Annotated in this window: 93 protein-coding genes, 5 tRNA genes, 9 rRNA genes and 1 riboswitch (2 of these 108 cut by a window edge); of the genes, 16 read left to right on the top strand and 91 right to left on the bottom strand. The window is 44.4% G+C overall.

The window, feature by feature from the left end; translation table 11 throughout:
- The 25 genes from tldD to csrD all read right to left on the bottom strand — a co-directional run.
- On the bottom strand, positions 1 to 374 hold the beginning of the coding sequence (gene tldD, locus AC3CH3_RS01905) for a metalloprotease TldD (protein ID WP_017061366.1). It extends 1,072 nt beyond the left edge of the window; 374 of the gene's 1,446 nt are visible here — the first part of the coding sequence; its start codon is at positions 372 to 374; the stop codon falls past the left edge of the window.
- A gap of 19 nt (positions 375 to 393) precedes the next feature.
- Positions 394 to 1,206 carry a carbon-nitrogen hydrolase family protein gene (locus AC3CH3_RS01900; RefSeq protein WP_123295137.1) on the bottom strand — a complete coding sequence of 271 codons (813 nt, stop codon included), beginning with the start codon at positions 1,204 to 1,206 and terminating at the stop codon, positions 394 to 396.
- A gap of 74 nt (positions 1,207 to 1,280) precedes the next feature.
- Positions 1,281 to 5,153, bottom strand: coding sequence for a YhdP family protein (locus AC3CH3_RS01895; RefSeq protein WP_488537622.1), 3,873 nt, complete (start codon positions 5,151 to 5,153; stop codon positions 1,281 to 1,283).
- Positions 5,154 to 5,163: 10 nt separating this feature from the next.
- Entirely contained in the window at positions 5,164 to 6,633 is a 1,470-nt protein-coding gene (gene rng, locus AC3CH3_RS01890; RefSeq protein ID WP_488537621.1) for a ribonuclease G, read from the bottom strand.
- A 20-nt stretch (positions 6,634 to 6,653) separates the two neighbouring features.
- Positions 6,654 to 7,277 carry a Maf family protein gene (locus AC3CH3_RS01885; protein ID WP_488537620.1) on the bottom strand — a complete coding sequence of 208 codons (624 nt, stop codon included), beginning with the start codon at positions 7,275 to 7,277 and terminating at the stop codon, positions 6,654 to 6,656.
- Positions 7,278 to 7,284: 7 nt separating this feature from the next.
- Positions 7,285 to 7,773 carry a rod shape-determining protein MreD gene (gene mreD, locus AC3CH3_RS01880; RefSeq protein WP_488537619.1) on the bottom strand — a complete coding sequence of 163 codons (489 nt, stop codon included), beginning with the start codon at positions 7,771 to 7,773 and terminating at the stop codon, positions 7,285 to 7,287.
- A complete protein-coding gene (gene mreC / locus AC3CH3_RS01875) occupies positions 7,763 to 8,650 on the bottom strand; it encodes a rod shape-determining protein MreC (RefSeq protein ID WP_048657962.1) in 888 nt (295 codons plus the stop codon). Before mreC ends, mreD begins: the two co-directional genes overlap by 11 nt.
- 94 nt (positions 8,651 to 8,744) lie before the next feature.
- Positions 8,745 to 9,788 (bottom strand): rod shape-determining protein, encoded by a 1,044-nt coding sequence (locus tag AC3CH3_RS01870; RefSeq protein WP_017062957.1) that lies wholly within the window; start codon positions 9,786 to 9,788, stop codon positions 8,745 to 8,747.
- A 150-nt stretch (positions 9,789 to 9,938) separates the two neighbouring features.
- Positions 9,939 to 14,093 carry a DUF6701 domain-containing protein gene (locus tag AC3CH3_RS01865; protein ID WP_488537618.1) on the bottom strand — a complete coding sequence of 1,385 codons (4,155 nt, stop codon included), beginning with the start codon at positions 14,091 to 14,093 and terminating at the stop codon, positions 9,939 to 9,941.
- Positions 14,090 to 14,548 carry a hypothetical protein gene (locus AC3CH3_RS01860; RefSeq protein WP_017062959.1) on the bottom strand — a complete coding sequence of 153 codons (459 nt, stop codon included), beginning with the start codon at positions 14,546 to 14,548 and terminating at the stop codon, positions 14,090 to 14,092. The genes AC3CH3_RS01865 and AC3CH3_RS01860 overlap by 4 nt, the downstream gene beginning before the upstream one ends.
- Positions 14,538 to 15,260, bottom strand: coding sequence for a PilW family protein (locus AC3CH3_RS01855; RefSeq protein WP_488537617.1), 723 nt, complete (start codon positions 15,258 to 15,260; stop codon positions 14,538 to 14,540). The genes AC3CH3_RS01860 and AC3CH3_RS01855 overlap by 11 nt, the downstream gene beginning before the upstream one ends.
- Positions 15,260 to 15,622 (bottom strand): type IV pilus modification PilV family protein, encoded by a 363-nt coding sequence (locus tag AC3CH3_RS01850; protein ID WP_488537616.1) that lies wholly within the window; start codon positions 15,620 to 15,622, stop codon positions 15,260 to 15,262. Before AC3CH3_RS01850 ends, AC3CH3_RS01855 begins: the two co-directional genes overlap by 1 nt.
- Positions 15,619 to 16,116: a type II secretion system protein gene (locus AC3CH3_RS01845; protein ID WP_057621997.1), complete on the bottom strand. Its 498-nt coding sequence runs from the start codon at positions 16,114 to 16,116 to the stop codon at positions 15,619 to 15,621. Before AC3CH3_RS01845 ends, AC3CH3_RS01850 begins: the two co-directional genes overlap by 4 nt.
- Positions 16,117 to 16,246: 130 nt before the next feature.
- Positions 16,247 to 16,744 carry a prepilin-type N-terminal cleavage/methylation domain-containing protein gene (locus tag AC3CH3_RS01840; protein WP_488537615.1) on the bottom strand — a complete coding sequence of 166 codons (498 nt, stop codon included), beginning with the start codon at positions 16,742 to 16,744 and terminating at the stop codon, positions 16,247 to 16,249.
- A 35-nt stretch (positions 16,745 to 16,779) separates the two neighbouring features.
- Entirely contained in the window at positions 16,780 to 17,355 is a 576-nt protein-coding gene (locus tag AC3CH3_RS01835; protein ID WP_488537614.1) for a prepilin-type N-terminal cleavage/methylation domain-containing protein, read from the bottom strand.
- Between the two features lie 79 nt (positions 17,356 to 17,434).
- Positions 17,435 to 17,890, bottom strand: coding sequence for an MSHA biogenesis protein MshF (locus AC3CH3_RS01830; RefSeq protein WP_488537613.1), 456 nt, complete (start codon positions 17,888 to 17,890; stop codon positions 17,435 to 17,437).
- 3 nt (positions 17,891 to 17,893) lie between these two features.
- A complete protein-coding gene (locus AC3CH3_RS01825; protein WP_132762177.1) occupies positions 17,894 to 19,117 on the bottom strand; it encodes a type II secretion system F family protein in 1,224 nt (407 codons plus the stop codon).
- Positions 19,118 to 19,129: 12 nt separating this feature from the next.
- The gene (mshE, locus tag AC3CH3_RS01820; protein ID WP_065676167.1) at positions 19,130 to 20,854 is read right to left on the bottom strand and encodes an MSHA fimbrial ATPase MshE; all 1,725 of its coding nucleotides are present in this window, start codon (positions 20,852 to 20,854) and stop codon (positions 19,130 to 19,132) included.
- Entirely contained in the window at positions 20,844 to 21,995 is a 1,152-nt protein-coding gene (locus AC3CH3_RS01815; RefSeq protein ID WP_488537612.1) for a tetratricopeptide repeat protein, read from the bottom strand. Before AC3CH3_RS01815 ends, mshE begins: the two co-directional genes overlap by 11 nt.
- 2 nt (positions 21,996 to 21,997) lie before the next feature.
- The gene (locus AC3CH3_RS01810) at positions 21,998 to 22,837 is read right to left on the bottom strand and encodes an ExeA family protein (protein WP_488537611.1); all 840 of its coding nucleotides are present in this window, start codon (positions 22,835 to 22,837) and stop codon (positions 21,998 to 22,000) included.
- Between the two features lie 53 nt (positions 22,838 to 22,890).
- The gene (gene mshL, locus AC3CH3_RS01805) at positions 22,891 to 24,528 is read right to left on the bottom strand and encodes a pilus (MSHA type) biogenesis protein MshL (protein WP_488537610.1); all 1,638 of its coding nucleotides are present in this window, start codon (positions 24,526 to 24,528) and stop codon (positions 22,891 to 22,893) included.
- 15 nt (positions 24,529 to 24,543) lie between these two features.
- The gene (locus AC3CH3_RS01800; protein ID WP_488537609.1) at positions 24,544 to 24,876 is read right to left on the bottom strand and encodes an MSHA biogenesis protein MshK; all 333 of its coding nucleotides are present in this window, start codon (positions 24,874 to 24,876) and stop codon (positions 24,544 to 24,546) included.
- On the bottom strand, positions 24,869 to 25,516 hold the full coding sequence (locus AC3CH3_RS01795; RefSeq protein ID WP_488537608.1) for an MSHA biogenesis protein MshJ: 648 nt from the start codon (positions 25,514 to 25,516) through the stop codon (positions 24,869 to 24,871). Before AC3CH3_RS01795 ends, AC3CH3_RS01800 begins: the two co-directional genes overlap by 8 nt.
- On the bottom strand, positions 25,516 to 26,958 hold the full coding sequence (locus tag AC3CH3_RS01790; RefSeq protein ID WP_488537607.1) for an MSHA biogenesis protein MshI: 1,443 nt from the start codon (positions 26,956 to 26,958) through the stop codon (positions 25,516 to 25,518). The genes AC3CH3_RS01795 and AC3CH3_RS01790 overlap by 1 nt, the downstream gene beginning before the upstream one ends.
- Positions 26,959 to 26,960: 2 nt before the next feature.
- On the bottom strand, positions 26,961 to 28,976 hold the full coding sequence (gene csrD, locus AC3CH3_RS01785; protein ID WP_488537606.1) for an RNase E specificity factor CsrD: 2,016 nt from the start codon (positions 28,974 to 28,976) through the stop codon (positions 26,961 to 26,963).
- Positions 28,977 to 29,844: 868 nt separating this feature from the next.
- On the opposite strand from csrD, the gene AC3CH3_RS01780 reads away from it, so the two are divergent.
- Positions 29,845 to 30,183: a hypothetical protein gene (locus AC3CH3_RS01780; RefSeq protein WP_372196508.1), complete on the top strand. Its 339-nt coding sequence runs from the start codon at positions 29,845 to 29,847 to the stop codon at positions 30,181 to 30,183.
- Between the two features lie 177 nt (positions 30,184 to 30,360).
- On the opposite strand, the gene AC3CH3_RS01775 is transcribed toward AC3CH3_RS01780, so the two are convergent.
- From AC3CH3_RS01775 to AC3CH3_RS01755, 5 genes are all read right to left on the bottom strand, one after another.
- Entirely contained in the window at positions 30,361 to 33,591 is a 3,231-nt protein-coding gene (locus tag AC3CH3_RS01775) for a type I restriction endonuclease subunit R (protein WP_488537605.1), read from the bottom strand.
- Positions 33,592 to 33,610: 19 nt separating this feature from the next.
- On the bottom strand, positions 33,611 to 34,312 hold the full coding sequence (locus AC3CH3_RS01770) for a hypothetical protein (RefSeq protein ID WP_488537604.1): 702 nt from the start codon (positions 34,310 to 34,312) through the stop codon (positions 33,611 to 33,613).
- Positions 34,313 to 34,407: 95 nt separating this feature from the next.
- Positions 34,408 to 35,334, bottom strand: a complete 927-nt coding sequence (locus AC3CH3_RS01765; protein ID WP_488537603.1) for an FRG domain-containing protein — start codon at positions 35,332 to 35,334, stop codon at positions 34,408 to 34,410.
- A 2-nt stretch (positions 35,335 to 35,336) separates the two neighbouring features.
- Complete coding sequence (locus tag AC3CH3_RS01760) at positions 35,337 to 36,731, bottom strand: restriction endonuclease subunit S (RefSeq protein ID WP_488537602.1); 1,395 nt, start codon at positions 36,729 to 36,731, stop codon at positions 35,337 to 35,339.
- The gene (locus AC3CH3_RS01755) at positions 36,731 to 38,782 is read right to left on the bottom strand and encodes a type I restriction-modification system subunit M (RefSeq protein WP_488537601.1); all 2,052 of its coding nucleotides are present in this window, start codon (positions 38,780 to 38,782) and stop codon (positions 36,731 to 36,733) included. The genes AC3CH3_RS01760 and AC3CH3_RS01755 overlap by 1 nt, the downstream gene beginning before the upstream one ends.
- Before the next feature lie 581 nt (positions 38,783 to 39,363).
- Here AC3CH3_RS01755 and AC3CH3_RS01750 point away from each other — a divergent pair.
- The 3 genes from AC3CH3_RS01750 to AC3CH3_RS01740 are packed head-to-tail and all read left to right on the top strand — an operon-like array spanning position 39,364 to position 40,337.
- On the top strand, positions 39,364 to 39,870 hold the full coding sequence (locus tag AC3CH3_RS01750) for a hypothetical protein (protein ID WP_488537600.1): 507 nt from the start codon (positions 39,364 to 39,366) through the stop codon (positions 39,868 to 39,870).
- A 54-nt stretch (positions 39,871 to 39,924) separates the two neighbouring features.
- The gene (locus AC3CH3_RS01745; protein ID WP_488537599.1) at positions 39,925 to 40,077 is read left to right on the top strand and encodes a hypothetical protein; all 153 of its coding nucleotides are present in this window, start codon (positions 39,925 to 39,927) and stop codon (positions 40,075 to 40,077) included.
- Positions 40,078 to 40,133: 56 nt separating this feature from the next.
- Positions 40,134 to 40,337, top strand: a complete 204-nt coding sequence (locus tag AC3CH3_RS01740) for a hypothetical protein (RefSeq protein WP_488537598.1) — start codon at positions 40,134 to 40,136, stop codon at positions 40,335 to 40,337.
- A 93-nt stretch (positions 40,338 to 40,430) separates the two neighbouring features.
- Here the strand turns inward: AC3CH3_RS01740 and AC3CH3_RS01735 are convergent, their stop codons facing one another.
- From AC3CH3_RS01735 to AC3CH3_RS01710, 6 genes are all read right to left on the bottom strand, one after another.
- Entirely contained in the window at positions 40,431 to 40,850 is a 420-nt protein-coding gene (locus tag AC3CH3_RS01735; RefSeq protein ID WP_371971811.1) for a hypothetical protein, read from the bottom strand.
- A 5-nt stretch (positions 40,851 to 40,855) separates the two neighbouring features.
- Positions 40,856 to 43,225 (bottom strand): integrase, encoded by a 2,370-nt coding sequence (locus AC3CH3_RS01730; RefSeq protein WP_488537597.1) that lies wholly within the window; start codon positions 43,223 to 43,225, stop codon positions 40,856 to 40,858.
- The gene (locus tag AC3CH3_RS01725) at positions 43,218 to 44,795 is read right to left on the bottom strand and encodes a site-specific integrase (protein WP_488537596.1); all 1,578 of its coding nucleotides are present in this window, start codon (positions 44,793 to 44,795) and stop codon (positions 43,218 to 43,220) included. The genes AC3CH3_RS01730 and AC3CH3_RS01725 overlap by 8 nt, the downstream gene beginning before the upstream one ends.
- Positions 44,773 to 46,098: a tyrosine-type recombinase/integrase gene (locus AC3CH3_RS01720; RefSeq protein ID WP_488537595.1), complete on the bottom strand. Its 1,326-nt coding sequence runs from the start codon at positions 46,096 to 46,098 to the stop codon at positions 44,773 to 44,775. Before AC3CH3_RS01720 ends, AC3CH3_RS01725 begins: the two co-directional genes overlap by 23 nt.
- Before the next feature lie 34 nt (positions 46,099 to 46,132).
- Positions 46,133 to 46,297, bottom strand: coding sequence for a hypothetical protein (locus tag AC3CH3_RS01715; protein ID WP_371971815.1), 165 nt, complete (start codon positions 46,295 to 46,297; stop codon positions 46,133 to 46,135).
- 436 nt (positions 46,298 to 46,733) lie between these two features.
- Positions 46,734 to 47,291 (bottom strand): single-stranded DNA-binding protein, encoded by a 558-nt coding sequence (locus AC3CH3_RS01710; RefSeq protein WP_017061342.1) that lies wholly within the window; start codon positions 47,289 to 47,291, stop codon positions 46,734 to 46,736.
- Positions 47,292 to 47,569: 278 nt separating this feature from the next.
- Between AC3CH3_RS01710 and AC3CH3_RS01705 the strand changes: the two genes are divergently transcribed.
- From AC3CH3_RS01705 to AC3CH3_RS01690, 4 genes are all read left to right on the top strand, one after another.
- Positions 47,570 to 48,217: a LuxR C-terminal-related transcriptional regulator gene (locus AC3CH3_RS01705; RefSeq protein ID WP_029405754.1), complete on the top strand. Its 648-nt coding sequence runs from the start codon at positions 47,570 to 47,572 to the stop codon at positions 48,215 to 48,217.
- Between the two features lie 156 nt (positions 48,218 to 48,373).
- Complete coding sequence (gene galU, locus AC3CH3_RS01700) at positions 48,374 to 49,246, top strand: UTP--glucose-1-phosphate uridylyltransferase GalU (protein ID WP_048657943.1); 873 nt, start codon at positions 48,374 to 48,376, stop codon at positions 49,244 to 49,246.
- Positions 49,247 to 49,396: 150 nt separating this feature from the next.
- Positions 49,397 to 52,228 carry an excinuclease ABC subunit UvrA gene (uvrA, locus tag AC3CH3_RS01695; protein ID WP_488537594.1) on the top strand — a complete coding sequence of 944 codons (2,832 nt, stop codon included), beginning with the start codon at positions 49,397 to 49,399 and terminating at the stop codon, positions 52,226 to 52,228.
- A 96-nt stretch (positions 52,229 to 52,324) separates the two neighbouring features.
- Positions 52,325 to 54,088 carry a PglL family O-oligosaccharyltransferase gene (locus AC3CH3_RS01690; RefSeq protein ID WP_488537593.1) on the top strand — a complete coding sequence of 588 codons (1,764 nt, stop codon included), beginning with the start codon at positions 52,325 to 52,327 and terminating at the stop codon, positions 54,086 to 54,088.
- A 108-nt stretch (positions 54,089 to 54,196) separates the two neighbouring features.
- On the opposite strand, the gene AC3CH3_RS01685 is transcribed toward AC3CH3_RS01690, so the two are convergent.
- Positions 54,197 to 55,336 carry a pyridoxal-phosphate-dependent aminotransferase family protein gene (locus tag AC3CH3_RS01685; protein ID WP_488537592.1) on the bottom strand — a complete coding sequence of 380 codons (1,140 nt, stop codon included), beginning with the start codon at positions 55,334 to 55,336 and terminating at the stop codon, positions 54,197 to 54,199.
- A 176-nt stretch (positions 55,337 to 55,512) separates the two neighbouring features.
- Positions 55,513 to 55,690: riboswitch (Lysine riboswitch) on the top strand.
- A gap of 108 nt (positions 55,691 to 55,798) precedes the next feature.
- On the opposite strand from AC3CH3_RS01685, the gene lysC reads away from it, so the two are divergent.
- Positions 55,799 to 57,166, top strand: a complete 1,368-nt coding sequence (gene lysC / locus AC3CH3_RS01680) for a lysine-sensitive aspartokinase 3 (RefSeq protein WP_488537591.1) — start codon at positions 55,799 to 55,801, stop codon at positions 57,164 to 57,166.
- 114 nt (positions 57,167 to 57,280) lie between these two features.
- Here the strand turns inward: lysC and metH are convergent, their stop codons facing one another.
- Complete coding sequence (gene metH, locus AC3CH3_RS01675) at positions 57,281 to 60,958, bottom strand: methionine synthase (protein ID WP_488537590.1); 3,678 nt, start codon at positions 60,956 to 60,958, stop codon at positions 57,281 to 57,283.
- 168 nt (positions 60,959 to 61,126) lie between these two features.
- Here metH and AC3CH3_RS01670 point away from each other — a divergent pair, with 168 nt between their 5' ends.
- Entirely contained in the window at positions 61,127 to 62,407 is a 1,281-nt protein-coding gene (locus AC3CH3_RS01670; protein WP_488537589.1) for a cation:proton antiporter, read from the top strand.
- 710 nt (positions 62,408 to 63,117) lie between these two features.
- On the opposite strand, the gene AC3CH3_RS01665 is transcribed toward AC3CH3_RS01670, so the two are convergent.
- From AC3CH3_RS01665 to dusA, 21 genes are all read right to left on the bottom strand, one after another.
- Positions 63,118 to 63,194, bottom strand: a tRNA-Trp gene (locus AC3CH3_RS01665).
- Positions 63,195 to 63,253: 59 nt separating this feature from the next.
- Positions 63,254 to 63,330, bottom strand: a tRNA-Asp gene (locus AC3CH3_RS01660).
- A 43-nt stretch (positions 63,331 to 63,373) separates the two neighbouring features.
- Positions 63,374 to 63,489 (bottom strand): 5S ribosomal RNA (gene rrf, locus AC3CH3_RS01655).
- A gap of 110 nt (positions 63,490 to 63,599) precedes the next feature.
- Positions 63,600 to 66,493: ribosomal RNA gene (locus AC3CH3_RS01650) — 23S ribosomal RNA — on the bottom strand.
- Positions 66,494 to 66,827: 334 nt separating this feature from the next.
- Positions 66,828 to 66,903, bottom strand: a tRNA-Ala gene (locus AC3CH3_RS01645).
- A 21-nt stretch (positions 66,904 to 66,924) separates the two neighbouring features.
- A tRNA-Ile gene (locus AC3CH3_RS01640) sits at positions 66,925 to 67,001 on the bottom strand.
- Between the two features lie 66 nt (positions 67,002 to 67,067).
- Positions 67,068 to 68,622: ribosomal RNA gene (locus AC3CH3_RS01635) — 16S ribosomal RNA — on the bottom strand.
- A gap of 377 nt (positions 68,623 to 68,999) precedes the next feature.
- Positions 69,000 to 69,115 (bottom strand): 5S ribosomal RNA (gene rrf, locus AC3CH3_RS01630).
- 98 nt (positions 69,116 to 69,213) lie between these two features.
- Positions 69,214 to 72,107, bottom strand: a 23S ribosomal RNA gene (locus AC3CH3_RS01625).
- A gap of 339 nt (positions 72,108 to 72,446) precedes the next feature.
- Positions 72,447 to 72,522: transfer RNA gene (locus AC3CH3_RS01620), tRNA-Glu, on the bottom strand.
- 91 nt (positions 72,523 to 72,613) lie between these two features.
- Positions 72,614 to 74,168: ribosomal RNA gene (locus AC3CH3_RS01615) — 16S ribosomal RNA — on the bottom strand.
- A gap of 420 nt (positions 74,169 to 74,588) precedes the next feature.
- Positions 74,589 to 74,704: ribosomal RNA gene (rrf, locus tag AC3CH3_RS01610) — 5S ribosomal RNA — on the bottom strand.
- Positions 74,705 to 74,814: 110 nt separating this feature from the next.
- Positions 74,815 to 77,708, bottom strand: a 23S ribosomal RNA gene (locus tag AC3CH3_RS01605).
- 356 nt (positions 77,709 to 78,064) lie between these two features.
- A 16S ribosomal RNA gene (locus AC3CH3_RS01600) occupies positions 78,065 to 79,619 on the bottom strand.
- The 16S, 23S and 5S rRNA genes sit together here with 5 tRNA genes alongside, the layout of an rRNA operon.
- A 676-nt stretch (positions 79,620 to 80,295) precedes the next feature.
- Positions 80,296 to 81,072: a phosphoadenylyl-sulfate reductase gene (locus AC3CH3_RS01595; RefSeq protein WP_017073463.1), complete on the bottom strand. Its 777-nt coding sequence runs from the start codon at positions 81,070 to 81,072 to the stop codon at positions 80,296 to 80,298.
- Complete coding sequence (cysI, locus tag AC3CH3_RS01590) at positions 81,065 to 82,792, bottom strand: assimilatory sulfite reductase (NADPH) hemoprotein subunit (RefSeq protein ID WP_171331084.1); 1,728 nt, start codon at positions 82,790 to 82,792, stop codon at positions 81,065 to 81,067. Before cysI ends, AC3CH3_RS01595 begins: the two co-directional genes overlap by 8 nt.
- Complete coding sequence (locus AC3CH3_RS01585) at positions 82,792 to 84,657, bottom strand: assimilatory sulfite reductase (NADPH) flavoprotein subunit (protein ID WP_016794666.1); 1,866 nt, start codon at positions 84,655 to 84,657, stop codon at positions 82,792 to 82,794. The genes cysI and AC3CH3_RS01585 overlap by 1 nt, the downstream gene beginning before the upstream one ends.
- A 123-nt stretch (positions 84,658 to 84,780) precedes the next feature.
- Positions 84,781 to 85,011 (bottom strand): hypothetical protein, encoded by a 231-nt coding sequence (locus tag AC3CH3_RS01580; RefSeq protein ID WP_004735813.1) that lies wholly within the window; start codon positions 85,009 to 85,011, stop codon positions 84,781 to 84,783.
- Positions 85,012 to 85,215: 204 nt separating this feature from the next.
- On the bottom strand, positions 85,216 to 85,887 hold the full coding sequence (locus AC3CH3_RS01575) for a TIGR04219 family outer membrane beta-barrel protein (RefSeq protein ID WP_010434222.1): 672 nt from the start codon (positions 85,885 to 85,887) through the stop codon (positions 85,216 to 85,218).
- Positions 85,888 to 86,022: 135 nt separating this feature from the next.
- Complete coding sequence (gene pspG / locus AC3CH3_RS01570) at positions 86,023 to 86,244, bottom strand: envelope stress response protein PspG (protein ID WP_010434219.1); 222 nt, start codon at positions 86,242 to 86,244, stop codon at positions 86,023 to 86,025.
- A gap of 275 nt (positions 86,245 to 86,519) precedes the next feature.
- Positions 86,520 to 87,524, bottom strand: coding sequence for a tRNA dihydrouridine(20/20a) synthase DusA (gene dusA, locus AC3CH3_RS01565; RefSeq protein WP_016796670.1), 1,005 nt, complete (start codon positions 87,522 to 87,524; stop codon positions 86,520 to 86,522).
- 104 nt (positions 87,525 to 87,628) lie between these two features.
- Here dusA and AC3CH3_RS01560 point away from each other — a divergent pair, with 104 nt between their 5' ends.
- Entirely contained in the window at positions 87,629 to 88,702 is a 1,074-nt protein-coding gene (locus AC3CH3_RS01560) for a site-specific integrase (protein ID WP_488537588.1), read from the top strand.
- On the opposite strand, the gene AC3CH3_RS01555 is transcribed toward AC3CH3_RS01560, so the two are convergent.
- From AC3CH3_RS01555 to AC3CH3_RS01445, 23 genes are all read right to left on the bottom strand, one after another.
- Positions 88,699 to 88,908, bottom strand: a complete 210-nt coding sequence (locus tag AC3CH3_RS01555) for a retron Se72 family effector protein (protein ID WP_488537587.1) — start codon at positions 88,906 to 88,908, stop codon at positions 88,699 to 88,701. The two genes, AC3CH3_RS01560 and AC3CH3_RS01555, sit on opposite strands and share 4 nt — an antisense overlap.
- Positions 88,909 to 90,096 (bottom strand): reverse transcriptase family protein, encoded by a 1,188-nt coding sequence (locus AC3CH3_RS01550; RefSeq protein ID WP_488537586.1) that lies wholly within the window; start codon positions 90,094 to 90,096, stop codon positions 88,909 to 88,911.
- Positions 90,097 to 90,142: 46 nt separating this feature from the next.
- Entirely contained in the window at positions 90,143 to 90,352 is a 210-nt protein-coding gene (locus AC3CH3_RS01545) for a hypothetical protein (protein WP_488537585.1), read from the bottom strand.
- Between the two features lie 533 nt (positions 90,353 to 90,885).
- Entirely contained in the window at positions 90,886 to 91,104 is a 219-nt protein-coding gene (locus AC3CH3_RS01540) for a hypothetical protein (RefSeq protein WP_016783629.1), read from the bottom strand.
- A gap of 91 nt (positions 91,105 to 91,195) precedes the next feature.
- A complete protein-coding gene (locus AC3CH3_RS01535) occupies positions 91,196 to 91,615 on the bottom strand; it encodes a virion protein (RefSeq protein ID WP_016787872.1) in 420 nt (139 codons plus the stop codon).
- A gap of 17 nt (positions 91,616 to 91,632) precedes the next feature.
- On the bottom strand, positions 91,633 to 91,875 hold the full coding sequence (locus AC3CH3_RS01530) for a phage tail assembly chaperone (RefSeq protein ID WP_488537584.1): 243 nt from the start codon (positions 91,873 to 91,875) through the stop codon (positions 91,633 to 91,635).
- A 12-nt stretch (positions 91,876 to 91,887) separates the two neighbouring features.
- Entirely contained in the window at positions 91,888 to 92,730 is an 843-nt protein-coding gene (locus AC3CH3_RS01525; protein WP_488537583.1) for a phage tail protein, read from the bottom strand.
- The gene (locus AC3CH3_RS01520) at positions 92,723 to 92,995 is read right to left on the bottom strand and encodes a hypothetical protein (RefSeq protein WP_488537582.1); all 273 of its coding nucleotides are present in this window, start codon (positions 92,993 to 92,995) and stop codon (positions 92,723 to 92,725) included. The genes AC3CH3_RS01525 and AC3CH3_RS01520 overlap by 8 nt, the downstream gene beginning before the upstream one ends.
- The gene (locus tag AC3CH3_RS01515) at positions 92,992 to 93,597 is read right to left on the bottom strand and encodes a hypothetical protein (RefSeq protein WP_017071465.1); all 606 of its coding nucleotides are present in this window, start codon (positions 93,595 to 93,597) and stop codon (positions 92,992 to 92,994) included. The genes AC3CH3_RS01520 and AC3CH3_RS01515 overlap by 4 nt, the downstream gene beginning before the upstream one ends.
- Positions 93,594 to 94,289, bottom strand: coding sequence for a hypothetical protein (locus AC3CH3_RS01510; RefSeq protein ID WP_132982674.1), 696 nt, complete (start codon positions 94,287 to 94,289; stop codon positions 93,594 to 93,596). Before AC3CH3_RS01510 ends, AC3CH3_RS01515 begins: the two co-directional genes overlap by 4 nt.
- The gene (locus AC3CH3_RS01505; protein WP_017071467.1) at positions 94,289 to 94,690 is read right to left on the bottom strand and encodes a hypothetical protein; all 402 of its coding nucleotides are present in this window, start codon (positions 94,688 to 94,690) and stop codon (positions 94,289 to 94,291) included. Before AC3CH3_RS01505 ends, AC3CH3_RS01510 begins: the two co-directional genes overlap by 1 nt.
- A 5-nt stretch (positions 94,691 to 94,695) precedes the next feature.
- Complete coding sequence (locus AC3CH3_RS01500; RefSeq protein WP_016783620.1) at positions 94,696 to 94,917, bottom strand: hypothetical protein; 222 nt, start codon at positions 94,915 to 94,917, stop codon at positions 94,696 to 94,698.
- Positions 94,914 to 95,066: a hypothetical protein gene (locus AC3CH3_RS01495; protein WP_016783619.1), complete on the bottom strand. Its 153-nt coding sequence runs from the start codon at positions 95,064 to 95,066 to the stop codon at positions 94,914 to 94,916. The genes AC3CH3_RS01500 and AC3CH3_RS01495 overlap by 4 nt, the downstream gene beginning before the upstream one ends.
- A gap of 13 nt (positions 95,067 to 95,079) precedes the next feature.
- Positions 95,080 to 95,352 carry a hypothetical protein gene (locus AC3CH3_RS01490; RefSeq protein ID WP_102265316.1) on the bottom strand — a complete coding sequence of 91 codons (273 nt, stop codon included), beginning with the start codon at positions 95,350 to 95,352 and terminating at the stop codon, positions 95,080 to 95,082.
- Between the two features lie 10 nt (positions 95,353 to 95,362).
- Positions 95,363 to 96,166, bottom strand: coding sequence for a major capsid protein P2 (locus AC3CH3_RS01485; protein ID WP_102265317.1), 804 nt, complete (start codon positions 96,164 to 96,166; stop codon positions 95,363 to 95,365).
- A 252-nt stretch (positions 96,167 to 96,418) separates the two neighbouring features.
- Entirely contained in the window at positions 96,419 to 97,078 is a 660-nt protein-coding gene (locus tag AC3CH3_RS01480) for an ATPase (protein WP_102315762.1), read from the bottom strand.
- Positions 97,079 to 97,549, bottom strand: coding sequence for a hypothetical protein (locus AC3CH3_RS01475; protein ID WP_102313225.1), 471 nt, complete (start codon positions 97,547 to 97,549; stop codon positions 97,079 to 97,081).
- Positions 97,550 to 97,933: a hypothetical protein gene (locus tag AC3CH3_RS01470; RefSeq protein WP_488537581.1), complete on the bottom strand. Its 384-nt coding sequence runs from the start codon at positions 97,931 to 97,933 to the stop codon at positions 97,550 to 97,552. It lies immediately after the preceding gene.
- The gene (locus AC3CH3_RS01465) at positions 97,933 to 98,112 is read right to left on the bottom strand and encodes a hypothetical protein (protein ID WP_016783612.1); all 180 of its coding nucleotides are present in this window, start codon (positions 98,110 to 98,112) and stop codon (positions 97,933 to 97,935) included. The genes AC3CH3_RS01470 and AC3CH3_RS01465 overlap by 1 nt, the downstream gene beginning before the upstream one ends.
- Complete coding sequence (locus AC3CH3_RS01460) at positions 98,109 to 100,037, bottom strand: rolling circle replication-associated protein (RefSeq protein ID WP_488537580.1); 1,929 nt, start codon at positions 100,035 to 100,037, stop codon at positions 98,109 to 98,111. The genes AC3CH3_RS01465 and AC3CH3_RS01460 overlap by 4 nt, the downstream gene beginning before the upstream one ends.
- An 18-nt stretch (positions 100,038 to 100,055) precedes the next feature.
- Positions 100,056 to 100,247: a hypothetical protein gene (locus AC3CH3_RS01455; RefSeq protein WP_019825622.1), complete on the bottom strand. Its 192-nt coding sequence runs from the start codon at positions 100,245 to 100,247 to the stop codon at positions 100,056 to 100,058.
- A gap of 1 nt (position 100,248) precedes the next feature.
- A complete protein-coding gene (locus tag AC3CH3_RS01450) occupies positions 100,249 to 100,443 on the bottom strand; it encodes a hypothetical protein (RefSeq protein ID WP_171733444.1) in 195 nt (64 codons plus the stop codon).
- 9 nt (positions 100,444 to 100,452) lie between these two features.
- Entirely contained in the window at positions 100,453 to 100,707 is a 255-nt protein-coding gene (locus tag AC3CH3_RS01445) for a pyocin activator PrtN family protein (protein ID WP_048662769.1), read from the bottom strand.
- 140 nt (positions 100,708 to 100,847) lie between these two features.
- Between AC3CH3_RS01445 and AC3CH3_RS01440 the strand changes: the two genes are divergently transcribed.
- From AC3CH3_RS01440 to AC3CH3_RS01430, 3 genes are all read left to right on the top strand, one after another.
- Positions 100,848 to 101,459: a S24 family peptidase gene (locus tag AC3CH3_RS01440; RefSeq protein ID WP_488537579.1), complete on the top strand. Its 612-nt coding sequence runs from the start codon at positions 100,848 to 100,850 to the stop codon at positions 101,457 to 101,459.
- A gap of 1,173 nt (positions 101,460 to 102,632) precedes the next feature.
- Positions 102,633 to 103,091, top strand: coding sequence for a zinc uptake transcriptional repressor Zur (zur, locus tag AC3CH3_RS01435; RefSeq protein ID WP_026084434.1), 459 nt, complete (start codon positions 102,633 to 102,635; stop codon positions 103,089 to 103,091).
- Between the two features lie 17 nt (positions 103,092 to 103,108).
- Positions 103,109 to 103,570, top strand: a complete 462-nt coding sequence (locus AC3CH3_RS01430) for a chemotaxis protein CheX (protein WP_017059940.1) — start codon at positions 103,109 to 103,111, stop codon at positions 103,568 to 103,570.
- A gap of 160 nt (positions 103,571 to 103,730) precedes the next feature.
- Here AC3CH3_RS01430 and pgi read toward each other — a convergent pair whose 3' ends face one another.
- Positions 103,731 to 105,383, bottom strand: a complete 1,653-nt coding sequence (gene pgi, locus AC3CH3_RS01425) for a glucose-6-phosphate isomerase (protein ID WP_004735848.1) — start codon at positions 105,381 to 105,383, stop codon at positions 103,731 to 103,733.
- 326 nt (positions 105,384 to 105,709) lie between these two features.
- Between pgi and AC3CH3_RS01420 the strand changes: the two genes are divergently transcribed.
- The gene (locus tag AC3CH3_RS01420) at positions 105,710 to 106,129 is read left to right on the top strand and encodes a secondary thiamine-phosphate synthase enzyme YjbQ (RefSeq protein ID WP_488537578.1); all 420 of its coding nucleotides are present in this window, start codon (positions 105,710 to 105,712) and stop codon (positions 106,127 to 106,129) included.
- 116 nt (positions 106,130 to 106,245) lie between these two features.
- On the opposite strand, the gene AC3CH3_RS01415 is transcribed toward AC3CH3_RS01420, so the two are convergent.
- Genes AC3CH3_RS01415 through AC3CH3_RS01405 form a run of 3 tightly spaced genes read right to left on the bottom strand, consistent with a single transcriptional unit; the run spans position 106,246 to position 109,937 of the window.
- Positions 106,246 to 107,451, bottom strand: coding sequence for a BamA/TamA family outer membrane protein (locus AC3CH3_RS01415; protein ID WP_488537577.1), 1,206 nt, complete (start codon positions 107,449 to 107,451; stop codon positions 106,246 to 106,248).
- A gap of 2 nt (positions 107,452 to 107,453) precedes the next feature.
- Positions 107,454 to 108,539: an alanine racemase gene (gene alr / locus AC3CH3_RS01410; RefSeq protein WP_488537576.1), complete on the bottom strand. Its 1,086-nt coding sequence runs from the start codon at positions 108,537 to 108,539 to the stop codon at positions 107,454 to 107,456.
- Between the two features lie 6 nt (positions 108,540 to 108,545).
- Positions 108,546 to 109,937, bottom strand: coding sequence for a replicative DNA helicase (locus AC3CH3_RS01405; RefSeq protein ID WP_016767560.1), 1,392 nt, complete (start codon positions 109,935 to 109,937; stop codon positions 108,546 to 108,548).
- A 175-nt stretch (positions 109,938 to 110,112) separates the two neighbouring features.
- Between AC3CH3_RS01405 and AC3CH3_RS01400 the strand changes: the two genes are divergently transcribed.
- Positions 110,113 to 111,012, top strand: a complete 900-nt coding sequence (locus tag AC3CH3_RS01400) for a DUF481 domain-containing protein (RefSeq protein WP_488537575.1) — start codon at positions 110,113 to 110,115, stop codon at positions 111,010 to 111,012.
- 180 nt (positions 111,013 to 111,192) lie between these two features.
- On the opposite strand, the gene rplI is transcribed toward AC3CH3_RS01400, so the two are convergent.
- From rplI to rnr, 5 genes are all read right to left on the bottom strand, one after another.
- Entirely contained in the window at positions 111,193 to 111,645 is a 453-nt protein-coding gene (rplI, locus tag AC3CH3_RS01395) for a 50S ribosomal protein L9 (RefSeq protein ID WP_010434182.1), read from the bottom strand.
- Positions 111,646 to 111,683: 38 nt separating this feature from the next.
- Positions 111,684 to 111,911, bottom strand: a complete 228-nt coding sequence (rpsR, locus tag AC3CH3_RS01390) for a 30S ribosomal protein S18 (protein WP_000090472.1) — start codon at positions 111,909 to 111,911, stop codon at positions 111,684 to 111,686.
- Between the two features lie 112 nt (positions 111,912 to 112,023).
- The gene (gene rpsF, locus AC3CH3_RS01385; protein WP_004741278.1) at positions 112,024 to 112,413 is read right to left on the bottom strand and encodes a 30S ribosomal protein S6; all 390 of its coding nucleotides are present in this window, start codon (positions 112,411 to 112,413) and stop codon (positions 112,024 to 112,026) included.
- A gap of 269 nt (positions 112,414 to 112,682) precedes the next feature.
- Complete coding sequence (gene rlmB, locus AC3CH3_RS01380; protein WP_019825660.1) at positions 112,683 to 113,423, bottom strand: 23S rRNA (guanosine(2251)-2'-O)-methyltransferase RlmB; 741 nt, start codon at positions 113,421 to 113,423, stop codon at positions 112,683 to 112,685.
- 177 nt (positions 113,424 to 113,600) lie between these two features.
- Positions 113,601 to 115,343 carry the 3' portion of a ribonuclease R gene (gene rnr, locus AC3CH3_RS01375; RefSeq protein ID WP_050634935.1) on the bottom strand. It continues 759 nt past the right edge of the window, so the window shows 1,743 of its 2,502 coding nt (coding positions 760-2,502); the start codon falls outside the window, past its right edge; its stop codon occupies positions 113,601 to 113,603.

Here is a 115,343-nt window from a genome sequence, read left to right as displayed (position 1 = left end):
GGGTTAACTGCATCATAGTAAGCTTGGTTAGAGTTGCGTTTGAACGCTTGAACCTTGCCGTTTTGACCTTGTTTAGCGATACCACGAGCCGCAATTGCGCTCTGCTTAAGGCCATCCAATTGGATTTGGTCAGAGTAAGCAAAACCGGTCTTTTCACCAGATACTGCACGAACACCAACACCGCAATCGATATTGAAAGAGCCGTCTTTAATAATGCTGTCTTCTAGCACCAAAGATTCGTGCCAGCTTGACTGAAAGTAGATATCAGCATAATCAATTTGGCGGGTAGCAATGCTCGCCAATGTATCTGCGATATTTTGCTCCGTAAGCCCTGTTGGGTTCAGTAGCGCTTCTTCAATTTGATTAATGCTCATAGATGGCTCTTGTTTGTAATTAAAATTGATTGGTAAATCGAGAGTGTTGCGCGATGGGCATATTTTGCCTGATTGATTCGCAACTGGACGTGTCTATCTCAACCACCATACTTTTAGGATCTTGGTCTAACTGTGCGACCACTCTTCCCCAGGGATCAACCACCATAGAGTGTCCCCATGTTTCTCTTTGACAAGGATGTTTTCCGCCTTGTCCTACCGCAACGATCCAAGATTGTGTTTCGATCGCACGGCATCTTAATAGTGCTTCCCAATGCGCCTGTCCGGTTACTGCAGTAAATGCTGCCGGTACAACCATAATTTGCGCACCTTGTTTCCGTAACTCGGAATATAAATGTGGAAAGCGCACATCATAACAAATACTCAAACCTAAGCGACCAAAAGGCGTTTCCGCTGTCACAACTTGGTCACCCGGTGTGAAAATATCCGACTCTCGATAGCACTTATGGGCATCGGCGACATCTACGTCAAACATGTGTAGCTTGTCGTAATGAGCCACTAAACTGCCAAAATCGTCAATCACCAAGGTTGTGGTAGTCACGCCTTTAGCTGTGCTTATCGGCATACTACCAATAACGATCCAAATTCGGTGAAGCTTTGCTAGCTCAGAGATTTTCTTTTGCAGTGGGCCATCATTTAGAGGCTCTGCATACTGGTGATAGTCGGCTTTACTGCCAAAGACTAACGCATTTTCAGGACACACAACCCACTTAGCCCCCGACTCTTTGCACTTTGCTACCTCTTGAACAAGGTACTCAAAGTTCAGTTCAGGGCTAGGGCCAGATGTCATTTGAATCAACCCAACACAATCCATGTGTATCGCTCCTCCATTCATTATGATTCAGAAATCAGCATTTCACCGTATATTCGCTGACTAGGATATAAGGCCTATTCGGCTAACTTCCTGAGTTTCTCTGGTAGCTGGAACTCACCGGAGCTACGAGAAAGCTCGCTCACCGTTGGTGAATCCAATGGTCCTTTCACCGAATAATTAACTTGGGTAAAGACTTCAACAACCGGCGAAATAACCGTGGTCACCGCCAATACGTACAGCGCCGTTTGAGGGGTTACCGCAAACGCCGTTAATACCGGAATTCCAGAAGTGATATCTGGAGTAAAGTTCACTTCTGCATCAACCTGACGCGTATTTAGGTTGGCGATGCCTTTGATCTTCATCTCACCCGCCACCGCATCCATATTCAAGTCATTAGTCAGGAAGATACCGTTTTGGATCTCGCCCGTACCTGTGATGCTGTTGAATGCCATGCCTTTATCAAACACATCTGAGAAATCGAGCTGCATCTTACGGATGATCGAATCTAGGCTAAACAAACCAAGTAGACGAGCCGCGCCGCTCACATCTGAGATAATGCCTTTACCAAACTGGGTTTTCACGTTGCCATCAAGCGTATCCATCTTAATGCCCCAAGGCGAACCATCCCAACCAAGTTGAGCTTCTAGCGCAAATGGTGCTTTTTGAATCCCTGAAGTGATACCAAAGCGTTCCATCAACTCACTGTTGTTTTCACCCTCAACGTCAACGGTCAAAGATGAATGACTCTTGTCACCATTCAATTCCCACCAGCCGCTTACATCCGCTTTATTGCCGCCGCTGCGCACCTGAATTTTCTTCCACGCAATGCGGTTTTCTTCTCTAGCAAGCTCAACATCGACCTTGCCAACCTTATAGCCTTGTAGCCAAAAGTCGTTAAGGGTTAGCGTTAGATTCGGCATGACATCATGTATCTTTCGATCCAACTCAGAGACCAAAGGTGCTTCTTGCTCTTTGCGTTGCAGCAATGGCTCTTGCTTTGATTTGTCGCTCCATTCAGGAACAAACAGATGCAGACGATCCAGTGAAACGGTCAAGTCGTAAGGAGGTAGATAATTAACATCGCCTTCTAGCTCTTGACTAGACACTTCCATTTGCCACGCTTGCTTGTTCTTACGAGCGCTAAAATCAACATCATTCCAAGAGATACCACCTAGAATCAGCTCTTTACTTTCGAAGGTCACACGACTTGGCGCAGGGATGGTTGGCGTATTCATTTGGCTAAGCACAGCGGTTGACGGCTGTACAGGTTCCATCACAACCGATAACCAATCATCCGCATTAAACTTGTCGGTACGAATCAGTGCATGATGACCCACCACCGGGCTAATTTTGTACCCACCTCGACCAAGCACTAGGTTGGTCGCCGTTAACTCAGGCACATCCCCCGTGATATCAATTTCAGCTTGGTACTTAGTGTTCGGCAGCTGCAGACGCGCAGTAATCGACTCTTGGTTACCCGATGCTTGTAGCCTTGCTGAACCACTCTCTAATGACTTTTTGGCCAATGGATATGGGTAATCGCTCGCGAGATATTTTAGATCAGACTGCAAATCCAATTGGTATGTAAAACCGATGTCATTCAGTTGGATATCAATCTGACTTTGCCACTGCGCATGACCAGATAAGCGACTTAGCCATTGTTCACCAATGTAAGGTTCTAAAGGTTTAACATCCCAATCGCCTAACACATCGATATCAACTGCGTAGCCAGGGCCATCATTCTGACCTTTAAAATCAAGCGATATCCCTTGCTTAAGCAAATCAGCGGCGAGGCCATTTGCTGTCACTACGTCATTATCAAACTCGATACGGCCCGTGGTGTTCTCAAGCACCATTGGCGGCGCTTCAATCTCAACATGGTTACCACTAAGGTCAGCATAACCCCATGCTCTTGCTTCTCTTTCAGAATCAAACGGAATATTGAGCTGGAACTCGGAAGAGACATCACCACTCACTTGAAGTGCGGTTAACGCGGCCCCTACTGAGTCAACCAGTGGCGAAGCCGTCATGTAATCACGCACCGCATTGCCAGACGCCGTTGCCTTGGCTTCAATCTCAATATGACCGCCTTCCCCTAGATAAGGAATACGTCCAGTGATGCGATCAGCTGTCACATCCATCAGCTGTGCTGAGCGAGAATCTAGATGCATTGCATCATTTTCAAATAGCAGATCGAGCTGAAGGTCAGTAATCAATGGCCATGCTGTATCAAAGCTGAATTTAGCATCTTCTAATCCGACCCACACTTGGAAAATACCATCATGATTAGTGTAGGGATAATGAGATAAATCACCATGCCACAATAGCTTTACGGTATCAGCCTTACCGGCTTGAATCGCAGTTGAAAGGTAATCGGTCAGGTCTTGTCCAAGTGCCAGTGTCGGCAGGTAACGCCATGTTTCACCTACATTGTAAGCGTCCGCTTCGCCATAGAAGGATAAGAATGGGCTCGCATCCTTTGGAAAGTCTAAGCGAAATGCGCCTAGTACTTGTAAGTCTGGTGTGGCTGCCGTGATTTTATCCGACCACAGTTTCCAGCCGTTTTCATCCTGCTGCCAAACAATATCAACCTGACCTTGTTTGATATTCAAAGGGGCTTGGAAGACATCACCATAAGGGAACACATCGTCAATAACGTGCAGACTAGCTTTCGCTTCTGATGCCGAACCAAACACACTACCTGACACTTGGCTAAAACCGGGCACTAACTCCCACTGTTCAATCGCCAGATCAGAAAAGCTAGCAGAGTAACGCAGGCTATCGATGTTTGAACCCATCGACACTCGAATATCAGAAACTGAACCACCCGGAGATAATACGTTAATCATTTTGGTGGATTGTTCAGAGTCCGGCAGCAGCTTAATCAACGGGGTAATTGTCTCAATGTTTAATTCAGAGACATTGAGCTCCCAGGGGCCTTGGTTCCACTTGAACGCTACGTCGAGTTCCGGCCAAGGTGTGTCATCCGTTCTAAGGTTTAGTGAGTGACCATTTACCTGCCAACCATCATCAATCGGAGACAACTTAAAGACGCCAGATTCAAGCATCAAGTCATGCTTGCCATCTTCGTTCCACGTCAATTCTGAAGGCAGAACTTCAACATAAGCGCTCACAGGTTTGCTATTTCGTAGCGTTAGCCAGCTATTCAAGCTCACAGTGCCCGTCTCAATGCCGGATTCCGCCTGCATATAACGAGTTAACCAAGGTTTGACTGAAATACTGTCGGCACTGACATAAAACTCACCTGTCATATCAGTTAAAGAACCGCCATCAACAAAGTTAGCGCTCACTGACAGAGAGTTTAGATTGGCATCTTTGATACTCACCACGCCTTCCGCAAGATGATGCTTACCAGAGTTTTGCCATTTCAGAGTTTCGATATCAAGCTGACGTTCTTCATCAGAAATAGTTCGATATAAAAGAGAGGAATCTTTAGCGGTCACATCCACCAAAGTTTTCAGAAGCAAATTATCTAGCTCTTGTATCACTCGCTTGGAAGACTCGGGATCTGTAGGTTCGTCTTTGCCATTTTGTCCGGCAAACAGATCAATTGAGCGGATATCAAGATACATTTGATTCATGACTAGATCGGCCACAACCGGGCGCATCTGCACGAGCGATTGAATCAAGTCAAACTCGACTTCAACACGCTCAACAGAGAAAGTCACATCTTCTGCATTGGGGAGGCTAGCTTTAACGCCTTGCAGAGCAATAGAAGGGTGAGTGTTACGCCAAAAACCGCCCACGTCTTGAATAGAAAACTCAAAACCGGAATGTTGGTTTACCCAAAGCTCAATTTCAGATTGATACTTATTTAAATTGGGTAAGGCTACACGCAGTGTAGTTACGGCAATGGCTAGCGTTACTAAGAGAGTAACCACTAACCATAAACATGCACGTAGAATCAGAGTAACGCTTGAACTCACAAAATATCCATTACATCATAACAACATCAAACTGCTCTTGTATGTACAGAGGCTCAGCCTGAATTTTAACTTGCTTACCAATAAACACTTCAAGTTCCGCAAGCGCATGAGATTCATCGCCCTCTAGCGCCTCGGCCACGGCAGCTGCCGCATAGACAACGAACTTATCGGCATCGTACGCACGGTTCACACGCGTGATTTCTCGAAGTATTTCATAACAAACGGTTTCGACTGTCTTCACACTGCCACGACCTTCACAAGCAGGGCAACTAGAACACAGAATATGCTCAATGCTTTCACGAGTACGCTTACGCGTCATCTCAACCAAACCAAGCTGGGTGAAGCCATTAATATTGGTTTTCACACGATCTTTGTCGAGCGCAGCCTCTAAAGAAGTTAGTACTCGCTTACGATGCTCCTCAGACAACATATCGATAAAGTCGATAATGATAATGCCACCTAGGTTACGCAGACGTAGCTGGCGAGCAATCGCTTGAGTCGCTTCAACGTTGGTATTGAAAATCGTCTCTTCTAGATTACGACGACCGACAAACGCACCGGTGTTGATATCAACCGTGGTCATCGCTTCTGTTTGGTCGATAATCAGATACCCACCAGACTTTAATTCGACTTTACGATCCAATGAACGCTGAATTTCGTTCTCGGTATCGTACATATCAAAGATAGGCTTATCACCTTCATACAACTCAAGCTTGTCTGTCAGCTCAGGCACGTATTCAGAGGTAAACTCTTTTAGGTTTTCATATTCTAGACGAGAATCGACCTGAATCTTGCTCAGCTCAGTACCGACGAAGTCACGTAAGATACGTTGGCTTAAGCAAAGCTCACCATAAAGACGAGTGCGCGCTTTGTGTTTACCACGACGCTCAAGAACCTTTAGCCAAAGTCGCTTCAAGAATGCCGCATCTTGTGCAAGTTCATTCGAGTCAGCGCCTTCAGCCGCAGTACGGATGATAAAGCCACCGTATTCATCACAGTAACGCGACACGACTTTCTTAAGGCGGTTACGTTCAGACTCGCTATCGATACGCTGAGAAACACCAACATGGCTAGCGCCCGGCATGAATACCAGATAACGAGATGGTAGAGTGATATCTGTGGTTAAGCGGGCACCTTTGGTACCAAGCGGGTCTTTGACCACTTGAACCACAATGTCTTGTCCTTGGCGAACAAGCTCTGAAATGTCACGAACCTGAAACTGCTTCTTTTCGTTTTCAGCCACACATTCAGTGTGCGGAACAATATCAGAGGCGTGTAAAAAAGCTGCTTTCTCAAGGCCTATATCCACAAAAGCCGCCTGCATTCCTGGAAGAACACGGCTTACACGTCCTTTATAGATATTTCCTACGATACCGCGTCGAGCATCTCGTTCGACATGGATCTCTTGAAGAGCTCCCCCTTCAATCATGGCCACACGAGTTTCACTCGGGGTCACGTTCAGCAACAATTCAGCACTCATGGTGCACCTCAGATTAGTAATTATAAGAATTCTTGCAGTAGCTGGTCCGTTTCAAATAAAGGTAAGCCGACGACGGCGTAATAACTACCTTCGATTCGGGTAACAAAGCGTCCGCCCAAACCTTGGATCCCATAGCTACCGGCTTTATCGCATGGCTCCCCTGTTTGCCAGTATTGTTCTATTTCTTTTTCACTGAGGGGTTTAAACCATACGTCGGTAATAATGATTTCTGTTCTTTGTTTTTCTTCTGAAACCACAGAAACCGCCGTCATCACTTGGTGACGGTCATTCGCTAACTGAGTAAGCATACGCTTAGAGTCAGCAAAATCGCAGGGCTTCTCAAGTACTTGCCCTTGACTAACAACGACGGTATCAGAACCAAGAACGACTATATCAGAGCCATTATCTACAGTATCAGAACTAGGAACGACATGCTGCCTTTCAGAAGGGTTATCTTTTAATAAAGACAATGCCGCTAAGGCTTTATCTAAAGATAGTCGCTTAACATACTCTTCGGCGGTTTCTTGAGCGTGTTTACACTCTTCAACATCGGTTACAAGGACAGAGAACTCATAACCGAGTTGCGATAGTAATTCTTTGCGGCGTGGTGAACCGGATGCCAAAACTAAATGTTTCTTTTGCATTGTCACGCTACCTCACATGCCAATGGCGACGCACGCGTCTCATTAATAAAAACATCCAAGGCCAAAGTATACAGTTTATCAATGCGCTCCATAGCGATAATGGGTTGAAAACGACATCTTGGATCAAATATTCACCAAAGAAGATCAATACCTCAAACAACACCGTTAACGCAGCAATGATCATCGCTTGCTGCCATAGCGCCATGTTACGAATAACGAGGAAGTTCATGGCAATAATGTACATCACTATTGCCATCATCATACCTCGAATACCCAGAGTAGAACCGATCAAAAGGTCCCACAATAAGCCTAGAATCAAAGCACTACCTACGTTAACACGATGTGGCAGCGCCAAAACCCAGTAACACGTAACCAGCAGCAACCAAGATGGTCTAAATAGATCTAAACTACCAGGCCAAGGGATCGTTTGCAGAATAAGGGCTACTAAAAATGAGCAGCCAATGACTAGCTTGCTTCTTAAAACGCTATTGGCCATCTTCATCCTCTAACAATGCTTGTTCTATGCTCGATTGATCCGCTTGCATCTGTTTGTTTTCATCAGGCCATACAAGCAGCAGGTATCTGAGCTTATCGAACTCAACTACTGGCTCTGCTTTAATCACAGCGAATTCACGTTTCGGGTCGTAATCAACGGCAGTAACATAGGCGACTGGATAACCTTCTGGATATACACCACCAAGACCCGATGTCACCAACAGATCTTCTTCTTGTATATCGGTACTGGTTGGAATGTGCTCTAGCTGGATCTCATCAATCATGCCATTGCCCGAAGCAATCACACGGATGTCATTACGAATAACTTGAACAGGAATCGCATTGTTTGCATCGGTGAGTAGTAGAACACGACTGTTGTGAGCTGCAACGAAAGTGACTTGGCCGACAATGCCTTTTTCGTTGATCACCGGCTGACCTTCATACACTCCATCAATCTGACCTTTGTCGATCACGACTTGATGACGATAGGGTGAAGTGTCTACCGCCATAACCTCAGTGACGACTTTCTTCTCATCACGGATAAACGGAGATCCTAACAGCTTACGAAGGCGCTTGTTTTCCTCTTGATATTGCTCAAGCAGAATCAGCTCGCTCTTAAGACGCAAGACTTCTCGTTTAATATTATGGTTGGATTCAATTAAACCTTTGCGAGTGCTAAAACGGTCGTATACACCATCGAACATAGTGCGAGGCAAGTTGGCTGCATATTGAATAGGCGCAACCATGCTGTTTAATAGATAGCGAACATTTGAGAAAGCATCTAAACGACTATCAGCCAGCATAAGGCTGGCTGATAAAATTACAGCAAAAAACAGGCGCAATTGTAGAGAGGGACCTCTACCAAAAATTGGCTTCATTCTATATTTGGTCCTAGAGCTACATTTGATCCTATAGACAAGGTCCTAGGCTCTTTACATAAAACTAGATAAGAAAAGAGCCTAACACTAGATATTATTCTTCGCTGAACAGATCGCCGCCGTGCATGTCGATCATCTCTAGGGCTTTACCGCCACCTAGAGCAACACACGTTAATGGCTCTTCTGCAACAACAACAGGGATACCTGTTTCTTCTGTTAGCAGACGATCAAGGTCTTTAAGCAGTGCACCACCACCTGTTAGGACCATACCGTTTTCTGAAATATCAGAAGCTAGCTCTGGTGGACACTGTTCAAGTGCAACCATCACTGCAGATACGATGCCAGATAGAGGCTCTTGAAGTGCTTCAAGGATTTCATTTGAGTTTAGGCTAAAGCTACGAGGCACACCTTCTGCAAGGTTACGACCACGTACTTCGATCTCTTCCACTTCATCGCCAGGGTAAGCTGAACCGATTTCGTGTTTGATCTTCTCTGCTGTCGCTTCACCGATCAAGCTACCGTAGTTACGACGAACGTAGTTGATGATCGCTTCATCAAAACGGTCACCGCCGATACGTACTGAAGATGAGTAAACCACACCGTTTAGTGAGATAACTGCAACTTCTGTTGTACCACCACCGATATCAACAACCATTGAACCTGTTGGCTCAGAGACACGTAGGCCAGCACCAATCGCAGCAGCCATTGGCTCATCGATTAGGTAAACCTCACGAGCACCAGCACCTAGCGCTGATTCACGAATAGCACGACGCTCAACCTGTGTTGAACCACAAGGTACACAAACCAAAACGCGAGGGCTTGGTTTAAGCACACTGTTGTCATGCACTTGTTTAATGAAGTGCTGAAGCATTTTTTCCGTTACGTAAAAATCGGCGATTACACCGTCTTTCATTGGACGGATCGCTGAGATGTTACCAGGTGTACGACCAAGCATTTGCTTAGCAGCGTGACCAACAGCAGCGACACTCTTTGCAGAACCCGCACGATCTTGGCGAATAGCTACAACTGAAGGCTCATCAAGAACAATGCCTTGGCCTTTTACATAAATAAGGGTATTGGCTGTACCTAAATCAATCGATAGGTCGTTTGAAAACATGCCACGAAGTTTTTTAAACATATTCTTCGCTCATCCTGCAAGAATTAGAAGACAAAAATTGCACTAAATGTACCAATGCCTTGCTGTTACGGCAAGGCATTGAAGTACAAACATGGACTGAAACCCGCAATTTCTTACAGATTCCTAACTTAAGGGGCAAAAATTATATTATTACTGACCTGTTAAGCCACTTTCACCTCGGTAGATCACACGATCGTTACCACGGTAGATGCCAAATGTAACGGCCGTGGAGGGATCTTCGTCCCCCAACTGTCGCCAGTTGTAACGCAGCCATGGCTGGTCTTGATCGCTACCAGAACATGATATGTCATTTTCGCCCGTCTTCTTACTTGGCTCCGAGTCATCCATTCTTAACCACAAACGGACTTGTTCACGTGGCGAATCTGTACCTGCTGGCGTATTTTGATTTGCAGTTACTTCTTCTTCACCATCATTCACATCTCCACTGCCACTCAATGAAACGAATGTGGCTTTCACATCATTACTGGTCCAAATGACTTGCTTACAAATATTTGAACCATTGAAAGTACTGCGATCATCATCTTCATTCACAACAAACTCACTGCCATCCCAAAACTCAGTACGAAGTGGAATCGTTAAAGTAGAACCTGAGTTGCCACCAATATCATCGAGTACCATTCGCCCATAACGGGCCGGAGGTTGGACTGGGAATGCTGCCGAATCGGTCACAGGGTCAGAGTCCGTAAATGACACAGGATCAACTCCTGTCACTGTTAAACCAAAATTAGTGGCTATTGAGCTAGCATCACTGGTATTGAAAGGACCATCTCTACGACTAACATCATCTGAATCAATGACTCGCTGAAGAACAGCGGCACTGTCATTCAGCAACCAATGTTTACGATCAGCAGACCAAGATCCAGCATCTGTATCTAGCAAGAAATCATTATCTATACTGGTGTCATCCAAAATACCAAAACTAGCTTGCAGGTCTGAACTGAAGAATCGGTAATTATTGAGTGCATTATCCGTATCACTTTCACCAGATGCCATTGGATATACTTGGTGAACTGTAGAGTCATAAGGTTGACTTAGGTATGCAATATTATTTTGGTCCGCAACAATCCATTCAGGGTTCTCTTGCAGGAAGTACTTCGGATAGAAGCGGCCAATTGATTTACTGCCAGAGAAGCCACCAAGGATCTTGCCGTAAAAACTGTCCGAATCTTCTGTCACTGTAAAATTGAAGCTACCCACTTCTGAATATTCTAAGTTTTTAAATTTATAGCCATTATCTGCGAGTACTATATCAGAGCTAGATTGAGTAAGTTGACTAGTCGGCTCTAAACTACCTAATACTGCACCACTGTTACTAGGTGTATCTAATGTATGAGTTGCACCTACTGCACCTGAAGAAAGCAAATAGTTTTGTGTTACCAAGCTATTATTACATTGCTGACTTGCATCACTCGTGAACCGAATAGGTTTAGCAAACACGTCAAACTCTTCCCCAGCAGCAGCAAACGCACTCCCACCACTACTGTTTCCATCAGAATTATTGCTCGTGCAGATGGCAAATTTCCAAGGTCTGACATAGACCTCAACGATACCTTCTAACGAATCCCAACTGTCACCATCATTATCTTCACAATCATATCCCGTAGGGCATTCAAAAGCAGGATCGGAAAGTTTGAAGCTAACTTTACCGGCTTCGCTGTAAATAATTGAACCAGTAGTTTGAGCGGAACTGTCAAATTCAAAGACTACCGAGGTATCGCTCCAGTCGCTCTTACTTTTTACCAATAAGTTTCCATCAACGGCTCCCTGGGTAGAAGTGGGGTTCACCAATGAAAAGTCCGAGACATTGAGAGTTTTATCCCCTTGATAGCCTAAAACAGGTGTTGCCGTATCATCTTTACAAGCCAAAGCTTTCAGGTCAAAACTCGCAGCCAGACCGGCTACAGCATATATATCGCTCGCTTCAAATTTATAGAGCGATACTAGAAAATCACCAGAGTCATTTTGGCTTGAGTCAGAAGCTAATTCAGCCTCAATTTTATAAGTCCCAATTGAGTCAGCATCCAAACCGAGCGTTAATATCCCTGATGAATTTGTCGAATAAGAGTTGCCACCGTTATGGCGTCCCTCAATAACACTATCAACGGTTATGCCGGTAGGTGTCGTAATATAAACTTCAACTTGCTCAGTGGCTGGATTCCCTTGAGAATCAGTTACGGTGACCGTCACTTGTGGAGTTTCACACAATAGAGAGAAGTCTTTGTTAGGCGTCAAATCCAATTGATAATCTGATGGTTGCACAGGACAAAACTGGCCATTATCAATAATTTTCCCATCAGGTCGTAATTCTATATTTTTCGCAGTTACTCGACCATTTATAAGGCCGTTACCACCAGTAACAAGGACTTTATCACGACTAAAAATAAGCGCATTCAAGTTCCTTTCTACTTGGACTAACGCATTATGACCTTTATAATTTTCAGCCCATATAGATAGTTTAAAATCGTTATTGATGACCTGCCCAGCCCCCGACAATTCAAAACTATTCACATAGACCTTAGTATCTTGAGATAATATTATTTTACCGCTAGCACCTACAATCAAATGCTCAATATAATAGGTATCACCAGTCAAGTTAATCGTACCTGAACCTCCAGCGGATACTGTATTATACTTACCGCTAACCAAGTTGATTTCTTGCCAACCTGCATCCACATTTTGACCTGTTGGTAAATCTAGATCGACAATATTAGGCTCAGTTATATATAGCGATGAGTTCTCTACACACTCTTTGCCATCACATTGTGTCTTTGGGTTAACGGTTGGGTTTGTCGGGTCAACCCATATACCTACTTGCCCACTAGACTGGTAGGTACCTTCAATCTGAATCGAGGCCGTATTTGAAGTCCATAATAAGCTACTATTATCCCCCCAAGACTGAACCACATATGGAGCAACATCACATATATCTAATGGAACATCTTCCATTTCAAAAGCAAAGTAACCAACCTCTTCAGGTATATGCGTGCGGTCTCTAAAGTCTTCATCGACAACAAAACTAACCTGATCGTTATTGATATTACATCGACGCAACCAGCCTCCGTGTCCACCAGCCCGCTCTTGTTTATTGGCGATGATTCCATCAACATTCGTTAGAGAGGTAGTAGCATACTTATCCTCACAGCCATCCAACATTGGGTCATTACCGTTTTGACTGGGTGTATCATACCCTCTTGCAAATTGAACCTTATACCCATCAACCTCAAGGTTAGAGTTAGTCGGCAATGTCGCTAAAAAGGCTATTTTTTCATCTTCATAGTCGAGATTACCGTTGTGAGAGGCACTAAGCTCTAGAAATAGATCAACATAAGATCGCTCATTAGTTCTTTTTACCTTTCCAGATGTCATCCATTTAGGACTGTTGTTCCGAGTTTGGATCTGATGTAACACCACTGGGTTTGAAGAAAATGTACCTCCTCCAAAATCACTATAGAGAACCCTATCATTGTTGTTTGAGCCAAACTTTGCACTCGCTGCATCTGTCTCTATGTAACCCGCAATTACTTGATGTCCATTAAAATCAGCAACACCGGGTTCAATGGCAAGGTAGCTTACCTCTGTCATTGGTTGGCTGTTTAAATCAGGGCCCCCACCATTTTTAGGCGCTTTAATTTGCTCGATAGTGGCTTCCGTTTTAGTTACATTAGTAACCATTAACGATGCTGGGGCATCTAAGTCAGGATTATTAGAAGCAATAGTAGGCATCACGAACACAAGTGGTGTATTCGTGAAGGGTTTATTTAGAGGAATCTTACATTCTGAGCCTGCACATTGCGCGACTCCAAACTGGTACTGCGCTTGCGAAACATAACTTGGTGGTGGTTGAGTTATATCATCATCGCACTGAATCTCACTAGCTCCATCTCCCGATACAGCAATCGCTGCAGAAAGCCCTGAAAGGTCAGCAAATTGAGGCGAGCCAACTTGTCGCCAAGAGCTTCCTTCCCATAAATTATAAGTTAGCCATCCTGACTTATTCGAGCTACTTTCATATTCAAGCCAAACTTCATAAAACTCACCATTTAATGTTTCATTATCATCAATGACAGGGTTTCGAACGCCACTATCATTGCTCCAAATTGGCGTAGGGCTACCGCCATTTCTTTTCGTCGCATAGATAGTATCTCCCCCCGATGCAGGGGATAATTTAAACCATACGGAAAAATCATCTCCAGCATGAAGTGAGCTACATTGAGACGAAGAAAAATCTGCGAAAGCAGGAAAAGAAAAAAATAGCAGCGCAAATATTATACTAAGATGCTTCATTCAGCCTCCTTCACCCAAAGTTCTTGATTACGTTGCACTTGGCTCACACCAGAACCGCAAATTACCGAAGACTCTAGAACATAGAAAACAAAGCCATCAAGCTCTCCTCGATTGGAACACTGCACTCGCTCAAGAGAGCAATTCACCGAAGCCGCATCAACCATAGAGCTTGCTACCGTATAAATCCCACCTCCGGGTTGGAGAGCATTGCTGCTACAAACACTAGCAACGGCAGAAGAAGCCTGAGGATCAGGATCCGGATAAAACTGAGTCATAACATATTCATTAACAGAGTGACTGAGCAACCAAGCTTGTGTGCCAAGTACAACTCGAGTATTTGAATCATTATCAGACCAACTCGTTCGACTCAAACTTGTCGCTAAGAAACCAAGCACCACGATAACAAAGATGACAATGACTAGCGCACTACCTTTTTGGGTTGATTTACGGGACATTAATCACCTGTATATCTTGCTCAAACACTGTGGACTCATTATTTTCTGCAAACTCGAGAATCAACTCAACAACACCGTTACTCTGAACATCCGCAGGTTGATAACTCAGAGTGCTATTCTCACTCATAACTCGATCGCTTATTGTGACACCATTACGAGTTAGTAAATTACTATTCGCAAGGCAATACTCCACAAGGTTATTTGAGTCAAAAATGTAGTGCCTTTTACCTACAGATTCACTGACAAGAGTGTTAGCTCCGTTTGGAATAGAAAAATAGGCAGCGGACGCGCTCGGAGGAACCACACTATCAAGGGGGTATATATTATTTAGGTTGTTGATATCCGTATGTGGCCTAGTCGGGTTTATAACCAATGACATAGATTGTAATGAGCTGCTTGTCGCTCCACTGTCACTAACTAGAAAATTAATGTCTGCCCCTGATATAGCGTAAAAACCTGAATCAACAATTGGATAAAATGATACGCAACCGCTACTTACAGAAGCAGGAAACAGATTAGGAACAGCATGCCTCACTTCACGTGAAAGCTTTTCCAGTACAAACCTAGCTTCGGTTTGTAGTCGAAAGCGCTCTACAGAACCAAAATAGCCTCTCATTCCAAGCTCAGTAAAATTAGCGACACCAAGTAATACAATACTCGAGACGACTATGGCCAAAATCATCTCTATAAGCGTAAACCCTTTCCCTTTCATTAATACTCCCCTTTATAAGCGATTAAAGTGATAGGAGGATTATTGCTTGCGGTAATTGTTAACGTAAATTTCTGCATCGAAGCAGTTGGGGTATCGTTGGCAACAACCAAGTCCACATCAAAATTAGTGTAAGTGCTACCGAGTTCAATTGGAGTGCCTGAGCTCACTGAGCCGTAATCTCGAGCTAAAAGATCGGTCATAATACTTTGACCTAATGCTGAAGCTCGGTTGGAATAATTCACTTGCCCTGAAAGCGCGGATTGTGGTGCGAGAAAAGTAGAAAATGCGAGCATTGCAAAACCAAGTAATACAATAACAATGATCGACTCAATAAGCGTAAAGCCACTATTTACGTACTTCATGGGCATACCTGGTTACTTGGATAGACAAAACCTTGAGAATTGATACAAACCCAAGCTCTGTCTGGACTGTTATTAGATGAGATAGTAATTTGAACACCAGATGATGCAGTATTTTCAGGGTTACCTAAAAGGTTGAATTCGATTGGAGAAGAGTAACTAGAGGTAGGAACAGACGAGAAACTATAATCATCACTAGCAATAACATCACTTCTTGTTTCAGATATGTTGTAACAAGCAGATTGTGCGCCGATGCAATTGTTCTCAGCCACTAAACGTAAGCTTTCAGCTCCTGACACAGACATATCCATGTTAGATTGCATTCTATTGAGCTGAATTTGTCGGATGACAGAAGATGCCTGTTCTTGAAGGGCATACAATTCGTAGACTTGACGACCACCAAACCGGCTAATAGCTGTCGCTGAAATAATAGCAAGTAACAGAATCACCACAATCAATTCAACTAAAGTGAAACCTTTGTTTGGCTTTGTATTCATATAAGCCTTTGATGGTTAATTTGAGTACCTAGATTATAAGTTACAATATGGAAGGATAAAGAATAAAATTGTAGTTAAAACATATTGAATACAAAGAAAAGACCAGCCGAAGCTGGTCTAAAATACAAACTTAGTTGCCAGTACCGCCACAGCCATCTGCTGCTGTACCTAACTCTACTGTAGTAGTTGCAGCACTTGCCGCTGTTGTACCAGTAGCTTGCGTATAAGTAACAATACATGCCGTTGCGTCAGCAGCAGTGCCTGAGAATGAGTATGTGATACTGGTATTTGCAACACTAGCGGTTACGGCCCAATCAGTTGTTAGTCCAACAACCGCCTTACCAATACCAGCTTCATCTGCAGTTGGATAGCCAAAAGATGTGGTAATACCTTCAACTGAAGGAGCTGGGGTTGCTGTATACACTTTAGACTCAACACCCTCAACAGCAGCTTTTCCGTAAACAATACCTGCCGCACTATCAATAGCACCCTTTAGACCTTGTAGTGAAGACTCACGAGCATCATCTTGCAGGTTTAGGAAGCGTGGTGCCGCAGTTACAGCAAGAATACCTAGAATAACAATTACAACCACTAGTTCGATTAGGGTGAAACCGCCTTGTCTTTTCATAGTTAAGCTCTCTCTATGTTTAATTTTACGCAGACTTACTGCAAAGTTACGGTCACTCGACCAGTTTTAATTTCGTAAACAAATTGGTGCTCAGTACTACCTTCTAATTGAACGTACGTACAGGTTGCATCACCTGAATTCGCTTGCGCTGAATATTTGTAATTTGAGTCACTAGCAACAACTGAGACTTCACCAACTTTAGGTGGATTTTGCAGCAAATTTTCCATCAACTCAGAACATGTTTTGTCTGAAATATCTTGTGGCGCAGTGCCAGAATTGCTGTTCAGAGTCCAAGGGTAGCCATCTCGAAAGTCGGTATCGACGTTGCTACTGTTCTTTGATCTTGTTAACCAAAAATCAACACCATCATAATTTACAGTATTGTATGTTTCAACACCTATCTTCTCTGATGGTCTAGCTTCTGCTTCCCATTGTGCTCTAGCCGACAATACTGCGGTTGCAAAACCACCAGCAACGCCTTCAATGCTTGATTTCTTGGCTTCATCTGTCACATCTAAGAAGCGAGGTAGAGCGGCTACCGCCAATAAACCAACGACTACGATCACTATGACTAATTCGACAAGGGAGAAACCCTTTTGATTCTTAAGCATTTTCTACCTACTCATCTAATTATTAACGCGCATTATACATTCGCGCTCGTATAAAACCATAAAAAAACTGTCAATATTTTCACAAAGCCAAAATATTGGCTTTCACACTAAACCTTTCTCTTTCGAGCAATATATCTATCTGATATTTATCGCTATAATGATAACTACAATGAAAATGTATGTTATCACTTTTATCTTCAACACTTGGAGAGCTTAGCCCTAAAATGCTCCCTTGGGGATATAATTGATCCAGCCAATAATTGCAGTCTCGCTCTGAGCCCTGAATCGGCATTATCCACCCCGTTCTGCTGTAGACCTTTGATGATTCAGAATCATTTTCTCGTTTAGTACCCTTTAACAAATACTGTTGTTTGAACAGATTTGCTTGCTCAAGAATTCGTTTGCTCGCTACGATAAATGCCGTATTAGTCGCTTCTTCTTCTACCGTTTCCCATGCCGAAAGTAATCCAATCACAAGAAAAAGGATAACCACAGTCCAAATAACAAAACGTGAGCGTTGTAGGTTATTTAGCATTCCCTAACCTTTGATTGCATCCAACATTCCCCACATCGGCAAGAAAATACCCAGAGCTAAAATCAACACCATACCAGCAACGATGGTTAACAAAATGGGTTCAATTCTGGCGGTTAAGGTTTTCAGATCATAATCAACTTCGCGATCATAAAAATCAGCCACTTCAAGTAAGAGCTCATCAATACGGCCCGTCTCTTCACCAACTGAAATCATTTGTATCACGAGCGGTGTGAAAATTTCGCTGTTAATCGCGGTCGATGAAACCGTGCTACCGGCTTCAATGGCCGACTTCATCGCTTGAACTCGCAACTCTAGAAAACGGTTATCTAAGGCTTCCGCCGAAAGCGCTAGCGACTGGTTAAGTGGTACGCCCGCTTTTAGCATCAAAGCAAAAGTACGCGAGAAGCGCGACAATAGTGCTCGATTCACGACCCCACCAATGACCGGCATTTTTAAGCGTAACCGATCCCACTTTTCTAGCCCTTTGTCTGTCTTAACCCAAGCTTTAAAAGCAAAGATAAGGCCAAAGATCACGCCAAGCATTAAGCCCCAGTAATTCACAAAGAACTCAGACATACCAATCAAGATACGAGTCGGCAGCGGCAGGTCGACACCGAAACGTGCGAACATGCTTGAGAACTGTGGAATCACCTTGATGTTAAGAATGAACATCGCAATCAAAATAAAGCTAATCACGAAGGTTGGGTAACGCATCGCGGTCTTGATTCGCTTACGAGTCTCAACTTCCTGCTCATAGTATCCAGCTAATTGCAGTAAAGCTTGGTCTAGACGACCGGTATTTTCACCAACCCCTATCATCGAGACAAACAGCGGACTGAATACCTTTGGGTGCATCTGCATTGATGCCGCTAACCCACGACCATTAGTTAACTCTGCAACCACTTCTTCTAAGGCGGCTTTCAACTGCTTATTTTCACAGTTTTGAGTGAGGCCTTTCATCGATCTTAATAGTGGTACACCCGCTTTGGTTAGGCTGTATAACTGTCGACAAAACAGAACCAACACCTCAAGAGGGACATTGGGCGTAAAGAGACTAGATACGTCCATATCCAATACAGAGCCGCCACTTTTACCCAGCTTGATAGAGGTTGGAATGATCCCTTTACTCATCAAGCTTTCAGCAGCGAGATCTTCGTTATTCGCATCCAACTGGCCAGTAACTTGACTGCCATCCGAACTGCGACCTACATAACGATAAGTTGGCATATCACTCTACCCCTACAAATAAATTGGGTCAGTGGCACCGGACGCATCGCCTTCACCAAGGTGCATTATCTCGTCGAGACTCACGACACCTTGTAAAGCCAATTCCATCGCAGAAGCTAACAGCGGCTTGTAGTTTTCAGACTGTCTCGCCGTTTGAGCAAAACCTACCGCATCATTGGCTCTAAGTGCATCCATCATGTTTTGCTCTAGCTCCAACATTTCAAAGACACCAATACGCCCACGATAACCCGTTAGGTTACAGTTCTGACAGCCACGCCCTTTCATAAATGGCACGCCTACCTGATTTGGGAAGCGAACACTCAACCATTGCTTGCGAGGTTCATCTAGCTCATCTTCAACCTTACAGTCGTTACACACTTTACGAACCAATCGCTGTGCAACTACTGCTCGAACCGCGCTCGCGACCAAGTAACCTGGAGCACCCATATCCATCATACGCAACGCACTGTCTACCGCATCATTGGTATGCAGCGTACTTAATACTAAGTGACCGGTCAGTGCAGCTCTCAAACCAATCTCAACGGTTTCATGGTCACGCATCTCACCAATAAGAATGATATCGGGATCCTGACGTAGAAAGGTTCTCAAGATAGTCGAGAAATCGAGGTTGATCTTAGGGTTTACCTGAACTTGATTCACACGAGGAAGGCGGTATTCCACCGGATCTTCCGCAGTAATGATCTTTTTACCCGGTTCGTTTAGCTCACTTAACGCGCCGTATAAGGTTGTGGTTTTACCAGAACCGGTTGGGCCGGTAACCAAAATCATGCCATGTGGGCGGCGCAGTTGTTGACGCAGACGAACTAAAAGGTCACTCGGTATGCCCGACTCTTCTAGTTTACGTAGGCCTGCTGATTGGTTAAGAAGACGCATAACCACTGATTCACCGTGCTGTACTGGCATGGTCGACATACGAATATCAACCGACTGACCTTTAGCTCGGATATTAAAGCGACCATCTTGAGGAAGACGTTTCTCTGAAATATCGAGGTTTGCCATCAGCTTCAAGCGCAGTACAAGTGCAGAAGCAATATTCACTTCATTCAACAAAGTTTCATGCAGCACACCATCAATACGCTGACGAAGACGTAGTACGTTTGAATCTGGCTCGATATGGATATCCGAAGCACCAACTTGAATGGCATCTTCAAATAGCGAGTTGATCAGCTTAACGACGGTAACTTCATCACTGTCTTCTTCAGCGATATCGAAATCAAAGGCATCATTAACTTGGTGTTCAGCGTGAAGTTGCTCAGCAAACGAGGCAATCTCTTTGGTTCTTCGATAATAGCGATCGAAGCCATCAACCAATTGCCTCTCTTGAGCAACAACGAATTCCAGCGCGTAATCGCCGAGCTGACCAAGCAAAGACTCTTGGGCAAACAGATCGGCAGGGTCACTCATTGCAACACGCAACGTGTCGCCTTGGCGCCCGATAACCAAAGCACGAAGACGACGAGCGTGTACTTCAGGTAAAAGCTGAACCGCTTCGACATCAACAACAGCACGGCTTAAATCGATAAGAGGAATCGCTAACTGCTGCGACAAAAAGCTCAGCATTTGCTGTTCTGACAAGAAGCCAAGCTCAATGAGAGCGTCACCCAACTTACGCCCGGTACTTTTCTGAGCGGCCAGTGCTTGTTCAACTTGAGCCTCGGTAATAATGCCCTCTTCAACGAGCAAATCACCAAGCCTTTTTCTTAATCTAATTTGCATCGCTACTCTCCTCTAAAGCATTGATTATTTTTAATCGATCTCGCACAAAGCTTTGCGATTGAGATGAGATGCCGACTCTGACTAGCGCGCCTTGGTAAGATTGTTTTGCCGCTGTAAAATCAAGCTGTCGCTCTTGTTGGATAGCCAAACCTAGCCACCAACGAGCGTTATCCGAATCAACTTCGACCAGTTTTTGATAACTCTCTAATGCAATTTCTTCTTGCTGAGATTTTTGGCTCAGCGCGGCACGCATCGCTAAATAGTCCTGAGTTGGATTAGGCGGTAAATGTATCAATGGACTCAAAGCCGCTTCTGATTGGTCCGCTTTAACCAACAGTTTTGATAAGCCTAAGCGTAGCTTTTCGCTGTTGTTATTGAGCTTGATACCAGACTGATAAAGTTCGTAGGCTTTACGCGTATCACCCTTACCAAAATAGAGAATCGCAAGTTTCTGACGGACATCTTCATTTCTTGGGGCATAGCGAAGCGCTTCGTTATAACCTTTCAACGCACCAGCAAGGTCGTTCGCATCAAGAGCCTTCTGAGCTCGACCTTGGGCATTAACAGAGAGTTGTTCAGACGTTAACTCCACCTGCTCAATCATTATTCCACTATTTTCTGAATCACCAGACGCTTTGGAATCATTAGGGAGTGGCTTAGAATCTTTTTTAGCCACACTAGCAACATAGATTGGTTTTGCGACTTCAGCTTTAGGCACGTTTTGAGATTTAGAGGTTGCTTGAGGCTTTGTCACTACCTGAGTCGATGCAACAACTGAATCGGACTTAGCAGACTGAGTTTGAGTGCTTTTAACAATCGTCGTGTTGTCAGCAGAAAGGTTCGCAGAATCTAGCGTCACTAGCTTCTTAGTTGGTGACAATACAAGTGGAGTCACTACCGTGTTCGGCTCTCCTTCAGTGCTATCAACAACAGAAACTTGAACGTCCCGAGTTGATATTGAACTATCAACAGCAGGACCTTGTGAGATCGCCCAGCCTCCCATCGCTAAGCTCAAAGTAAAGCCTGCAACTACCCAAACCAATGGGGAACGCGTTTTCACTTTCGGCACGACTGCGGCTTCAATTGAAGTCGCTGATTTTTTCTTTGCCAATTCAGACAAGGCGTTATTAATGACGCTCATAATTAATTCCAACCCCACAGTATTGGCGTTTTAAATTTAGGCTTACACACATCGTAAGTTTCGTGCATGGCGGAGAACAGGTGCTGATTGTCGATACTTTTCTTATCTTCACTAAACGAGAGCAAAAGAGCCTTATGACACAACTGGTTTATCAATCTTGGAATACCCAATGAAGAACGGCAAATCGCCTTTTTTTGATTCAAATTGAACAGTTCAGGATTGCCACCAGACTTAGTAATTCGATTATCAATGTAAGCTACCGTCTCATCGAGCGTCAGCGGCCTCAGTGTAGAACTGAATGTAATTCTTTGACGAAATTGTCTTAGGTGGTACGCCTCTAATCGAGCGTCCAATTCAGGCTGCCCGAGTAACACTATTTGAAGCAGTTTCTTATCTTCTGTTTCAAGGTTGCCGAACAGCCTTAAGGTTTCAAGAGCCTCATCGGATAGAGCTTGCGCCTCATCCAGTATAGCGACCACTCTCAAACCGGAGTTGTGTAAATCAATCAACTTATGCTGAATGTTATCGACTAAAGTGGCTTCATTATCGATGGTCAAATCAAGTTCTTTAGCGACAGCGTGACGTAAATCAGCGCCAGACAACACAGGATTTGGCAAATAGATTAATGCCGTACAATCCTTTAAATGATTAACCAGCATCCGACAAACCATGGTTTTTCCCGTGCCGACTTCACCGGTCACCTTAATCACGCCCTCGCCCATTTCCAACGCCGAGATTACCGTCTGAATCGCTTCGAAATGAGGCGCCAAACCATAAAATAAATCGGTATTCGGCGTTAACGTAAATGGCAGTTGTTCAAAACCAAAGTGAGCTTGATACATACGACGACCTAGCTTAGTGAGGCAATGCCACTCTATATTGAGAAAGTAAGCATTTACTCTTCATCTGGGAACCACTCTTGAAGAAGATCACGTGAACGTTCCAATTCATTTTGCCAAGTATTCACACCCACGATCGTTGGCTTAAGCAAGATCACGAGCTCAGTTTTTTGCGTTAACTGATTGGTATTACGGAACAAATGACCTAAGGCTGGAATATCACCGAGGAATGGGACTTTAGACGTCACATCAGTGGTGTTGGATTTCATCAAACCACCAATAACGACCACATCTCCGTCTCGCGCTCGAATCACTGAGTCAGACTCACGAATAGAGCTTTTCGCCAAAGGAAGCTGCACCACACCCGTTGTAGAACCAAGGTTGAGCTCTTTCACTTCTTCCTCGACCTCAATAACGGCTGGGTGAACATGTAAGAATACGCTACCTTTATCATCTATCTGAGGGGTCACATCTAAAGAGATACCAGAGAAGAACGGAGTTAACTCAACCTCCGGCGCAACATTAGCATTGTCACCACTTCCTACTGCGCTTGATAAATCCGTCACGTAGTATTCGTCTGTACCAACCTTAATCACCGCTTTCTGGTTGTTTGCAGCTGTTACGCGTGGGCTAGAAAGAACATTGAGATCACCTTGAGTATCCATAAAGCTTAATACCGCTTCAAAGCTACCGTCTGAAATCGTTACGTTGGTTTGTCCACCTAACAAAGAGCTGATTGCATCTAATGGAGGCAATGTTCCACCTGGTCGGTCAATAACAACACCACCACTACCAATCGACTTAGATAAGTTCGACCAGCTAATACCTTGTTGGTAACCATCACTCAGGGTAACTTCCATGATTTTGGCTTCCAAGATAACTTGGCGTTGCAGACGTTTCTGAGAAATACCTAGGAACTCACGAACCTCACGGATCTCATCCGGGTAAGCGCGTACGGTAATCACACTCGCTTGCGGTGTAACCACGACACTTTGCCCATCCCCCGAGCCAATCAAGTGAGCAACCGCTGCTTCAAGCTGTGGCCAAAAATCACTTTCAGATGTGGTTTCAATTTCTGTACCACCATTCGATGTCGAGTTTGATGTATTAGAAGAGTTAGATGAATTCGACGAGTTAGAGTCTGAGCTTGAAGAGCTCGACGAACTGTTGTCCGAATTGGAGATAGTGCCTGTAGTGATCGTCGTCAATGAACGACCAGAACGCTTAACTTGTAGGTAATCGACAGGGATCGTCACTGTGCGAAGGCCTGCAGGGTAAACCTGAATCACCTTGCCACGCTTTTCGATATCGTAGCCATACATGTCTTGAGCAACAGCTAGCACTTCATCCAACGTCACGTCGGTTAGATTAAGCGTAAGGTTTCCAGAGACGCTTGGGTGAATAGCGGCGCTGTACTCTGTTCCTTTCACTAAGCTTGCAAAGAAGGTTCTCGCTTCAACGCCTTTAGCCTGAATGCGAAAACGCTTAACCGTTTCCATTCCTGGCGATACAGAGTCCGAATCGAGTTGAGGCATAAGATCATCTTGTACTGATGAAGGAAGCTCATGAAGCGCTTTACTGTTAGCTTCATTAATTGATTCATTCAAAGACTCTTTAATTTCAACAGGATCGCGATGCCCCATCGAACAGCCGACTAAAGATGACACTAGGATTGCTACTACAAGTTTACGCATGTCTTCACTCTAACCTTAATTATTCTTAACATCTAAAGAGAACATCTCTAATTTCCACTGCTTAGAGCTTCTCTGCAGAGTGACGTATTCTGGATCTATGCTCTTAACTCGGTACCCTCTGATCGTTTCCCCTTGACCGAGAATCTGACCATTCATAATCGCATAACAAGGTGTATTACCCTTGCACACGATGCTTTCTAAAGAAGGCAAGCGATAACGAGTTGGTGCTTTCTTAGCAGGCGCCGTTTTCTGTTGAGGTGAAAGCCAGCCTAATGGCGCCGTGGGATCTTGCTCAGCCCACACAAAAGAGCTACTAAATAGCAAGGACAACAATAGAGTTCTAACCACCGATAAACTCCTGTCTAGTACCTAATGTATAAACCTCGAACACCAGTCGAGCTTTGGGATATTCTTCTACTGAGTATTCAAATGTGCGCCAGTAATAACTCACAGGTAGAGACTCAAGGGCTTGAAGATAAGCTGAAATATCAAAATAGCTGCCTGTTAGTTCCATTCTTACGGGATGAAGAAAGTAGCCTGAATATTCGCTGGTCTCTTTGTTATTTGAAATCGCTTCTGGTTTTAGTGATTCCAAGGATTCCAGCTTAAGTCCATGGCCAGCATTGAGAACACTTTCCAATAACTGTGACATTTGAGAAGGCGTGATCAGTCCATCGACAATCTCTGACAGTTGAAGCGAAAGATCTTGGCTCTCTCGCATCAATTTCTTGTATTCGAGGTTAATTTCTTTATCTGGGTCTTTGTTTAACTTAGCTTGTAGAACAAGTAACTCACCTTGTTGCCTTTGGTTTGATTGAGTCAAGCTCGTCATTTTGGCATTTTTCGCTTGCAGATCGAGATACGCAGGCTCAACCAGTAAGGTGAACAACAACATCGATAGGCCAACAAAACCACACACGAAAAGTAGCCATTTTTCTCTTTGGCTCAATGCAAGAAACTTATCGCTAAGCTGATTCCACTGCTGCATTATTTACTCTCCCGACGAGTACTTAACTCAAACGTCACCACATCCTGATCATTACGACCTATTTTTAGTTTTTCAAAAGCACGTCCAACTAAATTAAGCTCACTTTTAAACTGACCAATCCAGTTAGGGACGACATTTGCGTTACGAGCCAAGCCACTAAGATCTAGAGTGTCATGAGTCATATAGATGTGCGAAAGAGAGATGTCATTTCGGCCTAATGTAGCTAGGGAATTCATGACGCCAGAATACCCGACTTGCTGGGATTCGTCGTATTGCCCAACGGCCTTCAACGCCTCTTTTTTTGCTTGTGTCTCACGTTTGAGACGAGCAACGGCGGCGACTTTCTCCGGAGACGGTTTATGCTGAGTTAACTTACTCTTCAACTGGTTAACTTGCTTGTTAACTTGATTGGAGTCATGTTGCAAAGCTGTTAGTTCTTCGTCCAAATTCGATATTTGGTATTGCATCACAAAGTAACCGCCAAGAAGCAAGGCACAGACAAGCCCCCAACTCGCGACCACATTCGTTAATGTGAAATATTCTTTTTTCGGCTTGAGGTGTTCAGGGTAAAGATTGACGTTAAACGCATCTTTTTCAGCTGCGAGTTTAAGCAACAAACTCTCTGAATTATCACGCTCACCTTCAACCAACAGTGAAACTGTCGAGCTCAACGTACTGTTTAAGGCACTTTGTAACTCAGCTTCATCTTCTTCGTCACAACAGATTTTCAGCTGGTGAAGCTGGGTGCCTTTAATTTGCGAAGAAAGGTAATCAATCGAGCGTTGAAGCTCTAAAGCGAGGCCATCTAACTGCAGAGCACTTGACGCAACACCCGTTAAAGGTGGGACAACACTGCGGATGGTTCTTTGAAAACAAACGGTATTTTCAACAAACGCACCCAACTTAAAGTGTGAATTAGTGCTGCGCTGTAAAAGAATGAAATTAGACAGTTCGCCAGCGCTGTAACCCCAGATTTCATCTTCGGGAGCAACACCTATTAATTCAACCTGAGCCGAATTAGTGATATTCAGAAGCTTGTCCAACAGCTTTTTAGGCAGGACATATACTTGCAGCTTATTCGACGTCGGTAACGCGACCGCACTCGCGGTGATTTCCGTGACTCTTTCTGAAACAAGGTCTTTGAGTAAAAAAGGCAGTGCTACCGACCATTCACTCTCTGGAATGTCCGGTTTATCAATTTGGTAGGTTTGGTAGTAGTTAGCACAGACAATCAGCTGGAGGCTATTGCTGGTAAACGCCTCACTGCTAAGCGATTTTTTTAGCGCACTCTCCCAGTCCCCATTAACCACGGGAATGCTGGTTACTTGAGGCTCTTGCTCTGTCGATGAAATATAAATGGCATCGTTGCCTAACATGACAACTTGCGAGCTACCTTTATTATTCGTTGGCTTTATCTTGTCTAAAATCGCTTTAAAATTCATTCTTAACTACTACTCTTACGCCATCGATTTCTTCGACCAACTTTGACAACAGATTCCGCTTTCGCGGCCTTTTCTGCTTGATTAGGCAAAGGGATAATTTGTTGTTCTTCGTCGAAATATCTCCCTTGATAGCCGTTAATGCCTAACTCTATCAAGGTATTCTTTTCTTGTTTTGACTCGACTCCAACGGCAATAACTTGAGTTGGAGAATCACCGCACGCCCCAATTAAGCTGCGAACAAACAGTTGGTTCTCATGCCTTTGATCGATTTTCTTTATTAGGCTTCGATGAAGCTTAATATAATTAACCTTCAAATCCTTTATATAGTGGGTGCTAACAATGGTTCGTCCAGCTTGGCCTACCACAACTTTACACCCTAAACCTCGCAACATCTTTGCTACCGGTCTCATATAATCAAGATGAGCAATCAAGTGCCCTTCTGGAAACTCAAACGCAAGCTGAGATCGGTGTTGAGCAGAGAGCTGTAACAACTCACTCCTAAACCACTTAAAATGCTGTTTATTAGCAAACGGGGTAACATTCAGATTCACCGAATAGTTGATAGGTTGAGTTGATTCTTTCAGCGATTTCAATACAACCTTTAGAACCGATTGGTCCATTTGAGCTTGATAACCCACTTGCTCTACCGCAGGCATAAATCGAGACGATTTCAATAAACCTTTATCAGGATCCTGAATTCTAGCGAATATTTCTCTATGTAATTCATTAGCTTGACCAGATTCCGGCATAAGATAACACCGCTGAGCAAAGATTACTAAATTTTCAGGAAGCAGGGCTTTATCAAGTAATGTTCTCCAACGAACACTGCCTCTATCAAGCTCATTCTTATTCTCTTTCGGGTAACGGCTCCAGTTATTAATACGCTCTAACTGAGCACTCTTTAGTGCCGTTTCCGTTTCATCCATGATCTGGCTATGACGCTCACCTTCGGTATACATGGTTACACCAATATGACACCAGTCATCCGACTCTAAAGGCTCTGGCGGAGTTAGCTTATCTAACTGCCTTAAACACTGAGCAGCCAAGGTCGCAATATCTTTTGCGCCCTGATGAGGGATAAATACAGCAAAGTCCGCTTCGTAATAGCGAGAAAAAATGACATCGGGATAGCGTTGAACGATATTCGACAGTACTTCACCGACTTCAATAATAAAGCCGTCAGTGGTTTGCTTATCGTTAGCATCACGAACTTGTTCCCACTCGTCGATACGTATCAGTAACACGCCGCCTCGAGCGCCACTTTCATGCAGTGCCGACTCCAGCTTATTATCGAATAAAACTCGGTTTGCCGTTCCCGTGAGTTTATCTAGGAAGGTGTGAGTACGAATAAAGGTATCAAAGCGACTTCGTTCTTGACGAGCATCTTGCAGCTCTTCAATCAATACATCTAAGGCTTCGCTTGCGGTATAAGGCCACTCTCGCTCATCTCCCTTTGCATGAGCTTCAACCTGACCGGCCAAGATCATTCTTCCTCGCTCTTCCAAAATCTCAGAACCCATGAGTTGCTCTTTCAACCAACGAACACCGCGAGCAAGACAGAAAAGGACCAATGCGACAGCCAAAGTAATTGACCACATCGCTTCCATTGAGTAGTTGTAGCCAATATAAGGAGGAAGCGCTTTAAATTCGATTCGGTAGCCTTCATTACGCTCTAAAATGAAGCTTTTCTCATAAAGACGATTGGGATCAATTTGTGGGGAAGTATCTTTGAAACGATAAACGATGCCGGTCTTGTTCGAGAGTTTCATCTCAACAATATTGCTCGCCTGTAACATCTTAGGCATCCAACGCTGCATTGAATACGCGGCATCAGGGTCTTCCATCTCTTTATCTACAACGTCGACAATGCCAACCAAATAATGGTCTAAATATTCCTGTCCAATACGCTTAAAGGAAAGTGTGCCACCAATAAAAAGAATGAACATCGCGCTGATCACTATCACGGTGACAAATGCGACCAATCGAGTGCTCAGTTTTAGTGTCGGGGTATATCTCATGAATAACGAAATCCTTTTCAACTCACATTATACCGTATTGCTACTTATACTATAAATTGACATTGTAAATAAAGCGTTAAGAATTGTAGGTAACAAAAAGCCGCGATGAACGCGGCTTTTTCCAATTTAATACTGTCTTTATAATATATTAAAAACAGGGCTTAAAATGGTTCTGGTGACCTTGAGCCTTACAAGAAAAGCCTAAATCATTGTTAATTAAATAATTAATGCCAATGAAAATCAGTTTTGTTAAGTTTTTCGTTAAGTTATTGAGCGTTAGTCCCTAAACTTTACAAAATCTCTGTTTTGAGGAGTGAGTATAACGCTTTTTTAATCGTTCGAAAATTCATGCTTCACAATCACGGCTAATACCCGATATAAATTGAGAAATTGCTCAAAGCTAGCATTACCAGTGTCGACACCGGATAAGTATTTGGGTAGCGAGCCATATCGTAGTTTGCATCTATGGCTGTAAGAACCCACCTAGTTTCATGATCGCACCACACGGTAGTAGATCTCACCATGTCACTACAAGCCGTGGAAAAAATCTTGCAGCTACAAACGACATTGCTAATTTTAGCGCAGGTGTGGGGCGTACCATCTAATTGACGTGCTAGTGCGTTCGAATTAGCTCGTCGTTGGACATAATGAGTTATAATATCTAGATAGTTGCACGCACCACTGTCTAGGCATACAGCTACCAATAACAACTTGTAGTAGGCCCTCATTAAATGACAAACAGTATTTGATTAGAGTCTGGCGGAGAAAGCTGTTCAGTTAAAGGTAGTAAGAGTGAAATTGCTAGAAGGTTGATAAAAAACCTAACCTCACGAACACCAGTAAACCTGCTGCGTAAAGGGATAAGTTGATGACAGAAAAGGACAGAGAAATTAGACTAAATTTGGAGGGAGGAACAAACCTGTCTACCAGAGCGCTGCTCAAATTAGGGGCAACCCAAGAACAAATCGATAGAATTCTGCCCGTTTGCCGTGATGAGCAACTAGAGATGAGAATTGAGAGCGTTCTCGATATTTATGAGGCTCTGAAAATCATGTTCGACAACCAGCAAACACGAATTGATTTCATGCAGGCGCATAACCAAGACGATTTTTTCGCAGGAAGAACTCCGCTTGATGTCATAAGTAGTGGAGATACGAAAGATTTAGTTTTAGCGACTAGGCGTCTTGAGCAAATATGCCTTTGCTAAATGAGCCAGTGCGGATCCTCCCAACTCGAAAATGGACAGAAATCATTTAGAGCAAGCACCCTATGATAGGCTCACCTGCGACTACTATGCTTAACATGATTGAATAAAAAGTCACCAAAAATGGCTAATGGCTAGAATAACCGTATTATTAGCCATTAGGTTTAAGAATAGACATTGTTAATTTGTCGCTGACTTCCCCAGCCCTTTCATCAACACGTCAAACATCAATCCAGCAAAGCCTTTCGCTACGGCTTCGTTAGAAAGTAGCTTCATTGCCATATCATTGTGAACGTCCATACTTTCAATCACTGCATTATTGATTGAGTTAGGAAACTCACCCAGCATTGCTTGTTCTTTGGTATTGCTGCGAAGTTGATCCATCACTGTGTCATTTTCTGATATTTTACCAGCAATGGTATTAGCGTAATTGAGCATATCATTTTCAGATAAACCATCTTCAATGAATAAATCGTTCATTCTCTCAATGATCTCGTTGAGCAATTCAGTTTTTGGATCTTTAGGCGCAGCACCAGAACCTTCTTTTGCTGCTGGTAGGTAAGGTTTAGGCTCTTCACCAATCTTAACTCCAAGCTGTAAGTCTGCTTCTCGTTGTTCGTGCAAACGGTAATGGGTCATTACCACATCAGACAAATCCACATCATCTTCAATGATATCAAGGCGCAGGAGTGGGTGTAGATGCTTGGCAAAGATGCTGAGTTTTTCCAATTCGTAATCATCAAAATTGACGATCTGGGATGTAAACTCATAGTAGCGATAGAAAGAGATTAAATCCTTCTTAAACACTTCCAAAATATCTCGTGCTTCTTTAGCGTGTTTGACGCTGTTTTCTGCAAACTTAATCTTCTTGTCGTTCTTTTCAATTTTCGCTTTTGACACTTCCGCCTGTGCGGATTGAAGCACCTGAGTGGCTTCTTTATAGCGAACGGTGAAACGATCAACGGCAGGTTTACACAGATTGGCAAGTTTGGCTTGGTTTGCTTGTTTGTTGTTATACGCATCAACAAACGCTTCTACTTCAAACCACTGGTAAATCCCAACTTGATTGAGCTTTTTCATCAGATCATAAACAATGTTTGGATCAGATACGCCAGCCAATTCAGCCGTTTGGAAGTAAACCTTAAACTCTGCCAATATCTCTTCTGGGTCATTCACAAAGTCGAGCACAAAGGTCTTGTCTTTGCCCTTACACGTTCGATTTAGTCTTGATAGGGTCTGAATACACTCCACGCCTTTTAATGGCTTATCGACATACATAGCGACAAGCTTAGGCTGGTCAAATCCTGTCTGGAACTTATTCGCCACTAACATCACCTGATAATCCGCAGTATCAAATGCTTTACGCATATCACGACCACGCAGATTAGGGTTCATATTATTTTCAGTAAAAGGCTGATCAGGTAAATCTGGGTCATTGACCTCACCAGAAAACGCCACCATTGCATTAACGTTGTTATAGCCTTTGTCTTGAACGTATTTTTCAAAAGCAAGTTTGTAGCGCACCGCTTCTAAACGGCTACTGGTAACAACCATTGCTTTTGCTTCACCGCCTAGCAAGTGTTTCACTTTCTCGTTGAAGTGTTCAACAATGGTTTCGACTTTTTGAGCGATATTGTAAGGGTGTAAACGAACCCACTTCGCCATTTTTGAAGCGGCTTTTTTACTGTCTACTTCGTGATCTGAGGCTGGGTTATCGTGTGCCAATTGGTAAGCGACTCGATAACTGGTGTAATTCTGTAATACATCCAGAATAAACCCTTCTTCAATTGCTTGGCGCATTGAGTAAACGTGGAACGGTAAAGGTTTATTGGTATCACTCGCAGGCTCATCAAGATCAGGTCTACGACCAAATAATTCTAATGTTTTACCTTTCGGTGTGGCGGTAAATGCAAAGTAACTAATATTGTTTGAGCCTTTACGAGCTTCCAGCGATAAGCGCAGCATATCTTCACTGTCTAGCTCTTCATTTCCGTCTAGTTGCTCTGCCATTAACACCTCACGCAATTTACGTGCGGTTGTTCCTGTTTGGCTTGAGTGCGCTTCATCGGCAATAACCGCAAAGCTTCGACCTGAAAGAGTAGAGTCTTTACGGATCGCATCTAATACGTGAGGGAATGTTTGAATCGTTACAATAATGATAGAGGTGCTTGCTTTTAACTCTCCCGCCAATTGGCTAGATTTAGAGCCTTGCGCCTCTTCTCGATTAACACGAGCAATCATCCCTTCATTATGATCAAACTGATAAATCGTATCTTGTAGCTGACTATCAAGCACCGTTCTATCAGTAATCACTATAACTGAGTCAAAGACCTTATCCCCAGATGTTTTGTTTAGCTCTGGATGATCTGTGTAGTAGTGCTTTGAAGCAAGTTGGTGAGACAACCACGCAATAGAGTTTGATTTACCAGAGCCAGCACTGTGTTGGATAAGATATTTTTGCCCTGTGCCTTCGCTATCAACGGTATTAAGTAGTTTTGAAACGACCGCCCATTGATGATACCGAGGGAAAATCATTATTTCTTTTGGCCTAATAGAACCGTCTAGCTGCTCAGCATCTTTTACTTCAAGATGAATGTATCGACTGAGGATCAGCAGTAGATTGTCTTTCTGGAAAATCTCATTCCAAAGATAAGACGTTGCATAGCTATCATTCCCCTCTGTTGATAAGGCAGGAACGTCATTACCTTTACCGCCTTCAGAAGTGCCTTGGTCAAACGGCAAGAAGAACGTCTTTTTACCGTCTAAACGAGTGGTCATAGCTACGTTGTATTGACTCACTGCAAAGTGAACCAATGCACCACGTTTAAAAGTCAATAATGGCTCTGGTTTTTTTGTCTTAGGATCTTTAGGCTGCCTGTCTTTCATATACTGAACTTTGGCATTATCAACCGACTGTTTAAACTCAGATTTAAGCTCACAGGTAGCAACAGGGATACCGTTGACGAATAGCGTTAAATCTAAACGACCATCATAACCATTTGGTGAGTAAACTAGCTCTGGCACAACACGGAGGATGTTTTCCTTATAACGTGCCGTTGCCATTGGGTTTAAATCGTGGTCAGGCTTGAAGCTGCACATATCGAACTTCGCACCACGATCACTGAGTTTATTTCGTAGAACCCACAACGTACCTTCGCTTTTCAATTCTCTCTCTAATAATTTGAGGAGCGCATCAGCCGTAGCGGAAGGATTACGATCTGTCTCTGGGAAATGCTGCGCTAATTTATCCCATTGTTCAGGCTGCGTTGCCTTGGTAAAAGCAATCACATCTTCAGGGTAAAGAGCCAATTCTTTGTTGTACTTGTTCGACTCACCTAGCAACCAGCCTTGAGATTGCATTTGATCAAGGATGTCGTTTTGGAATATTTTTTCTTGTGCTGCGTCTGACATTGTAATTGTTATCCCTGAATTAATTATTTTTTGTAGGGGTGAGGAACAGCAATAGATCCATTAGCTCTGCATTAAAATAGTAACTAGCAATTGCTAAACAGCCGAGAGCATAAGGCGTTAAAATATCTAAGTTTTCACGGTAAGTAAAAAAAGATGATACTTGTTCTTGAGCTTCTAGCCACAAGAACTTGGTATACACTCTAAAGCCTATTTTTTTTCGAATATTCAAAGACTCTTCGTTCATATCGTGACGACCAAGCCATTGAAAAACGACAAACCGCCTAAAAGGAAAACGACACTGATAGAACCAGTCATATGTAAACTGTTTATTGTCATATGATAGTTCCTGAACATCATCGGCTGTTAATGGCATATGAGATGCGATATAGCCAGAAAACTGATCAGAGTATGGACAAACACTAAATACACTCGAATGTTTCATAAGTCGCTCGCTCCAGAGAGCATAAAGCCTCTTATGATAGACAACGGCATAGTTGTAGTAGCGAACCATCAAGAAGACGATAGATAAAACCAACAAAATCCCTAATCCATTTTGGTTTGCAAATTTTATTTTAAAGATAAAAGTGTTTGCTTCATCAATGGTTGCACCAGAGAACGAAAGAGCAAGTAAAATCAAGGAAGCCACTATCAGTAACTTCCTTTTCGATTGCAGGCCAGTGTCATTATCTATGGCTTGCGTAAGCTCAGAACTTTTCTTCACTTATAACCTCGCCTTGTGTCGCAACCAACATTGAGGTTGAACTTGACCAGAAGTATCGTTTGAGTGCTATTTCCCTGAGATCTACCTGACATTGTTTAACCCTTTAGGTAATCAACAGTTTGAGACTTGATATGTTGAGCGACTTCATCAATTTCTGGGAATAAAGTTGCTTTTGAGATACCTAACCCGTCAAGACTTTGAATAATTTTAGTCTTCTCCTCAGCGTTGATTTTCAAAACATATCCTCGATCTTCTGTATGAGTGAAGTAACTAGAGCTGACTTCCACATTTTTATACAAACGATAGATTTTCTGAGAAGGAGTGGTCTTGCTCTCGCCCATTCCAAAAATTAGAAATGCACCATTTTGACGAATGACTCTGGGATTATCTAGCTTGGGTCTTACCGCTTGAATTGAGGTTATATGCTTTGGCACAATCACATCTTTAAAATATGGTTTCTCAGCATAAATTGAGTGTAGAAGCTTGCCCACCATCTTATCATCATCTTTTGATCGTTCTTCTTTGCTTACTTCTGGATAAACAAACTGTTCGTCCATTTTCGCTAAATTGCTGATAACAGATACGGTGTCACTGCCGTGAAACTTGATATCTTCATCTTTAATTTCGTAGATAATAACTTCACCATCAGAACTATCCTTGCCTCGTCCAGAGTGAGCACTACACGCAAAATATAATGCTACAAGTGGGTTGCTCGTGATATCGAGTAATCGAGTAGGAAGCCCGTAATGCTGCATTTTCACAAGGTGATCCAGCGCAGATTGGCAACTCAGAAAATCATTAGGGCAAGAAGCGACCAATTGCTCAAACATAATATGCTCTCTTATAGAGAACAAAGGGCTACTTTCATCTTTTGGGTCAGTATGACGAAATACAGAAGGAATAGGTTTATAGCTTTCCTTTGTTTGCCCTCGAAAGAATAGCGAGTAACCTTTCCTCGGCTTGATTTTAGCAATCTCAGTAACAAACGTTGAAACCGCTCCTACTTTTTTAGCTTCTCCCATAATTAGCCTTGATCCTTATCTAAAACAACCCAATCACGCACATCAATCTTGCCTGTTACTGCTGCTGAGATAAGGGCTGTTTTGCGTTCTTTTATCAGTTCTATAGCAGCGTTTGCTTTTGTAACTAAGGTTTGATATTTCTCTGAGTGAACTTTAATAAAGTTGTTGATTTTTCCAATCTCTTCTTTTGGTGGTATACAAAACTTCATATTAGATATTTGTTCAAAATTGAGGCCTTCACGATTACCACCGACCTGAACAACATCTATTTGCTCTTTTATCGATGAAGACTTCATTACATTAGCTAAGTAAGGAGCAAGGTTAGTTGAAAATCGAAGAATACAGACGTGCTGATTTACGTTTGCTTCACCAATATCACGAGGGACAATACACGTTCTACCAATCGATCCTCCAGTGATGTTCAATAGGATATCTTGAGGCTTTACTTTAGTATTTTGCATTTCTAGGTGAATCTCATCAGAAATATAAGTGGCTTCTTTTCCTGAGATTCGGAGTCCCTCGTCATAAATATTCTGACTTCTTAAGAATAACACTCCGCTATCTTGGTATACATCTGCACCACCTCTAGGGGTTTTTCCGCTGCCTATTTTTCGAGCGTGTAAACCTAACTTTGTTACACCCCAATGCTCAGGCACTTCACCCAACCATTCCACACCAGAGTCTTTCATTGTTGCATCAGGGTTAAGCCCTTTGGTCACTGCGTGAGAAATCACCGCTTGGCGTTTTTCTTTTAACAGCTCAATCAGCTTTTCTTGCTTGGTGATTAAGGTGTCGATCTTAGCGGTTTCGTGATCGAGGAAGTTGGCGATTTTTTGTTGTTCAATAAGGGGAGGATTAACAAAAGGTAGATTATTTAGCTGACCCAATGATAATGCTGGTTGGGCTGTAACATTAACACCATCATCCATCGCCCCTTCGACTTTTTGATGAATCAATATTTTATGACAAAAGTCCAAATCCATTTTGGATTTATTAATTTGAAGCGACAATGAGTTACCTGAAACAACCGCTTTTTTATTAATTGCAGGTAGTATTGAACTCATTCCATAGCGAGCACCAATTTTGGCTATGATAATAGCTCCTTCTTTGGTTTCGCTTCTGCAAATTGCATTAAAATGCAAATCTGAAATAGTTTTAAGGTTTTTTGTATCTAATTTTCCAGTAGTAGCAAAGTTACTTTCGATGACATAGACATCACCATTATCGATGAAGTGTTCAGACTTCAAATTGCTTCCAAATGGACCGTCAACGAAAGCATTAGTGGCTTCACTCTTAATATGCTTTAATTTACATACAACCCAATGTTTAGGAACTAAACCCAAGGAGTCATAACCAGACTCTTTATACTCAGGATATGCTTTATAACGACCTGTCATTATGAGTGCACCTCGTTAAGTAGCTGCATAATTTCAGCCGATACTGCATCTAAATCATCGTCAATTGCTTCGAGTGCTCTTGGTGGCTCATAAACATAGAAATGACGGTTGAATGGGATCTCATAACCCACAACACCAACTTCACCATCTAGCTCATCGGTCTTTTTGGTATCAATCCACGCATCAGGAACGTGCGGTAGAACTTCACGAGCAAAGTATTCTTCAACGGTTTCAGTTAATGGAACGTTTTCGTTATCACGTAGGTCAGGGTTAGCTTCGACTTTGCCTTTTACCTTACATACTTCTGCTTCATCATCGTGCTCGCCTAAGTGCTTCACGATAAGCTTTTGTTGTGCTGCGGTAAGCTTTATGCCGTTTAGTTTGGTGATAAAGGTTTTAAGGAAGATATCACGAGAAAGTGATTTTTCTTCTGTGAATGAAGCAAGAGCTTCTAAAACCATTTGTTGAACTGACTCACCTAATTTACTCCACGCCTTATCTGCTTGTAGTGCTTCAAGGCGTAATTCATCTTTCGGGTAAATTGCCAGTTTTAGAGGGCGTTCAACTGTAATTCTGCGGTAGCCAAACTCTTTATAATCAAAGATTTTACTAAACTCGTTTCCAGCAAACTGACCGTATGTTTTTACAATCGTATCAATCGCTGCTGGGGTGAGTTCTTTACGCTTACTGCCTAATGATTTACGCATTGCTGCATAGAATACGTGCTCATCATTACCTTCAACTTCACCGCCACCACTGCGACCACGACCGCCTGTTTTAGCTCGTTCTTTTGAAGCGTTGATAAGCTGAACTTTGCTTTTTCGGTTAGCTGGTTTTTGAGAAGATAAAACCCAAACATAAGTCGCAATTCCTGTGTTGTAGAACATATCAGTAGGTAGGGCAACAATGGCTTCTAGCAGGTCATTTTCAAGAATGTAGCGTCTAATTTCACTTTCACCGCTACCAGCACCACCTGTAAAGAGTGGCGAGCCATTCAAGATAATACCTATACGTGAGCCGCCTTCGTGCTGAGGACGCATTTTGCTCACAAGGTGCATTAAGAACAGTAACGAACCGTCAGAAACTCGTGGTAAACCCGCACCAAAACGACCTTCAAAGCCTTTGTCGTTATGCTCGTCATTGATGAACTTTTGGATCTTCTTCCAATCTACGCCAAAGGGTGGGTTTGACAACATATAGTCAAACTTATCGGTGCGGAGTTGGTCATTCGACAGAGTATTACCTAGTTTAATGTTATCGACCTTTTGCCCTTTGATAAGCATATCGGCTTTACAGATTGCGTATGACTCAGGGTTTAGCTCTTGACCAAAGGCAGACAAAGACGCTTTATCATTGAGTTTATGGACGTATTCCATACCAGAGGATAAGAAACCACCTGTGCCAGCCGTAGGATCGTAGATAGAACGAACCAAACCAGAGCTGGTTAATTCTTCTTCATTGGTGAAGAGTAAAGAGGTTGTGAGATCGACAATATCCCTTGGTGTGAAGTATTCCCCAGCCGTATCATTGGAACTTTCAGCAAAGCGCCTGATCAGCTCTTCAAAGATTAAACCCATACCGTGATTGCTAATGGTATTTGGGTGAAGGTCAGTGGTAGCAAAGCGTTTCGCTACTTTGTAAAGCAGATCGGCTTCTTCAAGCTTGTCGATAGTATTGAAGAAATCGAAGTGCTCAAAAATCTCACGAGCATTAGGGCTGAACGACTGAATGTAATTCTCTAGATTACTGGCAACGCCTGTTTCACCAAGGCGGTTTAAATCCATTTTTGACGTGTTGTAAAAGCTTAACTGCGCTGTGTGTGTCAGTAGCTTATCTTGCGCTTCAAATGGCATTGCTTTTACAGCGTCATATTTGGCTAGAACATCTGGCTTGGTTGCTTCAAGCACACATTCTAATCGTCTTAGCAGTGTGAAAGGGAGAATGATACGACCGTATTGAGATTGTCGAAAATCACCACGCAGAAGGTCGGCTACAGACCATAAAAACGCTGCTACTGAAGAATGGTTGTTGTTAGTCGTATCTTGGGACATAGGAAATCAGCACTTATGAGAAAAAATTGCGTTGATTATACAGGAAGTTGCAGAGCTATTCAGTGATCAATGATTGTAAGGGTAAATAGCTTTTTCCATCGTAAAACATTGCATAAGTATTCTGCTTTACGAGTGTGACTTTTACTTACCAATACAAAATTAGAGGTTTTAATCTAAACGATTTTGGGGCAAAGATGAGTCGGTCTATCGTCCACTTATGGTCGACGGCACATTGAGAGCAACTTTCCAAAGCAATCACACTCGGCCTATATGGGACATACGCCCACAACAAAAAATAACCAAAAACCACAGTTAAAACTAAAAAATAAATCCAAACACCAATAAATCAAAAAAAACATCATTAAGACACTATATTACCACAACTTTAAATTAAAATTTAAAACCAAAATTCCAATAAAAACCCAATAAAAACCAATTTAAACTTGCAAAAATAAAGATCAATATCAAAAAACAACACAAAGAAACCATAAATAAATTTTAACCATTTACAAAACAAGTTAGAGTGATATTTCTTCAAGGTTAGATGTGTAGAAATTAACGTGACATACAGTGGGGTATAAATGTGCAAAAAGTTTATTGACCTAGATAGCTATGGCGGAGCACTCCCCTACAGACCACTAATACTAGATCTGTTGTGCCGTAAAATTATCGATAACCTACAACTAACTGGGTTACGCAATGAAAAACCATGTGACACCGTTCAAAGCGATTGGCAGTTAGATCTGCTTGATAAAACAACATATAAGTTATTGTTAAAATTGAATTTTTGCAACCAATACGAACCTGTGGCGCCAGAGAATGGACAGTACCTCTGCATTACAAATATACAAAGTGAGGTTTATAAACCACTTTTTCAGGATTGCATTTTAGGTCGTACTATCGCTCAGTTATTTAAACACTTCAAAAGCCTGATATTCATAAAGATTCATCAAGATATCGGCCTATCGAAGAGCTTATTCGATATGCGTGATTGTCATAGTGAATATAAAACTATTTGGAGGCCTGATGTCCGTCCACCTGCCATTGATTACATCTGGAAAGAGGGTGAAGGAGACTCTCTTCATTAGGAGCTGTTGTAATTGCAAGTGGGTATTGTGTGGGATGATTATTATGGAGCAACTATGAAATTAGATTTAACAAATGATCAGGTAGTTATTTTGCTGCATTTAGTTCAAGCGGAAATGGATTGTATATGTGGTGACCGAGGCTACATGGAACTTTCAAAAATACGGGATACTTTAGAGAGACAGTTAGCTGAGAGCTTTTCAGACTAAACTGATGCTTTTCCAAAACCTATGTTTTAACCACATGATACAAGGAGCAAAGTCCAATGAAAAAACTACCTGAATTGAAAGAATTTAAACTCGATGACTCACCGTTTTTAGTCGTCGATCCTACTAGTTTACCTCCGGATCTACTAGCAGCATTAAATAGTTTCATGGCTGGAAAAACTGTTAGTCATGCTGTTTACATATACGATCAAGACTGGGTTGAGTTTCGTGGTGCCGTAGAACGAGGAAGTATTCAGATTTAATTTAAAAACAGTTTCCGGAACTCCGGAAACTGCACTTACATAGAGCGTGACCAGTAAAAACTAATTTCCGGAAAGCCTTTATCCATCGACCACTCACTTCTGTTGTTTGGTTGCTAGTGTTTCGTTAAGTTGCTCAATCGTAACTCCGTGCTGAGTTGCGTTATAAAGCCAAGTATGAAATTGCTCTAAGAGCTGGCTATTTTCAGCCTCAAGTCGCTCAATAGTTCGCTCTCGTTTTGCCAACTGATCTGCCGCGGCCTTCAAACTCGATGGTAAATGTCTATTACGAGCAGCAACAGCCTTAGGAGAGTTGCCTGAAACAAGCGCCTTAACATCGGTAAATGCACTCTTGATACGTGGCTGTTTCTGCAATGTTTGCCTAGTGGTAGTGAGCTTGTAATCATGCGCCACAGCCTCTACCAATCTATCCCATGTTAATTTAGAGTCTGTAGGCCAGTCATCCAGAAGCTCACAAACGTCATTTATGTCATTGTCTGTTAAGTGTTTAGCCACAACAATCACTCCTCGAAAAAGTCCATACAATCCATATCACCCAAAGCCTCAAACAAGTCATCATCTATTGGCTCAGAACTACTATCAACACCAATCAATTTATCAACCGTAACCTTCTGAGCTTGAGTCGCCTTGATTCGTTGAAAGTTTTCTATTTTCGGCAAACGCTTTTTGCCATTTGCATCCATTGCTCGATCCAGTTGAGTTACATCCTCGACATTAAGAAGCCTAATGAGAGAGCCATCCTCAATACTCGGGTCTTCCATCATGGTAAGCAGTTGCCCACAGCGTTCTGTTGTTAGTTTCCTGCGTTCATAGAACTGCACTGCCCCCTGCACACCATCATCAACTGCTTTTTTGTCCTTTTTAAGCAGCTTTTTCTCGTCTTTTAAGCGCTTGCGGATACGCTCACACTTGTCATCATCACCTTTTTCACAGACCTGTTCATCGCAGTTAATGCAGTCTCGGTACTTCGTGCAAGACTCTGCCATGTAGGACGTCACGCACATACCAAATTCATTTGTATGCGCTGTTAGTGCCGCTTTAGTGTTCAGCTCTTGAAGTGTTCGGGGGGTTGCGACCTGCACCTGAATTTGCGTCGTCCTTGTTGCTGGGTTGTCCATCAAGTCCCGTGAAGCAAGCTCTTTTTCTCGGTCTTCAATAAAGTCAGCCCCATACTCTTCAGGCGTTGTGTGGTCGTAGTAACGATTGTGCCTAGGATCACTGCGCATCGCCCAATTAGCTCGTTGCTCTCCATCCATGCCATTGACTGCCGCCATGGTATCCAGCATGTGACGTATTTGGTGAGAAGTAATAGTCAAATCACCGTGCCCCCAACGCTGAAAAACTGAAAGCGAACCTGTGGATAGCTCTCCTGTTGTCCTGTTTTTCTTTTTTGTTGGCGCAAGGTCTTCGTTTAACGTATTAATCGTTGGGATGAACAACTCGGTAGAAATGTTTGATTTGGCAGTGTCCAAGCAATTAGCAAATCCAGCATACAAAGCGTCTGACCACTTAACTTGTACATGTCCATTGCCGTTATCAAATGATATGTCGGGAAATCCTTCTGGAAGTGTTTTTCGAAGGATTACATTCAAATCTCGGAGCGTAACTAGATAGTCTTTTCGCTCTATCCCTTTACGCTTTAAGAGCTGGTTTCTGGCCGTGTGCCACTTTTTGCGATTTTTTGCATCAGAAAGATCGCCATACATGGACATATTCAACCCAAGAGCCATGGCCGTCTCATCCATTGTCAGATGCTGATCTTCAGGTACGTCAGGACAAAGTTCATACCGAGGAAAATCCGAAGTATCCTCAAGTATCTTTGCAAACTTTCTTGCAGGCTTTGACAGCTTTCGTAAACGCTCTACAGCAGTATCGACAACGCCGTACATACATGTGGGTATCCACTTATGTGCATGACCAAACTCCTTACCTGAATACCACTTTATCCCCTTAATTTTGATGGTTGCAGCAAGGTCTAGACCTTCATCATCGATCTCCTGAGAGTCTTCGGTGAGATTGTCTGATTCATTAAATACAGCACTCTCAGTCTCCTCTAAAACGATATCGTTCTCTTTTTGGTATTTTAGGATTTCTTTCACATCATCTTTAGTGAAGCCATCCATTTTAAGCACTTCCCAGACTTTCAATTCATCAGTGTGAATAGGGTCAGAAAGTAAGTATAGCGGCTCTGAACCGCGGTTGGGAGCTGCCAGCAACAAGGTCATCGTCGAGGTCGTGAAGATATCCCTAGGAGTTAAGTCTTCTGTTTTTTGTGCATTAACGGAAGCTAGTGCCAACAATGCATTTTCATCAGGCATTTTATCTTGCCGCCTCTTATCAGCGTCATTCCCAGTTGCATTGTCAGTAGGCTTTTTGAGTCCACTCTTCCAATTAAATGGCTTCAGTAACTTGTACTGAATCAAGAATTTGAGAAGGTTGCTTAAACCACGCCCAGCTTGATAGGCTGAACCTACACTTAGAGATTCCTTCGCTGCGCGTTGAGCTGCATCAAAGACTTTTGCAGTAAGCTTAGTAGTTTCAAAATTTTCACCCTTGTGTAGCCGCTGCCACCCTGCGTTAATTGCGCGCAACGCTTTAAATTTTGTCTCAATACCTGCTTTGGTTCCACCACCATAGGTAACGTAAGCTTTTGCAAAGGGAATTAAAGATTCATCCAGTAATTCATCGGGATTCCTTTGTCGGCTATTGGCACCGAAGGTGGTGAAGTTACCAACTTTAGGCCAGTAGTTTTTATCGTAGTCATATGCATCGTTAAGCGGGGCAATTTGACGTCCGAACTCAACAAAGTCGGCTTGTGTTTTCGTATGCTCAAGCTCGTATTTAGGCTTAAAAATCAATACATCAGCCATTGTGATGCTCCCTACATAGCTGGATTACTTGGCATACCGCTAGGATGGCACGGTCATTAATTGAAACGATTTGCATGTCACCATTTGTGTCTGCTTTTAATCGCTCTCTTTCTTCAACTAGCCATTCGAGGATTCGGTGGTGTGGAGCATGTGCCCACGGACGGAATTTAGGGCACAAATAGCAAGCAATAGGAGCATAATCTTGGCAAAAGCTGCTTGAACCACAGGAGCCAACATCACATTCTTTTTCACGGCATGGTATACGTGCTGCACCAGTATTTTCTGTGTTGGCTTCATCTTCATCCTCAACCAATTTGCCTGCAAACGCAGAGGCATACCGAGCCAGTGGTTGGTTCATGATCTTTGAAATATAAACTGCATGTTCAGGTGTGTTAGCAACATAGATTTTTACATTTTGTGTATCAGCTTGATCAAGTAAGTTGGCGATGGTAAGTGTGCCAGCACCCTCCCTAGCTGCACGTGTGCCTAGGGTATAGCGAAAGCGGTAGCTCGTTGACTTTAAAGGCTCACCCGTTCGCTCACTGATGATTTTCAGTTTTTTGACCGTACTGTTTAGCTTGTAAGTCAGATTGCTTGTTTTGATATGTGGTAGCTCTGATTCAAGGTAATCCATTAAGTCACCCGGTGGTATTTGTTGAATTTCTTCAATGATGCTAACGTCGGTAAACAAAGGTAGCTCACCTTTTTCTTCAGACGTCATCTCCCGCCCTAAAGCAGCTTCCACCTTAGCTGTTTGCTTTTTGATATGCAGTTCAACAATCTGTGCAACAGAATTAACCAAAGCATAAGGCTTTAGGATGCTACGGAACTTTCCTCCACGAACCTTTGCTTTAGGTATCAGCACCACATACGTTGGAGAACCCGTATATTTAGATGAGTAAGAAAAGTCTTTGCACTTGATGGATGCTATCTGCGTAGCCCTGCGACCGGACGCTTTAAACATCGAGAGGCAAGCATACTCGTCAGTCCTCAACTTACCCTCAGCATACCGATGGGCAGCATTTAAACCGATTGCTTCAAACTCTAAATCACTGAATGGCCCAGTCAGTGGGTCGAGAGTAAGTACAGCAACCCCTTTATCATTGCCACCTAAACGCCATTGGTCAGTCAACTTAAATACTGCATCATCGATATGTTTATCTAGCCCAAGAAATCGCATCTGGCGGAGCATTCCCCTAACAACCGATACTTTGTACCATTCCTTCTTAGGTAGGGCGTTTTTAAAAGATGCAAAACCTTTCTCAGTTAGACCGTTTTCTCCTGTAAGTCTTTGGTAAAGGCTTAACTGCTTTGCAATATTACTGGTGTGGTTAGCAGATGAGGTTTCTGCATAAAACACCAAGGTTTCCCGAATATCCTCTTGCAACGGCTGAGCAAATACATCCAAAAATTCCAGCGACACTGTTACATCGCGATTGAGTGTCCATCGGTTAGATAGATAATCAAACTCAAAGCCATTGTGGGACATTGACGTCGTTACCTTGCTTTCATTAGCAAGATCAAAATTCACAAAGCCGTGATTCAAATTATTCTTCCCCTGTCCAGACATCTTCATCTCTTTGTTGAACGATTGAATTTATTGTGGTTGATTCTTCATTTTGAAGTTCTAATGCCATCTCCATGGCACGTTTATCATCATGTCGTTTGGAGTAACGCTTTGCGCTCTTGGAGTCATCTTTCCAACCCATTAGTTTTTGCCTATCGGCTTCTGATTTCGCTTCCGTTGTTTTCCCTTCAGCAATGCGTTTATCTGCAAACCCACTGTATTCATCGTTCCACGTATGGCGAGCCGCATGAGGGTGCACCCTGAAACCAGCCACCTCAGAAACCTCACGGAAAATCTTATTAACCTGAGCCATAGATAAAGCTGCATTGGTTTGGGTTTTGTGGTTGTGGGTTACGAAAAGATATTCGATATGTTCAGAGCCAGTAGCGTTAGGACGGTGATGGATAAGGTAGTTTTCATACATACCTACCAAACGTTTGTCCATTGGTACAAATCGCCCCATCGTCTTTCCTTCAGGCCTGTGCTTGCGTGTATCGCCGTAGTCTGTTTGAGAACGGATCATAACGAAATAGCGACCGTCTTTATGACGCTTCGCGATATCTGATCTATTGTTGTCAGTTTTCACTCTAATCTTGAGCAGCTCCCCACGGCGACAGCCGATTGCAAAAAGCATGTTTACAATTAGTTGGTTGCGATATCGAACAGATTCTGACTTCCAAGGATTCTCTGAGGAGTCTGGGTGAACTACATCAAGGACTCGAATTTTTTCAATTGACTCTAGTGAGCGCCAATCTCCCCAATCAAGTGCTTCATCACTAGTACCAAACTTATCTCCCCTAATTTTCTTGAGTTCGAACTCAGCAGTAGAATCTTTAGAGGGAAACAATTCTTCTTCCAACCAGCCAATAAACTGTGCAAACACTGTTAAGCGGTTGTACGTCGTGTGAGGGGAGATGTCACCTTCAGGGTTGGTGATAACATTGCCTCTGGCCGTTTCGAGTTTGTTTTTCTTGATGCTCACAACAACAAAGGGTTTATGTCTAGCAACCATTTTACGGAATGATGCGACTTTAAAGCTTGAGTGTTTCTTGATGTTCTCGAACTCTTTTTTTGTCAGAAAGTTGCCTGTCTTGCATCGCTCAATTAGATCGATTTTTTCAAACTGACAGATTTCCTCTAGTAAGCAAAGGTGCTCAAAAGCTCGGTAACAGGTATTGCTTGATTTGGATTGATTGCGGTAGTGCAAGGTGACAAAGAGGTTATGGTAAGGCAGAGGCATACCAGCTTCATCTAAAAGAATTGAGTAACCTTCACCACTCGCCATTTGGAATGTTTTTCTCTTCATTTTGCCGCAGACCTTGGATAGAAGTGTTGAGAGTTTACAGAGGGTCGTTACTCAACATGTTCATTTCATCAAAAGCCGCATATAGGTAGGTAGTCACTCTCCCACAGGCCAACTCCCAAAAAGCAGAGCGGTTGACCTCCTGATAGCTAGGCGCATTGATTAAATCAGTTAACCGTTCAGCGCCATATGTTCGTTTCATGTTCATCACCTGTTTGACTAAGAGTTAAATTCACCCTAACAGGCTAACAAAGAAAAAATAATAAAAATTTAGAACTTAGATTAAAAATCATCGTTAAGATCACTAAAACACAAATAAATAGCAATAAAAGCGGGAATTTTTGGGGAAGGTAAAGTTATTAAGTAAAATTAAAACTGTTGAAATATAATGACTTACAAGTAAAAACTACATGTATTCCTGGTTTATTTAAAAAACCAACCAAAACAACTAAAATAACCATTAAACTGTAATTTTGGTTTTAATTACTTTACAAAAACTCAAGGTCACTCCAAACCAGAATTCAGATATAAAAAAAGTTTACAGAAGTGGTAACACTCACTGTAAACTTTTTCTCTCAAACCCTTGTTATACTTGACTTAAGTCATCAAACTTAACAAAACTAGGTCTCAGGTAATCCTCAAAATGGGATGTCATCATCAAAATCCATTGGTGGCTCATTATATTGAGGTTGAGCCTGCTGAGGTGCTTGTTGAGGTGCTTTTGGCTGCTGTTGAGCGGGAGCACTGTATTGTTGCTGCTGTTGTTGTGGCTGCTGTGGCTGACCCCAACCACCTTGCTGTTGGTTGTTACCCATGCCACCTTGAGCAGGAGCACCACCTTGAGCACGGCCGCCAAGCATTTGCATTACACCATTGAAGCCTTGCACAACCACTTCAGTTGTGTAGCGATCTTGACCGCTTTGATCTTGCCATTTACGCGTTTGAAGTTGACCTTCAATGTAAACTTGAGAACCTTTACGTAGGTACTCACCAGCAACTTCCGCTAGCTTGCCAAACAGAGCAACACGGTGCCATTCTGTTTTTTCACGCTGCTCGCCAGTTGCTTTATCACGCCATGACTCTGACGTTGCAATGGTAATGTTCGCTACTGCGCCGCCATTTGGCATGTAACGAATTTCAGGGTCATTACCTAGGTTACCCACTAATATAACTTTGTTAACTCCACGGCTAGCCATGATTTGCTCCGTCTAAATTCATAGTCTCAGAAAATTTTAGCGCACAAGAATAGCATGCTTTTCTGCAGTGATAAATCGCATTCCTATTCTCTCCTCACTACAAAGAATAAAAACGTAACAAATCATGATATTCAGAGCGATGTTGCTTTTTTCTCCACTTACAAACCACTCATTTACTTTGATAATTGATATTCAACGCAAGTCACTATCAAGGCGCTAGAGAAGCTAAAGCCTGCATGACAACGTGGAATCTAATCCCCCTTAAACAGGACGTTTCAATGAGAAAATCAAGATACGCTCGCACTTTACACTTTCTGTGCATCGACCCAAACGACACCTATCTACATGTAAAAGAGATAGAAAAGCACTTATCTATTATTCTCTACAAAATGACGCCCGACGAATTAATGCTAGTTGATAGAAAGCAGAGTAACCGGATCTTGCTTGTCGATTACAGAGAGGTTCCACAACTATTGATTATTTGTCCTAACCTGACTGTTATGTGGAAAAACCATGAGATCATCTTGTTCAATGTCCCTCAGCAACTTCCGACATCTGAGCTTCTTACCTATGGTGTACTAAAAGGGCTATTTTACAACACCGAGCAGAAAGACAAGATTGCTCGTGGTCTTCAAGAAGTCATCGATGGAGAGAACTGGTTACCGAGGAAGGTAACCAATCAACTGCTGTTTTATTATCGTAATATGGTCAATACCAACACCACACCAACCAACGTTGATTTAACCATTCGCGAGATTCAGGTAATTCGCTGTCTTCAGTCAGGGTCATCAAACACACAAATCGCCGATGACTTGTTTATTAGCGAGTTCACGGTTAAATCTCACCTTTATCAGATATTCCGTAAGTTGGCGGTCAAAAATAGGGTTCAAGCGATTGCTTGGGCAAACCAGAACTTGCTTGCATAATCGATCCGCCTCTTAGTCTGACGATAATTTTGAGGGAAGCTCTAGTAAACCATAGGTATTGTTGCTGAATTTTCGACACAACTTATGCTAGAGTTGCCCTCAGAAATATCAACAACTCAGTTGAATCAATAATTATTATAGATAAAGGGTCTTATCATGATCAAAAAGTGCCTTTTCCCGGCAGCTGGCTACGGTACACGTTTTTTACCTGCAACCAAGTCAATGCCTAAAGAAATGATGCCTGTAGTAAACAAACCTCTGATTGAATACGGTGTAGAGGAAGCTATCGAAGCTGGTATGGATGGAATGTGCATCGTTACTGGACGTGGTAAGCACTCGATCATGGATCACTTTGATAAAAACTACGAGCTTGAACATCAGATTAGCGGCACCAATAAAGAAGACCTATTGGTTAATATCCGTGAAACGATTGAAGCGGCAAACTTCACCTACATTCGCCAACGTGAAATGAAAGGCCTTGGTCATGCTATCTTGACGGGTCGTGAGCTTGTAGGTGATGAACCATTCGCAGTAGTACTTGCCGATGACCTTTGTGTTAACGAGCAGCAAGGCGTATTGGCTCAAATGGTTGCGCTATACAAGCAATTCCGCTGTTCTATTGTTGCTGTACAAGAAGTTCCTGAAGAAGAAACTCACAAGTACGGTGTTATCTCTGGCGAAATGATTAAAGATGATCTTTTCCGTGTTGATGACATGGTAGAAAAACCAGAGCAAGGCACTGCACCAAGCAACCTAGCGATCATTGGTCGTTATATTCTGACTCCGGATATCTTTGAACTTATCGAGCAGACTGAGCCAGGCAAAGGCGGCGAAATCCAGATCACTGATGCATTGCTAAAACAAGCAAAAGCGGGCTGCGTATTGGCTTACAAATTTAAAGGCCAACGTTTTGACTGTGGTAGTGTTGAAGGTTACATCGAAGCAACAAATTACTGCTTTGAAAACCTATACAAAAAAGACCAAAAGCAAATCGAGCTAGGTAAACATTCGACAAAGAAAGAAGCATAACGACTTGTTAATAACTAGCGTTTCGAATTCTAAAAGGGCGACTCTGTGAGTCGCCCTTTTTTGTTTTACTGTTTTTTTATCCAGTAAAACTTTGCACAAATCTCACTCTATGTAATACTTTAGCCACTTAAAATCACATGGTCTATTGAGATGGATAAAATAGAAATCAGAGGCGCTCGTACGCATAACCTCAAAGACGTCAACCTAACCATTCCTCGTGACAAACTGACTGTCATTACCGGGCTATCCGGTTCAGGAAAGTCGTCACTTGCGTTTGATACACTCTACGCAGAAGGACAGCGTCGTTATGTTGAATCTCTGTCTGCTTACGCTCGTCAATTTCTATCTCTTATGGAAAAACCTGATGTCGACCACATTGAAGGCCTGTCTCCTGCGATCTCAATAGAACAAAAGTCGACGTCACATAACCCTCGCTCAACCGTTGGTACCATTACTGAAGTCTATGACTACCTTAGATTACTGTACGCGCGAGTTGGCGAACCTCGCTGTCCTGATCACAACATCCCTCTAGCAGCGCAAACCATCAGCCAAATGGTGGATAAAGTATTAGAACTGCCTGCAGGCTCAAAAATGATGTTATTGGCACCGATCGTCAAAGAACGTAAAGGTGAACATGTAAAAACACTGGAGAACTTAGCGGCGCAAGGCTTTATCCGTGCACGTATTGATGGTGAAACCTGTGATCTATCCGAACCACCAGCACTTGAACTTCATAAAAAGCACACCATTGAAGTCGTGGTAGACCGATTCAAGGTTCGTCCTGATCTTCAACAGCGTTTAGCCGAGTCATTCGAGACCACATTAGAGCTATCTGGCGGTATCGCTGTCGTCGGTTGGATGGACGAAACAGATCAAGAAGAGATCGTATTCTCTGCTAACTTCGCTTGTCCAAAATGTGGTTACAGCATGCAAGAGCTTGAGCCTCGCCTGTTCTCATTTAATAACCCGGCAGGTGCCTGTGGTACGTGTGATGGTCTTGGTGTTCAACAATATTTTGATCCAAGCCGAGTGATATTAGATGAAGGCCTAAGTATTGCAGAAGGTGCAATCAAAGGTTGGGATCAAAAGAACTACTACTATTTCCAGATGCTCACATCGCTGTCAGAACATTATGGTTTTGATCTGTATGCACCATTTAATTCTCTACCTAAAAAGACTCAAGAGATCATTCTTAAAGGTTCAGGTCGTACTGAAGTGGAATTCAAGTACATCAATGACCGAGGTGATATTCGAGTCAAACGTCATCCATTTGAAGGCATCTTAAATACCTTAGAGCGCCGTTACCGTGATACTGAATCGAGCGCGGTGCGTGAAGATCTAGCCAAGTACATATCAACCAAGTCGTGTTCTAGCTGTGATGGCACTCGCCTGAGACTAGAAGCTCGAAATGTTTTCATTGGTGATACAACACTGCCGGAAATCGTTGAGCTGAGCATTGCTGACGCACTACAATTTTTCCAAGAATTGAAATTAGACGGTCAGCGTGGGCAGATCGCAGATAAAGTGATGAAAGAGATCAATGATCGTCTGCATTTCTTAGTCAACGTAGGTTTGAACTACCTTAACCTATCACGCAGTGCTGAAACGCTGTCTGGTGGTGAGGCGCAACGTATTCGTTTAGCGAGCCAAATCGGTGCCGGCTTAGTTGGCGTTATGTATGTGCTGGATGAACCATCGATTGGCCTCCACCAGCGCGATAATGAACGTCTTCTGCAAACCTTGATTCACCTCAGAGACTTAGGTAATACCGTGCTTGTTGTGGAACATGACGAAGATGCCATTCGCTGTGCAGACCATGTCATCGATATCGGCCCAGGTGCGGGTGTGCATGGTGGACACGTGGTAGCAGAAGGTACAATGCAAGACATCATCGAAAACCCGAACTCTTTGACAGGACAATACCTGAGCGGTGCTAAAGAGATTGCTGTGCCAGGAAAGAGAACACCTATCGACAAGAAGAAGGTCGTAGAGATCGTTGGCGCTACGGGGAACAACCTAAAAAATGTGACCGCGACTATTCCTGTAGGCTTATTCAGTTGTATTACGGGGGTATCAGGTTCGGGGAAATCCACGCTGATCAATGACACCTTCTTCAAAGTCGCCCACACTCAATTAAACGGAGCCACGACTGCTGTTCCTGCACAACACAAAAAGATTAAAGGGCTAGAACATTTCGATAAGGTAATCGACATAGATCAAAGCCCTATAGGTCGAACACCAAGATCAAACCCTGCAACCTACACAGGGATCTTCACTCCTATCCGTGAACTATTCGCAGGCACACAAGAGTCTCGATCTCGAGGTTATAAACCAGGTCGATTCAGCTTTAACGTTCGTGGTGGTCGTTGTGAGGCTTGTCAGGGTGATGGCGTAATCAAAGTAGAGATGCACTTCTTGCCGGATGTGTATGTACCTTGTGATGTGTGTAAAGGCAAACGCTATAACCGTGAAACACTAGAAGTTCGTTATAAAGGCAAAACCATTGACGAAGTCCTTGAGATGACCGTCGAAGATGCGCGTGAGTTCTTCAACCCTGTGCCTGTTATCGCTCGTAAGCTGCAAACATTGATGGATGTTGGCCTTTCCTACATTCGCCTCGGACAAGCAGCGACAACCTTGTCTGGCGGTGAAGCGCAACGCGTTAAATTAGCGCGTGAACTGTCTAAACGAGACACGGGAAAAACCTTATACATTCTCGATGAGCCAACAACAGGCCTTCATTTCCACGATATCCAACAGCTGTTAACGGTACTACATAGATTGCGTGATCACGGTAATACGGTTGTCGTGATTGAGCACAACCTAGATGTCGTTAAAACAGCAGACTGGATCCTAGATCTTGGCCCAGAAGGTGGGCAAGGTGGTGGTGAGATTGTTGCAGAGGGTACACCTGAAGATGTGGCGTTAGTCGAAGGTTCACACACTGCTCGCTTCCTTAAGCCTATGTTAAATTTGAAGTAGGTGTAAAATAGCGCCCTGCGGGCAGACAGAAAAATGTTAAAGTAACGGAGCTTGTTTCAGAAGGAACAAGCTCTGTTTTTATAAGGTTAGGGATTTATGGCAACAATACACACTAGCGGTACCCAGCTAGAAAATCAGGTCACTCAACTACCACTCAATAAAGCATTTCTGGCTTCTTTAGCTGTTGTATTCTTGTTAGCCATGCATTTTTTCATGCCTAATCCTGGAGGCTCGGGCCTTGCTTTATCCTTTAACCCTACAACTTGGCTGGCGCTAAGCTTCACGCTAGCAATTGGCTTTTACCAACTCGCGACCAATAGAGTACTCAAGTATTCCAAATTAACAATTGGCTTGTTGATTAGCTGCATCATACTCACGCTACCCGTTTTATACAGCAATGCTGCACCTCAAGGAGCGTCAGGACGCTTGCTTGGATTGTGGGCGGGCTTTGCCTTATTTGTGGTGCTGCAGCAATTTAAGTTCAGCAATAAACACAAGCAACGCATTTTGTGGTTCATTGTGCTTGCTGTTGTTATACAAGCACTGTTTGGCTATGTGCAATATTTCTTATTAGAGCCTGGCAACCTATTTGGCTACAACACTGCTGCAAACCGACCATATGGGATATTTCAACAACCGAATGTAATGGCCAGCTTTCTTGCTACTGGTTTTGTGCTGTCCGCTTATCTTTTAGCAAGACAGCCTGCTAAATATAATCACAAAATTAGCGAGTCATTCTTACTATACCTAACCCCAACCTTAACCGTACCTTTGCTGATCATTATTGCATCACGTACCGGATGGTTGGCCGCTGTCATTGGGTTTATCTGCATTCTGCCCTATCTATACAAGTTCTCGACCAAGAAACGCTTCTACGGATGGTGCGCATCAGTGCTCGTCGGTGTCGTCGTCGCTTTTTCGGTGATCAGCCTAAGTGCGACTGATAGCCTCGCTAGCAAGAAAGCGAACCTAGAAAGCCCGCGCGCTTATACGTTCCCACAAGCTCTAGATATGATGATCGAAAAGCCATTCACAGGTTATGGTTACGGGAAATTTGAGTCTGAATACACGCTATATACGGCTCGCCAGCATCAACTTAACTCGAATTATCACCCCGGCCTTCCATCCATGGATCACCCTCACAATGAGTTTCTTTTTTGGGGCGTTGAGGGCGGAATAGTACCAATCATCGGGATCTTGATTGCTGCAATATTGGTTATGTCACGAATAGCAAGTTCTGCAAAGGGAACGCGTCTAGCCCTGCTCGCTTTATTTATCCCGATCCTTTTGCACTCTCAACTTGAGTATCCTTTTTACCACTCGGCGATTCACTGGATAACATTCATTATATTGATTTACTGGGTCGATCAGCGCTCTTCCCGACATTATCAACAGTCGTTCAGTATCATCAGTAAGACCCTGTTTAGAGTGTCGAGCTTAGTGCTCCCTATCTTGATCAGTTTTTATATGCTGAGCGCCCTTCACACCAATTATGTACTGACTAAATTTGAACTGTCTAAGCCTAAGAACCCAGATATTCTTAAGCAGGTAACGAACCCCGTGGTGTGGAAAGATCGCTACGATTGGGATATATACAGCACTTACCTTAATATTGGCCTCTACAAAGCCGACCCAAGTCTTATACAGTCTTACATCGATTGGTCACTGGAGATCATTAAGAGCAAACCAAGACCGGCTTTCTACAGCAATCTGATTCTGGCGTATCAAGGCCTAGGAGAAGAAAGTAAAGCAGAACAAATTCGTAGCGAAGCGAACTTTTTATTCCCTAACAGAGACTTTTCAAAGGTTCAGTATAAGAAAGTGTCACAAGCAGAAGATAACGTTTCGTCTGCTGAATAATGTTTAGACCTCACAACTAAAGCACCATTTAAATAGGAGCTTGGGGGTAGATACAAAAAAGCGCACGTTTCCTCGTGCGCTTTTCTATTTAATTTCAGTTTATTACAGCTATTTCAATACATCTTTTAGCGCTTTTAGACACAACGCGACATTCTCTTTACGAGCGCCGTAGCCCATCAAGCCGATACGCCATGCCTTACCAGCCAAAGAGCCTAACCCAGCACCGATTTCAAGATTATATTCTTCTAGAAGCTGCGTTCTGATCTGAGCTTCATCAATTCCTTCAGGGAAATACAGTGCGTTCAGCTGCGGCAAGCGACTCTCTTCATCAACCACAAACCTTAACCCTAGCGCTTCTACGCCTTCTTTAAGCTCTTGGTGCATCGCATGATGACGAGACCACGCATTATCTAGGCCTTCATTTTTCAACAAAACCAGCGACTCATGCAGAGCATAAAGGCTGTTCACGGGTGCGGTATGGTGGTAGCTACGCTTACCTTCTCCACTCCAGTAACCCAATACTAAACTTTGATCCAAGAACCAGCTTTGTACTGGTGCTTGGCGGGCTTTCATTTTATCAACCGCACGCTGAGAGAAAGTCACTGGAGATAGCCCTGGCACACAAGACAGACATTTTTGGCTGCCAGAATAAACCGCATCAAGCTGCCACTCATCAACTAGTAATGGCACACCACCTAGAGACGTTACTGCATCAACAATCGTTAACGCATCAAACTGACGAGCGATAGCTGAGATAACTTGAGCATCCGATAACGCGCCAGTAGACGTCTCTGCATGCACAAATGCCACAGCAACAGCATCGGGATTTTCTGCCAATGCTTGTTCTACCTTTTCAACTGAAACGGGCTTGCCCCATTCGTCATCAACAAGGATGGCTTGGCCACCACAACGCACCACGTTTTCTCGCATACGCTCACCGAAGACACCGTTACGACAAACAATCACCTTTTCACCAGGCTCAATCAAGTTAACAAAACAGGTCTCCATACCCGCACTACCCGGTGCAGAAACGGCAATCGTAAATTCGTTTTCAGTCTGAAAAGCGTATTTAAGAAGCTGTTTAAGCTCGTCCATCATCGCAATAAACAGCGGATCTAAGTGACCTATGGTTGGACGGCTCAAAGCCTGTAACACTTGAGGTGAGATATCTGAAGGCCCCGGCCCCATTAACGTTCGGTGTGGTGGATAAAAGCTATCGATAGCAGTAGTGAGTGTTAAATTAGACATGTACATCCCTTACGTTAATGTTGTGAACAATCCACCCTAAAGCAAATTGATTACCTCAGCAATTAGCCATAAGTATTGAGGTCAAACCACTGTCACAGAATTGTTAAAATTATTTTTCAATTATCTCAAGTTACAGATTGACATTGTTACCGCAAACACGTTCAATGAAACGGCTATCTAGCAGAAGAGGAGCACTGCCCAGGCAGATGTTTTGTGGAACCGCATTTCCAATACAAAACATTTATGGGGAGCAGTGCCGAGATAATAAAAGGATGCAGGACCTTTATTATCGGTTGAGCGGGCTGAATCCCTTCAACTGTCGCCATTTCTATATGGTGAAGAGCTTCTGAGGTTACTATTCTAATAATTCCTCTCTTTTTGCTCTAAAACTCTCTTCGAAAAACATCGGACGTTGGATTACCCAACCGTAATTTTATTTTAGGAAGTCGTGGGAGATATATCGTGAGTGCATCTAATGTAGCTGGTTCTTTTAATGTCGCTAAGTTTGGTGGAACAAGTGTTGCCAACTTTGAAGCAATGAGCCGTTGTGCTGCCATTATTGAAAACAACTCAAATACGAAACTGGTCGTAAGTAGCGCGTGTTCTGGCGTGACCAACTTGCTTGTAGAGCTCGCAAACGGAGTTCAAGACAAAGCTCGCCGCCAAGAATTGATGACGCAATTAGCTGACATCCACAATGCTATTCTTGACCAACTTGCGGATCCAATCAGCATCGAAAAAGAAGTTCACAGCATTCTTGATGACATTGCGAGCGCAGCAGAAGCCGCATCATTCCAAGCAAGTACTAAGCTGACAGATCACCTTGTAGCATGTGGTGAGTTGATGTCGACACACATCCTTGCTCAAATCCTTCGCGAACGCGGAACACCTGCGGTTCGTTTCGATATCAGAGAAGTGATGCGCACCAATGATGATTTCGGAAAAGCAGAACCACAGCTAGAAGAGATTACTGCTTTGGCAAAAGAGAAATTGATTCCACTGTGCCAGCAACAAGTTGTCGTTACCCAAGGCTTTATCGGTGCTGATAGCGAAGGTAACACCACGACCCTAGGTCGCGGTGGCAGTGATTATTCAGCTGCACTGATTGCCGAGTCGGTACAAGCGATTGGCTTAGAGATCTGGACGGATGTTCCGGGTATCTATACTACCGATCCACGTATTGCTCCTAAGGCCTCTCCTATCCCAGAAATCAGCTTCAGTGAAGCATCGGAAATGGCAAACTTCGGCGCGAAGATCTTGCATCCATCGACACTAGTGCCTGCACTACGCCACCAAATCCCTGTTTTTGTTGGTTCATCGAAAGCACCAGAGCTAGGTGGTACTTGGATTCGCCAACAAGTTGAGAGCTCCCCTCTATTTAGAGCGCTTGCCCTACGCTGCAACCAAACCATGGTTACGCTACGCAGTGCTAACATGTTCCACGCCTATGGCTTCTTAGCAAAAGTGTTCGAGATCCTTGCTAAACATAAGATCTCTGTCGATCTTATCACTACCTCAGAGATCAGTGTGTCACTTACTCTGGATCAAACAGACACATCAGGTGGTGCTCCTGAGTTACCTGAAGCCGCTCGCCTTGAGCTTGAAGAGCTGTGTTCTGTCGATATTGAACACGACCTATGCCTTGTTGCACTTATTGGTAACAACATGAGTGAAAGCAAAGGCTATGCGAAGCAGGTATTCGGCACTCTTGAAGATTTCAACCTACGAATGATTTGTTACGGAGCAAGCCCACACAACCTGTGTTTCTTGCTAGATGAATCTGTTTCTAAGCTGGCGATTCAAAAACTTCACCAAGAGTTATTTGAATAGACAGTCCGTTTATCATCGACAGATAAATAACTAAATCACAGATACAAAAAGGGTTGCTATTCAGCAACCCTTTCTCTTTTTACTTTACGAATCAAAGCTCTTCATAGATTCAAACTAGTTAATGTTTGGACCTAACCACTTCTCGGCTTCTAACATATCCCAACCTTTGCGGTCAGCATAGCTATCCACTTGATCCTGTTGAATCTGTGCAATAGCAAAGTATCTAGCATCAGGGTGTGAGAAGTACATACCAGATACTGAAGCACCAGGCCACATCGCGTAGCTTGTCGTTAATGACATATCGATTGCCTTTTCAACATCCATCAGCTCCCACAACGTGCCTTTCTCTGTATGCTCAGGGCAAGCAGGATAACCTGGAGCTGGGCGAATACCTTGGTATTTCTCTCGAATCAAATCGTCGTTAGACAAATCCTCATCTGGTGAGTAGCCCCAAATGTCCTTTCTCACTTCTTTATGCAAGTATTCAGCGAACGCTTCAGCCAATCGGTCAGCAACCGCCTGAATCATAATTGCGTTGTAGTCATCGCCTTTCGCTTTGTATTCATCAGCCAGCTCGCGCTCACCAATACCACCCGTCACCGCAAAGCCACCAATCCAGTCCGCTTTACCGCTTTCTTTTGGCGCAATGTAATCTGATAGGCAATAGTTAAAGCCTTTTGGTTTCTCTGTTTGTTGACGAAGGTTGTGTAGAACTTTTCGAACTTCGGTACGAGATTCATCGGTATACACCTCAATATCATCACCAACACTGTTCGCTGGGAACATGGCACACATACCACGCGCTTCAAGCAACTTCTCTTTCTCTACGCGATCCAGTAAATCATTGGCATCTTTGAATAAACGTTTTGCCTCTTCACCCACTTCTTCATGGTCCAAAATAGCTGGGTACTTACCAACCAATGACCATGTCATAAAGAATGGGGTCCAATCGATATACTGACGCAGAGTAGCTACATCGAAATCATTGAAGATGTGAACTCCCGGTTTAGCGGGTGCCGGTGGCGTATACGCATCCCAATCGATTGCGACTTTATTGGCACGAGCTCTCTCTAATGTGACCGGCTTGGTACGAGGCTTCTTACGATTGTGCTGATCTCGAACGCGATCGTAATCGATATCAAGCTTCTCAACGAAAGCGGGTTTCAATTCATCAGAAAGTAGTGAAGTACAAACACCTACAGCTCGCGAGGCATTGTTTACGTATACAACAGGCTCTGAATAATTTTGTTCAATCTTAACTGCTGTGTGAGCTTTAGATGTGGTTGCACCGCCAATCAGAAGAGGCAGCTTGAAACCCTGTCTCTCCATCTCTTTAGCAACATGTACCATTTCATCAAGAGACGGTGTAATCAGTCCAGACAGGCCAATAATGTCGACATTCTCTTCTTTGGCTACCTTGAGAATCTTCTCACAAGAAACCATTACGCCTAAATCGATAATCTCGTAGTTATTACACTGTAAAACCACACCAACGATATTTTTACCGATATCGTGAACATCGCCTTTAACGGTCGCTAACAAAATCTTACCGTTAGTTGCGCCCACTTCTTTGGATGCATTGATGAATGGTTCTAAGTGGGCAACCGCTTGTTTCATCACACGCGCAGACTTTACAACCTGTGGTAAGAACATCTTACCTTCACCAAATAGGTCACCAACAACGTTCATGCCGTCCATGAGAGGACCTTCAATCACTTCAATAGGACGAGAGGCATTAACACGAGCTTCTTCGGTATCTTCAACAATAAAGTCGGTGATACCTTTTACCAAAGAGTGCTCCAAACGCTTCTCTACAGGCCAAGTCCGCCACTCTAATGCAGATTTATCTTCAACCTTACCAACAGCGCGCTCTAGGTATTCGGTCGCCATATCCAGCAATCGTTCAGTCGAATCATCACGACGGTTTAGTACGACATCTTCAACAGCATCACGCAGATCTTCTGGAACATTATCGTAAATTTCCAACTGACCAGCGTTTACAATGCCCATATCCATACCGTTTTTAAAACAGTGATACAGGAATACCGCGTGAATAGCCTCGCGGACGTAGTTATTACCGCGGAATGAGAATGAAACATTCGACACGCCACCAGAGATCATCGCATACGGGAGATCGCGTTTGATGTCCCCTACTGCTTCAATGAAATCGACCGCATAGTTGTTATGCTCATCGATACCCGTCGCCACTGCGAAAATGTTCGGGTCAAAAATAATATCTTCTGGCGGGAAACCGACTTCATCAACAAGAATGTTGTAGGCATTAGTACAGATCTCGACTTTACGCTCTCGAGTATCAGCCTGCCCGGCTTCATCAAACGCCATCACGATGACAGCAGCACCATAACGACGAACTAATTTGGCTTGCTCAACAAACTTCTCTTTGCCTTCTTTTAGAGAGATTGAGTTAACGATGCCTTTGCCTTGAATACACTTTAGGCCAGCTTCGATAACTTCCCACTTAGAAGAATCGACCATAACAGGTACTTTCGAGATTTCAGGTTCTGAAGCACATAGATTCAGGAATTTAACCATACACGCCTCAGCGTCTAGCATCCCTTCATCCATGTTGATATCGATGATCTGAGCGCCGTTCTCGACTTGCTCTCGAGCTACACTCAACGCTTCGTCGTAGAGCTCTTCTTTGATAAGGCGCTTAAAGCGTGCAGAGCCGGTAACATTGGTACGTTCACCCACATTCACGAACAAAGATTCTTTAGCTATCGTCAGTGGCTCTAGTCCCGAAAGACGACAAGAAACTGGTAAGTCTGGCAATTGACGCGGCGTTACACCTTCAACGGCCTCAGCCATTTGACGGATATGCTCTGGAGTAGTACCACAACACCCACCAATTAGGTTCAAGAAGCCACTTTCAGCCCACTCTTTAACATGTTCAGCCATATCCTCAGGAGAAAGGTCATACTCACCAAATGCATTAGGCAAACCCGCATTAGGGTGAGCAGAAACATTGCACTCAGAGATACGAGACATCTCACCGACATACTCACGCAGTTCATCAGGGCCCAATGCACAGTTCAATCCAAATGAGATTGGTTTTACATGACGAAGGGCGTTGTAGAATGCTTCTGTCGTCTGTCCTGAAAGGGTACGACCTGATGCATCAGTGATGGTACCGGAAATCATCACTGGCAGACTGATACCTACTTCTTCGAAAACAGATTCAACCGCAAAAGCACACGCTTTTGCGTTTAACGTATCGAAGATAGTTTCAATAAGTATTAAGTCTGAACCGCCCTTAATGAGCGCACGCGTCGATTCAGAATAAGCTTCAACCAGTTCGTCAAAGCTAACATTACGGTAACCTGGATCGTTTACATCAGGGGATATGGAACAAGTTCGGTTGGTTGGACCTAATACACCCGCAACGAAGCGAGGCTTGTCTGGGGTCTTTGCGGTCCATTCATCAGCCGCTTCACGAGCAAGCTTGGCAGCTGCAAAGTTAATCTCTTCACTAAGGCTTTCCATATCATAGTCGGCCATAGCGATGGTTGTAGCGTTAAAGGTATTGGTTTCGAGGATGTCTGCCCCAGCTTCCAAATACTCCATATGGATATCTTTGATAAGCTTAGGCTGTGTAAGAACTAAAAGGTCATTGTTGCCCTTCAAGTCACTGTGCCAATCAGCAAAGCGTTCACCACGATAGTCTTGCTCTTCCAATTTATAATCCTGAATCATGGTGCCCATGCCACCATCAATCAGTAAAATTCGTTGCTTCAACAGAGCGTCAATCTTTTGCCTTACATTACTTCCCACGGTACAACCTCATTCCTTTAATTATCCCTCCATCCTATCACACATTAAAAAGGAGTCTAGACGTCTAAAAAAGGAAATTGATTACTGAGTCATGACAAAAAATGTTTGCTATTTGAGCATGAGACAACGAAAATTCATATTCATACTTTGTTACATATTGGAATCCCAATGTCGGTCTATTACACCTTATGCTTCTTGTCCGCTGCAGCCATGCTTATTGCTTTCGTTAATACCAAAATTGGTAAAATGCAGACAACCATCGCCATCACAGCTGGCTCAATGATGTTATCTCTATTGATTATCATTGCGGGACAAAACAATTGGTTCCAACTGGCTGACATCGCCTCAGAAACCGTTGCCAGTATCAACTTTGAAGATTTCCTACTAAAGGGAATATTGGGCTTCTTACTCTTTGCCGGTGGTTTGGGGATTAAATTACCAAACCTAAAAGACCAGAAATGGGAAATAACAGTACTCGCGTTAGGTGCTACGCTGTTTTCAACCTTCTTTATCGGTTTTGTGCTGTACGGGTTCTGTCAGTTCATCGGTATTCAATTTGATCTGATTTACTGCCTACTCTTTGGCTCGCTAATCTCTCCAACCGACCCAATCGCCGTATTAGCCATCGTAAAGAAACTCGATGCTCCGAGACGAATCTCTACTCAAGTCGAGGGAGAATCTCTATTCAACGATGGTTTTGGCTTAGTGATCTTCGTAACCCTATTTACTATCGCATTCGGCACAGAAGCGCCGACTGTCGGCAGTGTGACCATGCTATTCGTCCAAGAGGCGATTGGCGGCATCGTCTACGGTTTTGTTTTGGGTCTTGTATTCCATTACCTCATCAGCAACACCGATGACCACTCTATGGAGTTGCTATTAACCATCGGCATCCCAACTGCTGGTTATGCGTTTGCTGAAGTTCTGCATGTATCAGGACCATTAGCCATGGTTGTCTCAGGTATCATGATTGGTAACTGGACTCGCTTTATCGGATTCTCGAAAGAGAGTGAAGATCACCTAGATCATTTCTGGGAATTGATAGATGAATTCTTAAACGGCGTATTATTCCTATTAATTGGTATGTCGATGCTGTTATTCAAATTCCACCAAGAAGACTGGATCTTAATGGCGTTCGCAGTCCCTCTAGTATTGAGTGCACGCTACTTAAGTGTTTTCTTGTCTTACATCGGATTTAAGCGCTTTAGAACTTACAACCCTTGGTCGATTAAGATTCTAACTTGGGGTGGTTTACGCGGTGGCTTAGCACTAGCCATGGCACTTTCAATCCCTTCAGGTATCTGGGTGATTGAAGACAAGGCAATCGATGTTAAAGAGATAATCCTTGTCATGACATACGCCGTTGTTGTGTTCTCTATTCTAGTTCAAGGCTCAACAATCACTCCTATGATAGAGAAAGCAAAACAAGCAGAGAAAGAGCTAGATTAACACCTAGATAGATCAACCAAGGCCGCCTACTTTAGGTGGCCTTTTTTATACCTAATGAAAGTCAGATTCGCCGATTTCCTCACTGAAGATCTAGCAGAAAGGTATGCGGTGAACATAGAGCCTATATCGATATTTGATACCGCTAGTATTTGAGTAATCGAAAGCGTTAATGTGTGGGGGAGAAGCACTAAATTTGGCCAGAACTCTTTCAGAAGGTTAAGTAATACAGAGAACTCGTTCTTCTGCACACTCGCTAGTCTACCCAATAACCCGCTCTCAAATTATATAAGCTTCAATCGAAAGGCTTCACCTTTCACCTGGAAACAAAAATAACAGGACTCAACTTCTCGCTAGAATAGCGTTAGTTATTAACAGGAGTACGGAGCTAGATGAGTGGTGAACAGAAAGCTTTAGCTTTGAACTAAGTCATTAAATACAGCAAGGCTGCACTAAATCAGTGTTCGATAGAGATAGCTAAAGGAACACTTGGTACTTCTAGTGATACTTGTAAAAATGATAGGAATAAAAAGCGCTAGCATTTCTGCCGAGACGTGCAGCCTAGATTCTTAAATATGGTAGGGCTGGAATGAGCAGGTACTCCGGAGGTTCGAGCACGCAGATGAGCTAGGAGCGCCTAGTTATCCCAACATTGCTTCGTAGAAACAACAGATGCAAAAAAGGCTCTAGCATTTCTGCTAGAGCCTTAAATATGGCAGGGGTGGAGAGATTCGAACTCCCAACACGCGGATTTGGAATCCGCTGCTCTGCCAATTGGAGCTACACCCCTAAAACTTTCATTACTTCAGATTCGAAAAAACCTCGCACTAGGCGAGGTTATCGAATAAGTGGCGGAGTGGACGGGACTCGAACCCGCGACCCCCGGCGTGACAGGCCGGTATTCTAACCAACTGAACTACCACTCCGCAGTGGAATACTTGTCGTCGCTGACAAGTGTTCAAATTTAAAGCCTGGCGATGTCCTACTCTCACATGGGGAAGCCCCACACTACCATCGGCGCTATTGTGTTTCACTTCTGAGTTCGGCATGGAATCAGGTGGGTCCACAATGCTATGGTCGCCAAGCAAATTTTAAAATTCGGAAAGCTGCTTCTCTATTTAATAGAGCTTTAAAAGTTTCTCTTCAAACTCATTCAAGGTCTGTCTTTGAGTCCACAAAACCCCTTGGGTGTTGTATGGTTAAGCCTCACGGGCAATTAGTACAGGTTAGCTCAATGCCTCGCAGCACTTACACACCCTGCCTATCAACGTCGTAGTCTACGACAACCCTTTAGGACGCTTATAGCGCCAGGGAAAACTCATCTCAAGGCTCGCTTCCCGCTTAGATGCTTTCAGCGGTTATCGATTCCGAACTTAGCTACCGGGCAATGCCATTGGCATGACAACCCGAACACCAGAGGTTCGTCCACTCCGGTCCTCTCGTACTAGGAGCAGCCCCTTTCAATTTTCCAACGCCCACGGCAGATAGGGACCGAACTGTCTCACGACGTTCTAAACCCAGCTCGCGTACCACTTTAAATGGCGAACAGCCATACCCTTGGGACCGACTTCAGCCCCAGGATGTGATGAGCCGACATCGAGGTGCCAAACACCGCCGTCGATATGAACTCTTGGGCGGTATCAGCCTGTTATCCCCGGAGTACCTTTTATCCGTTGAGCGATGGCCCTTCCATTCAGAACCACCGGATCACTATGACCTGCTTTCGCACCTGCTCGAATTGTCATTCTCGCAGTCAAGCGGGCTTATGCCATTGCACTAACCACACGATGTCCAACCGTGTTTAGCCCACCTTCGTGCTCCTCCGTTACTCTTTGGGAGGAGACCGCCCCAGTCAAACTACCCACCAGGCACTGTCCGTAATCCCGATTCAGGGACCAACGTTAGAACATCAAAACTACAAGGGTGGTATTTCAAGGACGACTCCACCACATCTAGCGACGCGGTTTCATAGTCTCCCACCTATCCTACACATGTAGGTTCAATGTTCAGTGCCAAGCTGTAGTAAAGGTTCACGGGGTCTTTCCGTCTAGCCGCGGGTACACTGCATCTTCACAGCGATTTCAATTTCACTGAGTCTCGGGTGGAGACAGCGTGGCCATCATTACGCCATTCGTGCAGGTCGGAACTTACCCGACAAGGAATTTCGCTACCTTAGGACCGTTATAGTTACGGCCGCCGTTTACCGGGGCTTCGATCAAGAGCTTCGACCGAAGTCTAACCCCATCAATTAACCTTCCGGCACCGGGCAGGCGTCACACCGTATACGTCATCTTACGATTTTGCACAGTGCTGTGTTTTTAATAAACAGTTGCAGCCACCTGGTATCTGCGACTCTCGTCTGCTCCATCCGCAAGGGACTTCACTGATAAGAGCGTACCTTCTCCCGAAGTTACGGTACCATTTTGCCTAGTTCCTTCACCCGAGTTCTCTCAAGCGCCTTGGTATTCTCTACCCGACCACCTGTGTCGGTTTGGGGTACGATTCCTTACAATCTGAAGCTTAGAGGCTTTTCCTGGAAGCATGGCATCAATGACTTCACTACCGTAGTAGCTCGACATCGTATCTCAGCGTTAGTAGCGGTCCGGATTTACCTAAACCACCCGCCTACGTACTTGAACCTGGACAACCGTCGCCAGGCCCACCTAGCCTTCTCCGTCCCCCCATCGCAATTGTAAGAAGTACGGGAATATTAACCCGTTTCCCATCGACTACGCCTTTCGGCCTCGCCTTAGGAGTCGACTTACCCTGCCCCGATTAACGTTGGACAGGAACCCTTGGTCTTCCGGCGAGGGAGTTTTTCACTCCCTTTATCGTTACTCATGTCAGCATTCGCACTTCTGATACCTCCAGCAGCCCTTACAGACCACCTTCAACGGCTTACAGAACGCTCCCCTACCCCACATACCCTAAGGTACGTAGCCGCAGCTTCGGTGTATAGCTTAGCCCCGTTACATCTTCCGCGCAGGCCGACTCGACCAGTGAGCTATTACGCTTTCTTTAAATGATGGCTGCTTCTAAGCCAACATCCTGGCTGTCTGAGCCTTCCCACATCGTTTCCCACTTAGCTATACTTTGGGACCTTAGCTGGCGGTCTGGGTTGTTTCCCTCTCCACGACGGACGTTAGCACCCGCCGTGTGTCTCCCGGATAGTACTTACTGGTATTCGGAGTTTGCAAAGGGTTGGTAAGTCGGGATGACCCCCTAGCCTTAACAGTGCTCTACCCCCAGTAGTATTCGTCCGAGGCGCTACCTAAATAGCTTTCGGGGAGAACCAGCTATCTCCAGGTTTGATTGGCCTTTCACCCCTAGCCACAAGTCATCCGCTAATTTTTCAACATTAGTCGGTTCGGTCCTCCAGTTGATGTTACTCAACCTTCAACCTGCCCATGGCTAGATCACCTGGTTTCGGGTCTAATCCTAGCAACTGTACGCCCAGTTAAGACTCGGTTTCCCTACGGCTCCCCTAAACGGTTAACCTTGCTACTAAAATTAAGTCGCTGACCCATTATACAAAAGGTACGCAGTCACACCACGAAGGTGCTCCTACTGCTTGTACGTACACGGTTTCAGGTTCTATTTCACTCCCCTCACAGGGGTTCTTTTCGCCTTTCCCTCACGGTACTGGTTCACTATCGGTCAGTCAGTAGTATTTAGCCTTGGAGGATGGTCCCCCCATATTCAGACAGGATATCACGTGTCCCGCCCTACTCGATTTCACTGATTATGATGTGTCGGTTACGGGGCTATCACCCTTTATTGCGAGACTTTCCAGACTCTTCACCTGCATCATTAAAAGCTTAAGGGCTAATCCAATTTCGCTCGCCGCTACTTTCGGAATCTCGGTTGATTTCTCTTCCTCGGGGTACTTAGATGTTTCAGTTCCCCCGGTTTGCCTCCTGCTGCTATGTATTCACAACAGGATACTTACTTATGTAAGTGGGTTTCCCCATTCAGGAATCCCAGACTCAAAAGGTTATTACTACCTAATCTGGGCTTATCGCAAGTTATTACGCCTTTCATCGCCTCTGACTGCCAAGGCATCCACCGTGTACGCTTAGTCACTTAACCATACAACCCGAAAGGGTTTCTATTTGCTTTCACTTTAAAAAGTGAAGACAAATAAGCGTATGGCAACTAACCAAGGTTTTTGGTTGTCATCAAGAAGGGTTAATTCTTGATAACTGTTTGCCGGACTCAATTGTGAATCAAACTAAGTTTGATTCGAATACAAGACACTTGAATGTGTTTGTTGTGTTTATCTAATGAAAGATAAACATTGAGAACTTTTAAATTTGATTGAATTACTCGTAAGTAATCAAATCAGTCAGCTTTCCAAATTGTTAAAGAGCTAGATTTCTTTCGAAACCATTTTTAAATATTTTCAGATAAAAACACTTAAAGATGGTGGAGCTATGCGGGATCGAACCGCAGACCTCCTGCGTGCAAGGCAGGCGCTCTCCCAGCTGAGCTATAGCCCCATCTTTGTATCTAGTCGATATTGGTGGGTCTGAGTGGACTCGAACCACCGACCTCCCGCTTATCAGGCGAGCGCTCTAACCAGCTGAGCTACAGACCCAATATCGTCTCTTTTACTTTCTAAACCTAATCAATCTGTGTGGACACTCATCGTGGTATCTTCGTATAAGGAGGTGATCCAGCCCCAGGTTCCCCTAGGGCTACCTTGTTACGACTTCACCCCAGTCATGAACCACAAAGTGGTGAGCGTCCTCCCCGAAAGGTTAAACTACCCACTTCTTTTGCAGCCCACTCCCATGGTGTGACGGGCGGTGTGTACAAGGCCCGGGAACGTATTCACCGTGACATTCTGATTCACGATTACTAGCGATTCCGACTTCATGGAGTCGAGTTGCAGACTCCAATCCGGACTACGACGCACTTTTTGGGATTCGCTCACTATCGCTAGCTTGCTGCCCTCTGTATGCGCCATTGTAGCACGTGTGTAGCCCTACTCGTAAGGGCCATGATGACTTGACGTCGTCCCCACCTTCCTCCGGTTTATCACCGGCAGTCTCCCTGGAGTTCCCGACATTACTCGCTGGCAAACAAGGATAAGGGTTGCGCTCGTTGCGGGACTTAACCCAACATTTCACAACACGAGCTGACGACAGCCATGCAGCACCTGTCTCAGAGCTCCCGAAGGCACACCTGCGTCTCCGCTGGCTTCTCTGGATGTCAAGAGTAGGTAAGGTTCTTCGCGTTGCATCGAATTAAACCACATGCTCCACCGCTTGTGCGGGCCCCCGTCAATTCATTTGAGTTTTAATCTTGCGACCGTACTCCCCAGGCGGTCTACTTAACGCGTTAGCTCCGAAAGCCACGGCTCAAGGCCACAACCTCCAAGTAGACATCGTTTACGGCGTGGACTACCAGGGTATCTAATCCTGTTTGCTCCCCACGCTTTCGCATCTGAGTGTCAGTATCTGTCCAGGGGGCCGCCTTCGCCACTGGTATTCCTTCAGATCTCTACGCATTTCACCGCTACACCTGAAATTCTACCCCCCTCTACAGTACTCTAGTTCACCAGTTTCAAATGCAGTTCCGAGGTTGAGCCCCGGGCTTTCACATCTGACTTAATGAACCACCTGCATGCGCTTTACGCCCAGTAATTCCGATTAACGCTCGCACCCTCCGTATTACCGCGGCTGCTGGCACGGAGTTAGCCGGTGCTTCTTCTGTTGCTAACGTCAAGAGATAGCGCTATTAACGCTACCCCCTTCCTCACAACTGAAAGTACTTTACAACCCGAAGGCCTTCTTCATACACGCGGCATGGCTGCATCAGGCTTTCGCCCATTGTGCAATATTCCCCACTGCTGCCTCCCGTAGGAGTCTGGACCGTGTCTCAGTTCCAGTGTGGCTGATCATCCTCTCAGACCAGCTAGGGATCGTCGCCTTGGTGAGCCATTACCTCACCAACTAGCTAATCCCACCTAGGCATATCTTGACGCGAGAGGCCCGAAGGTCCCCCTCTTTGGCCCGTAGGCATTATGCGGTATTAGCCATCGTTTCCAATGGTTATCCCCCACATCAAGGCAATTTCCTAGGCATTACTCACCCGTCCGCCGCTCGACGCCCATTAACGCACCCGAAGGATTGTTAGTGTCGTTTCCGCTCGACTTGCATGTGTTAGGCCTGCCGCCAGCGTTCAATCTGAGCCATGATCAAACTCTTCAATTTAAGATTTTGTGACTCAACGAATACTGACTTCAAAACTACTATGTAATTTTAAAGCTATTACCATTCCAACAGAATGGTAATGAATTGACTGTGCCAAAATTAAGTAAACTTAATTTTGTATTGGTCACTCAGTTCATTGAAATCAAGTTTGTTACCGAAGTAACTGTCATTACCTAAGTAATAACGTTTTGATATTCATCAACGAGTGCCCACACAGATTGATAGGTTTAAATTGTTAAAGAGCTTTGCTTTCAGTGCCTTAGCACGTAAGCAGGACGCGTATAATACGCTTTCCACTTTGAAAGTCAACATAAAACTCTAAGAAACTTAGAACTCTATGGTGACTTGTCTAGAAACTAGACAAAGTCGAAATTAAAGCCTGGCGATGTCCTACTCTCACATGGGGAAGCCCCACACTACCATCGGCGCTATTGTGTTTCACTTCTGAGTTCGGCATGGAATCAGGTGGGTCCACAATGCTATGGTCGCCAAGCAAATTTTAAAATTCGGAAAGCTTATCTAAAAGTTATTTCTCTTCAAACGCATTCAAGGTCTGGTACTTCTGAGTCCACAAAACCCCTTGGGTGTTGTATGGTTAAGCCTCACGGGCAATTAGTACAGGTTAGCTCAATGCCTCGCAGCACTTACACACCCTGCCTATCAACGTCGTAGTCTACGACAACCCTTTAGGACACTTATAGTGCCAGGGAAAACTCATCTCAAGGCTCGCTTCCCGCTTAGATGCTTTCAGCGGTTATCGATTCCGAACTTAGCTACCGGGCAATGCCATTGGCATGACAACCCGAACACCAGAGGTTCGTCCACTCCGGTCCTCTCGTACTAGGAGCAGCCCCTTTCAATTTTCCAACGCCCACGGCAGATAGGGACCGAACTGTCTCACGACGTTCTAAACCCAGCTCGCGTACCACTTTAAATGGCGAACAGCCATACCCTTGGGACCGACTTCAGCCCCAGGATGTGATGAGCCGACATCGAGGTGCCAAACACCGCCGTCGATATGAACTCTTGGGCGGTATCAGCCTGTTATCCCCGGAGTACCTTTTATCCGTTGAGCGATGGCCCTTCCATTCAGAACCACCGGATCACTATGACCTGCTTTCGCACCTGCTCGAATTGTCATTCTCGCAGTCAAGCGGGCTTATGCCATTGCACTAACCACACGATGTCCAACCGTGTTTAGCCCACCTTCGTGCTCCTCCGTTACTCTTTGGGAGGAGACCGCCCCAGTCAAACTACCCACCAGGCACTGTCCGTAATCCCGATTCAGGGACCAACGTTAGAACATCAAAACTACAAGGGTGGTATTTCAAGGACGACTCCATCACATCTAGCGACGCAATTTCATAGTCTCCCACCTATCCTACACATGTAGGTTCAATGTTCAGTGCCAAGCTGTAGTAAAGGTTCACGGGGTCTTTCCGTCTAGCCGCGGGTACACTGCATCTTCACAGCGATTTCAATTTCACTGAGTCTCGGGTGGAGACAGCGTGGCCATCATTACGCCATTCGTGCAGGTCGGAACTTACCCGACAAGGAATTTCGCTACCTTAGGACCGTTATAGTTACGGCCGCCGTTTACCGGGGCTTCGATCAAGAGCTTCGTCCGAAGACTAACCCCATCAATTAACCTTCCGGCACCGGGCAGGCGTCACACCGTATACGTCATCTTACGATTTTGCACAGTGCTGTGTTTTTAATAAACAGTTGCAGCCACCTGGTATCTGCGACTCTCGTCTGCTCCATCCGCAAGGGACTTCACTGATAAGAGCGTACCTTCTCCCGAAGTTACGGTACCATTTTGCCTAGTTCCTTCACCCGAGTTCTCTCAAGCGCCTTGGTATTCTCTACCCGACCACCTGTGTCGGTTTGGGGTACGATTCCTTACAATCTGAAGCTTAGAGGCTTTTCCTGGAAGCATGGCATCAATGACTTCACTACCGTAGTAGCTCGACATCGTATCTCAGCGTTAGTAGTGGTCCGGATTTACCTAAACCACCCGCCTACATACTTGAACCTGGACAACCGTCGCCAGGCCCACCTAGCCTTCTCCGTCCCCCCATCGCAATTGTAAGAAGTACGGGAATATTAACCCGTTTCCCATCGACTACGCCTTTCGGCCTCGCCTTAGGAGTCGACTTACCCTGCCCCGATTAACGTTGGACAGGAACCCTTGGTCTTCCGGCGAGGGAGTTTTTCACTCCCTTTATCGTTACTCATGTCAGCATTCGCACTTCTGATACCTCCAGCAGCCCTTACAGACCACCTTCAACGGCTTACAGAACGCTCCCCTACCCCACATACCCTAAGGTACGTAGCCGCAGCTTCGGTGTATAGCTTAGCCCCGTTACATCTTCCGCGCAGGCCGACTCGACCAGTGAGCTATTACGCTTTCTTTAAATGATGGCTGCTTCTAAGCCAACATCCTGGCTGTCTGAGCCTTCCCACATCGTTTCCCACTTAGCTATACTTTGGGACCTTAGCTGGCGGTCTGGGTTGTTTCCCTCTCCACGACGGACGTTAGCACCCGCCGTGTGTCTCCCGGATAGTACTTACTGGTATTCGGAGTTTGCAAAGGGTTGGTAAGTCGGGATGACCCCCTAGCCTTAACAGTGCTCTACCCCCAGTAGTATTCGTCCGAGGCGCTACCTAAATAGCTTTCGGGGAGAACCAGCTATCTCCAGGTTTGATTGGCCTTTCACCCCTAGCCACAAGTCATCCGCTAATTTTTCAACATTAGTCGGTTCGGTCCTCCAGTTGATGTTACTCAACCTTCAACCTGCCCATGGCTAGATCACCTGGTTTCGGGTCTAATCCTAGCAACTGTACGCCCAGTTAAGACTCGGTTTCCCTACGGCTCCCCTAAACGGTTAACCTTGCTACTAAAATTAAGTCGCTGACCCATTATACAAAAGGTACGCAGTCACACCACGAAGGTGCTCCTACTGCTTGTACGTACACGGTTTCAGGTTCTATTTCACTCCCCTCACAGGGGTTCTTTTCGCCTTTCCCTCACGGTACTGGTTCACTATCGGTCAGTCAGTAGTATTTAGCCTTGGAGGATGGTCCCCCCATATTCAGACAGGATATCACGTGTCCCGCCCTACTCGTTTTCACTGATTATGAGATGTCGACTACGGGGCTATCACCCTTTACTGCGGCACTTTCCAGAGCCTTCGTCTGTCTCATTAAAAGCTTAAGGGCTAATCCAATTTCGCTCGCCGCTACTTTCGGAATCTCGGTTGATTTCTCTTCCTCGGGGTACTTAGATGTTTCAGTTCCCCCGGTTTGCCTCCTGTTGCTATGTATTCACAACAGGATACTTACTTATGTAAGTGGGTTTCCCCATTCAGGAATCCCAGACTCAAAAGGTTATTACTACCTAATCTGGGCTTATCGCAAGTTATTACGCCTTTCATCGCCTCTGACTGCCAAGGCATCCACCGTGTACGCTTAGTCACTTAACCATACAACCCGAAAGGGTCTTGTGTATGATACAAATTTGCTTTCACTTTTAAAAAGTGAAGACAAAAAGCAACCAAGGTTTTTGGTTGTCATCAAGAAGGGTTAATTCTTGATAACTGTTTGCCGGACTCAATTGTGAATCAAACTTTAGTTTGATTCGAATACAAGACACTTGAATGTGTTTGTTGTGTTTATCTAATGAAAGATAAACATTGAGAACTTTTAAATTTGATTGAATTACTCGTAAGTAATCAATCAGTCAGCTTTCCAAATTGTTAAAGAGCTTGATTCAAACTAATGAACCATTTTTAAATACTCTGATAGAAGAGAATACTTAAAGATGGTATCCCGTAGGGGAGTCGAACCCCTGTTACCGCCGTGAAAGGGCGGTGTCCTAGGCCTCTAGACGAACGGGACACTGGATATTGAAGAACTTGGGAGTTCTTCGTCTCTTTACTTTTCTAAACCTAATCAATCTGTGTGGACACTCATCGTAAGTATCTTCGTATAAGGAGGTGATCCAGCCCCAGGTTCCCCTAGGGCTACCTTGTTACGACTTCACCCCAGTCATGAACCACAAAGTGGTGAGCGTCCTCCCCGAAAGGTTAAACTACCCACTTCTTTTGCAGCCCACTCCCATGGTGTGACGGGCGGTGTGTACAAGGCCCGGGAACGTATTCACCGTGACATTCTGATTCACGATTACTAGCGATTCCGACTTCATGGAGTCGAGTTGCAGACTCCAATCCGGACTACGACGCACTTTTTGGGATTCGCTCACTATCGCTAGCTTGCTGCCCTCTGTATGCGCCATTGTAGCACGTGTGTAGCCCTACTCGTAAGGGCCATGATGACTTGACGTCGTCCCCACCTTCCTCCGGTTTATCACCGGCAGTCTCCCTGGAGTTCCCGACATTACTCGCTGGCAAACAAGGATAAGGGTTGCGCTCGTTGCGGGACTTAACCCAACATTTCACAACACGAGCTGACGACAGCCATGCAGCACCTGTCTCAGAGTTCCCGAAGGCACACCTGCGTCTCCGCTGGCTTCTCTGGATGTCAAGAGTAGGTAAGGTTCTTCGCGTTGCATCGAATTAAACCACATGCTCCACCGCTTGTGCGGGCCCCCGTCAATTCATTTGAGTTTTAATCTTGCGACCGTACTCCCCAGGCGGTCTACTTAACGCGTTAGCTCCGAAAGCCACGGCTCAAGGCCACAACCTCCAAGTAGACATCGTTTACGGCGTGGACTACCAGGGTATCTAATCCTGTTTGCTCCCCACGCTTTCGCATCTGAGTGTCAGTGTCTGTCCAGGGGGCCGCCTTCGCCACTGGTATTCCTTCAGATCTCTACGCATTTCACCGCTACACCTGAAATTCTACCCCCCTCTACAGCACTCTAGTTCACCAGTTTCAAATGCAGTTCCGAGGTTGAGCCCCGGGCTTTCACATCTGACTTAATGAACCACCTGCATGCGCTTTACGCCCAGTAATTCCGATTAACGCTCGCACCCTCCGTATTACCGCGGCTGCTGGCACGGAGTTAGCCGGTGCTTCTTCTGTTGCTAACGTCAAGATGCGCAGCTATTAACTACACACCCTTCCTCACAACTGAAAGTACTTTACAACCCGAAGGCCTTCTTCATACACGCGGCATGGCTGCATCAGGCTTTCGCCCATTGTGCAATATTCCCCACTGCTGCCTCCCGTAGGAGTCTGGACCGTGTCTCAGTTCCAGTGTGGCTGATCATCCTCTCAGACCAGCTAGGGATCGTCGCCTTGGTGAGCCATTACCTCACCAACTAGCTAATCCCACCTAGGCATATCTTGACGCGAGAGGCCCGAAGGTCCCCCTCTTTGGCCCGTAGGCATTATGCGGTATTAGCCATCGTTTCCAATGGTTATCCCCCACATCAAGGCAATTTCCTAGGCATTACTCACCCGTCCGCCGCTCGACGCCCATTAACGCACCCGAAGGATTGTTAGTGTCGTTTCCGCTCGACTTGCATGTGTTAGGCCTGCCGCCAGCGTTCAATCTGAGCCATGATCAAACTCTTCAATTTAAGATTTTGTGACTCAACGAATACTGACTTCAAAACTACTATGTAATTTTAAAGCTATTACCATTCCAACAGAATGGTAATGAATTGACTGTGCCAAATAACCCCCCTCTATATAGAAAGTAATTATTCGTATTGGTCACTCAGTTCATTGAAATCATTGTGTTACCGAAGTAACTGTTTTACTTCTCTTAATAAAAAGGGAAGATAAAACGTTTTGATATTCATCAACGAGTGCCCACACAGATTGATAGGTTTAAATTGTTAAAGAGCGTGTTCTCTAAAAAGAGAACGCTTTCAGTGCCTTAGCACTCAAGCAGGACGCGTATAATACGCTTTCCACTTTGAAAGTCAACATAAAACTCTAAGAAACTTAGAACTCTATGGTGACTTGTCTAGAAACTAGACAACGTCGAAATTAAAGCCTGGCGATGTCCTACTCTCACATGGGGAAACCCCACACTACCATCGGCGCTATTGTGTTTCACTTCTGAGTTCGGCATGGAATCAGGTGGGTCCACAATGCTATGGTCGCCAAGCAAATTTTAAAATTCGGAAAGCTGCTTCTCTATTTAATAGAGCTTTAAAAGTTTCTCTTCAAACTCATTCAAGGTCTGTCTTTGAGTCCACAAAACCCCTTGGGTGTTGTATGGTTAAGCCTCACGGGCAATTAGTACAGGTTAGCTCAATGCCTCGCAGCACTTACACACCCTGCCTATCAACGTCGTAGTCTACGACAACCCTTTAGGACGCTTATAGCGCCAGGGAAAACTCATCTCAAGGCTCGCTTCCCGCTTAGATGCTTTCAGCGGTTATCGATTCCGAACTTAGCTACCGGGCAATGCCATTGGCATGACAACCCGAACACCAGAGGTTCGTCCACTCCGGTCCTCTCGTACTAGGAGCAGCCCCTTTCAATTTTCCAACGCCCACGGCAGATAGGGACCGAACTGTCTCACGACGTTCTAAACCCAGCTCGCGTACCACTTTAAATGGCGAACAGCCATACCCTTGGGACCGACTTCAGCCCCAGGATGTGATGAGCCGACATCGAGGTGCCAAACACCGCCGTCGATATGAACTCTTGGGCGGTATCAGCCTGTTATCCCCGGAGTACCTTTTATCCGTTGAGCGATGGCCCTTCCATTCAGAACCACCGGATCACTATGACCTGCTTTCGCACCTGCTCGAATTGTCATTCTCGCAGTCAAGCGGGCTTATGCCATTGCACTAACCACACGATGTCCAACCGTGTTTAGCCCACCTTCGTGCTCCTCCGTTACTCTTTGGGAGGAGACCGCCCCAGTCAAACTACCCACCAGGCACTGTCCGTAATCCCGATTCAGGGACCAACGTTAGAACATCAAAACTACAAGGGTGGTATTTCAAGGACGACTCCATCACATCTAGCGACGCAATTTCATAGTCTCCCACCTATCCTACACATGTAGGTTCAATGTTCAGTGCCAAGCTGTAGTAAAGGTTCACGGGGTCTTTCCGTCTAGCCGCGGGTACACTGCATCTTCACAGCGATTTCAATTTCACTGAGTCTCGGGTGGAGACAGCGTGGCCATCATTACGCCATTCGTGCAGGTCGGAACTTACCCGACAAGGAATTTCGCTACCTTAGGACCGTTATAGTTACGGCCGCCGTTTACCGGGGCTTCGATCAAGAGCTTCGTCCGAAGACTAACCCCATCAATTAACCTTCCGGCACCGGGCAGGCGTCACACCGTATACGTCATCTTACGATTTTGCACAGTGCTGTGTTTTTAATAAACAGTTGCAGCCACCTGGTATCTGCGACTCTCGTCTGCTCCATCCGCAAGGGACTTCACTGATAAGAGCGTACCTTCTCCCGAAGTTACGGTACCATTTTGCCTAGTTCCTTCACCCGAGTTCTCTCAAGCGCCTTGGTATTCTCTACCCGACCACCTGTGTCGGTTTGGGGTACGATTCCTTACAATCTGAAGCTTAGAGGCTTTTCCTGGAAGCATGGCATCAATGACTTCACTACCGTAGTAGCTCGACATCGTATCTCAGCGTTAGTAGTGGTCCGGATTTACCTAAACCACCCGCCTACATACTTGAACCTGGACAACCGTCGCCAGGCCCACCTAGCCTTCTCCGTCCCCCCATCGCAATTGTAAGAAGTACGGGAATATTAACCCGTTTCCCATCGACTACGCCTTTCGGCCTCGCCTTAGGAGTCGACTTACCCTGCCCCGATTAACGTTGGACAGGAACCCTTGGTCTTCCGGCGAGGGAGTTTTTCACTCCCTTTATCGTTACTCATGTCAGCATTCGCACTTCTGATACCTCCAGCAGCCCTTACAGACCACCTTCAACGGCTTACAGAACGCTCCCCTACCCCACATACCCTAAGGTACGTAGCCGCAGCTTCGGTGTATAGCTTAGCCCCGTTACATCTTCCGCGCAGGCCGACTCGACCAGTGAGCTATTACGCTTTCTTTAAATGATGGCTGCTTCTAAGCCAACATCCTGGCTGTCTGAGCCTTCCCACATCGTTTCCCACTTAGCTATACTTTGGGACCTTAGCTGGCGGTCTGGGTTGTTTCCCTCTCCACGACGGACGTTAGCACCCGCCGTGTGTCTCCCGGATAGTACTTACTGGTATTCGGAGTTTGCAAAGGGTTGGTAAGTCGGGATGACCCCCTAGCCTTAACAGTGCTCTACCCCCAGTAGTATTCGTCCGAGGCGCTACCTAAATAGCTTTCGGGGAGAACCAGCTATCTCCAGGTTTGATTGGCCTTTCACCCCTAGCCACAAGTCATCCGCTAATTTTTCAACATTAGTCGGTTCGGTCCTCCAGTTGATGTTACTCAACCTTCAACCTGCCCATGGCTAGATCACCTGGTTTCGGGTCTAATCCTAGCAACTGTACGCCCAGTTAAGACTCGGTTTCCCTACGGCTCCCCTAAACGGTTAACCTTGCTACTAAAATTAAGTCGCTGACCCATTATACAAAAGGTACGCAGTCACACCACGAAGGTGCTCCTACTGCTTGTACGTACACGGTTTCAGGTTCTATTTCACTCCCCTCACAGGGGTTCTTTTCGCCTTTCCCTCACGGTACTGGTTCACTATCGGTCAGTCAGTAGTATTTAGCCTTGGAGGATGGTCCCCCCATATTCAGACAGGATATCACGTGTCCCGCCCTACTCGTTTTCACTGATTATGATGTGTCGGTTACGGGGCTATCACCCTTTATTGCGAGACTTTCCAGACTCTTCACCTGCATCATTAAAAGCTTAAGGGCTAATCCAATTTCGCTCGCCGCTACTTTCGGAATCTCGGTTGATTTCTCTTCCTCGGGGTACTTAGATGTTTCAGTTCCCCCGGTTTGCCTCCTGTTGCTATGTATTCACAACAGGATACTTACTTATGTAAGTGGGTTTCCCCATTCAGGAATCCCAGACTCAAAAGGTTATTACTACCTAATCTGGGCTTATCGCAAGTTATTACGCCTTTCATCGCCTCTGACTGCCAAGGCATCCACCGTGTACGCTTAGTCACTTAACCATACAACCCGAAAGGGTCTTAGCGTATGGCAACTAACCAAGGTTTTTGGTTGTCATCAAGAAGGGTTAATTCTTGATAACTGTTTGCCGGACTCAATTGTGAATCAAACTTTAGTTTGATTCGAATACAAGACACTTGAATGTGTTTGTTGTGTTTATCTAATGAAAGATAAACATTGAGAACTTTTAAATTTGATTGAATTACTCGTAAGTAAATCAATCAGTCAGCTTTCCAAATTGTTAAAGAGCATAAAGCAAAAAGCTTTAATCAATAACTTACGTTATTAATTAAAGCTCTGGCTTTAACTAAATCTAAACCATCAATCTGTGTGGACACTCATCGTGACTATCTTCGTATAAGGAGGTGATCCAGCCCCAGGTTCCCCTAGGGCTACCTTGTTACGACTTCACCCCAGTCATGAACCACAAAGTGGTGAGCGTCCTCCCCGAAAGGTTAAACTACCCACTTCTTTTGCAGCCCACTCCCATGGTGTGACGGGCGGTGTGTACAAGGCCCGGGAACGTATTCACCGTGACATTCTGATTCACGATTACTAGCGATTCCGACTTCATGGAGTCGAGTTGCAGACTCCAATCCGGACTACGACGCACTTTTTGGGATTCGCTCACTATCGCTAGCTTGCTGCCCTCTGTATGCGCCATTGTAGCACGTGTGTAGCCCTACTCGTAAGGGCCATGATGACTTGACGTCGTCCCCACCTTCCTCCGGTTTATCACCGGCAGTCTCCCTGGAGTTCCCGACATTACTCGCTGGCAAACAAGGATAAGGGTTGCGCTCGTTGCGGGACTTAACCCAACATTTCACAACACGAGCTGACGACAGCCATGCAGCACCTGTCTCAGAGCTCCCGAAGGCACACCTGCGTCTCCGCTGGCTTCTCTGGATGTCAAGAGTAGGTAAGGTTCTTCGCGTTGCATCGAATTAAACCACATGCTCCACCGCTTGTGCGGGCCCCCGTCAATTCATTTGAGTTTTAATCTTGCGACCGTACTCCCCAGGCGGTCTACTTAACGCGTTAGCTCCGAAAGCCACGGCTCAAGGCCACAACCTCCAAGTAGACATCGTTTACGGCGTGGACTACCAGGGTATCTAATCCTGTTTGCTCCCCACGCTTTCGCATCTGAGTGTCAGTGTCTGTCCAGGGGGCCGCCTTCGCCACTGGTATTCCTTCAGATCTCTACGCATTTCACCGCTACACCTGAAATTCTACCCCCCTCTACAGCACTCTAGTTCACCAGTTTCAAATGCAGTTCCGAGGTTGAGCCCCGGGCTTTCACATCTGACTTAATGAACCACCTGCATGCGCTTTACGCCCAGTAATTCCGATTAACGCTCGCACCCTCCGTATTACCGCGGCTGCTGGCACGGAGTTAGCCGGTGCTTCTTCTGTTGCTAACGTCAAGATGCGCAGCTATTAACTACACACCCTTCCTCACAACTGAAAGTACTTTACAACCCGAAGGCCTTCTTCATACACGCGGCATGGCTGCATCAGGCTTTCGCCCATTGTGCAATATTCCCCACTGCTGCCTCCCGTAGGAGTCTGGACCGTGTCTCAGTTCCAGTGTGGCTGATCATCCTCTCAGACCAGCTAGGGATCGTCGCCTTGGTGAGCCATTACCTCACCAACTAGCTAATCCCACCTAGGCATATCTTGACGCGAGAGGCCCGAAGGTCCCCCTCTTTGGCCCGTAGGCATTATGCGGTATTAGCCATCGTTTCCAATGGTTATCCCCCACATCAAGGCAATTTCCTAGGCATTACTCACCCGTCCGCCGCTCGACGCCCATTAACGCACCCGAAGGATTGTTAGTGTCGTTTCCGCTCGACTTGCATGTGTTAGGCCTGCCGCCAGCGTTCAATCTGAGCCATGATCAAACTCTTCAATTTAAGATTTTGTCGGCTCAATGAATACTGACTTCAAAACTACAAAAAGTAATTCTAAAGCTATTATCTTTCCAACAGAAAGATAATGAATTGACTGTGCCAAATACTTTCTTTCTACAAGAGAAAGTAGTTATTCGTATTGGTCACTCAGTTCATTGAAACCAAAGTTGATTCCGAGGAATCTGTTTTACTTCTCTTAATTAAAAGGGAAGATAAAACGTTTTGATATTCATCAACGAGTGCCCACACAGATTGATAGGTTTAAATTGTTAAAGAGCTTCTCTTCGTTGTGACTTGCATCACTTCGGAAGAGGCGGCCATTCTAGCGTTTTAATTCTCAGTGTCAAACACTTTTGAAAATTAATTTCTACTTTTAAAAAGTAGAAGCGAATAATCGCTTAAAGCTAGTTGCCTTACTAACATTCTTCGCTGAAGCCTTGTGGCGTCTACCGTGTCAGTGAGGCGGCATTATAGAGATGTTCCTCACATTGGCAAGTGTTTATTAAAGAAAAATGTAAAAATAACGGTTAGATGACGAATAAACACTCAAAGCCTTATTTGTGCAAGTTTAACTACAAAGTACCTACAGAATAACCACAGACTTATCCACAATTGCTCTAATTTTCACCCTAGAAAACAAAAAAGCTGCCTTATGGCAGCTTTTTAAATGGCAATGAGTCTAAATCCCAGAGCCATATTGCTCTCCATCGTCTTCATGGAGACCACATTCTCGTTTTAGACCATTAAAACGGGTTTCTTCTTCAGTCATACCCGGTTCCCATTTCTTAGTAGTATGAGTATCTCCAACAGAAAGGTACCCCTGCTCACGAAGTGGGTGATAACTGAGACCATGCTCTTCTAAGTAATAATGAACATCTTTATTTGTCCAATCAATTACTGGCAAGAACTTAAACACACCATTTTGGATAGATAAGATAGGCAAGTTTGCACGCGATTGAGATTGCTCTCTTCTCAACCCAGAAAACCAAGTGCCCGCCTCGAGCTCATCCAGCGCTCTTCTCATCGGTTCAACTTTATTAAGCTTGTTGTACTTCTCTATCCCTTCTATACCTTGCTCCCAAAGTTTGCCATATTGCGCTTCTTGCCAATTAGGGCTCTGCTGAGAACGAAAAACTTGAAGGTTTAAAGTCAACTTCTGACTTAACTCATCGATAAATTGATACGTTTCCGGGAATAGATACCCAGTGTCCGTAAGAATAACCGGAATATCTGGTTTTGCTTGAGTCACTAAGTGCAGCATCAACGCCGCTTGGATTCCGAAACTAGAAGACACAACATGTGTCCCTTCTAAATGTTCTAGTGCCCACTTAACTCTTTCTAATGCGGTTAGCTGCTCTAACTCAGCATTGATTTGTCCAAGACGAAGTATTTGCTCCGTCTTAGTCAATGCGAGTAGCTCTGCTAACTTCAGTTTTGAAGCGACAGAATTATGCATGCAGATCCCTCTTTGAAATGATCACCTCTTCGATGATGCCAGCTCGGATTGTAAAATCACCGAACCCTTCATTGTCGTTACGTTCCGTAGCCCAACGTCCCACCAGCGAATCAATCTCTTCTAAGATCTGAGCTGAAGTGATGTTCTCTTTATACATCTTCGGGATACGAGTTCCGGCTTTGTTGCCACCTAAATGCATGTTGTAACGCCCCGGAGCCTTACCGACTAACCCCAGCTCAGCCAACATTGCACGACCACAACCGTTTGGACAACCCGTGATACGAAGGATGATGTTATCTTCTTCTGGTAATCCATGTTTCTTCAGAATGTCTTCAACATCCGTTACAAACTCAGGAAGAAAACGCTCAGCTTCTGCCATTGCTAAAGGACATGTTGGGAATGCCACACAGGCCATTGAGTTTTTACGCTGCTCGGAAACGGCATCATCCATCAGACCGTATTGACGTGCCAGCTTTTCAATTTTTGCCTTTTGGCTCTTAGGTACACCTGCAACAATTAGGTTTTGGTTCGCTGTCATGCGGAAGTCACCTTTGTGGATCTTCGCTATTTCAGCAACACCTGTTTTCAGCGCTTTCCCTGGGAAATCAAGCAAACGACCATTTTCGATGAATAACGCTAAGTGGTGCTTACCATCAATGCCTTCCGCCCAACCAATACGATCGCCACGGCCAGTAAACTCATAAGGACGGCTTTCAGAAAACTCAACGCCTGCACGTTTTTCTACTTCTGCTTTAAATACATCAATACCAACACGGTCTAGTGTGTATTTGGTTTTTGCGTTCTTACGGTTCGAACGGTTACCCCAATCACGCTGAGTCGTTACCACCGCCGCTGCTACATCTAACGTTTTATCTAATGCCACAAAACCAAAATCGTCAGCTTTACGTGCATAAGTAGAAGTATCGCCATGCGTCATTGCAAGACCACCGCCCACTAATACGTTAAAGCCCACCAGCTTTCCGTCTTTAGCAATCGCGATGAAGTTAAGATCGTTAGCATGAACATCTACGTCATTTTGCGGAGGAATTACAACCGTCGTCTTGAACTTACGTGGTAAGTAGTTGCTACCTAAGATAGGTTCTTCGTCCGTTGTTGCTAGCTTTTCACCATCTAACCAGATTTCTGCATAAGCACGAGTCTTAGGTAATAGATGTTCACTGATCTTTTTCGCCCACTCATAAGCTTCTTGATGGAGCTCAGACTCAACCGGGTTTGTGGTACACAAAACATTTCGGTTTACGTCACCCGCCGTCGCAATGGAATCAATACCAATACTGTTTAGTGTTTGGTGCATTAACTTAATGTTCGGCTTCAACACGCCATGGAACTGGAAAGTTTGACGAGTTGTGAGACGGATAGAACCATAAGAGGTACTTTCATCTGCGAATTTATCAATCGCGAGCCACTGCTTCGGAGTGATGATCCCGCCAGGCATACGCGCACGCAGCATGACGTTATGTAAAGGTTCTAGCTTTTGCTTGGTACGTTCATTACGAATATCACGGTCGTCTTGTTGATACATACCGTGGAAACGAATCAACTGAAAGTTATCAGCAGTAAAACCACCCGTAATTCTATCTTGAAGATCTTGTTCAATCGTACCGCGAAGATTTTTACTTTCACGCTTTAAACGCTCGTTGTCAGCCAAAGGTCCCAGTACTTGACCTAGCACTTCTTGCTCTATTACTTGCTTGCTCATTAGTACACATCCCTTTGGTAACGTTTCGCTTTACGTAAATCATTAATATATTGTTCAGCTTGTTCGCGGCTCTGATTGCCATATTTTTCCGCTATCGTAACTAACGCTTCATGGACATCTTTTGCCATTCGAGTCGCATCGCCACATACATAGAAGTACGCGCCTTCTTGAAGCCATTGCCAAACCTGCTCTGCCTGTTCAATTAATCGATCTTGAACATAAACCTTTTCTTTTTGGTCACGACTAAATGCCACATCAAGCTTGGTTAGCGCACCAGACTTAAGGTACTTCTGCCATTCAACTTGATATAAGAAATCTTGAGTAAAGGTTCGGTCACCAAAGAACAGCCAGCTCTTACCTTGAGCGTCATTGTTTTCACGCTCTTGAACGAAACTACGGAATGGAGCAATACCAGTGCCAGGACCAACCATGATGATTGGTGTATTGTCGTCTTGTGGCAGTTTGAAGTTATTGTTGTTCTCTACAAACACCTTAACTTCACCACCTTCTTCTAGGCGTTGAGCTAAGAAACTTGACGCTCCACCTAAACGAGATTCATCACCTTTTTGGTATTCAACCAGACCAACCGTCAAGTGAACTTCTTCATCTACTTCAGCTTGACTTGATGCAATAGAATAAAGACGTGGCGTTAACTTACGTAGAAGACCGATTAGCTCATCAGCTGATAGCTTGGTTTTCTTTTCAGCTAAAACATCGACAATTTGAGTATTACCCGCATATTCACGAAGCTTGTCTTTATCTTCCACCAGCTTGATTAACTTTTTGCTGCCAGATAACTCGGCAAACTTAGTCACAAATTGAGGGTTTGATGACGTAATCTCGAATTTACTCACTAGAGCACTATGGAGAGATAAGTTTTGACCATCTACATCGACACTTTCGATACCAGATAACCCAACCTTAGAAAGGATCTGATTGGCAAGTTCTGAACTGTTTTCAAACCATACACCTAACGCATCACCAGGTTGATAAGTAATACCTGACTCATCAAGATCAATCTCGATATGACGAACATCTTTACCAGAGTCGCGACCCGTGATCTTTTGACTCGTCAGTAATGTGGCTGTGTATGGGTTTTGTTTGGTGTATTGCGAATGACCCGCGGCCACTTGACCAACTGGTAACTGAACGACATCGGCTTCAGTGCCTGTCGATAGTGTCTCTTTTACTTGCTCTAATGCTTTAGCACGCCACTCTGTTGCCGATGCTTCGTAATCAACATCGCAATCAAGACGATCAACAAACGATTTAGCACCAAGCTTAGCTAAGAAGTTATCGAAATCTTTCGCGGTTTGGCAGAAGAACTCATAACTTGAATCACCTAAACCAATAACACCGTATTGTAGGTTTGATAATTTCGGCGCTTTCTTCGATTGTAGAAACTCGTGTAACTCAATAGCGTTATCTGGGGCTTCGCCTTCGCCATTGGTTGAAGCAACGAAAATGACGTGTGTCTCTTTGGCTAAGTTCTTGCCCTTATAGTCACTTGCGTCAAAAAGCTCGACAGCAATACCTAAAGCCTTTGCTTCTGCCTCAAGCGATTCAGCAACACCTTTAGCATTACCCGTTTGAGAAGCGAAGATAATACTTAACTTACCCGCAGGTTTAGCGGCTACTGCAGCGGCGGCTTGAGCGATTGGCGCGGCTGCACCTACAGGCTGAGCTTGACTCACACCCCAAAGATAACCACTGACCCAAGCCAGTTGTTGCGAAGATAACTCAGAAACCGATTGTTGAAGATGACCCAGTTGTTGGTCATTAAGTGGTGCTGCTAGCCCAGGTAGCTCATTAGCCCCAGACTGTGCATTATTATTTTGTGAAGACTCTTTCTTATTTAAAGACATGGTCACGACATCCCTAATCATTGCGTGACGATAGATTAACCACTACTTTTAATAACAAGAAAGAATAGAAAAGTATGTTTTATAACTTTTTGGAAGTAAAAACCGATTGAACCATAAATTGACTTACTGATTTTCAATCCGCACTTGCTGAAAGCCAACCGCCATTGCCGACTTAGAAGCCAGATCTAAATCTGCATAATGGCACTCTTCACCATGGACATCAGTGAGCAGAACAAAGCCACCTCCCATATGGCGAAACTCCACAACCCAAGACCCTTCTTGAATTGAGGGCTCTATGATCGCTTCAACTAACAAGTTTTCTCTATATAAATTTCTTAATTCATTGAGTGTCATACACCATCCCTTGCTTTGACCTCACAACATAGACCTTATAAGAATAGACGCTAATTAGAACTCTGTAGTAAGGATGGTCGAAAGTGACGAATGTGCTAACTAATTCCAGAAAGATATATAACCAATAGATATAAAAAACGCCACTTAACAAAGTGGCGTTCCTAAAATTCGTTTTAGATGCTCTTTAAAATTAGCTTTAGTAGCCTAAAAACGCACTTCAGCGCCTGCGAACCAACCGTCAACCATAACAAAGCTCTTGCCTAGTTCAGAGCTAAAAAACTCATCCGAGTCTAGATCGATAACACGGTAACCACCACGCAAGGCAATCTCAGATTCTGATACAGGAATTCGGTACTGAACACCCGCCATCAAGTCAGTACTCTTGATGCCACTGCTATCACCGAACTCCATCGTACCAATGATATCGAAATTGGTATCAGGAACATTGATCTCTGCGTTGCCGTAGAAACTCCAAGTAAACTCATCAAAGGTTGATGTTTTTGCATCAGTAGCTTTTGGTTCAATATAGTTAGAGTTCGAGTACTGAGTAAATGTCACACCCGCGTCAAAGTTCATTAGCTTATGATCTAACAATGTGTAATAGAAGGTGTAATCGTACTTATCGAAGGCCAATGAATCCGCATCAACAGAGGTGTAGCGAAAACTAGCGTTTGGTAGCATTGGGGCATTATGCTCAAATGCGAAATACAACGAAGGAGAATTAGAATCATCGCTCTGTCTAACTTCGTTTAGCTTTGTACTTCCCCACCACATATCGGCACCGACTTTAGCCGTGTAAGAAAACTCTTCTTCAGCAGACACTGCCGAACTTAAAGATAGCATTCCCACTAAAGCAATTAATGGCATTTTATTCATTTGAGATAGCTCCAATTCCATATCGTTGTGCTAATTGTATGCACATTCATAGATTATTGGGGAAAATTCTATCACACATCTTAAATTCTCAAACGATAAACCGATGACGATCAAAGATTTGACGACACCATGACCTTAGTAACGTCTTTGGTTAGAACTGTGTACAAAGTTTTTGAAAAACCAGATACCCAATGCAATCACAATTAACCAAGGCAGCAACTTAAACACAACCCCCATCATACCTAAGACCAACATAACGGCTAACGCGATTCCGGTTGCAGCCAATACCGTCATAAACGTGATACCAGTGACAAGTAGAGTTGCGACGAAAATAAGAACAAAGATTAATTCAAACATAATGGTCTCCCTAATGAGTTAATGACCTATCTTTCCTACTATCTAACATTGCAGCTTCCATACCAAGTTAGTGAAATCAATAAAACCCTTACTTATCAGACAAATAAAAAGCCACACATCTAAATGCGTGGCTTTTAAAGAAACTATCAATGGCAAATTTAGCCTCTAGTGGCGAATTTAGCCTTAGGTTTTTAAGCTTAACTTTTTAACCTTTACTTTTTAAGCTTGGTTTTCAGCTTGGGCTTTTAAGCTCGAACTTTTCACCTCGAGGGAGGTTATACGTTTAGCTCTTTAGGGATCTTAGCCAATGCTGTCTGCATCACTTCGATACCTGCACCTTTCTTATGTGCGTTTTCACTGATGTAGCGGCGCCATTGTCTTGCGCCCGGCATACTTTGGAACAAACCAAGCATATGACGAGAGATGTGTCCTAAGCTTGCACCATTTGAAAGCTCACGTTCAATGTACGGGTACATTTCTTCAACCACTTGTGAGCGCTTCTTGATCGGCGTGTCTAAACCAAAGATCTGCTGATCGACTTCAGCCAAGATAAACGGGCTATGGTAAGCCTCACGGCCGATCATCACACCATCAAGGTGTTGCAAGTGCTCTTTAGTTTGCTCCAGAGTAGTAACGCCACCATTCACTGCAATCACAAGATCAGAGAAGTCTTTCTTGATTTGGTATGCACGATCGTAATCTAGCGGTGGAATCTCTCGGTTCTCTTTCGGGCTAAGACCACTCAACCATGCTTTACGAGCATGAATAGTAAATTGCTCACAGCCGCCTTTTTCAGAAACCGTCGAAACAAACTTAGTTAAAAACTCATAAGAGTCTTGGTCGTCGATACCAATACGTGTTTTCACGGTAATTGGAATATCAGTGACTTCTTTCATCGCAGACACACAATCTGCCACCAGCTCAGGTTCAGCCATTAAGCACGCACCAAAGCGACCATTCTGAACTCGATCTGAAGGACAACCTACATTTAGGTTTACTTCATCGTAACCACGCTCACCAGCAAGTTTGGCACAAGCAGCAAGATCAACCGGGTTTGAACCGCCGAGTTGAAGTGCAAGAGGATGTTCTTGCTCGTTGTATTCTAGAAAGTCGCCCTTACCATGTAAGATCGCGCCTGTTGTTACCATTTCCGTGTACAGAAGAGTCTGCTGAGAAAGCAAACGGTGAAAGTAACGACAGTGGCGGTCAGTCCAATCGAGCATGGGTGCAACAGAAAGTCGGTTACTAGCGTATTTACTGGTTTTATTAGTGTTTGTCATGATTCAGTCTCAATTAATACTGTACAAACATACAGCGAATTACCTAGAATTAAACGGAATTACTTCCTGTAGTACCCCTCAAGTACCCCTTTAGGAGTTGGACAATGGCAAGTTATACCATCGAGACCAGAAAGCTAAAAAGCGGTGAACCAAGGTTCAAGGTAACAATCATCGTTAAAAAGAATTCGCGCATTATACACAGGGAAAGCAAAACTCTAAAAAAGAAAGCACTCGCTAAAGCTTTCGGTAAAAAAAGGGTAGCTGAACTAGAAGCTCAAGGGGTACTCAATCAGCCAAAAACAGTCCCCCTTTCAGTACTCCTCGATTTGTTTATGGCTGAGCGTGATCTCTGGGACAATACAGGCCGCACAAAACGCTACGTTATTAAAATGCTTAGGGATTGCGACATCGCCCAAGTTGAGAGTAATCAGCTACGAACTAGCGACTTAATCGAGCACTGTAAAAATAGAAAAGGCGCAGGAGCCAAACCCGCAACGATTTATCATGATATTGCTTACCTACGTTCTGTAATGAAAAAGTCTAAGCCTGTCTTCAACATCGATACCAATCACCAAATATTTGATGAAGCCGTACCCGTTCTTATTGATATGGGGTTAGTCGGTAAGAGTCAGAAACGAACACGCCGCCCTACTTCCGAAGAGCTGAAGCTTTTAAGGCTTGGATTAGAACAACGGGAATCTTTCCGACCAAACGGCACAACTCGAATACCTTTCACCGACATTCTTGAGTTCAGCATTCTCACTTGTATGCGAATTGGTGAAGTCTGCAAGCTGCGTTGGGAAGACCTCAACCAAGAACATAAGACGATACTGGTTAGAGATAGAAAAGACCCAAGGAAGAAAGAAGGTAACCACATGATTGTGCCGTTGCTTGGCGAGTCATTTGAGATCGCACTAAAGCAATCAAGCAAAGGTGAGCTTATTTTCCCGTACAACTCACGAAGTGTTAGCGCAGGCTTTCAGCGAGTAAGAAATGAATTGGGTATTGAAGATTTGAGGTATCACGACTTACGCAGAGAGGGAGCAAGTCGTTTGTTTGAAAAGGGCTACTCAATTGAAGAAGTAGCCCAAGTAACAGGTCATAGGAATTTGAATATTTTATGGCAAGTTTACACTCAGCTTTTTCCTAAGAACCTTCATGATAAAAAGCTTAACTAGATAAATTCAATGCAGAAAGCTTTAGGGCCTTTAGCTTCTTTTTTTACTAAAAAGGCGACCTGAAGGCCTACAGAAACAGCCTCAAATTCAACTTCATTTTCAAAATCATCAATAGAGAAGTATACGTCTTTGCCTTTTTCTCTTCTGATAAACCCAAAGCCTTTAAAGTCATTAAACGCATTAATATAACCTGTTTCTTTAGACATTTAATGCTCCCAGAAGTTTTCAATTGTTGGCACTGATGAGTAATGATCTTTTAAAGACTTACTCAACTTTTTAGCTACTTTTTTATTTGTCCTAGACAAAATACCCAACTGATAAATAAGATTGTTATAAGAACGAATTGTCCCGATTTTTTCATGCGAACTTACAGGAACCTTTAGCGCAGCATATGCACGCTTCACAATTTTATTTTCTCGATAGTCGTCATATAACGGAAGAATATCAGCCAATCTTTTACGATAATCTTTAGCTTGAGAATGATTCAATCGCTTAAGCTTCGCAACTAGTCCTGAGGTTTTATTCCAATTTTTATGGTAGTCATCGCTAGTTCTATCTGTTTTAGCTTGTGACTCACACTGGAACACTAACAATCTAATAAACCTTCGGTCTTTCTTCCTCACTTTAGGCTCACTAGCTCGAACACATAGACCCGTAACTTCAAAATCTTTATGCATTTCTGAACGATCAGTTACTTTCGTTTTAGCTCTCTTTAGAGATAACTTCCTTTTGCGAAGCATCCCAGCAATATCTTTGATGATTTTTTCAGATGTTTTACTATCAATAGTTGTCACTGAAGAAATGGTAATATCATCAAGAAGCCTCGTGTATCTGAGTTTCCTGCCCCGCAAAGAGCTCACGATTCGATATTCATCATTGAAAAAAACTAAGTTAGCCAAGTAGCTAGAGGTACACCCACCTTGAGGTACACTTCCGCGATAAGTGGTGAGCGTAGTCAGAATCTCGACAACATCATCACTGAACTTAAAGAAATACTTAAAAATATCTCTAACAGCATCAGTTTTAATATTTGGATAAAAATTCTTCACATCTAAGTTTATTAGCGTCTGACTACGACCGTGTCTAGAGGCATTTTCAATGTAGTCTCGTTTACTCTGACTGGTAGCTCTAATACCACCTTGAAGGTACTCAGGGAAATTTACATGTAAGAAAATTCGAGAGTTAATTTTCTTTTGAATTTTCTTCAATTCATGCTTTGGCTCAACCACTGTGCGAACTTTTTTAGTAACAGGGTGAGGTTTGAGTTCATATGACGTATACGAACTATCAACTTTTGCTGCTATATTTCGTAATTTTCGTATATGAACGCCAAGAGTATTAGCGAGAACGTCAACAGATCCGATAGGTCGGCAAGGGTAATGAGGCTTATCCATAAGATTAGAACACCAAATAGATGGTTAGAAAAAGAGAAGTCCGCTATTAGATCACCTGAGATACTGCATCCAAGAATATTGGTACACAACCCAAGATAAGGTTAATAGCCAAGGGAAGATAGTCTAAAACTAGTCCTATCTTATTCCTCGGGCTCTGGTCATTTTGCGCTTCAGAAGATTCATAGTTGACTCCAACTGTGAGTTCTGTGTCTTTTTTTGAATTTGTGTAACGGATATCTAGATTTAACTTAGACATAAAATATGCTCCTATTAGTTTTCGGCGAAAGTGCCTGCCAGACCAATAAAAACGTTTACAGAAATCTTAGTAATGACCGTTGAGCCGACTTCTCTAATCAGTGCCAGACAACCGTCGCTCAAAATCGCATCTAATAGGGCACGAAATCGTGCGCGGCCTAATAAACGGACAGGGTGCGAGGAGGCGGGTCAAGAACTAACACATCAAATGATGTACTAGTTCGCTCAAGAGAGCGTCGTTTTCCTGCTTGTTACACAATAAAAACATAAGCAAATGGGCGAATACACCCACAAAGCGAATGGTATGATCAAATATTGCCCTTGTAAATACTTTCCTTGAAAAAACAACCAACTCCAATGAATTAGAAGCAATTGCTATTTTATAGATCTCCCCTCTAATCGGGTCAAACGCTCATCCATCTTTTCCATCATCAAGCGTAACCACTTAACATCAGTTTTAAGGGTTACGCCAACTCCTACCCCGCTAGATAACGCACTAACGACAGCAACAATTAACGTTTGATACTCTGCCATTTACTTGAACTCATTGCGTAGGGTTTCCCATAGGCCAAATACTATTGGGGCACTTGCGCCAATAATGCCACCGAATTGAACACCGTCTGCCGATACGCTTGCGGTGATAAGTTCAGGGTGACCAGATACCAAAGCCGCTCCCGCGCCAAGTAACGCTAAACCCTTTTTTGTAGATGGTTGGTCAAGGTCGATTCCGATTTTCTCTAATAAGCTTTTCATAATAGTTTGCTCTGTCGTAAATACTTGATGGTGTAGGCGGCGAGTACGCCACCTACTACGGTAATAGCTATTTTCTTGTAGTCTTCTTTGGTCATGCCATGGCGACCCCTTCACGCGCCATGCTTAAACCGTAATAACTCCCGACTTCTTTACGACTCATTGCATGTAATAGCTTTGCTAGCTGTTCGTTGTTGTTCACATCAACAACCTGATTACGCCCGATGCCCGTCCACTCGCTAACGTGTTTAATGTATAGCTCGGTGTCGTTCTCCACTGACGGAGCGAAGCGGTTTATCATTTCGCTCAAGGTTTGAAAGCCTTGTCGTGAGTAACTACGGAGAACACGCGCCCCCGCTCGAAAGCCATAAACAGGATGTTTGAACTCTTCGAAGCTTTTATCGAGGTCGAGTAGATGCTCACCATCCCACTGAGTGCGATCACCTTTGGACTCACGAATGTTTAGCGGGTTGTTGTTACGCACACCGCGCGGCAGAGTTTTTCTATATGTCATGTAGGCTAGCCCCCCAATTATGCAGACGCTTGCGGCAATGATGGTTTTTGAGGCCATACCACATTTTCCGGATTGCTGTAGGTTTGAGGGATATCGCGTAAAGCTTGGCGATACTGGCGAAATGGAGTGACATCTAACTCCATATCCATAGCTGTATTCACGAGATGATCAGCATCAACCATAAGGCGGTCACGCTTCTCAATATGTTCAACCCATTCTTCAGCAACAAGGCCGCGGGTGGTTACAACTAACATTGTCATAATCTCAACTCCTTAAGCTTTATGTAGAGCGTTAACTTTTCGGATAAGCTCAGTTTTTGGGTTGTACAGTAGCCCGTGTTTTTTGGACTTTGGAAAATGCCCAACACAGATAGTCGGTAAAGCAAGGTAAATAACATCGCCGACACTGGCATTTGAAAAATTCAAATCAACATGGGTATAAGAACCCGGACTGCTACTTGTTCGATGAGCCACTATTTGTTTCCAAGCACCTGCCGTATCAGTTCCTAACCAACGAACTGATGAAGTACCTTGAATTTTTGTGTATGCCAAAAATGTAGCTGTCGGACTGTTCTTAATGTGTTGGTTTGGGATATAGAAATCGTAATGCTCCATATCTTGAAACGTAGTGTCTAAAACCGTCATCTTCAAAATGTTAAAGTGAGATGAAAAGTGCTTAGTTCCACGACCAATACCCATGAAGTCCAAAAGCGCTTTCGCTTCGCTATCACGCATGACAGGGTCATCACCTGACTTGACCGGAATGACTTCGACCTTGAAGCAATCGTTTCGGCCACCACGAACGCCCATTCCTAGCGGGTAAACATTCTTGTGACCATGCGCATTAGCTGATAATTCGTTGGTATCAATGAAGTCGCCGTTGTAGTTCAGTGCGGTAAAGCCCATCGCATTGATTACGGTTTGTGTATCTACACGACCAATAGCCGCAATAGCTTCATTGTTCATCTTGGTTTTGATGCCATTCCATTCACTCGCAATAGATGACTTAAGCGCATCAAACGCCGTTTCCATTTTTCGGATAGCACCGCCTTTGATGCTATCTAATAGGTTTCGGGCTTCGGTCACCAGTTGCCCGATTGCCGTAAAATCACTCATTGAGTTCTTTCTCCATTTCTTCCGCTACGTTCTGCAGGCGTGGCAACGTATTCGCTGCAACACTGTCGGCTAGTTCGTGAACGTCATTATCTGAATTGAAAGCGTGGCGTTGTAATGAGACTACCGCCGAGCTTAGTGATACCTGATTGCCGTATACGCCGCGCATCATTTCCAACGCGTCTACCTGATCAGGTTTTAGGTTCTTTAAGTGTTCGGTGAGCGGGTCGTATGTCACGACCGCTCGACGTGGCATGAAGTGGCTCATCGGTGAACCTCCATCAGTGCCAGTTTTAATGGTGTATTGCTGTTGTTATACGCCCACAGTTCACCGCCTCCCGTCAGTGTGATTCCTGCAGGTGCCGTGCGATCACCTAAAACGGGTAATCCCACTACAGCAGAAACATGCGAATCACCGAGCATCGCCTCGGCTTCTGCATCACTTATGTTCTGAATAATCGCTTCTAGTCGTGTAACCGAAGCATTAACTAAACGAACTTTGTTGTTTGGCTGAATAAGAATGTGGTCACGGCTAATAAAGCGTTGTGCAATCTCTTGTCGGGTCGTGACAACCGAGCGCACTTCACTGATAGCCATAGATTCAGCAAATTTCACTTGAGCAGGCGGTGTTGTTTTTAAGTCCTGCTTAGTTAGCTGATACACAACGCGGATAGGCGCAGTGTGCGGGTTAGAAACCTCAAGCTCTTTAAAGCTAGAAACGTCTAACGTATCGCCTGCATCAACACGGATTTTTTCGCCGTTGTCACTTCGAACGTATAGATATTCCTGAGATTCACGGACAATCAACCAACGAGCCGAACCGACACCAAAACGCTTAACTGCACTAGGTTCTAAAGTTATCGCTTTCATTTGCCCCCCTTAAGTGCAAAAGCAACACCTGCGATAGCAAAAGCAGCAGCGACAGCAATAGCCACCTTGCTAATATCACCAGAGCTACCCGTTTGACTGCGTGATGCGGTGTTTTCGGCCATGACTAAAGCAGCTCGGGCGTTTTCTCCCGATTGTGCTGCCATAGACTTAATGGCTGACGTTGTATCCACGCTGTTCGAGCGCATATTGTCTAACGCCTTTTCGCTCGTTCGGCGGCTGTTTTCTAAAGCTTTTTCACCAAAGACAAACGCCTTAGATAACGATTCCTGACCGTTATCCAGTGCCGATTTCAACGAGTCTTTATTTGCCTTAATCGAATCAGAAGCAATTTGGCCGTTTAGTTTAAGAGCCTCTTTGCTGACGTTCTCGTTTGACTTGATCGCATCACGACCAAAATCAAACGACTCATCCACCGCATGTTCATTAGCGCGGAGTGCATCCGAACCTAAACGCGCTGCTTTATCCATTGCGGCACTATTGCTATCCATTGCCCGTTTCGCTATTTCTGACGCGGCTTTTACTGAGCCGTGATCAGTCATAGAAATATTGCCAACGTTGCCATTTATGCCAGAGAGAACGACACCAAGGTTATCCCCACTAATGGCACTGGTGCCGCTCGTGTTCGTGGTGTTGGTTACGTTCTTACTTGAACTGCTGCCACCTCCGCCCATTAGTCATTCTCCAAAACAAGGGATAAAACAGACTCACGGCCTGACTTACCCGAAACCGAAAAACCGAAACGCTCAAGTATTCGCACCATGCCACGGCGAACCGTGTGATATTTGATTGAGCGATACCCTTGAGATTTCACCGCTTCAATGATGCAAGGCGCAGCTTTCACTAGCCCCTTACCTGTCATTGCTAGAATCAAATAATCATTGTCACTGGTGACGAAGCCCACAAAGCGAACCGAAACGCCTACCCCTTTCAAGTGATAAAAACTGGCTCGTTTGGTTTTCACCGCATCACAGCAAAAATCAAATTCAGCCTTAGCTTGTGACACCCCATTGAACGCGGATTTAATTAGCGAAAACTGAGCGGCAATATCTGCGCGAGTGGGTCTAATCAACATAAAATTCATTTCTTAAACGCCACCCACGCAATGCCGACAGCTAACAACACAAACGGTATGTTTTGCGCGAGCTTTTGCCCCGCACTACCACCAAAGTTGATCGCTCCATTTCGAATCCCGCCAATTGAGTTAGTGCCCGTTGCTTCACTTGGTCCAGCTGCGCCGCCTCCGGCACTGATTGGCATAGAACCGCCTGCACTCAAGCCACCACCGATACCTGGTATCATTTGTTCCCCTTAATGACTCGATAAGTCACATAGCAACCGCCACCAATGGCACCGATTTTTAATAGCTTGGTGACGCTACTTCCAGACCAAAAACCCGCACCAAAACCAAGACCACCCGCTAACAGAGGAAGAACCACAATTAATGGCATAACTCTCCCCCTGTTAGTTTTTCAAAACCACGATAAGACCAAGTAAAAGCACCGCAGCACCAATACCACCGCCCACATACAAAAGGGTTTTGTCGTTACTCTGCTGAGAGGAACCCGTAACCGCGTTGCCGTGGTTATCTTTCACTGTTTGTTGTGGCTGTTGCGTTGTGGCTGCATTTTTTGATGAGTCGTCTTTAGTCGCGACATCAATCAAGTTGCCCATCCCCTCGCCAACGTCATCAAGCAGACCAGAACCGAAGTCCGTTAAGTCATCCCAAAAAGCCAATAGTCACCCCCTACACTAAGTCAGGGCGAACAACGAGCACCGACTCAACAATGATTGGAATTGAACCCACAGGCTGGTTGGTTTTCACCGTGAATTTCAGCTCTGAACCGTGCGCCGTAGGAAACAGCTCATCGATATAAAAGCCGCGCATGATTGGGTCAAAGTGGTAACAACCCGCTTGCCAAAAACGTCGGTTTCGTTTGGCGCGCATATCTTCAAGCGCACGGCTTGAATCATGCACTTTCACGAAATCACGATAGATTTGTAGAGAGTGGATTTGATCACTCATGAAGTGCATGCGGCGCACTAAATGAAGAGGGCCAGAAACGAGATCAAGAAACTCATTTTCTGTTGAGCTTGCTTGCATCGTCTGCTTTTTGATTTGTGGGATAACAACACGAGCAGGCTGACGCGCTGAAACTGTTGCCCACGCTTGAAGCTTGATAGCAGGCGCGTTGTCTTGAGTAGAGTCAGCAATCTCGACTTCCAGAGTGATATTGTCACCCGCTTCAGTCACAAGACCCGTGTAACGAACCCCGTTCTTAGTTTTTGCAGAAATATCAGCTAATGGAATTGTGAAAAAACCATCCGTTTGAGCAAGACCTTTGTACGCTTCAATCTTTTTAATTAGCTCACCATCAAGAACGATAATTTCATCCGCATTCAAGCTGATGGTTACGCGTCGAAGTTGAGCCGCACTAAGATTGGTTTCGAGAAAAATCTCATCGTACGTAGGACCAATCGGAATGGTTAACGTAGCTTTCTCACCGTAGCCCGTACCCGTAAAAGAGTTCAGTTTGGTTGGAGTAGACATAATAACTAACTCCCTTAACCGATTTGGTCTTCAACAGCATCAACGTTGTTTGAAGCCCAAACAACGCCCGCTGCCACAATGCCTGCTAGCACTGCAATGACTGCTAATTTCTTTGGTGTAAAACCTGCCATTTGTTTTCCTATAAAAAAGACCGCCCAACATTGGACGGCCTTTACTTAAACAAATGATTTGGTTTGAGTACCTAATACTTATTTGGTTTAGGTTTGGTTTAAATGAGACTTGAATCACAAACTACCACCGGATAACGCCCTTTTTGAATGCTTTCCCGTCTTGAAGTAGATACTCAAGCGGGTCGAGTTGCTCGATCGCATCAGCAGGGATTCCGGTCATTTTTTCTAAATAAGTAGCACTGGCTTTGGTCTTTTGCATCATCACACAAGCATGCTGACAGTTATCAATGATGGTCTTCGATACTTCCTGACCACGTTGAAACAGATTGATAGTGTGTAGGTTAAACTTCCTGCCTAAACGCAATATTTTCCCATGGTAGCCAACCGCTTTACCCGCATTTTCACTATGCTCGGCGACCTCTTCACAAATGATTTTTAATGGTTTGGTATGCTTTCCGTTCCCCATAGCCCAAACGACCTGACAAAACTTATCGAAGTCCTTTGATGTGGTTTCATGAGTCGGTTGATATGCAATCTTAAAGCCCTGCTTTGTTTTGCGCCCTGCAATCAGTGCGGCGGCAAACTCCTTAATACTGGAATAACCGCGCACCACTCGCCCTGCTAGCTTTCCGCTGTAATCGCCCATTGGATCAAACATGGCTACTTGGTCGGTAGATTTGATAAACAGCTTTTTGGCGGCAGAGGTTTTACCGCTGCCGCTCATACCAACCGCAAACACGTGACCATTTTTAAGGGCATTATTTGGGTTAATTGGTTGCATTTATTGCACTTCCTCTTTTCCCTCTGATTCAGTCTCTTGAGGGTTCACCTCTTTCGCTTCATCAATCGCTTTAAGGGTTCGGATTTGGTTAAACGAAGTAAAACCAAGTGCGCCAGCTGCGATCACAAATGACAGTTCTTCTTTGTAATGAGCCAACCACGGTGGAAGCTCACCGCCATATTTAACGAACAACGGCGCGGCTGCACTTGCAACGCTTTGAGCTTGTTCAGCATCAAAAGCAAACTCTTGGTGACCGAACTGTTTTAACATTTGCTCTGTCACGCCAAGAACGGCACTGGCCGTTGCTTCACCTGCCAATAGTGCGGCTTGTTTGGCATCGGTTTTTTGTTCGGATTGGGACGGGTCGAAATCTTCTTCGCCAAGTTCGGCCAATAGCGCTAGCTCTTCACTTTCGTCATGCTGCTCTAGCTCTTCAATTTCGATTTGGTCTAGTTGTTCTGTTTGTTCCATTTACGCCACCACTTTGATTGTTTTGATTACACCACCGAAGAACAAGCCAAGCACCGCACCAATACCAACGCATTTAACGGTTGTGATTGGCTTTGGTTCAGTCTCATTTTTTGGTTTAGACTCCGTTTCTTTTTCCGGTTCAATTGCCGTTGGTTGTGTTTCCACAACTGGGTTATTGATTGCTTCGATATTTGCTTGAACTTCTTCCAAGGATTTAAACGCTTTCATTTCGGCTTGAGCCGCTTTACCCGTTCGCGTATCAGGTCCACATTCACAACGGCCATGAACAAACGCCGCTCGTTTTCCTTTGCCTTGCTTAATCGCTTTTGGTTGTGAGCAAGTGCGGCATTGCACATAACCTAATATTTGGGTTTCGTTTTCCATTAGCCGTTTTCCTTTTCTAATGCGTCTAGACGTTGATTAAAGGCTTTAAAAAGCCAGATAGTTTTCACTAACCAAGGTTTGATAAAACCAAATCCCATAGGGGGCTTATATGCTTGCGATTCCGAATCCATTTCATTAAGCAAACGGGTTGTTTCGCTTTGCAGTGTTTTTTCCGTCATTGGATTACCTGTTGTTGATAATATTGTTCTACTTCGTTCATTGCCTGACCGAGTAGCTCTTGTTGAATTTCGTAAGGTGGTATTGGTGGAAAATCCTGATTTAGCAGACTTAACCAATTAGCCTGATTGACTTGCCAACGTTGAAAGGCTTGGCGGTAGCGGTCTTTTGCTTCAAGGCGTATATCATCTAAATACGCATCCTCGGTCGTCATACTCCAACCGCGAGCCCCTGCCGCCCACTCTAAAAATTGATTGGCCTTTTGCTCGCAAGTCTCCCCCTCAAAACTGATAGAGAATTGGTTGTCCGAACTGGCAAATACGCCGCGACTACTCAAGCGTTCTTTCTCTTCTCTAACTTCGCTGCTGAGCTTTTTCATTAACAGATTGAGCTTGCCAACGGCATCAAACTTACGTTGTTTTTTATTTATATCTGCGGCCTTTTTAGCCTCATTTAATTTGAGCTGCTTTCGAGCAATATCCCGCTTAATCGGTGCTTTCCACTGCTCTAATCGATACCCGCACTCTTTGATAATTCCCGTCATGTTAGAAACATCGAAACTCGCTAGAGCTTCCCACTCAGGGGCGCGACTACAACGGGCGATGTTATAGCGATTACCTTTAATTAAACCTTGGTCAGCATTGCTACCTTTCGCGGCATAACCGATCGCTTTGATCAGGTAACCCGCAGCCGCGTCTTTGTGCTGAATGCGTTGAAGATTTGCCATGCCATGACCCCAAAGCCGTTCAACACGTTTTGCCCACCCTTGAAAATGTTCTTTTGGTACGTGGTAATTCAATAAAATATGAACGTGTGGATTCGGCTCACCGTTTTCATTCGCAGGGCATTCAGCAACCCAAACATAATGAAAGTCGAAAGGCTTTTTCGTTGCTCCGTGTAGCTCTTGGGTATGCGTTCGAATCTGCTTGTTTTCGTCTTTCGCTTTCCAGATAGCTTTCAATGGTCGCCCTTGATTACCCTGCACAACCACTTTGTCCGTAAGTGAAAGTTCACCCACCTCTGATGATTGATATTCAAAACCGCGCTGATACATTTTTTTAAGGCCATCTAGAAAACGAGATACTTCTTTGCCTATGGTGGTTTGAATGGGGCAATACGCTAAACCCTCATCGGTCAGCGCTTCACCGCCGAACAAATGCTTTCGCTGTTCTTCGGTAAAAGTTAAGGTCAGAAACGTAGTAAAACCGCCATGACAAGTAGCGACATACGCCCCCGCCTCAAAGATTTTCTTAACTGCGTTTGAACTCAACTTTTCAGTGAAACGCTCACCCGTTGGTGATTGCGGCGCATCGCTTGGGCTTGGGTGGTAAGTGACTTGCAATTTCACCTGTTGAGCCCACTCTCGCTTAAGCAAGTAAGCTCGACTTTGCCCTTTGGGGATGTAATCAAGACGATTTCGGTCTTTATCTCGCACCCATCCGACTTGTGGCGCGTTTTGTTCAATCCCGTAGTGCTGCGACTCAACATGAACACTTTGGCTTTTTGAGCGCGGTTTTAGGCGGCGTGAGCGGGTAGTAAAGCGTTCCAAGTGGCGTCTTTTGTCGTGTCGGACTTTGCCGCCCTTTGACAAGCCTAGTGTTTCCACGCCTACGGCGTGCGCTCCGCGCTTAGTTTTCTTGAAATACTCAGGGGTGATTAACGTTAGTTTCCCGTCTTGAACTAACTGCCAAGTTTCCGCTGATTCTTTCGTTCTATGAAAGTGAACTTGCTCCATTGCATGCAGCTTGTTTTGCTCACTTTCCATCCAATCAGAATTTGGGGCTCTAAAAAAACCGCTCTCGATAGCGGCTATATTCCTTTCAGTTGTCGCAACATCTTGCGCCAAGGCAGTTACATAGCCCACATCGTGTGGGCTCAAGATATTCGTTATTTCGCGATCGCCTTGCGGCTCATATAAGTGATTCATTCTGTCACCAGTGACGGGTTATAAATGCTCTAAAGAAACGTACTTGCCTGACTTGGTATCTCGGAGGGTATTGAAAGTGAAATGGCGAAACTCACAACATGCTTTTGCCAACATGTGAAACTCGCTTTCTCTATCTTCTGGAACCCATAACGTGATCTTCTTAAGCCCTTGTTCTTTCTTAGCTGCTTCATACTTCGCGTTACGACTCATATCACCACCCTGCACATGCACTTTCAGTGCACTGGTAATTCATCGGTCTTGGTTTTCTTTTGACGGGCTTCTTGATTCCATGTTTCTCACGCAGCTTTTGAAGAAACACCTGAGAACGCTGCAATTTTTTAGGGTCTGGGTTTTCCATGCCTGCCATATCTGGACAAGGTAGGTGGATAGGGTCAGATACTTTCATAGCAATCACCTACCCGTTGACTGAAAGCCAATCCTGCTTGGCTTCCGAGTGACGTTTATCGATGTAGGCTGCTAGGTCTTCTATCTTGATTAACGATGGGCTGCGTTCTGAATCGCGCAACTTGAAGGTAGGAACAGGAAAATCACAAGCTTTCGCTCTTTGCTCAGCTGTTCGTGAAGTGATTCCAAAAAACTCTTGGCTGACTTGTTTCAACTCGACCGTAGGGTTTCCGAAACGGGCTAATAACGCAAAGTTTGTATTCATAGCTCACCTATTAATCTATTATCTAAGCAACAAAATGAGACTCTAAGCGATTCAAAACCGTCCTAATCGTCCCTAAAGCGATTGAATAATATTAACGATGAGACGCTATTGCAACGCTTTTATTTTAATAGAGGTGCCCTTTGAAAACTATTGATGAACAAATAACAGAACTTAAGCAGCTTACAAAAACAGCGAAAATCACTGATTTATCAAAGGCTTTAGGTGTATCACCATCGACAGTTCGGACATGGCGATCTCGCGAAAAAATACCTGAAAATATTTTTCTAAAAGCTGAAGAAATAGCACAAGATCGAGACGGTTTTGGGACACCAAAAGGATATGTGACTCTAAATTTTTACGATGTGGAAGTTAGTGCAGGACATGGCGCACTTGTAGAAAGGGATGAGGAATCGACGGAAATTGTCTTTAGTGAGAAATTCATTAGCAAAAGTATTGGTGTAAACCCTAATGAAGTTTTCTTAATGCCTGTTAGAGGCGACAGCATGGCACCAACACTAAAAAACCAAGCGTTAGTTATGGTTCATAAAGTTGATGAGTTCTCTGGGGACGGTGTTTACGTTTTTCGCTTCGATGGCCAACTGATGGTTAAGAGACTTCAGTTCATGCCGAAGGTGATTAAGGTGGTTAGTGACAACCATACTTATGAAAACTGGGAATTACTCAAAGACGACCTGAAGAATGAAGATTTTCAGATTATTGGTGAGGTGGTTTGGTCAGGGCAGAGGATGTAACAGTGATTCACTTTATCTACAGGTATTGTCGTAATAAATTTAGCCCAACTCCTCAACAAGCCCTATGGTCCATATCATGGCTTTCTCGAATTATTATTTTCTTTAACTTGACCTTGATTGCAGGGTTCTTCTTCCTCATGCCTATAGATCTAGATAACGGCATACGTTATGCCATTCCCCACCACTGTAAGTACCATACGATTAAAGATATACCTAGCCAAACTGAGAAAGATATTAGAGATATCAGCTGTACTATAAAGAAAGCCGTGCACTCATTGGAGAAATCCAGTAGCTCCTTCATAGCGACATTCAGCCCCATGGTCCCTCTCTTCGCGCTGAGCACTGCTACCTGCATATTTCTATTCAACATTGTGATTAATACCAGTAAATACTTTAAGTATGTTAGCTACCACATCACAACAAAAAAGGAGCTCGATAGGCTTACTGGATGTATAAGAATCCTCAATCGAAATGAGAGAAGTGAATCAATCCTAAAAGTTTACTTTTTCGACTATCGGAAGAAAGAGTGTCAAATCTCCGAGATACCAACCACACACAGAGCTGGAGCTGAATACACAACATTAGTGGAAAATGAACCTTTAGAATTCAGTTTGCTGTCTAGCCAAGCTGATGCGGCCAGAGCTGCACCAAACAAGATTGATATCGTAATTTCAACCACAAGTGGAAAAATCGTGTGCATTCGCGGAAAGGATTATTGGAAACCAAAACAGATATCTAAAGTATAAGAATTTAGTGCGGTACTCCTATAGTACCCCTCAAACTCGCGCAGCCCTTGCTAAGGCTGCTTAATCAATCCCATCGAGCATTGGAGCGACAGACAATCTACATGAATGTGTCATGGTAAAGTACCCTGGTAGCGAGTCAAAAAAATATGCTGGAATACCCAGCAAAAGCAAGGTCGGCTATTGTAAATGCTATGCCCTGTTTGTGCTATATGAACTTTGCCTCACATTTTTTTATAAACCCATTCACCAGATCTCTAATTCAGCCTCATTAATCAGTTATGCCTTGAGTCACACTGTCATTTTGAGTTACCTTGTCTTATTCAAAGTCGTGGGTCACAATACGCTCTGTACCTGACTTTAATAGAAATCATTGGCCCCCAAAACGTAGTAACCTAGAAATAGGGTTTAATTAGGGATGGCCGATTGAATGGTGAAAAATTTGGACCACACATTAATAGAGCAAGTTGAAGGGATATGCGCATCGCGAGGCGTTAGATTGACGCCTCAGAGAAAGCGAGTGTTTGAGCTCATTCTCTCTAATAAAAAAGCCTCCAGTGCTTATGAATTGTTAGAGCAGTTGAAAGTCAGTGAACCACAAGCCAAACCACCTACGGTTTATCGCGCTTTAGATTTCTTGTTAGAGCAAGGTTTCATTCACCGAGTTGAGTCAACCAATAGCTTTATATGCTGCTGTTCTTGCAATGCCGACAAACATTTCTCTCAACTACTGATCTGCGATAAATGTGGCACTGTGATAGAACTGCAAGACGATGCGCTTGTCACTCTACTCGCGAGTAACGCTGAGAAGCATGGCTTTCAATTGACCAATCATGTCATTGAATCACATGGCATTTGCCAAAGCTGCTCCTCTGAGATGAAAGAATAATATTATAGAAGAACATTATGCGCGCTGAATTTGTAAACCCGTTTTTAGCTTCTTTGATGAACGTATTAAAAACGATGGCTTCTCTAGAATTGAAGCCACAAAAACCAAGAGTGAAGAAAGATGAAATCGCTCGTGGTGATGTATCTGGCCTGATTGGTATGGTGGGTACACAGTCTCGTGGTTCGATGTCGATCACCTTTGATGAAGGTCTCGCTCTCGAAATCATGGAAAACATGCTAGGTGAACGACCAAACGGCCTAAACGAAGAAGTAACCGATATGGTGGGTGAAATCACTAACATGGTGACGGGCGGTGCAAAACGTATTCTTGCAGAAAGCGGCTTTGACTTCGACATGGCAACGCCAATCGTGGTTTCAGGTAAAGGCCACACTATTCGTCACAAGTGTGACGGGGCAATCATCATCATGCCTTTCTCATCTCAATGGGGTAATGCCTTCATCGAGATCTGTTTCGAATAGAAATAGTCACTGCAAATATTTAGAAGGCTAACGCCGTATTTAAGAGGCTGGCGTCGATACGTCAGCCTTTTTTATTACCTGCGATTTAACCATTGCATACTCTACAGATACAAAAACGCCAACCCTAAGGTTGGCGTTTCTTTTTAGGCTATCAACTCAATTAAGCTTTAAGCGCTTTAAATGCGTTGATTAAACCGTTAGTTGAGCTGTCGTGAGACGTTACTTGTGCGTCGTCAGCAAGCTCTGGAAGAATTTGGTTTGCTAGTTGCTTACCAAGTTCTACACCCCATTGGTCGAAGCTGAAGATGTTCCAGATAACGCCTTGAACAAAGATCTTGTGCTCGTACATCGCGATTAGATTACCTAAAGAGCGAGGGTTGATTTGCTTAACAAGAATTGAGTTTGTTGGGCGGTTACCTTCAAATACTTTGAAAGGTACTAGCTCAGCCACTTCTTCAGCTGTTTTGCCAGCTGCTAGGAATTCAGCTTCTACTGTCTCTTTTGTCTTACCGAAAGCAAGTGCTTCAGTTTGAGCAAAGAAGTTAGACATCAGCTTCTGGTGGTGATCAGATGCTGGGTTGTGGCTGATTGCAGGTGCAATAAAGTCTGATGGGATCAGCTTAGTGCCTTGGTGAATCAGTTGGTAGAAAGCGTGCTGACCGTTTGTACCTGGTTCACCCCAGATGATAGGACCTGTTTGGTACTCTACCGGGTTGCCTTCACGGTCAACAAACTTACCGTTTGATTCCATGTTACCTTGCTGGAAGTAAGCAGCAAAACGGTGCATGTATTGATCGTAAGGTAGAATCGCTTCTGACTCAGCGCCATGGAAGTTGTTGTACCAAACACCGATAAGCGCAAGGATCACTGGAATGTTGCTTTCAAACTCAGTTGAAGCAAAGTGGTTATCCATCTCGTGTGCGCCATCTAGTAGCTCAGCGAAGTTATCGAAGCCGATAGAAAGAGAGATAGAAAGGCCGATTGCAGACCATAGTGAGTAACGACCACCAACCCAGTCCCAGAATTCGAACATGTTGTCAGTATCAATACCAAACTCAGCAACTGAAGTTGCGTTAGTCGATAGCGCTGCGAAGTGCTTAGCGACGTGTGCGTCATCACCCGCTTCAGCCAGGAACCAATCACGAGCAGAGTGTGCATTCGTCATTGTTTCTTGAGTCGTAAATGTCTTCGATGCTACTAGGAACAACGTTGTTTCTGGGTTAAGAGGCTTAAGTGTCTCAACAATGTGAGTGCCATCTACGTTAGAAACGAAGTGCATGTTCAGGCGAGTTTTGTATGGCGTAAGTGCTTCAGTCACCATGTATGGACCAAGGTCCGAACCGCCGATACCGATGTTAACTACATCAGTGATCTCTTTACCTGTGTAACCTTTCCACTCACCAGAAACGATGCGGTGCGTGAACAGTTCCATTTTTGCTAGTACTGCGTTCACTGCTGGCATTACGTCTTTGCCATCAACCATTACTGGGTTGTCGCTACGGTTACGTAGCGCAGTGTGAAGTACTGAACGACCTTCAGTCTTGTTGATTGCATCACCGCCGAACATTGCTTCGATTGCAGACTTAACTTCAGTCTCGTTCGCAAGAGCAAATAGGTGCTGCATCGTTTCAGCATCGATAAGGTTCTTAGAGTAATCCACTAAGATGTCAGAACCGAAACGAGTAGAAAAGCTCTCGAAACGCTTTGCATCTTGAGCAAACAGCTCTTTCATATCCATATCTTGAGCAGACTCAAAATGTGCAGTTAGAGCTTTCCACGCTTGTGTTTGCGTTGGGTTGATATTTTTCAACATGGTATCTATCCCGATGTTACTGTAGGTTTTATTCTAAACGTCACCTGGGTGATGAATAGAACCCCCGATTAGGCGAAAGTTTATATTTTTCTGTGATGACCAAACCGCGTCACCACTGAAAGATTCTTTGTAATTTTTTTTCACGACGTATTATGCCGCATATGAAGAGCTGTACCTTGAGATAAATCAGGATTCGATTTCCTGATACAAGAATCGGTACAGACTCTAGCTCTAACATAATTAAATGTGAGCGATACCTGATAAATTCAAGTTCAAAAGATAGCGTTAAACCACTTTTTTTCCAAATACATTATAAAGGATGGCGTATGTGGATTCAGAAGACTATACACCTAAATGCACGAAAGCGTGGATTTCATCTCATTACTGATGAAATTGAACAACAGATACACGATATCAATTCTCTATCTGTTGGTTTATTACATCTTTTTATCCAACATACCTCTGCCAGCCTCACGCTAAACGAGAACGCTGATCCTACCGTCCGTACCGATATGGAATCACACTTTAATAAGTTTGTACCTGAGCGAGCACCCTACTACAAACACACCTATGAAGGCGATGATGACATGCCAGCCCACATTAAAGCATCGACACTTGGCACCAGTGTGACAATACCAATTAGCAATGGTCGTTTAGCTTTAGGAACATGGCAGGGCATTTACTTAGGAGAACACCGAGATTGTGGTGGAAGCCGTACGGTTATTGCGACCATTCAAGGTGAATAACCTTAAGTAACCAGCTATAAAACATTATTAAAAACATAATGATAGAAAACAAAAAAGGGTGACACAGTTATGTGTCACCCTTTAAAATATGAGATATTCGAGTTAGTAAAACCAGATTAGAAAGGCTGGTTTATCATGACCCTAAAGGTCCCTTCATCACCACCTCGAGCTAACTCAGCACGAACAACAATACCCTCTACTTGGAAACGAACCGCGCCACCTAGGCTCCATTTCATATCCGAGTGCAGTGTTTTTATATCGTACTCATCCGCAACGCGCCCGACTTCGGCAAACGCGACCCATTGCCACCAAGGCAGGTCGTAGTAGTTGATCAGCGGAATATCACCGAGTGGCTGCCAATCTGGGAGCACTCGATACTCTGCAGAATAGTGAACAGCAGATCGCCCATGATATCGACCTCCGGTATAACCACGTAAACGATACAAACCACCCAATCGAGCTTGTTCTGTTTCCGGTGGACGAGCACAATCCTGCCCAGAACAGTTATCCCAGGTTGGTGTATCAGCAGTATAGAAATCGAGTGCCACAACTTGTTGGTCGAACAAGTCTCCTAGAGGACCTAAAGCGAAGTACTGACTGTTTTGAAAAGTCCATTTCAGCCACAAATCGTCGTTAGACCAACTTTCAGCGCCCGTAGTGAACTCAAGGTTGGTATGAGATCCTTTGGTTGGGTTACGTGTGCTATCACGATTATCCCAATCGAACGCCAAACTAAAACCGGTCGCCTCTTCAGTATTATTTAAACCTTCTAGCTCACGAGCAGTATAAAAAGGCGTAAATAAAATCGAACTGACACCCGATTCGACTGGCGAAGCAAAACTGACCTCTTTGATTGGTTGAAACGCGCCGAGTAAGCCATGCTCTGCAACATTGCCCCAAGGCAGCAGATACTTAAATTCAAACTGATAATTCTGCTCTAAGCCATCAACTATAGTTTTGTCATCGATAGATGAATCGTTATCGCCTTGAGAGCCAATATAATAAGGATTGTCGTTGAAGCGCGCTTGGTACATCTGAGTACTAAACAAGATATTCTCAGACAAGGCATAATTAAAGGCCGATAGAAAACCGACATAGCTGTCTTTGTCTGAATACAAAGCCATACCAAACAGAGCCGCTTGAGGTTGCCAAACGCCCTTTGCGACACCAGCAACCCCAAAGGTATTGCCCATGGTTTCAGTACTGAAATAGAAAGGAACAAAAGCGGAGTCTTTTTCTTTACTTAGAACAGAAGAAGAAAAGCTGACACCAGTTACTGCCATTGCAGACATTAACCAGTATCGAGAAGTTCGCTTGAACATATCTATTTTACGTATTCCATCGCCACGCGAGACGTCAGTTTAGTCACGAGTTCGTAAGCGATAGTGCCGATATGTTCAGCCACTTCTTCTGAGGGTAAGTCTTTACCCCAAAGCGTCGCTTCGTCACTCACTTTATCCGTAGCATCAGGACCAAGGTCAACCGTTAGCATATCCATGGAGACACGCCCTGCGATTGGTACTTTTCTACCATTAACGAATACTGGGGTGCCGTTAGGTGCAGTGCGAGGATAACCATCGCCGTAACCAATTGCGATAACACCAACCTTGGTATCACGCTCACTGGTCCAGTTACCACCATAACCTACACTCTCACCAGCCTTCACATCACGAACCGCAATTAAGTGTGAAGTCAGAGTCATCACCGGCAAAAAGCCCAGCTCTTGCGCTGATTTATCAACAAACGGAGAAACACCATAAGAGATGATTCCGGGGCGAACCCAATCAAGATGACTATCAGGCCAAGCTAATAGACCTGCAGAGGCCGCAAGTGAACGCTCCCCTTCACAACCGTCGGTAAGAGATAAGAAAAGCTCAGTCTGCTCAACTGTTGTGCTTCTATCTAACTCGTCAGCACATCCAAAATGGCTCATGTAGCGCAATGGCTTTGCCACATTTGGGCATTGATGCAAACGCTCAACAAAGTTTTGGTATTGCTCAGGGCGAACCCCTAATCGATGCATACCACTGTCGACTTTTAGCCATACCACAACCGGTGTTTCCAAATCGGCATTCTCTAGCGCGCTTAATTGCTCTTCACAATGCACCACGGTTTGAATGTTATTGGTTACCAGAATGGGTAAATCACCCGAAGAGTAAAACCCTTCCAGCAACAAAATGGGTTTAACAATACCACCAGCACGCAGTTGTAAGGCTTCTTCAATACGAGCCACACCAAACGCATCTGAGTTTTTCGAATGTTTAGCAATATGCAGTAAGCCGTGTCCGTAGCCATTTGCTTTCACAACCGACATGACTTTACATTGCGGAGCCTTCGACTTTATTTGGCGAAGGTTATGTTCCAACGCACTAAGATCAATGCTTGCCGTCGCTGCTTTCATATACGTCATTAACGATTACTCATCATCAAATGCAGGACCTGCATAGTTATCAAATCGGGAGTGTTGACCTTGGAATGTCAGACGAACCGAACCGATAGGACCGTTACGCTGCTTACCAAGGATGATCTCAGCAATGCCCTTTAGTGAGCTATCTGGGTTATAAACCTCATCGCGATAGATAAACATGATCAAATCGGCATCTTGCTCGATCGAACCTGATTCACGCAAATCCGAGTTTACTGGGCGCTTATCAGCACGTTGCTCTAGGGAACGGTTAAGCTGAGAAAGTGCCACAACCGGAACGTTGAGCTCTTTTGCTAGCGCTTTCAGTGAGCGAGAAATCTCGGCGATCTCAAGAGTACGGTTATCAGATAACGAAGGTACACGCATTAATTGAAGGTAATCTATCATGATCATAGAGATACCATCGTGTTCACGAGCGATACGTCGAGCACGAGAACGCACTTCGGTTGGCGTTAGACCTGAGCTATCATCGATATACATATTCTTCTTATCCATTAGAATACCCATACTCGATGAGATACGAGCCCAATCTTCATCGTCCAGTTGACCCGTACGAATTTTGGTTTGGTCTACGCGAGAAAGTGACGCAAGCATACGCATCATCAGTTGTTCGGCTGGCATCTCTAGCGAGAAGATTAAAACAGGTTTGTCTTGCTTCATCGCTGCGTTTTCACACAAGTTCATCGCAAACGTGGTTTTACCCATCGATGGACGAGCTGCAACAATAATTAAGTCAGAGCCTTGTAGACCTGCTGTTTTCTTATTGAGGTCGTTGAAACCCGTATCAACACCTGTCACACCATCTTGTGGCGTTTTATATAGGATCTCGATACGTTCTAGTGTTTTCTCTAGAATGCTATCAACGTTTTGCGGGCCTTCGTTTTCACTTGCACGGCCTTCAGCAATCGCGAAGACTTTACTTTCAGCAAGATCAACCAGCTCTTCCGATGTACGACCTTGTGGGTCATAACCAGAATCCGCAATCTCATTTGCCACCCCGATCAGGCTACGAACAAGTGCACGTTGCGCCACGATATCAGCATAAGCGTTAATGTTTGCTGCACTTGGTGTGTTTTTAGCTAAGTCAGCTAGGTAAGCAAAGCCACCGACTTCTTCAAGTTGCTCACGCAGCTCTAGATGTTCAGAGAGTGTAATAAGATCCAGAGGAGAGCTCTCTTCAAGGATATCTTTTACCGCTTCAAAGATCAGACGGTGAGGACGACTATAAAAGTCTTTGGCCACAACCTTTTCGGCAACCGTATCCCAGCGTTCGTTATCCAATAACAAACCGCCAATCACAGATTGCTCAGCTTCTAATGAATGTGGCGGGACCTTGATGGCGTCCACCTGATCGTTGGCTGATTTCTGACTTTTGGTATCCACTATGACTACACTCAATAACTAATAATGATCGTTCATTATACCCAAGAACACTCATTTGTAATCCGATCCTATGAGTTTGTTTTATTCTTCAGGAAGAATTTACTTATTGCTGACGGAATTAACCAAGGGTAGCATTACGATCCTTCCATTCATTCACTGTATAACTGAGGTATGCGTGTCCAAATTATTGGCTCTGAGCACTGGTCTTCTGAGCTCTAGTCTTCTAAGTATCGGTCTCCTGAGCACTCCGTTGGCCTTAGCTGATGATGCTAAAGCCTCTGTTGATGCAATCCTCGACTCTATAGTGGTTCCAGAACCTACTGCTGAGCCGATCGTCGTTGCACCGACACCTGAAGAAAAAGATATGGATATCGCACCGAGTGATGCTAGTGATACAGAACTGCCGAGCCCGCTAAAAACGGAAGTTGAATTTGGATATCAGTCGCATACTGGTAATTCTGATTCACGTTCGTTGAATGCACGCCTAAACGGTGAGTACACGGCTGGTCGTCACAGAACCAGTGGCGAATGGAAATACTACAACCTCTACAAAGATGGCGAAGAAGATAAAAGGCAATCGACTTACTCAGCTCAGAGTGACTACAAGTTAAGCCCTAAAACCTACCTTTACGGCAGCTTTAAAGGAGTCGACTCGCGATACAGTGCTTACTTTAAGGACTACACAATTTCGAGTGGTCTGGGTTACCAGTTTTCGAATACCGAAGAGTTTGTGTTGGAAGTCGAAGTGGGGCCGGGTTTTCGTTACCAAGAGCCAAACCTTGATGAATTAGACGACGATGACATCATCTTCCCAGAGATTGTTGAAGAAGCAATTTTCCGTGGCAATGTGAATACGTCATGGCAGGTGTTGAAGAATTTACAGCTCAAGGCCGACGTGACGCTTGTCTCTGGTCACAGTAACCTAAAGTTTGATACTGAACTCGAAGCCATCAACGATATTACTGACAATATCGCGCTGAAGATCGCTCACTCTCGCCAGTACCACGATAAAGTACCTGAAGGGTTAAGCAAAGAAGACTCTGTTCTATCGATCAACTTGCTCTTCCAATTCTAATCTTAGGCCACCTCTAACCCTGAGAACGGCTTGTTCAGCAATAACAGCTTATGGATCACTGTAAGCTTTTTACCTACTGTAGCCCTTCCTTATACTTCCCTATATTCCAGACATAAAAAAACACCAGCCGAAGCTGGTGTTTAAAACTTTCAAAAGAAAGAATTCGTCTTGGTACTGAAATTACTCAGCTGCAACGATAGCGATTTTCGCAGTAGCAAAAACTTCAGAGTGAAGTTGGATGCTTACTTCGAATTCGCCGATGTTACGTAGAGCGCCTTCAGGTAGGCGTACTTCGCTCTTAGCTACTGCAACACCTGCCGCTGTAATAGCGTCAGCGATGTCACGAGTACCGATAGAACCGAATAGTTTACCTTCGTCACCAGCTTTAGAAGCGATTGTAACGCCTTCTAGAGTGTTAACGCTCTCTGCACGAGCTTCAGCAGCAGCTAGTTGCTCAGCAACTTTAGCTTCTAGTTCAGCACGACGAGTTTCGAACATAGCAACGTTGTCTTTAGTTGCCATAACTGCTTTACCCTGTGGGATAAGGAAGTTACGAGCGTAACCAGATTTAACGTTTACTTGGTCGCCAAGGCCACCTAGGTTACCGATCTTATCAAGTAGAATAACTTGCATTATCTTAGTCCTCTTAAACTATTATTAACTATTACCGATTACTGATGCTTGTCAGTGTACGGTAGTAGAGCTAGGTAACGAGAACGCTTGATAGCGCGAGCTAGTTGACGCTGGTACTTAGCGCTTGTACCAGTGATACGGCTAGGTACGATTTTACCAGCTTCAGTGATGTAGTTTTTAAGAGTTGCTACGTCTTTGTAGTCAATCTCTTGTACGCCTTCTGCAGTGAAACGGCAGAATTTACGACGACGGAAGAAACGAGCCATGGGCTATCTCCTGATCTTAAATTTAGTAAAGCGGTCTTTCACAATTATCGAAATAACTATCAATGACCTAAAACAAGTTGAGAATTTTTTAAGGCGTTAAGCCAAAAAAGAATTACTCAGCAGCTGCTTCTGGTTTAGCTTCTGTACGCTCTTCGCGACGAGGAGCACGCTCTGCACGCTCTTCTTTTTGCTTAAGCATAATAGATTGCTCAGTCACAGCGCCTTTAGTGCGCATGATCATGTTACGTAGAACTGCATCGTTGAAACGGAAAGCAGTTTCTAGCTCGTCAATCACTTCTTGACCAGCTTCAACGTTCATAAGAACGTAGTGAGCTTTGTGAAGCTTGTTGATTGGGTAAGCCATTTGACGACGACCCCAGTCTTCTAGACGGTGGATAGTACCGCCAGCTTCAGTGATAGAACCAGTGTAACGCTCGATCATGCCAGCAACTTGCTCGCTTTGATCAGGGTGAACCATGAATACGATTTCGTAATGACGCATTTGGTTGCTCCTTACGGATTATTAGCTTCCACGAGTGGCCCGGTCGTCCAGAGGAAGCAAGGAACTAAAGATAAATGACCGAGTTTTAAGGACGGCAAATATTATAGAAAGAACCCTGTATTGGCAAGTGATATTTGGCGAATAATGAAACAGTTTTTCTTTCGCCATCTAGCCATCCAGTAATCGCAATTTCCACCCTATTTGTGCCGATAAAACAAACGCCCATCACCTAAGTAATGAGCGTTTAATATTTGAATATTTTCAATCTATTACTGAGCTAAACGCTGACGTACCGCTTCAAACAGACAGATGCCTGATGCTACCGAAACATTTAGGCTCGATACGCTACCTGCCATTGGGATCTTAATTAGATCATCACAGGTTTCACGCGTTAGACGACGCATACCGTCACCTTCTGCCCCCATAACAACCGCAAGAGGGCCTGTTAACTTCGCTTGATAGATATCATGCGTAGCTTCACCTGCCGTACCCACAAACCATACGCCCTGCTCTTGCAGTGCTCGCATTGTGCGAGCTAGGTTGGTTACGCGCACGAGAGGAACCGTTTCAGCTGCGCCACACGCAACCTTACTTACCGTTGCGGTTAGCGGCGAAGAGCGATCTTTCGGTACGATCACAGCAGCGACACCTGCGGCATCCGCATTACGTAGACAAGCGCCTAGGTTATGAGGGTCTGTTACGCCATCTAGAACCAACAGCAAAGGCTGTTCGTGCTGTGCTAGGATTTCGTCTAGGTGAGTTTCATTAAGCTGCTTAGCAGGCTTCACCTTAGCAATAAGACCTTGGTGATTCGCACCTTGTGCTTTTTCATCCAGCGGCTTACGACCCATCTGTTGAATCGACACACCAAACTGTTGTAGTTGGTTCAGTAATGGAAGAAGACGCTCGTCTTGGCGACCTTTCAATACATACGCTTCGATAAAACGTGCTGGATCTTTTTCTAGTACGGCTTTCACCGCGTGAATACCGTAAATAAATTCGTTACTCATTGTCTCAAGTTACTCTTATTGCTCAGAGATGAATGACATCAATGCCGATGCATCCCTCTCTGTGTTGTTCATTTCGAGAGTATGCGTCTTGCGCCTGATACTCTCGCGTTAAATTAAATCAGTTAGGCGCTAAACCTGATTAGCAGAGCGCCTTATTAACCTTAAAATTTATCAGTCTTAAGACTTATCAGCCTTTGGCTTACGGCTTGCAGCACGCTTTTTCTTAGCGCGAGCTTTAGCAGCGCCGGTTTTGTTCGATGATTTTTTCTTCTTAGCTGGGCCTTCGCTGCTTCCATCAGGTCGCTTAGTTGGCTCAACCATAGGCTTCGCTGATACGCCCGGCTTATTACTCTTCACTGCTGAGCGCTTCTTGCTTTTCGCCTTTTTCATCGCTTCTGCTGCACGCTTCTTGGCTGTTTTACCTTTACCTCGCGGCTGACGATCGGTGTCTTCTAAGTCAAAGTCGATTTGGCGAGTCTCTAAGTTAACCGCAGAAACCTTCACTTTAACCGAATCACCCAAGCGGTAAATATTACCAGAGCTTTCACCCACTAGACGCTGGCCAACAGCATCAAATTGGTAGTAATCATTTGCTAGCGCTGAGATATGTACCAAGCCATCAATGTGCAGCTCAGTTAGACGCACAAAGAAGCCAAAACCAGTCACGTTGGCAATCACGCCATCCATCACTTCGCCAACATGGTCTTGCATGTATTCACACTTCAACCAGTCGTTTACTTCACGCGTTGCGTCATCAGCCCGACGCTCAGTCATTGAACACTGCTCGCCGTAGAAGTCCATATCATCGAAAGTGTAGTGGTAACCACCGGTTGGCGTCCAACGTTCGCTGTTACGACCACCTTCTTTCGCAATAAGGTACTTAATCGCACGGTGCAATAGCAAGTCAGGGTAACGACGAATCGGCGAGGTAAAGTGAGCATAGCGTTTAAGGGCTAAGCCAAAGTGACCCGCGTTATCCGCGTTGTAGACTGCTTGCTTCATTGAACGAAGTAGCATGGTTTGGATTAACTCACGGTCTTCACGCTCGTTAATCTGTTGCATCAATTGTGCATAGTCGACTGGTGATGGCGACAGACCACCTTCCAGTGTTAAACCTAATTCACTTAAGAAGCTCTTGAAGCCCATTAAGCGCTCTTCGCCCGGAGTTTCGTGAACACGGTACAGAGCAGGCTCTTTCGCTTTTTCTACGTAAGATGCCGATGCGATATTCGCAAGAATCATACACTCTTCGATGATCTTGTGTGCGTCGTTACGAATTACCGGCTCAATACGGTCGATCTTACGATCCGCATTGAAGATAAATTTGGTTTCTACCGTTTCAAACTCAATCGCGCCACGCTCATCACGTGTTTTCTTAAGCACTTTGTACATCTTGTGCAGTTCTTCAAGATGCGGTACTTCTGGCTCGTAACGCTCACGAAGCTCTTCATTGCCATCTAAGATCGCGCCTACTTTGTTGTAAGTAAGACGAGCATGAGAGTTCATTACTGCTTCGTAGTGCTTGTAACCCGACAGTTTGCCTTTGTCTGAGATAGTCATCTCACACACCATACATAAACGGTCTACTTGAGGGTTCAATGAACACAAACCATTTGAAAGCACTTCAGGCAGCATTGGTACAACTTGTGACGGGAAGTATACCGAGTTACCACGGTTAATCGCTTCTTTGTCTAGCGCCGTATCTGGGCGAACGTAGTAACTTACGTCAGCAATCGCTACCCATAGACGCCAGCCGCCGCCTTTCTTCGCTTCACAGTAAACCGCATCATCGAAGTCTCGCGCATCTTCACCATCAATGGTAACCAATGGCAGTTTACGCAGGTCTACACGTCCTTCTTTTGCTTCTTCAGGAACATGCTCACCTAGGTTTTCGATTTGCTTATCTACCGCTTCAGGCCA

It is taken from the genome of Vibrio sp. QJM3NY_35, from assembly GCF_057785915.1.
This window is presented reverse-complemented; position numbering and strand designations above follow the sequence as displayed.

Coding starts and splice junctions, on each gene's coding strand:
- AC3CH3_RS01760 (WP_488537602.1), bottom strand. CDS start 36,731: ATGACAGGTCGTTATAAAGCATATCCTGAGTATAAAGAGTCTGGTTAT.
- cysI (WP_171331084.1), bottom strand. CDS start 82,792: ATGAGCAAGCAAGTAATAGAGCAAGAAGTGCTAGGTCAAGTACTGGGA.
- AC3CH3_RS01710 (WP_017061342.1), bottom strand. CDS start 47,291: ATGGCTAGCCGTGGAGTTAACAAAGTTATATTAGTGGGTAACCTAGGT.
- AC3CH3_RS01525 (WP_488537583.1), bottom strand. CDS start 92,730: ATGAGTGATTTTACGGCAATCGGGCAACTGGTGACCGAAGCCCGAAAC.
- zur (WP_026084434.1), top strand. CDS start 102,633: ATGGTGAAAAATTTGGACCACACATTAATAGAGCAAGTTGAAGGGATA.
- AC3CH3_RS01450 (WP_171733444.1), bottom strand. CDS start 100,443: ATGAAAGTATCTGACCCTATCCACCTACCTTGTCCAGATATGGCAGGC.
- AC3CH3_RS01455 (WP_019825622.1), bottom strand. CDS start 100,247: ATGAGTCGTAACGCGAAGTATGAAGCAGCTAAGAAAGAACAAGGGCTT.
- AC3CH3_RS01740 (WP_488537598.1), top strand. CDS start 40,134: ATGAAAAAACTACCTGAATTGAAAGAATTTAAACTCGATGACTCACCG.
- AC3CH3_RS01415 (WP_488537577.1), bottom strand. CDS start 107,451: ATGTTCAAGCGAACTTCTCGATACTGGTTAATGTCTGCAATGGCAGTA.
- AC3CH3_RS01870 (WP_017062957.1), bottom strand. CDS start 9,788: ATGTTTAAAAAACTTCGTGGCATGTTTTCAAACGACCTATCGATTGAT.
- AC3CH3_RS01480 (WP_102315762.1), bottom strand. CDS start 97,078: ATGCAACCAATTAACCCAAATAATGCCCTTAAAAATGGTCACGTGTTT.
- uvrA (WP_488537594.1), top strand. CDS start 49,397: ATGGATAAAATAGAAATCAGAGGCGCTCGTACGCATAACCTCAAAGAC.
- AC3CH3_RS01780 (WP_372196508.1), top strand. CDS start 29,845: ATGACAGAAAAGGACAGAGAAATTAGACTAAATTTGGAGGGAGGAACA.
- alr (WP_488537576.1), bottom strand. CDS start 108,539: ATGACGTATATGAAAGCAGCGACGGCAAGCATTGATCTTAGTGCGTTG.
- AC3CH3_RS01540 (WP_016783629.1), bottom strand. CDS start 91,104: ATGAAAAGCTTATTAGAGAAAATCGGAATCGACCTTGACCAACCATCT.
- AC3CH3_RS01670 (WP_488537589.1), top strand. CDS start 61,127: ATGTCGGTCTATTACACCTTATGCTTCTTGTCCGCTGCAGCCATGCTT.
- AC3CH3_RS01750 (WP_488537600.1), top strand. CDS start 39,364: ATGTGCAAAAAGTTTATTGACCTAGATAGCTATGGCGGAGCACTCCCC.
- AC3CH3_RS01840 (WP_488537615.1), bottom strand. CDS start 16,744: ATGAAAAGACAAGGCGGTTTCACCCTAATCGAACTAGTGGTTGTAATT.
- AC3CH3_RS01685 (WP_488537592.1), bottom strand. CDS start 55,336: ATGTCTAATTTAACACTCACTACTGCTATCGATAGCTTTTATCCACCA.
- rpsR (WP_000090472.1), bottom strand. CDS start 111,911: ATGGCTCGTTTCTTCCGTCGTCGTAAATTCTGCCGTTTCACTGCAGAA.
- AC3CH3_RS01495 (WP_016783619.1), bottom strand. CDS start 95,066: ATGCCATTAATTGTGGTTCTTCCTCTGTTAGCGGGTGGTCTTGGTTTT.
- AC3CH3_RS01865 (WP_488537618.1), bottom strand. CDS start 14,093: ATGAAGCATCTTAGTATAATATTTGCGCTGCTATTTTTTTCTTTTCCT.
- AC3CH3_RS01535 (WP_016787872.1), bottom strand. CDS start 91,615: ATGACATATAGAAAAACTCTGCCGCGCGGTGTGCGTAACAACAACCCG.
- AC3CH3_RS01550 (WP_488537586.1), bottom strand. CDS start 90,096: ATGGATAAGCCTCATTACCCTTGCCGACCTATCGGATCTGTTGACGTT.
- mreD (WP_488537619.1), bottom strand. CDS start 7,773: ATGGCCAATAGCGTTTTAAGAAGCAAGCTAGTCATTGGCTGCTCATTT.
- AC3CH3_RS01815 (WP_488537612.1), bottom strand. CDS start 21,995: ATGAGCGTCATTAATAACGCCTTGTCTGAATTGGCAAAGAAAAAATCA.
- AC3CH3_RS01690 (WP_488537593.1), top strand. CDS start 52,325: ATGGCAACAATACACACTAGCGGTACCCAGCTAGAAAATCAGGTCACT.
- AC3CH3_RS01835 (WP_488537614.1), bottom strand. CDS start 17,355: ATGCTTAAGAATCAAAAGGGTTTCTCCCTTGTCGAATTAGTCATAGTG.
- galU (WP_048657943.1), top strand. CDS start 48,374: ATGATCAAAAAGTGCCTTTTCCCGGCAGCTGGCTACGGTACACGTTTT.
- AC3CH3_RS01900 (WP_123295137.1), bottom strand. CDS start 1,206: ATGGATTGTGTTGGGTTGATTCAAATGACATCTGGCCCTAGCCCTGAA.
- AC3CH3_RS01430 (WP_017059940.1), top strand. CDS start 103,109: ATGCGCGCTGAATTTGTAAACCCGTTTTTAGCTTCTTTGATGAACGTA.
- AC3CH3_RS01420 (WP_488537578.1), top strand. CDS start 105,710: ATGTGGATTCAGAAGACTATACACCTAAATGCACGAAAGCGTGGATTT.
- AC3CH3_RS01730 (WP_488537597.1), bottom strand. CDS start 43,225: ATGGCTGATGTATTGATTTTTAAGCCTAAATACGAGCTTGAGCATACG.
- AC3CH3_RS01585 (WP_016794666.1), bottom strand. CDS start 84,657: ATGTCTTTAAATAAGAAAGAGTCTTCACAAAATAATAATGCACAGTCT.
- AC3CH3_RS01765 (WP_488537603.1), bottom strand. CDS start 35,334: ATGGGAGAAGCTAAAAAAGTAGGAGCGGTTTCAACGTTTGTTACTGAG.
- AC3CH3_RS01465 (WP_016783612.1), bottom strand. CDS start 98,112: ATGACGGAAAAAACACTGCAAAGCGAAACAACCCGTTTGCTTAATGAA.
- AC3CH3_RS01485 (WP_102265317.1), bottom strand. CDS start 96,166: ATGTCTACTCCAACCAAACTGAACTCTTTTACGGGTACGGGCTACGGT.
- AC3CH3_RS01715 (WP_371971815.1), bottom strand. CDS start 46,297: ATGAAACGAACATATGGCGCTGAACGGTTAACTGATTTAATCAATGCG.
- rng (WP_488537621.1), bottom strand. CDS start 6,633: ATGAGTGCTGAATTGTTGCTGAACGTGACCCCGAGTGAAACTCGTGTG.
- AC3CH3_RS01810 (WP_488537611.1), bottom strand. CDS start 22,837: ATGTATCAAGCTCACTTTGGTTTTGAACAACTGCCATTTACGTTAACG.
- AC3CH3_RS01520 (WP_488537582.1), bottom strand. CDS start 92,995: ATGAGCCACTTCATGCCACGTCGAGCGGTCGTGACATACGACCCGCTC.
- mshE (WP_065676167.1), bottom strand. CDS start 20,854: ATGCAAATTAGATTAAGAAAAAGGCTTGGTGATTTGCTCGTTGAAGAG.
- AC3CH3_RS01755 (WP_488537601.1), bottom strand. CDS start 38,782: ATGTCCCAAGATACGACTAACAACAACCATTCTTCAGTAGCAGCGTTT.
- AC3CH3_RS01825 (WP_132762177.1), bottom strand. CDS start 19,117: ATGCCAACTTATCGTTATGTAGGTCGCAGTTCGGATGGCAGTCAAGTT.
- mreC (WP_048657962.1), bottom strand. CDS start 8,650: ATGAAGCCAATTTTTGGTAGAGGTCCCTCTCTACAATTGCGCCTGTTT.
- AC3CH3_RS01575 (WP_010434222.1), bottom strand. CDS start 85,887: ATGAATAAAATGCCATTAATTGCTTTAGTGGGAATGCTATCTTTAAGT.
- dusA (WP_016796670.1), bottom strand. CDS start 87,524: ATGACAAACACTAATAAAACCAGTAAATACGCTAGTAACCGACTTTCT.
- AC3CH3_RS01505 (WP_017071467.1), bottom strand. CDS start 94,690: ATGTTGATTAGACCCACTCGCGCAGATATTGCCGCTCAGTTTTCGCTA.
- AC3CH3_RS01705 (WP_029405754.1), top strand. CDS start 47,570: ATGAGAAAATCAAGATACGCTCGCACTTTACACTTTCTGTGCATCGAC.
- AC3CH3_RS01775 (WP_488537605.1), bottom strand. CDS start 33,591: ATGTCAGACGCAGCACAAGAAAAAATATTCCAAAACGACATCCTTGAT.
- AC3CH3_RS01470 (WP_488537581.1), bottom strand. CDS start 97,933: ATGGAAAACGAAACCCAAATATTAGGTTATGTGCAATGCCGCACTTGC.
- AC3CH3_RS01545 (WP_488537585.1), bottom strand. CDS start 90,352: ATGTCTAAGTTAAATCTAGATATCCGTTACACAAATTCAAAAAAAGAC.
- AC3CH3_RS01720 (WP_488537595.1), bottom strand. CDS start 46,098: ATGAAGAGAAAAACATTCCAAATGGCGAGTGGTGAAGGTTACTCAATT.
- AC3CH3_RS01845 (WP_057621997.1), bottom strand. CDS start 16,116: ATGAATACAAAGCCAAACAAAGGTTTCACTTTAGTTGAATTGATTGTG.
- AC3CH3_RS01530 (WP_488537584.1), bottom strand. CDS start 91,875: ATGACAATGTTAGTTGTAACCACCCGCGGCCTTGTTGCTGAAGAATGG.
- pspG (WP_010434219.1), bottom strand. CDS start 86,244: ATGTTTGAATTAATCTTTGTTCTTATTTTCGTCGCAACTCTACTTGTC.
- AC3CH3_RS01555 (WP_488537587.1), bottom strand. CDS start 88,908: ATGTCTAAAGAAACAGGTTATATTAATGCGTTTAATGACTTTAAAGGC.
- AC3CH3_RS01795 (WP_488537608.1), bottom strand. CDS start 25,516: ATGCAGCAGTGGAATCAGCTTAGCGATAAGTTTCTTGCATTGAGCCAA.
- AC3CH3_RS01460 (WP_488537580.1), bottom strand. CDS start 100,037: ATGAATCACTTATATGAGCCGCAAGGCGATCGCGAAATAACGAATATC.
- AC3CH3_RS01790 (WP_488537607.1), bottom strand. CDS start 26,958: ATGAATTTTAAAGCGATTTTAGACAAGATAAAGCCAACGAATAATAAA.
- csrD (WP_488537606.1), bottom strand. CDS start 28,976: ATGAGATATACCCCGACACTAAAACTGAGCACTCGATTGGTCGCATTT.
- AC3CH3_RS01500 (WP_016783620.1), bottom strand. CDS start 94,917: ATGATACCAGGTATCGGTGGTGGCTTGAGTGCAGGCGGTTCTATGCCA.
- AC3CH3_RS01745 (WP_488537599.1), top strand. CDS start 39,925: ATGAAATTAGATTTAACAAATGATCAGGTAGTTATTTTGCTGCATTTA.
- AC3CH3_RS01855 (WP_488537617.1), bottom strand. CDS start 15,260: ATGAAAGGGAAAGGGTTTACGCTTATAGAGATGATTTTGGCCATAGTC.
- rplI (WP_010434182.1), bottom strand. CDS start 111,645: ATGCAAGTTATTCTACTTGATAAGATCGGTAACCTAGGTGGCCTTGGC.
- AC3CH3_RS01725 (WP_488537596.1), bottom strand. CDS start 44,795: ATGTCTGGACAGGGGAAGAATAATTTGAATCACGGCTTTGTGAATTTT.
- AC3CH3_RS01515 (WP_017071465.1), bottom strand. CDS start 93,597: ATGAAAGCGATAACTTTAGAACCTAGTGCAGTTAAGCGTTTTGGTGTC.
- AC3CH3_RS01445 (WP_048662769.1), bottom strand. CDS start 100,707: ATGAATACAAACTTTGCGTTATTAGCCCGTTTCGGAAACCCTACGGTC.
- AC3CH3_RS01510 (WP_132982674.1), bottom strand. CDS start 94,289: ATGGGCGGAGGTGGCAGCAGTTCAAGTAAGAACGTAACCAACACCACG.
- AC3CH3_RS01560 (WP_488537588.1), top strand. CDS start 87,629: ATGGCAAGTTATACCATCGAGACCAGAAAGCTAAAAAGCGGTGAACCA.
- AC3CH3_RS01860 (WP_017062959.1), bottom strand. CDS start 14,548: ATGTCCCGTAAATCAACCCAAAAAGGTAGTGCGCTAGTCATTGTCATC.
- AC3CH3_RS01885 (WP_488537620.1), bottom strand. CDS start 7,277: ATGCAAAAGAAACATTTAGTTTTGGCATCCGGTTCACCACGCCGCAAA.
- rlmB (WP_019825660.1), bottom strand. CDS start 113,423: ATGAGTAACGAATTTATTTACGGTATTCACGCGGTGAAAGCCGTACTA.
- rpsF (WP_004741278.1), bottom strand. CDS start 112,413: ATGCGTCATTACGAAATCGTATTCATGGTTCACCCTGATCAAAGCGAG.
- AC3CH3_RS01580 (WP_004735813.1), bottom strand. CDS start 85,011: ATGACACTCAATGAATTAAGAAATTTATATAGAGAAAACTTGTTAGTT.
- AC3CH3_RS01830 (WP_488537613.1), bottom strand. CDS start 17,890: ATGCTAAATAACCTACAACGCTCACGTTTTGTTATTTGGACTGTGGTT.
- mshL (WP_488537610.1), bottom strand. CDS start 24,528: ATGCGTAAACTTGTAGTAGCAATCCTAGTGTCATCTTTAGTCGGCTGT.
- AC3CH3_RS01595 (WP_017073463.1), bottom strand. CDS start 81,072: ATGCATAATTCTGTCGCTTCAAAACTGAAGTTAGCAGAGCTACTCGCA.
- pgi (WP_004735848.1), bottom strand. CDS start 105,383: ATGTTGAAAAATATCAACCCAACGCAAACACAAGCGTGGAAAGCTCTA.
- AC3CH3_RS01475 (WP_102313225.1), bottom strand. CDS start 97,549: ATGGAACAAACAGAACAACTAGACCAAATCGAAATTGAAGAGCTAGAG.
- AC3CH3_RS01850 (WP_488537616.1), bottom strand. CDS start 15,622: ATGAAGTACGTAAATAGTGGCTTTACGCTTATTGAGTCGATCATTGTT.